Raw genomic sequence first — 115,343 nt, 5'->3', positions numbered from 1 at the left:
GTTTGGCCTGTTCGCGTGGTGGGCCGTTTCTTTTATTGAGGTGCTGCCGCTTTCTTTTATTACCATTATCGCGGGATTTACGTTGATCGGGGTGTTGATGAACAGCCTGCAATCCGCTTTTTCGGAATCCACCTACCGCTATTCCACCGTGTTTGCGTTTGCGATCGCTGTGTCCAACGTGACTTTTCTTGGGATTGCTGCGCCCGTCTGGTCCCTGGTCATCGGCGTGCTTTCGGCCAAAATATTAAGAGAAGGCATCGATCATCGGGTTGCGGAAAAAGCCTTGGAAGGAAATTGAAGCAGCGAGCGAGTGCCGCCATACAAAAAAGAGGATGCCGCTGTTGCCGTTGGCATCCTCTTTCGCACCTGCATGCAGGTCTATTATCGTTTTACGGAAAGATGAGGGTCAATTACAAACTTTTTGGAAGCGCCTTTATCGAATTCCGAATAAGCGGCAGGCGCTTGGTCGAGCGAGATCAAAGTAGCGTTGACCGCTTTGGCGATTTGGGCTTTTCCGCTCAGGATGGACGTCATCAATTCCCGGTGATACTGCATGACCGGCGTTTGTCCGGTTACAAACGTATGGGATTTGGCCCAGCCCAAGCCGAATCGGATTTTTAAGGTCCCGATTTTGGCATCTTCATCGACAGCGCCCGGGTCACCGGTTACATAGAGTCCGGGAATGCCAAGCCTTCCCCCAGCACGTGTAACCTCCATAATCGAATTTAATACGGTAGCAGGCGCTTCGCCATGCGCGTGGCCATGGCCGTGCGCTTCGAATCCTACGCAGTCGATCGCGCAATCCACTTCAGGCTCCCCTAGAATTTGGTCAATTTGCTCAGCCAGGTTCGCATGCTCGCGCAAATTAACCGTTTCGCACCCAAAGCTCTTGGCCTGCGCTAATCTTTCGCTGTTCAGGTCGCCTACGATGACAACAGCTGCGCCAAGCAGCTGGGCGGAGTGGGCCGCAGCCAAACCGACCGGACCGGCACCCGCGACATAAACGGTAGATCCCGGCTTGACACCGGCGCTTACTGCGCCATGATATCCCGTCGGGAATATATCCGACAGCATGGTCAAATCGAGAATTTTTTCCATAGCACGGTCTTTGTCCGGAAATTTAAGCAGTTGGAAGTCCGCGTAAGGAACCATGACGTACTCCGACTGGCCGCCGACCCAGCCTCCCATATCCACGTAGCCGTAGGCCGAGCCCGGACGGTCCGGATTCACATTCGAGCATACATTCGTGTTGCGTTCTTTGCAGTTCCGGCACCGGCCGCAAGCAATATTAAAGGGAACGGAAACAAGATCGCCCTTCTTAATAAACTCGACATCGCGTCCGACTTCGATGACTTCTCCGGTAATCTCATGCCCTAATACCAAGCCGCTTGGAGCGGTTGTACGGCCTCTCACCATATGCTGGTCACTGCCGCAAATATTAGTCGTGATCACCTTCAGAATGACGCCATGCTCACATTTCCTGCCGACGTTCAACGGGTTGACACCCGGTCCGTCCCGCAAAATCAATTCGGGATAACTGATATCCCGAACCTCCACTTCTCCTGGTCCAACGTAAACAACTGCGCGATTTCCTGCCATGAACATCTCTCCTTCTGTAACCGTTTACACAAATTAACCGGAAGTATGTGAAATTATGTAAGTAGTTCGGCAGATTCATCATACCATGTTTGAGTAAAGTAACTCAAGCCTTCGTGTGCAATTCGACCGGCCACAGCATGAATTGCCGCATCAGCTCGACGAGCGCCTGATGCTCGATCCTCGTTTTTCGGAAAATCAGGCTGATTTCCCGTCTGATCGGGCGGTTCAGATGAAGCGGCAGCACCACGAGCTTGCCTGCTTCGACATCTTGATCCACGACGATGGAAGGCAGAAAGGCGATGCCGTTACCGGCCATCACCATCCGTTTCACCGCATCGAAATGGTTCAATTCCATGGAGATGCGGATCGGCAGGCCGTGCTCCCGAAACAAATTATGGATCATATAGGAGGAATTGGATTCCCTCTCGCTGATCAGCAGCGGTTCGTTCTTCAGGTCGTAAAGATGGAGGCTGGGGCATTGGGCGAGCGGATGCTTCGGCGCAGCAACAAGCCGGAATGGATAGGCGCAGATCGGAAGGCTGACCATGTCCGGATGCTCCAGGTATCCGGCGATAAATCCGACGTAGGCGACCTCGTCAAACAACATTTCCATCACTTCGCGCGTGCTCCCGATGTGCAGCGGCATATCCCATTCCGGCCGCTTGCGGATAAAATCGCCAATCAGCGGAGGTAAAAAGTAAGTCATGATGGTCGGGGTTCCTGCCACAGGCAGCCGCACTTTCGGGCTGCTCTGAGCATCGGCCAGACGTTCCAGGCCATCCTTGAGCACGCGCAGCGATCTTCGGGCGCACTCGTAGAACGCTATGCCCTCGGCGGTTACGGTCAGCTTGTTGCCTGCCCGGCTAACTAAAGGTACGCCAAGCTCATCCTCCAGCGCCTTGATCCGCATCGTGACAGCGGGCTGCGATACGCCGAGCTCCCCGGCCGCCCGGCTTAAGCTGCTGTGTTCTATCAACTGGCCGAGCACATCCAGGTGGAATACGTTCATTCGGCACCCCCCGCTATTTCCGCAGCTTCCCGCAAGGCAAACTCCATAAAGGCTTGGGAAGCCTGTGCATGATTCGAGGCTTCGCTTCGGGAGACCATAAACAAGGAAGAGCGGATATCCGGCGGCGGCGCCATCCGCAGACTGACCAAATCCCCGCTCTCCAGCTCTTCAGCAACAGTGAGACCAGGCAGGAAAGCGATAGCGCCGAACGGCTGCAAATATCGTTTCAGCGTTTCCGGATGGTCGAATTCCATGTGAACCCGGAGAACAAGACGGTGCCGAGCAAACCATTGCTCCAGAAGGCTCCATGGCTCCGAACGCGTATCGAACCCCAATATGGGGCATGACGCCGCGTCTTCCGGACCGATCGCCTCAAGCCGGGTTAAAGGATGTCCCTTGGGCACTACCGGGATGACCGGATCGCGGAGCAGCGGATAACGGACGAGGCCCTTCTCCTGCGGCTGCTCCTGAACCATGCCGATGTCCGCCTTCCCTTGCGTGACCAAACTGAGTACCTGGGAATTGGAGCAAGCCGACAACTTCAGCCTTACCTTCGGAAACTTCTTAGCGAACCTCCTGATCATGTCCGGCAGCATGTAGCTGGTGAAGAACGGCGTCGCAGCGATATTCAGATGCCCTGCATGGGCCATGCCCCTGGCATGAATCCGGCTCCGTCCTTCTTCGATGAGATCCATAAACCGTTCCACGTATGCGACGAACGCCGCTCCTGCATCCGTGAGTTCAATCCGCCGGCCCGTTCGGACAAACAACGGGACACCGACCTTATCCTCCAAGGCTTTGATTCTTCCGGTGACGGTAGACACCGATAAATACATGTCTTCTGCAGTTTTGCTGATGCTCCCTGATGTGACAACCCGTTGAAACGTCTTCAACAAATCGATTTCTAACGGCGGCACCCTCATTCGAATTCTCCCTTGCTTCAATCGCTTTATGCCCATTCTAACAGCGCGCTCCCTGCCATAAACAAAGCTGTGCCGCCATGCGGAACAAGTTTCGATTTTTTGTCACATAACGGCAGATTGAATCAAGGAAGGCGGTTTGCGGAAATGGACGGCTTCAATTGTTCCCAAGTGAGTACGGAAGCGTACTTGGCGTCCAGATCATACAAATTATTTTCATGTGCAAATCGGGAGCGGTCAAAACAACCGTCCTCCATAACGAAGCATGGAAACCCGTTGGAAAATCCGTCAACGGCTGTCGCCCGCACACAACCGGAGGTGGAGCCTCCGCATAAGACAAGGGCATCCACCTGCTGCCTGATGAGATAGCTCAGCAAGGGGGTGTGGAAGAAGGCGCTTGCTTTGGTCTTCGGCATCACCCATTCGCGGTCGAGCGGTCGGATGTCTTCCGCGAATTGATTAAATAATTCGTGAGCTTCATGCGTGACCGACTTAGGCTTTGTCGCCGTCCCCGCATAAGTCCCTTGCCGCAGGTCCATAACCGTATAGACGACCGGAAGCTGAAGTTCGCGAAACCGCCCGGCGGCCTGCCGGATCGCGGACATCGCCTCCCACGCCGCTTCTCCGCAGGAAGTCCGGTATTCTTGAGTCGCCTGCTCCAAAGGTAACGGTCTGGAACCCGTAAAACCGTACGTGCAGTCAATGATCAACAACGCGGGTCTGGAACCCATCGTTTGACGGGTATGGTAACCTAGCTGCTCATAGGTTCCCCGCTCTGCCTCCGGAAGTCGTTCCACCCATGATTTCATCATATACTTTTATTCTCCGTTAAGTTGGGTGCGCGCCGACTTAAATACTTGGAGACCAACACCGACGACGCAGCGATAATCCCGATAATATCCATATAAGCTTGAGGGAAAATCATCATGACTCCCGCTACGAAAATGACTAAACGCTCAAACCCGTTCATATTTTTCAGGAGCCAGCCCTCCACTGCAGCAGCCAAGGAAGCGATGCCAATCGCGGAAGTCAAGACCGCAACGAGAATCGTACCGACGGTTCCTTCCATGAGCAATCCGGGCTGATACACAAACATAAACGGCATAATAAATGCGACCAAGGCGAGTTTGCAAGCCGCCCAGCCGATCTTGTTCGGGTCCGCTTGGGCGATGCTGCCTGCGGCGATACATGCGGTTGCTACAGGCGGAGAAATACACGAAAGCACAGAATAATACACGATAAACAGATGCGCAGACATGACGCTGACACCCAAATTAATTAAGAGAGGCGCGGCAAGCGCCGCCGTCAAGATGTACGAAGTGGACGTCGGCAAGCCCATTCCGAAAATAATACACATGATCGCTGTGGCTACCAGTGACAAGAATATATCTCCGAACGTAAACTCGAAGATCATCGTTCCGAATTTGGAGGCCAGCCCGGTCAGCATAATTTCATCGATAAACATGCCCGCCGCCGCACAAGCCAAGGTGACGGGAATGACGCGTATGAGCGTTTCTTCGCACGCTTCGATGATTTTGCGCAGGCCGATTCTTCGCTGCGGATTAAACCAGCTCATGACAATGATCAGAGCGCAAGCCAAAATGGCGACGTATGGCGCGGTGTATCCCTGCTCGATTCCCCATATCAGGAATAAGATAGGCAGCAGATGCATCCAGCCTTCTTTCATCACTTCCTTAAATTTAGGGACACTGTCCATGGTGGGCATATTTAATTTTTTCGAACGGAAATGGACCTGCAGAAAGATCCCCATATAATACAATACCGCCGGTATGATGGCCGCAATCATAATGTCGCTGTAGGGAATGCCGGCATATTCCGCCATCAGGAATGCCGCGGAACCCATAATCGGCGGAGCAATACTTCCTCCGGCCGAGGCCGCAGACTCTACGGCGCCTGCATAAACCGGATTGTATCCGATACGCTTCATGATCGGAATATTGACGGAGCCGGTTGTCAATACATCCGCCGTCGGACTGCCGGAGATCATGCCGAACATCCCGGCGGAAATAACGCCGACTTTGGCCGGTCCTCCGACAGAACGGCCGGAGAGCATGGCAGCAAATTTAAAGAAGAAGTCTCCCCCGCCGGCTTGCGTGTAGAAGGCGCCAAACAGGACGAACATAAACACGTAAGTGGCCGCAACGCCAATCGTGGTTCCAAATATACCGTTAACGGTGTAAACCATATCGTCCAAATAATGATTTAACGTAATCAGCCGGTGTGAATAAGCTCCGGGAATTAAATGGCCAAAAGCGGTGTAGGCCATAAAGACGAGCACGATAATCGTCAAGGAGGAGCCCAGTGTGCGGCGTGTCGCTTCAAGCGTCAGTACCACAAGAACAATCCCTACAAACGTTTCGAGCGAAGTCAATTCGTTGAATAACGGGATTCTTTGTAAATATTCCGGCGTGTTCACCATAAAGAAAATCCATATGGCGAATGAGAGCAAGGAATAAATGATATCCCACCATGTCGGAAGATCATTTCTTACATTCTTCCTGGAACTGTATAACAAGAACGTGATCCCCAGTACAAAAGGGTAAAAGATTGCCGCATATTGAAACAAATCCATATTCCCGATCGCACCGAGCCAAATTTCAAAAATCGATAAGGCCAAGGCAAAACCAATAATGACGATGCGGAATAGGCCCTGGGGTCTTCGCAAAGCCCCTTCCCGAAACCACTCCTTGAACCCGGAGCCTGGTGCTTCTGTATGTTCATTCGTCAAGTTGAATACCACCTTTCCATCTTGTTAGGACTTCAGCGATTTCTACTCGTAGAGGTTCATTATTTTTTCAGAGCACCGACATCCTCAAATAAGGCCTTGGCTCCGGGCGCTAACGGAACGGACCCGGTATCCGCCAGCTTTTGCGCGGATATCTCTTTCATGGCCGGGTGCAATTCCCGGAGGATGGCGACATTGTCAACCAGAGCTTTCGCCATTTTGTATTGATCTTGTACGCTTGCTTTCTTACTTACGAGAATAACGGCGCTCAGCGTTACCGTATTCACATCTTCTTTCTGCCATTTATAAGTACCCTTCGGCACAACAATATCATTCAGCTCCCATACTTTCTTCAGGGCGTCCTTGGATTTTTGATCGAGGCTCCACTGGACAAGCTCGGTATTGACGGCTGTTTCCTCCACTTTCGAATCCGGCGCAAATACGAAGTCGATGGAAATGTCCATCCGGTTGTTCTGCATAGCCTCAAACCGCTGCGCGCTTCCTGTCCAGGTTAAAGACCCGCCCCACTGCTTCAAGGTCGCCTCCGTAATGCCGTTGACCTCAAGCAGCGTATTCGCCCCCAGGGAATTCATATTTCCTTTCTGGTTAATGGCGATTCTTGCGGGAGCTTTCTTGGCGGAAATATCCGCTAAACCGGTTAACCCGTACTTATCTGCAAAATCTTTGCGGACCGTGACTTGAAGAACAGCGTTGTCATAGATCGTAGCAAGCGCCATCAGGTTTTCATATTTCTTGTTGAAGGGAGCGATACCGTTTTTGGCAGCCGTCACTTCAATAGCTTGCACGATGCCTAATTCGACTTGCCCCTCGTCAATGAGCTTGATATTCCCCGCGCCGCTGCCCGGTTCATAGGTGGCTGCTGAGCCCGGATAAGAAGTCGAGAACGACTTGGAAATCACTTGCCCCATACCCGACCAAAAACCGCCGACCGACCCTCCTGCAAGCGTAACCGTCATCGGATTTTTATTGTTTTTGTCAATTTGAAGATCGGCCTTTGGCTCAGCGGCTCCGGCTGCAGCGGAAGCCCCGGATGCGCCGGAAGCAGCAGCCGGCTGGCTGGCGGCGGCTTTCTCGGCCGGGGCGCCGGAACAGGCGGCCATCCCGATGGATAAGGCGAACGACAGTAAGGTAAGCGGCAGTTGCTTCCATTTTGTTTGTTTCATAATTTTCATCTCCCTTAGAAATTGTTTGTAATCGCTTACAAATCGTTTCTTTAAGAAGTGCCGATGAAGACATCAACGAGTAACGATCGCTAATCCTGACTACTTCAGCGGCACCTGGTGGCTTAACACGATTTCCTTTTTTTCCTGGGACGACTTCAGTGCGGCTAAACAAATTTCCAAGTTCGCCAGCCCCCATCTTCCGTCATGAACAGGGCGCTTCCCTTGAATCACCGCCTCATAAAATTCCTCAACGACCTTATCACGCCCATTCACATCTTGCGGAAGCTTAAGATGCTCGACTCCCTCTTCGCCATACACCATCAGACCTTCCGGCGTTTGCCGAATGTCGCCTCGTTCCCCGCTGACGATGGTTAGACCGAAAAAGGGCTGCTGCACATCACGGTCCGCATATTTCATGGACGACTTGCCGTTGTAACCGGAGCGGCTGCTCTTTAACGCCTGCTCTTGGCTCGAGCTCATGGCCCGTATCGTTTTGCGATTGGACGCATAAGCTCCGGCTGTCACCCGCTCACCCCATTCTCCAATGTTCGAAGTCCATTCCGTCGTATGGAAATGATCGTATCCGTTATACACGGCGGTTGCGGAAGCGCCGTCTTCAAAATCGAAAAAAACAACATGGCTGCCTTCCGTCGGCCTCTTGGGGTCCCAAGCGCCGGCAGACGCCCGAATGCTTCTGACCTTGCCCCCGCCCAGCAAACGGATGATATCGAACTGATGGGCGCCTTGCCGGAAAGTCACCCCGCCGCCCAATTCCGTTCGGAGCTCCTCACGCAGGCGAGGCCTATACATCCAATCGGTGTAGCACCACGTATGGGCCATTGTGAACTTCCCGATGATCCCGCTTTCAAGCACTTCTCTCATCTTTAAAATAGGAGGGTCAAAACTGTGCGAATGGCCGACCACCATCGTCACCCCGCCCGCTTCTGCCGCCGTTACCATCCGGAGCGCTTCTTCCAGCGAAGTGGCGATCGGTTTTTCCAAAATGATGTGCTTCTTCGCAGAGGCGGCGAGCAGGACATGTTCCGTATGAAATGGTGTCGGTGTAGCAATGTAAACGGCGTCCACCTCGGGCGAGAGGCACATCCGCTCCACACTAGGATAAGTCTCCGCAGCAAAATCGGCATGAAATTGGCGAAGCTGTTCCTCATCCAGGGAAGCGGCGGCGGTAATGCGTATCCCCGGATGTTTAAGGAAAGCGGGAAGCATCGCTTTCGTTGCGGTCCCGAGTCCGGCGATCCCTACACGGATCACCGGACGCTGCGGTCCCGGTTCGGAAATCATAGGCTATTCCTCCGTCTCGGTCGTAATCATACGTTTCACTTCCACCACTTCCCCTCTCCAGCCGCAAGCGTGGCACCAGCAGAAATAAACCGTATGATGAGAGCTCCAATATTCAATGATGATGCTGCTGGGATCGTGCATCGAATGGCCGCATCCGTTGCAAAATTTGACCTTATCCGGTCCCTTGGCTGGTTCGCTCATATTAATGGACTCCTACCCGTTCGAATAAGGCGATTAAATCTTGGGCAACCGGGCAATATTTCGTCTGAAACCGCTGCGTAATACTGGCGAAGCCTTCGCTGAAATGGTGCTTTTTACGCTCAAGCGGCAGTTCAATGAACTGATTGGCGGCAGGATCGCGGAACACATTGATCGGCTCCTCCCCCTTCGCAACCTTGGCGATCTGCTCCTTCAGCATCTGTCTGAATAGAATGATGCCTTTATCCGTCGTGCCCAGCTTCTCATTGGTACGATCGGCAACCGCACCCTGCGTAATCCAGCACATAATGTCCTGTCCGTCAATGTAATCGGTAATAAACGCTCCGTTCTGATCCTTATAAGGCACTTCGTAGACACAGACCTCTTTCAGATTGTCGGGAATTTCTACGTCCGGTCCCGGCACATAAGCGTTATACCAAACGTGCCATGTATGGTGATCGTCAATCGGCACCCGCATTTGGAAGGCGTAAGTGCCAAGTCCGCCGCTGCCGACAGCCAGCATATAAGGGAACACGACCGGATGGCCTACTTTCCAATCATCGCTGTCTTCCGTTTGACCGTGAAGCAGCCTGCGTTTAACGATACCGTATTGGAACCGGTCAAATTCGATTTTCAAATGCTTGCGTTGAAAAGCTACTTCCTGCTTGGACCCGTTTTGTGTCGTAATGTATTCATGGTAGTGCCCATGCAGCCATTCCGTGTGAACCGGATCCATCGAATTTTCCATGATCTGCAGCCAGTTCACCGGCAGCACCGCCTGACCGATGACGCGAATCGCGTTGTCGACGACGAACCCGTCAAATCGGGGCAGCAGCGGAGCAGGCTCCGGACCCATGTAACCAAAGATCAGTCCGCCCATCTCTTGAACTTTATAGGCAGCGATTTTTATGCGGTCTTTAAAGGTGCTGTGCTCCGGCTCATTAGGCTGTTCGGTACATTGTCCGCTGGAGTTAAAGCACCATCCGTGATACTGGCAGCGGAGCCCGTCTTGTTCGGGGATGCCGTGCACCATGGAGACGCCTCTGTGCGGACATCGTTCCTGAACCAATCCCAAATGGCCCGACTTGTCGCGGTATAGAACCAAGTCTTCGCCAAGCAATCGCACTTTCTTGGTATAGGTGTTATTTAGATCCGATGCGGCAGCAACCGGAAACCAGTAACGGCGAAGCAATAGACCAAGCGGCGTCCCTGGACCGACTTGCGTTAGAAACTCGTTCTGTTCTTGACTAATCATCGATGATCGTCCTCCTTGTCATCTTCGATTCCGCTAAGCGCACCTTGCTTTTCCGCTTTCTCCTGGTGATACGTCCACAATTTTTGGATGATGCTCGGCTGCCAGTTGGAGGACCGGGTGCGTTCCAGATTGTCGCCCTCCAGCACCCTCATGTTCGGTCCCAGCAAGGCGGCGTCATATTGTTTTTTTGCATTTTCTTCCAGAAACACGGAGATTGTAAACGCGCTTTGGACATTCTCGGACGCCACAACGGTTCCATGATGACGAAGCAGAACGGAACTGGCCTTGCCCAGCTTCTCCGCCACTTGTTCTCCCAATTCCCGGGTATTGATCAGACTGGAGTCCTCGAACATCGGTACATCCCGTACGAAGGCCCCGACCCCAAACACCGGCTTTAGTGGAATATCCGCTATGCCCAGCACGGTTTGATAATGAGGATGATTGTGAATGACGCTGCCGACATCCGCTCTTCTTCTATAGATTTCCGTATGGATGTGGAACTCGCTAGGCGGTTCCGAATCTCCTTCGACGAGTCGGCCTTCCATGTCGCACATGACAATATCATGAACGGTAAGTGAAGCCCGGCTCGCTTTACGCGAATTGATCAGAAAACGGTCTGCTCCGGGTATTCGGACACTGACATGGCCGTTATTATCCAGCAGCTCGATACGCTCCAGCATCCGGACAGCCTTCGTCACAAGCAGCTTTAATTCATGGACTTGAGCATCCAACCTGCATCCCTCCTTGCACAAAGTCAAAATAGAGCGCTTTCATAATCATGCGGTTTATCGGGTTGTTTCCATCATGACACCGGAATGACCCATAGCAGCGGAAATTTGATGGGCGCTTTGTGTCACCTTCTCGATGAGGAATTGCAGCCGATTGTCCGTCAGTCTTTGAACGGGGCCGGCTGCCGTTAAGCTGGCGACAACGTGACCGCTATGATCGAATACCGGTGCGGAAACCGAGAAAGCTCCGGGTATTCGATCGTTGACGGAAGTGCCGTACCCTAGCCGGACGATTTGTTCGAGGCGGTCCATCAGCTCGGGTGCTGTCATAAGCAGCTGCCCGTCCTTCTCTCCTTGTTCGATCAGGCGGCGCTTCCGTGGCTCGGGCATGAACGAGAGCAGCACCATACTGGATGCTCCCTGATATAAAGGAACCCGTTGGCCGACCTTGACGAAATTCCGAACGACTTCGGCGCTCTCTACCATCTCGATGCATACCCGATAATCGTCATCGACTATACTCAAGCCGACGGTTTCGGAAATTTCCCCGCACAGCTGCTTCATAAACGATAATGCGACGCTCCTTAGCGACATCGTTCCTCCGACGATCGACCCCAGCCTGAACAATTTCAAGCTTAAACTGTATTTCTGATTGTCTTCGTTTTGTTTGACGTATCCGCATAGGATCATCGTTGCGAGCAGCCGGTGGACGGTGCTTTTGGAAAGCTTGCTCTTCTCGGCGATTTCGCCAAGAAACATATCCGGCTTTTCCATCGTGAAACATTCCAAAATTCGTAAAGCCCTCTCCAAGGATTGAACTTTCTCACGCTCAGCGATTATGCCCCTCCCCCTCTATCATTCCACGATGCTCATTTCGTAATGTGGTATGACTCCATTATACGCGCTCGAGCGAATCCGAACTTGCGGGATTATTAATACTACTATTAATAATTCCGAAGCATGATTTTACATCAAAATGATGACGTTGATTCCAGCCAGCACCAGCAAGACGCCAAGCAGGGTCCGCCATGTGATCCCTTCCTGATTTTTCAAAAGAAAATAGCTGATCGGCAGGACCAGAATCGGCGTAGACATATTGATCACGGTTGCGATCGAAACCGGCAGCCATTTCATTGACGCGATGTATAAAATCTGCGCCGTGATCGTAAGAACCCCGCTGCTCGCATAAAGCAACAGTCCCCGGCGGTCGGCGTTTCGAATTTGATCGGCGACGGTACTGATTTTCATGCTGAACGTCATATGCAGCAAAAGTCCGGCTACAGCCCCGATCCATGCGCCCAGTATCGGCTCGTTCCACTGCTGTACCGCCGATCCCCTCAAAATATTCCCGACGGCGTAGCTTAACGAGCTCAACAGCGCCAACAGGATATAAGGATGAAACAACGCCCGGAGCACGTTCCCGCCCGACTGCCCGGCAGCTGCGATTTCCGAATCGGCAGCGCTGGTTTCCGCAGTCAATGCCCGTTTCGGCTTCACGTAATTCACGAGAAACAATCCGAACAATACCGTGATAACGGCGAACCATTTGCCTACACTTAGAGATTCGCCCAACACAGCCCATGAAATCAAGACGGTGAATACGGGATTACTCGTCTGGAACGTGCTGGCTTTAGCCGGCCCCAGCCGTTCAATCGTTTCAAAGAAGAACCATCGTCCCAGGAAAGTTGCGAAGAAGCCGGACAATAAGAACAAGAGAAATGCCTGAAGATGAAACGGCTGAATGTCACCCTTCACCATGTATTGAACAGCGAACAACAACGTGGAAAACATAATATTGACCGAAGCGGAAATAAAAAACCCTAGCGTTAAGCTCAACCGGGAAGTAGCCATCTTCGTAATGATAATATTGACAGCAAATAACGTCATGGATAATAAAGCCAACAATTCTCCCATCATTCACCTTTTTCTGCATATTCGCCTAAAAGAAGAAAAGCCCGCAAGGGGCCCTTTCTTTTAGGTGTATACCGATTTTTTAGCATATAAGTCCAAACTGATATCCAACGCTTCCACGGAGTAAGTCAGGCTCCCCATGGAGATGACGTCGACGCCGACCGACGCCTCTCGACTTCCACCTCAATCGTCATCGTGTGAGGCACCGATTTCCGTGCCTTCGTGACCGCTTCGCGCAAACCGCCGGCAGCCTTAATGTGATTGTCTTTGATCAAGATACCTCCTAATGGTTATATTCAATCAAACAGGAAGCGTATGGCTTGAGCATAGCTAGCATTAGTATCGTATCGCGGGAATCTTTCCCTCAACAAGTCGCTTGTTCTGCTATGTGTAACAGATAGAACAAATATTTTATTGAAACATATTCGAATCCGGGGCGAATAATTGCTTCATCGTTTTGATAAACAGCTGAACGGCAAGCGAGCATTCCGGCAAGGAAGGTACGGCAATGCTAACATCCCGGTAAACCCGGGGTTCCAGATCGCGCGTTTGGATGCCTGGGGGCAAATGAGTGAGGGAAAGGCCGGATAGGATGGCCGCGCCCAAGCCCTCCTTGATCATGTTCAGCACCGTGTTTACATTGTAAACCCCATACGCAATGTTCAATCTGACTCCCGCCTGGTGAAACATCTCGATGATCGGCGCATCGTAGCCCCCATGACAAACGATCAGAGGCTCACTGTCCAGATCGTTGATCGTGACGGAGGCTCGAAGGCATAACGGATGGTCGTCCCTTAGGACCGCGACCATCTTATCCCGCAGTATGGGAATATGATCCATCTTCCCGTCCGGGAGTATGATGATGCCGGCATCCACGACCCTCGTCCGCAACCATTCCTTCACTTCCTCGATCGTTCCTTCATGGAGCTCAAGCCGGAGATTGGGGTAATTTCGTTGAAAGAAATCGATGATTTTAGGAAAAAAATGGGCCGCCGCGCTCGGAAACGTTCCTATCCGAATCGTTCCTACTTCAAGCCCTTTTTCCGCTGCTGCAATCTGTTCAATGTTCTCGATCCGCTGCAAAATTTCCCGAATCTGAACAAGCACCCGTTGACCCACATCGGTGAGGACAATGCCTTTTCTGCGGTCGCGGACAATCAGACTGACGCCCAGATCGGACTCCAGACCGGAAATGGCGTGGCTGACCGCCGGTTGGGTCATATTCAAGGCTTGTGCGGCTTTGGTGAAGCTACCGGTCTCCATCGCTTTTGCGAACACCATATACTGGGTTATCGTCATAACTAATTACTAATGCTCCTTATAAAAAACATTCATTTTATTTATCTTATCATTTAGCTTATCATATACAATCAGTAAACAACAAGGAGCGCGATTATTCATGCATCGACCGTCACGTAAACAGGCCTCTTTGCTGCTCGCATTTTTAATCGTCATGTGGGGAGTGAATTGGCCTTTAACCAAGCTTGCCCTGCATTACGCGCCGCCGCTGCTGTTTGCCGGTCTGAGAACGGAAATCGGCGGACTGTTGTTGGTGTTCATTGGGCTGTTTCGATACAAAGAGCTTCGCTTCAAGCAAAACTGGTCGATCTACTTGTTATCGGCCTTACTTAATATCGTTCTGTTTTACGGTCTGCAAACGATAGGACTGGGTTATCTTCCCGCCGGGCTCTTTTCCGCCATCGTATTCTTGCAGCCCGTACTGCTCGGCATCTTCTCCTGGCTGTGGCTCGGCGAATCGATGTACAGGCTGAAAATCATCGGTCTGATTCTCGGATTTACAGGCGTTGCCACCATAAGCGCAGGCGCACTGACCGGGAATATTTCGTTAGTCGGGGTTTTGCTTGCTCTCGGTACTGCGCTTTGTTGGGCTTTCGGCACCGTCTATATGAAGAAAATCGGAGATCGTGCGGATTCCGTATGGCTTGTCGCGATGCAGCTCATCATCGGAGGCATTCTGTTAATGGGTTCCGGATCGGTCTCGGAAGCCTGGTCCAGCATTCAGTGGGACGCATCCTTCGTAGCCATTATGCTCTTCATCTCCATTTTCGTCATTGCGTTGGGCTGGCTGACTTACTTTATATTGATCGGTACCGGAGAAGCCAGTAAAGTGGCCTCCTTCACCTTCTTAATCCCGCTGGTTTCCATTACCGGAAGCTCTCTTATGATGAACGAACCCATTACGATTCATTTGGGAGTCGGTCTCTTGTTCGTCCTCGTCAGCATATTACTCGTGAACCTGAAGCCCAAACCGGGGATCTCAAGCTCCGCTGCGGCCACCGGACATCATTAATCAGGCATACATCGACAAATAGCTGGCCGCGCAGAGCGCGGCCAGCTATTTGTCTGACAAACCGTATTTTCAATTCGAGCTGCGTCCGGCTCGGGGATTCCGGTAAAATTCGATCGAATCGATAAACGTAACCCGGTATGCGCCGGCAACCGCATCCAGATCGTACATGCGTCCATGACCGTCCTCTCTGGACGCGTAAACAACGTCGTGCCGCAACTTATCCATGGCTATTTTGCCGATGAACTGGCGCTCATACTCCGCATGCTTCGTTTTAAAATCTTCATTAAACTCCAATACCTCATAGAAAGCCCGTTCCACCGCTGCGTTTACCAAGGTCAGTTCTTTTCCATTCTTGTAAACCGCCACGTAATAGTTGCCGCGGTCATCCTTGATCATATCCGTCAACAATTGTATGTCCATAGCCCGGCGTCTCCTTTCGGCAGGTTCCTTGTTTATATCCGTTAGGTTGTGTTCCCTGCAAGTTCATTATACCAAATGCACTTGACTGCGAACAATTGTTCTGTATAATTAGGTATAAGAACGCTTGTTCTATAATGGAGAGGGGTGTAGACGATGAACGCTATCAAAGTCAGATTCATTGAAAGAGACTATTACAAGAAACTGATGGAATCGAACAGCCGCGATCTTTCCGATGCCCAGATTGAGAAGATCCTTACGATAGCTGACGCTAATTGGGTCGATCTTACTTTTAAGTTTTTTGATGATGGATCAATGATCATTATGGATAACGATTCGGACCTGCCCATCTCCGTTAAAGATTTGAAAGGAGCGGCTTATGACTTTTATGTGAAGCAGCGGATTAGAATGATCAGAGCCAACCTGGAAGCGAAAATTTTACAAACCGCTTAATCAACAGGGTTGCTGCGATGATTCATTGCTGCTCCAATCCATCAAACACATCACGACCCAGTATTTCCGGAAGCTGGAGGAGTGAAAACACCTGCATCACTTCCGGATTAATTTTTTTAATAACAACTTGGCTTCCTTGCTCCCGAAGGCTGTTAATGAGCGAGATCAACAAACCGATGCCCGACGAATCTACAAAATGAACTTTCGCAAAATCGATTTCAATCTCCTTGCTTTCCAATAACTTCGGTAACATTTCGTCTTCCATTAATTCCGTTACATCGATATCCATATCTCCTTCGAAAGACGTGACGGTTTTTGAACCTTGTTGCTCAATGACGTAATGAAACATTCCGACACCCCCTATTACTTGATCAGCAGCTGCCCCTCTTCATCGAGACGTGCATACACGTTCGACGATTGGGTCGTAAATTTGTGCATTTTCGTTCCGATTTGGATCATCGTATCTTCCATGACCCTGTTCAACCGAATCGTCTCGCCTTTGGGGACCGTGATTCTTGTACTCATGCCGCCCTTAGCTCCAGCCTCGCTAATCTTCACACCTTTGGCTGCATAAATTTCACCGCCGCGGATATATCCGTCCACTTCGATAAATCCACCCGCATACAGCTTGGAGTTATACACCCCTTGTTCCATAATGACGATATCGCCGCTTGAGTACAGCTGGCTGTTCAGGGTGTAGCCTGCTTTAATGAAGCAATCGGCATTTTCCGAATTTTCTTGCGTGTCGGTAAATAGCTGTTCGGCTCGCTTCATAAGCTGAACCATCTCCTCCACGGACCTGAATTCGGAATGGGTCAGCATAAACCCCTTATACAATCGTTCGCTAAATTCCGCCCAACTTTCCTCCAATACTCCCGTACCGCTTTGAATCTTATGAATGAGCGACGTCGTAAGCTGAGGAAACGATTTAAACTTTCCGTCGCATAAGATTTTAATTAGGGGACCAAGCCCCGCCTGGGAAAAAGAGGAAACTTTAAATGCCGACACCGTCGAGAGCTGATGTATCGCATTGATCATGCTCCGCATTTGCTGGATGAGATCCCCAAGAATGTGATGAATCTCCGCGATCAACATATGATTTTTCCCTGCGTTGATTTCACTTGAAATAATATTTTTTCGAATAATAATCGAGCTGCCTGCAAATATTTTTGCCCGATTTACATTATGATGAACGAGTACATTACCCTGAGCCTCCACAAGCATGGCATCCTGAATGGAGCCAACAATCTCAACATCGCCGACGAAATGCAAATTTCCAGTCTGAAGGTCGACATCCTTGGCGATCATTAATTTGGGAACGACTGAAATATGGACGGTTGTCCCCTTCTCTTTAATGAGCGGATGTCCGGCTTCGGTTGCAACTACCTTGGTTCCATCCCCAACCAGAACTATGCCCTTCCCTTCATGAACAACCAAGGGTAAAACTTCCGGAGGAAACACAGGTTCATTGGTTACCGTTGTGCCAGGCATCCCCGGCACAGGCGGCTGGACGATACCTAAAACTTGTCCGGGCTGCGTAGAAGGAAACTCGCGAATCTCCCGGTAATCGACCGTACCGTCCGAACGTTCCTTTAAGCCGTTTTTGATTTCCATATCTTGCAGCGATAAGAAGCAGCCGTTTTTACCGGGTTTCGGAGGATTGCCTTTCGCGATGACGAATACACCTGGCTCATCACTCGTGCAAGCCGAGGCAATCTGGGTATAGTCGATACCGTACACAATCCCCAACTCGCGAAGCTTTTCCATGACGGGTCCGGTTTCAATCGTCACGGGGATCAGATGTTCCTCTACTTCCAGCTGGATATAGGAGTGAGGCGCCTTTTCTTTTAGCCTGCGGTAGATGCGGGCTCCCGGGACTACCTTGAGCACGGCTTCCATTTTATCATCGCTTACCACGATCTCCCATTGCGGCTCCAGTATGTCGTCTTGAAGCTCTACATGAAGACTATCTTGTTCGCTGACCACCACTGTTTTTTCAATGAGTTCGTCATTTTTATAAAATTTGATATCTTTCCCTGGTGAAATGAGCGGGTAGTGATCTTCCGCGTCTTTGCAAAAGATCATTCCATCCGCAACCCAGACTTTTCCTAATAAATCGGATTCATCCCGCTTCTCTGGCGAGAGCGGGGGAAGCAAGCGATCCTCCGCCGGCTCTATAGAGGCCATCTCCTTTTCCAGCGTGGCCATGGACACCGGGTCCTCCGCTTCGGATACGGCCCCCATTTCCTTGAGCGTTACCCGTATTACCGCAGGTCTTGAGCCAATACCCAGTATTCCCTTGGATTCCGTCTCGAGAATTTCAATATCCACATGCTCCATCGTTTCACCCATAAGGTCTAACGCGATGGCTACCGCTTCTTTTACGGTTTTCCCTTTGGATACAACACTTTTTCCCTTTGCGAACAAGAGCTACCCCTCCTTATGTACATACGATTGGGGAGTTAAAGCTTGTGATTTCCGTCTGTTCCTTGCCTGCCTTGAGCACGACCATGGTAATATCGTCCTTTTGGGGCAAGCCTTCCGTAAAGAGGTTGATATGATCAACAACAATCGTCTCGATTTCAGCCGCACTTTTATGCCCATGTTGTTCAAGAATTCGAACCAGTCTGTCCAATTTAAACATCTCGCCCTTACTATTCTGGGATTCCACGATCCCGTCCGTATAGAAGAAAACAAGATCCTCATCCTCAAGCTGCATTTCTTTCTCTTTGTAAACCTGTCCGGGTAATCCGCCAAGCATGACGCCGTTCAAGTCATGAGGCTGCACGACGCCAACCTCCGCCCTAACGATCACCGGAAGGTTATGTCCTGCATTGGCATAAACAAAAACGCCGGTATCCGGTTCCCAATCTGCACAAAACACCGTGACGAAGGACTTGAGCACTCTTAAGTCCCGGTACAAGGCATTATTCATCGCGGTAAGCGTCTCACCGGGTCCCTTCGTGGCTTCTGCAGCGCTTCGGAAGGCTCCGCGAGTAAGAATCATAAGCATGGCGGCAGGGATTCCCTTGCCCATCACATCTCCGATTATAATTCGGACCTTCCCGTTAGAAAGCGGATAAAAATCATAATAATCACCGCCAATCAACCTTGCAGGGAAGGAAACCCCCGATACTTCGCCGTTCGTCAGATCAGGCTTCTCCCCATTCAATAGCTTGGTTTGAATATTACGAGCCATTTGGATCTCTCGCTGCAGCGTTTTATTCATTTCTGTAGTGGAACCAACCTCACTGTTGGTTTGGAGCAGTACTTTTCGGAACATCAACTTACTGTCCCCCTTTTTGCAAAGACTCCATGATTCGAAATATGCCTATGGTGTCGAACAATTCGGTAATAACGTTATTCATACTTACGAATTCAACCGTACTTCCACGTTCGCTCGCATCATAGATCATGGATAGAAACGCACCGATCCCCGTAGAATCAATAAAATCCAAACCGGCCAAATCAACTATGATCTTCGTTACGTTATCGGGAATGCCGAGTTCAAAGTCGTCAATGGTCGAATAATCCATGAGACCGATGATTTCTACGCGCAACGTAGATCCTTGTATGTGCTGCTTCATTTCCAATCTCACGATCATTCCTCCTAGCTGTTCGTTTGGTAAGCCGCCCATCGCCGGAATTATTTATTGAAGCTTAAACTTTGCAAGATCATCCAGAAGGGAATGGGAAAGATCGGACAGTTCACTGGATTGTTCATGCAAAGCTTTGAACAGATCGGAAAGGGCAATCGTAATCTCGGTTGTATTGTTTGTCCGGTGATTAGCCAATTGTCGCATTTCATCCAGTTTGTCCATAATGACTTTGGCGCCCGGATCGTCTAACTGCTGAACCAGATGCTTCTCGAGCTGATCCAAAAAGTAATAAATTTCTTCAACGGTATCCCTGGATTCGGCGGTCGCTTCCATGGACATCGTGAACGCTTTTTCGAGAGACTCGTTTGCATCCGTTTCTAAGAGAACGGACAGCTTTTGTGCTTGCGTCGCTTTCTCGCGAGTATCGGTCAACAACTGGTGTAACGTGTCGACCATCGTATTGGTTGAGTCGGATAGCTCGCCGAGTTCTCCCCCGTCCAGAATTTGACTTTTCGCCGTCAAATCTCCCGCTTCGAGCTGTTTGATTTGAATGATGATCTTTTGAATGTTACGGTAAATGCTATTAAAGAAGTTGGCAGTAAGTATAAAGAGCGCTACGAGAGAAAGTAAGCCGAAAATAATCAAAATGAGGGATTGGCGATACAAAGGCGCGCTCATTGTTTCGTAATCGAGCGAAATATAAATCACTCGGCCCTCATCAAACGGGATAAACATTTTATACAATTTTTCGCCATTGAACTTTTGCACATAAGATACCCGTTGAGCGCTCTTGTCCATCTGCACGAGAATCTGCTCGTCTTCCTGAGTCTGATCGTTATAGGTTCCATAGACAATCTTTTTCAAAGGAGGGTACATTTTCTCAGCCAGGCTCGGGTCCTCAAATACGCGCGGGTCCAGCACCGCAATTTCCTTCGCATATTTGTTCTCGCTCAACACCTTCTTAATCCACGAATCCGGGCCGACCTCTTGCGTGAATTGATACACTTCATTCGCTTCAATATACGGATTGATCACATAATCCGTCCCCGGCTGGTGGTAATAAGCATATTTGAAAAATCTCGGTTTATCGTCATGCGAGCCGGATTGAGCGATATAAAGATTAATGATATTCTGGTTCACATAACTGACGATACCGTTGCCTTCCGGCTTTTTCCCTTGCAGCAAATGGTCTAAGGCCAGAAAGGCTTCCTGCATGATGCTTTTGAAACTAAACCCGATCTCCTTCGGGTCCGAGGATTTAACCCCTACGATGTCATCCCCTTTTCTTGCAAAAAGGGTAATCCCGGCAATTTGAAACTGATCGCGCAAGCGGATCAGATCCTGATCGGTAATATGATCAAGGGACTTTCCTTGCAAGTGATCGGCAATCCGCGCGGAAATGGATTCTAATTTATAGTCGATTTGTTGTTCGATCGATTTGGAGGCAAGATCCGTTTCTTTGATGCCGTGCTCTATGCTGTTGCCGATCATCAAAGCCTCATTCATGACATTTTCATTGATCTGTTCACGCAAAATAAAGTATTGAAACGTACCGGAGATCAACGCAATGGTTATCATCATAATGAGCATCCTGCGGATGAACTGCCAGCGCAAGGTTTGGCTTGCCGTTGATTTACTCATGGGTAGCACTCCTCCTTCGCTATTGCTTAGCAACCATCGTTCTCAGCGTAATTTTGTCGACTTTGCCTTGGGCTACGGGAATTTCCGCAATAGCTACAATCCGGTCGGGAACTTTATAGCCTGCAATTTTTGCACGGCAGAACGCATATAAATCATCGGTGCGCAGATCATCCTGAGGAACGACAAAGGCTACGATTTGCTCGCCGAATACGGGATGCGGAGCCCCGATCACAACAGCCTGCTTCACGCCTGCATGCTGAGACAGCACTTTCTCTACCTCGCCCGGGATGACCTGCTGCCCGCCCTTCTTAATCAACTCCTTCTTGCGTCCGATGAACTCGAGCTTGTTCTTCTCATTCAAGCGTACAAGATCGCCGGTGTAAAACCATCCTTCCTCATCAAAACATTGTTCGGTTAACTGCGGATTTTGATAATAGCCGCTAAACGCAGCGGGCGATTTCAGGAGCAATTCGTCTTCCTTGACTTTATACTGCACGCCGTCATAAACCGTAAACTCCAATTGTTGACGAAGATCGCACAGCATCGCGCCTCCAAGCTCCGAGCTGCCATACTGTCCGACAAACTTGCATTGCTGCATCAGATCAAATTGCTTCACGTAATCTTCCGTCATCATTTCGCCGGTCAAGCCGACGAACTCGATCTTCTTAAATACGTCCGGGTTCAAGGATTGGCCGAACGTATATATCGCTTTAAAAATGGACGGCGTACTCACAACCTTGTTGCAGGCCGTCTCCTGCATCAGTGTAATCATACGGGGCAGTTCAAAGTTATCCGGAAATACGATGCGCACGCCCGAGCGAATACCGGTCAGTAAGGAAGCAATGCCAAACACCGAGTTGGGAGGCGCGTTCAAAAACACGACATCCGTCGGTTTCAATTCGTTAAAATCCTTCAGCAATTGAAACGAGAAATCAAACGCATGAATGCCGACAACCATCCCTTTGGGCGTTCCTGTGCTTCCCGAGGAGCAGCATATAAAGTCGATTTTGTCTTGCTCAAGCGCTCTCTCTGCACCCGCTATAGCTTTAGATTTCCATTCCTTGCAGTCGTCCGACGTATACAGCAAAGTTTCCTTCCCGGATCCAATCGCCCAAGCCTCCATGACCTCTGCAAAAGGAAAGCCATTGTGCGTGTTTATGGAAAATACGACATGGGGATCAAGAAATTGAAGAACGGCGGACAAATCCTCCTTGCGAAATTGCCAGCTTAACGGGATAATCGTACCGCCCAGTTCATTGATGGCAAGGACAAGAGCTGCATAAGAAGGGATAGCAGGGACCAGCAGTCCTACTTTTTTACCCTTTAATTCCAGCGGACGCAATAACGAGATATACCGGTCCATCTCGACCTGGATATCCCGGCTCGTATAATGGCCGGAGAATGTCGTTAATACGACCTTGTCCGCATCCGGATAGTGAAAAACCTTCTGAGCTAATGTCATGATTGTACGCCTCCTCTTGTCATTGCGCGGTATACGCCGCCGACAGTCGTAATATCTGCCGAACCGATCCATTGCTCCAAGCCGATTGCAAATCTTTGCGATAATTGAATGTATACATTGACCATCTGGAGAGAGTCGATTCCCAGATCATCGCGAAAGGATGAGCTTTCGTTGATCTTCTCGTGCGGAACGTGCGTCAGCTCGGAGAGCAGCTGGCAAAATTGCTTGAAGTCCATCATGTTAACCTCCTAAAGACCACTCGGCCGAAATCTTCCTAATCTCGCGTAATTTAAAGTTGCAGCAGTGGCCTTCATTTTCATATTCGATAAGTTGTTTTCCCGCCGGAAGCTTCTGATACAGCTCGTAAATATCTGTATCCTTGACCATCACGTCCTTATTTCCATGAAACAGGAGAATCGGGCTGAAATTATCGAAGTTATCCAGCTTCGGCAGCAGGCTTTGTGCGGAATCATCGAGGATATAAGCCATACGCTCCATGAAATAATCCGGCATCCTCACACCACTTGCACAAGCAGGACTTACCGAGATCGCTTTGCCCACTTTCGGATGGGCGCTTCCTTCGATGGCCCAAGCGCCGCCTGAGCTGGTTCCGAATAAAGCGAGAGGCAGCCCCGGGTATTGGTTCGATGCGTAGTCAATGACTTGATTCATAAACTTTTCCCAATGAAGACGGGTGGCCTTGAATGACGTGCGTACATAAGTTTCCCCCTGCCCTGGCCCGTCAAAGCTGACCGTAACGAAACCCAGCTTTGCGAAATCCGTCTCGTAGGTGAACAGTTCTTCTTTGGAGGAATCAATGGGATTGACGATGACCATGATGCCCTGCTTCCGTTCAGGCACACGGATTCTGCCGAAGCAATCGTTACCGTCGACGTCGATGACGGCCTCCAGGATCTGATCCTCGGAAAGCCTATCCGCCCGTTGAAAGAGCTCCTTGCAGCGTGCAAACCACTTTCGCTTCTCATCCCCTGTGGGGTACAGCCACTGCAGCAGGTTATAGTACAAGCCGGCCATGCGGAAATGTTCCTCCGCTTCCTTCCTGTCCTGCTGAGCCTGAAGGAAGATCGCTTGCTTCGCAAAATCCTCCGCGCATTTCTGCAAAATCCCGTTCCAAGCTTCGGCGCTTGTTAACCGTCGCTGAAAGCCAGCGACGTCTTCTCTTCGAATGCCATGGGCAATCCAGCGGTCCCAAAAGCCTTCAAAAAGAAGGCAGGTCATCAATGTTTTTTGAATGGTGCCCTTTACAGTCGGGTCATCCGGTATCATAGCTTCGTACTCTCCCTTAACGATTAAATATGAGGATCAGGGAGGACCCTTCACCGGGAATCGTGGAAAGCAGCACCCGTTCCGTCATTTTCATCATGAGCGTGAATCCTTGGCCGAGTGATTTTTTTGTCGAATAACCCGCCATGAGCGCAGCATTCGGAAGATGCTTTAACGGAAAGCCCGGCCCTTGATCTTCCACGAGGAGATGGATGGCAGCGTCGGTTATAAACATGGTCATCTTTCCTTCGCGAGCATGCTTGAGAATATTCGTAATCGCCTCAGAAATAACAAGGAGATGGCTCATGATCGCGGTCTGCGGGATCCCAATACCGATCAGACTTTGTTTGGCGAGCTCCCTGGCTTTCGGAATGTCCGATCGTTCGATAACCGGGGCTGTGCACAATAGCTTGCCTGCCTTGTATGGCTCCACCTCATGTTTGCGGATCAGCAGAAACTTTCGCTGCGTGATGGCATACATCACGTCGCGGTACACCTGCCATACTTCATCCTCTTCGGGATGGCCGACCGGCTCGATTGTAGGAGCGGAAGGGATATATTGGGTTAGATCTTGTTTAATTTCTTCATAAGTCTTCAAGAAGCAGCGATGATGCCGATCCGAAAGATGCATTTCCTTTATTTTCAGATAAACATCCTCCTGCTTCTCCACCATTTCCACCAAACGAGCAGCCAGTGATAATAAATACCGGCCCTCATCGTTCTTAGGTTGAGGTTCGTTCTCCGCTGCAGTGAAGGACAGGTAGATCAGAAATCCCGATTCCCCTTTACCCCTATTCAGATGTTGACTCATACGATTGGCAATCCATCCAATCAAGGCGCGCCGTTGATGATCATGGATATTATCGCCTGATAAGGGGGAAGGTAGAGGGGCCCGCGCATTTAGAGCTCCTGCATGAAAATTCCCAAAAAATTTAGGAAATATGGATTTCACAATCGACACTTCCCCCTTTACAAAATCCCGAGCGGAGGCATAACCGTCATTTCATCAACGACCGAACCTTCTGGTTGACATAAGAGATACACCAAATGCTTGGCTAACGATTGAACGGGAATCATGTCGGATGCATCCGGCTTCAGTTCCATCCGGTCCCAGAATGGAGTCGCTACCGCGCCGGGCAATACGGCCGTTACCTGTATGCCTTTATTCCTCAATTCCGCTTGCAATACTCTCGTTAATCCCAGTACCCCGAATTTCGAAGCGGAGTAACCGCCGCAGCCGGGCAGTGCCGTCGTGCCGGCGACAGATACGACGTTAATCATTTTACCGGCACGGTTTTCAACCATATGCCTTCCGAAATATTGGCAGGCGAGGAACGTACCTTTCAAATTAACGGCGATCATTCGATCGAAATCGTCACTGGACATCGTCAACACCGATTCGAACACCCCTGTGCCCGCACTGTTGATGAGTGCATCAATGGTGCCGAACCGCGATATCGCCTCTTCGGCAAATCGGCTAACGCTTTCTTCATTCGTTACGTCCAAAGGTACGGCTAGCGTATTCGCATTCATCTGAGAGGCTGCCTGCTTTAATTCGGCTTCATGTCTTGCTCCCAGCACAAGATTCGCTCCCAATTGACTGAGCAATAATGCCGTTTCTTTGCCGATCCCGCGGGACGCCCCGGTAATTGCAACGGTTTTTCCTTGGAGCTGCAGAAAGTCAATCATCTCATTCACCCGGTCCGCAATACTCGAAATAATTTTTTTCCGTTTCCCACAGTCCGACTTTTCGGAGCTTGGGAAGATGCGGTCGCAGCATGTTGTAGATCACGAGCGCTACGACCTCGGATGTCGGATTCAACTCTTTAAATTCAGCCGTATCCAGGTTCAGATGCTTATGATCCAGCTTATCGAGCACTTCTCTTTCCACAATGGCATCCAAATCCGCCAAATTCATGATCATGCCCGTTACCGGATCCGGCTCGCCTTCGACGGTGACATCAAGGTAATAATTATGTCCGTGCCCATGCGGATTGTTGCATTTGCCGAACAATTTCTTATTCTCCTCCGGCGACAAATGCACGCTATGTAATCGGTGCGCAGCGCAAAAGTGATATTTGCGTGTAAGTCGTATCAAGCATCCCGCCTCCTTTACCGAACTTAAATAGTGGTTTTCATGTAATTGAATCCGGTGCAATTCGCAATCTTGAAACCGCTGTTCCAGCGAATTCCAGATGTACTCAACTACATTTTCCGTAGTCGGTATGCGATGCTGAAAATAGGAATGTTCACGGTCCAAAAACTTCCCGTCGAGCTCCTCTTCCACAAATGAACTCACGATTTGTTTAATATCCGTTGTATTGACAACAATCCCGGATTTTTCATTCAATCGTCCCTTGACCATCACTTCCAGCTTGTAATCGTGCCCATGGCCGCTGGAGTTGCTGCAGCGCCCGAAGACCCGGAGGTTTTCCTCTTCGCTCCACTGGGGAACCCGATAAACGTGAGTTGCCGAAAAATCGATTCTTCTCGATAAATAAAGCATTGCCGTTTCCCCCTTCCTAGGCTCTGGATATGGAACGGTCAAACTCTTCACAGAGCGAGACGTTGTCGGCAAATATCCCCTTCTTCACCGTTGTCACCGTAGACGTTCCCGGTTTTTTCACGCCCCGCGCGCACATGCATAAGTGAGTTCCCTCCACGGTTACGATGACACCCTTCGGCTTCAGCACATTCAATACGGCACTCGCAACTTGCTGCGTCATGCGCTCTTGCACCTGCGGACGCTGCGAGACCAGCTCTACCAATCTGGCAAATTTGCTTAAGCCGACGATTCTCCCATCCGGAATATATCCGATGTGCGCCTTTCCATAGAACGGGATCAGATGATGCTCGCAGAAGGTGTAATAAGTCATATCCTTTACGGTGATGATCCCGTCGTACTCCTCTTCGAACGTTGTCGTCAGCGCCGATTCCGGATTCACCCCCACACCTGAGAACACTTCCCGGTACATTTTCGCGACTCGTTTCGGTGTATCCAGCAGACCTTCCCGGTCCGGATTTTCCCCTATTTGCTCGAGAATCGTTCGAATGCTGTCTTCAAGAGCATCTTTACTTGCCAAATTGGTATTTGATCGTATGGTCATCTAGTATTTCCCTCCTTAGAAACAACAAAAAATCCAGTCCGAATAGAACTGGATTCGTATATACAGATCCGTCCCTAATTCGGCGGCCCAGCCGTCATAGCGTTACCGCCTTAGACCCGAAGCTTTGCGTCCCCACCTTTCGATGAGTTTGCCATTATCGTTAAGAATATAAGCCAAGTATAGTCTATTATACCTAGATAAGCAATGATTTCTTTATTGAAATCTTTGATATAACGACATTATTCGACGCTATATGAGAATAAAGTCGAAAAATACGTGATAATATCGCGCATTTTTTCGACATTTGATGCCAAAGCCGGATGAAGCCGCACAGGTTGCATAAACGAAGAGACGGGGCAAGACGGGCTGCATGCACCCGCCTTACTCCGTCTCTCCTTGTTAGCAGCAGCGATTGATCTTACCGCTTTCATAACGCTCGTGAAGCGACAGCATATAGAACTCCTTCTCCGTCAAAGGGGTTTCATGCGGATGGCGCTCTTGCTGATGCTTCAAGTATTTCTCATAGTCCGGAATACTGAAAATGACCTTGATTGTCGCTTTGGCCTTGCTGGCAAAGCTCGTTATCGTTCTCATGGCATCAGGCTCCAAAAGTAGATTTGACAAACGGCGCTTCTTTTAATACCGGTTTTTGTTTTTGGATCAAAATTTTGTACCAGACGCGTAAAGATTCAATAATCATCAGGATCACCACAATCTCGAAGAAGATCGTGAGGCCTGCATCGATATAGTTGTTCGTCACAATCTGATGCATGACGTCCATATTTTTGGCAGGCGCGATGACTTGCCCCTGATCGATCCCGTCCTGGTATTTCTTCGCAGCCGCCAAAAAGCCGATGCTTGCCTGAGAGGAGAACGTTTTTTGGAAACCGGCCGTTAATGTCGTTACCGCGAGGAACACGAACGGCACGATTCCTACCCAAGCGTAGCGGGCCTTGCCCATTTTGATCATAATCGTCGCCGCGACGGCGAGAGCGATGGCAGCCAACATTTGGTTCGCAATCCCGAACAGCGCCCACAACGAATTGATGCCGCCGAACGGATCGATGGCTCCTTGATACAAGAAGTAGCCCCAGGCCAAGCAAACAATAAACGAAGCCAGGAAATTATACTTGAACACTTTCGTTTGAGCAAACGGCTTGTAGAAGTTGCCGATCAAATCCTGAAGCATAAAGCGTCCTACCCGTGTGCCCGCATCCACAGCCGTTAAAATAAAGACCGCTTCGAACAAAATCGCGAAATGGTACCAGAATGCCTTGGCCCCGGCCAGGAACGTTGAAAAGATTTCCGCCATGCCGACGGCAAGCGTCGGCGCCCCGCCCGTTCTGGAGAGAATGGTGTTTTCACCGATTTCTTTGGCTGTGTTCGTAATTTGTTCCGGTGTCAGCGTGAAGCCCCAGGATGAAATTTTGGCGGCGACGGCAGCGGGATCGGTTCCAATAACGGCCGGCGACGAGTTCATAGCGAAGTAAATGCCGGGCTCCAAGGCGCACGCGGCGATCAAGGCCATGACGGCGACGAAGGATTCCGCGGCCATACCGGCATATCCGATGAAGGGCGCATGACTTTCTCTTTCGATCAGCTTTGGTGTCGTCCCGGAAGAAATCAGGGAATGAAAGCCGGAAACGGCGCCGCATGCTATGGTAATGAACAAGAACGGGAATAAATTGCCGGAGAATACGGGACCGGTCCCATCGATAAACTTGGTCACAGCCGGCATTTGCAGCTCCGGCAATGTCACCAAAATACCGCCCGCCAGTAAAATGATGACGCCGATTTTCAAGAAAGAGCTTAAATAATCTCGGGGTGCAAGCAGTACCCACACCGGCAAAATCGAAGCGATCAGGCCATATACGACCATCATCAGGGCGATCTGCGGCGCGGTGAAGGTGAACATCTTCGCCAGCACCGGATTGGCGGCAACAAATTGTCCTGCCCATAATACGATCATCAATAGAACAAAACCGATAATGGAGCCCTCAATGACTTTCCCCGGTCGAATAAATCGCATGTAGAAGCCCATGAAGATGGCGATCGGCATCGTCATGGCGATCGTAAACATTCCCCATGGAGACTCCGCCAACGCTTTCACGACGACGAGTCCAAGTACGGCGACGATGATAATGAGGATCGCCAGCGTTGCAATAGAAGCTAACGTGCCGCCGAATCGGCCGACTTCGTCTTTCGCCATCTGACCGAGCGACTTCCCGTCCCGCCGCATGGATCCGACAAGCGTGACGAAGTCCTGCACGCAGCCCGCAAGTACAGCTCCGATAATAATCCACAGAATGCTCGGCAAATACCCCATTTGTGCGGCCAAAATCGGACCGACCAGCGGACCGGCTCCGGCGATCGCCGCAAAGTGATGGCCGAAGAGCACGTATTTATTCGTCGGGACGTAGTCCTTGGAATCGTTATGCACATGGGCCGGCGTTGCCCGGTTGTCGTTTAATTCGTAGATCTTCCTGGCAATGAACCGGCTATAGAAACGGTAACCAAAAGCATAAGTGCAGATTGCGGCTATGATGAGCCAGGCCGCCGAAATTTTCTCGCCGTTCGCAAGCGCGAGCATCGCGAACCCTAGCGCGCCTAACGCCGCGATCAGCCCCCAAACCCCGTACGAAACCCATTTGTTTTTCATGATCCCACTCCTCGTAAGCGTTATTGTCGCGCGAACACAGTCCGTACGAACCAGGCCCAAGCTGGCTGTACGTCTTGCATTCCTCCAACCGGTTTATTTTGAGAGCGCTTGCAAATAGTATAAATCGTCTGGAGTCTTCGCGATACGCCTGAAGCGCATCATGCCGAATTTGTCATCTATGATGTTAAATTTCAAGTTTCAAACGCAGCGCTTTCACATAATTGCGGCTGACGGGTATCGTGCTTCGCGCCTCATCGTCCATCAGCAGATTGTAGGCCCCGTTGACCCACGTTTTCAGCTCGGCGATGGCGGCCAGATTGACGAGATAGCTCTTATGGCAGCGGAAGAAACCGAACGGCTCCAGCTTCTGTTCCAGCTCTACCAACGTGTACGTAACGTGATAGGCTTTATCGCGAATATGAACCTGGACATACTTGCCCTCCTTGCTAATATAGATGATGTCCTTCGGGGACACATACTTAATGCCTTCTTCCATTTCGAGCGCCAGCTTGACGCACGAATTTCCGGCCGGCGGGATGGCTGGGGCTTTCGTCCCCGTTCCCGTCCGCGTTTTGCGCAGCTCCCGGAAGACGCTGTCCAAATCATCTTCGTCGAATGGCTTGAGCATATAGTGAAAAGCCCGCACCTTGAACGCATCGACGGCATATTGGTCATAGGCGGTGGAGAAGACGATCTTCACCTGCGAATTCAGCTCGCCGACGATTTCCGCCACTTGAAGCCCGTTCAAGTCCGGCATGTCCATGTCGAGGAACAGGACATCCGGGGCTTGTTCCTTCACTTTCTTAATCGCATCCATGCCGCTGTTCGCCTGAGTCACCCGGTCCACGTCAGCGAGCTGCTCCAACAAATATACAAGCTCTTCCCTTGCCGGTGCTTCATCATCGGCAATTACGATATTCCAGCCCATGGATCCCTCACCTCACCCAAAAAGTAATTTTCGTTCCTTCCCCCGGACTGCTCTCGATTTCAAGCGGCCGCACTTTCCCGTAATGATAGCTCAGACGCTGTTCGATATTACGCAAAGCCATGCCTGTATGATCTTCCTGCCCGTCCTCCCGGATGAAGGTCAAGCCTACTCCGTTATCCTCGACCGTAATTCGCGCATGCCTCTCGCCGCTTTCCGGCTCCTCCTTCACGATGAGCCGGATCACGCCGGTCCTCTCGATGCCCTTGATCCCATGCACGATAGCGTTCTCGACGAGAGGCTGAATCGTAAACGGAGGAATGTGATGATCCAGTACGCGTTCGTCAATATCGGCGTAAAACTCCAGCTGATCCCCGAGACGCGCTTTAATCAGACTCAGATAGGACATTACCAATTCATATTCGTCGCGAATCGTAACCATTCTTTGGTTGCCGTTGCTCATATTTTTGCGTAAAAATTTCGACAAATGCATCACCATCTGACGCGCCTCTTCCGGTTTGGTGCGAATGAACGATTTGACCGTGTTCAGCGCGTTAAACAGAAAATGCGGATTCATCTGGGCCTGCAGCGAGCGAATCTCGGCTTCCGCAAGAAGCTGGGCCTGCCTCTCCGATTCGACAAACGCATACTGCTGGGACAATAGTCCGGCCAGGGAAGTCAGCATACGCCGGCGGGATGGATTGTCATCCTGCTCCCGTTCAAAATACAACCGGAACTGTCCGATCGGCCGCTGATTGGGAATGCCAACGAACAGGTCGATACAAAACTTCGTCTTTCTTCCTTCCATCACCCAATCTGAACCGTTCTTGGTGAAAAACGCGCCAACCGCTTTCGTCTCTTCATTCAACACCTTGGCGATTTCCTGAACCGCCTTCTCGAACTCCAGCCGCCAGAGCGGCATCGTCATATCGGCGATTTGCAGCGCTCGGTGGGCATGCTCCGCGCCGATACGGTCCTCTTCCCGCTCCATCGTGTTGTACAGCACAAAATAAAGCGCAACCCCGACGCTGTTAGCGAACGTTTGCGGAAATCCGATGAGCGATACCAAGCCGACCGCTTCTTCCCAGGGCTTAGCCAGCAATAAAATGAGCCCCATCTGCAGCGATTCGGCCATGAATCCGACGACGAAGGCGAGCTGGACCGACGCTACCTTGCGGAAGCGCCTCTTGAACGCATTGCGGCAAAGCCCCGCCAACACGCCTTGAAGGATAGGAGCAACCATACAGGCGACGGCTACGAATCCGCCCAGGCTGTAACGATGCACGCCGGCAGCGATACCGACGATCAGTCCGCTCTTCACCCCTCCAAGCAAGCCGGCAATGACAACGCCCACGGTCCGGGAATTGGCAATGGCCGCTGTCGGGGAAACCTCGCCGATCCACGGGGCCGGTTGATACGTATAATTGGAGACGGTCACACCAGAGTACGTTCCGATAACCGCATAGGCGGTGAAAAAAACAAGAAACCGCCATTGATACGTCTTGTCCCCTTGATAGCTCATATAGCTGCGCATCCAGCGGCTGCGGGAAAAGGCAAATGCGAGCGCTATCAGAAAGCCGACCCGCTCGATCATATCGACGAATAGCTGCAGCATCGCTTCATGCCCCCCTGCGTACCCTTTTAACGTTATCCTAGCAGATATGAACCGCACTTGCAGTACAATTTCGTTTCCAGTGAACGGTCAGCTGTCGACATTCGTGCACCGCAAAGCAAAAAAAGGCTGGTCAGATAGCCGCAGCAGCAGCGTTCTGACCAAGCCTTCGAAACGATTACACGCTGAATCTTGTGCGATACCCGCACTTCTTGCATAATTCCTCAACCGCTTCTCTTCTGGAGAAACCGTTATACAGATTGTTCGCCCGTTCGCCCTCCACGATCTCGGAGAACGGCGTCCGGTGAATATTTCCTAAATTAATAACGCCCTCTCCGTCCAGACAGCAAGGCACTACCGTTCCGTCCACAAGTATACCCGCCTGGTTCCGAAGCGCATGACAGAATCCGCTTCCCTCTATTTCCGGCGCCTTGAGATCGGGCCATTGAAATTCATGATCCTGATTCAAATAAATACGGTCGGCAATTTTCAATCCGCTGCCTCGCACGAATTTTTCTTCGATTCTGTAGGGCAGATGAAATTCGCGTTCGATGATTTCCAGAATTTCGCGATTTCGATTTCTTTGCTGGTTCGTTGCATTGTCCGTATCGAGATTCCATAGCCTCAAGGAGATGATCATGCCGGTTTTCTGTACCGCTTCCTTCACATAGGACAAAACACTGGAAATGTAGCCTTCCTTGTCGGTGGAGCCGGCATGTCCGTCAAAGCTATGCAGCGAGAAGTTCATCTGACGGAGCGCCGGTTTCATCATGATTTTAGGTCCGGCTTTATGGAGCAATGTCCCGTTGGTCGTAATATTGACTTTAAACCCTTTTTCATGGCTGATATCGAGCAGTTCATCGATCTTGGGATGAAGCAGCGGCTCGCCTTTTAAATGAAAATAAATATAATCCGTATGAGGCCGAACTTGATCGAGCGTTTTTTTGAAATCTTCGATTTTAATAAAATTGGCTTGCCGCTTCGTTTGCGGACAAAAGCTGCAAGCCAAATTACAGACGCTTGTAATTTCGATATAAAACTTCTTAAACTTCTTCATCCATCCATACTCCGATCCTATTTGCGCTGTACGCAGCTAGTAGCTTCCCCGTTCATTTTAACCGTTCATGGCGTTTCTTTCAATGAAATCCCGGGAGACTCGTCTTCCAAAATAGCAAAAGCCCGGACCGGCGAACCATCCCCGCCCTTAATCTTTAAGGGCACTCCAAAAAACATAAAGTCTGTTTCCTTCGGCAGCCGGTCCAAATGAATTAAATCCGTATACGTGATGATTCTCTCGCCGAGTAGAGCTCTCTCTAACTCTTCCGTTAGATTCCCGCCTACAAATCCCGGATTCAACCCGATGATTTTACCGGCTGCTTCTATTCCGACCTCATCTATAAACAACAATCCTCTGTCTCTGGGCCAATCCGGTTGCCGGGGATCGACAACCCGAGCCCTGCCAAAAAAACGTTCCAGCGGTATTTCATCTAACGTTTCCAGACCTGCATGCATATGAGAAAAGGCGTCAACGTGCGTACCCGTATGCGAACCGAGGATGAGCTGCCGCAATTCCCACGCATGCGTTTCATAGGTTTGCACCACGGCAACACGTACTTCCGGATCGCCGGGAAAAACAGGCATGCCCGTATATAAGGGTACGGATAAATCAATGATCTTCATGTCCATCCCCAGAAGAAACCGTCCCGATCCCAGGCAACCCGGCCGCCATGGAGTTTCTTGAATAATTTTTTGACCTCTTTGGAAATGGACGTATTTCCGTTCTCATTCACATAAATATAGGATTCTCCGAAGTGGCTGACAATATGGTTAACGGCGTCGCTTTGATATAAAATGCCCGCATTCTTGACCTTGGCGAGCATCCAATCCGCAACATCTTGGGCTGAATATTCCACATCTATTCTCTCCTAACTGATAAGGGTTCCCTGTTCAGTATAGCCGAAACCTGCTGATTTAGCGAACCGTTGGTACGCGTGGAGGAACGTGTACCGTCAACAGAAAAACACCCCTTGGCAGTGGCTTAGACCTACCTGGCGGTAAATCCCATCGCCTGACTTAAGGGGTGTTTGTACGAATGGCTACTTCACCTCATTTGCCGCATTTGCCGCATTCGCCGAATAGGCGACTTTATTGGAGGTGGCGACCACGATATCCTTGGAATCTTTCACCACGATTTCGATATTGAACTCCTGCGAGCCGGCAGCTTCCGGCGTTACGACCGCTGTTAATTCGCCAAGCTTCTTGCATTCGGTGACAGCCGGTTGACCGTTGATAAGCACGACGCCATTGTGCGGCAGGTTTTGCCCCGACACCTTCACAACCTGATCGTCGCCGGAGGCCTGGACTTGGATGTCCTCGATCTCGAGCTTGCCGGGCCCTAATACGTAATTCGGGTCCTTGATCGTCCCGGCCCAATCGCCGTATCCATATTGTTTGCCGAACATAATATCGTATTGCAGCTTCTCATAGCTTTGCAGCGCATTCTCATCGATCCCCATCACCGCGTACATGTTTTTCGGCGGGATGACGGGCGACTTTTGCGAAAGCTGATATAAAAAATCCGTGTAATAAGTGCCTGGGCGCTCAGCCAGCTTCAATACGTATGAACTGAGGAACGAAGGACTCATGTCCAGCTTGTCCTGATGCTGAGGCAAGTAGTTGTTCCATACGAGCACCGGGACACGGTACATTTTATTCAGAAAATCCGGGTCGTTCTCTTGCAGGTAGCCGCTATCTTTATAAGCTTTATAATTTTCGCCGAGGCTTGGCAAATGATCGCCGAAAAATACGATAATGGTCGGCTCCTGTTTCTGCTCGTAGTACGTGACCAGCTGCTTCAGCATGTTGTCTGCTCCTTGCAAGCCTTGGGCCAGCGTTTCGAAGAGACCCTTCGCTTCGCCGGTCACGCCGGTCACCTCGATTGTATTCTCCTTGAATTTACCGGGGTAGTAATGGTAATGATTCTGCATCGTATTGGCAAAAATAAAATCGGGCCCCGGCGTCTTCTCCCCGGATTCGATAATATACTTCGCCACGGAGCGGTCAGACAAATAAGGACCTTCATAGTCGGGTTCAAAAAACTCCTGCGAGATGTACTTCGAGAAACCGAAGTTCTCATACACCTTCTTGCTGTTATAAAACCAGCTATGGAATGGATTAATCGCCGTCGTGTCGTACCCTTGACGCTTCAATATGCTGGCCATGGAATCGATGCCTTTATCGACATACTGATTATATGGAATCGAACCTTGCGGCAGGAAGCGCATCGAATTGCCCGTCAATACCTCGAATTCGACATTGGCCGTACCGCCCCCGTATTGCGGAGAAAGCATCGTTCCGCTCGAATATTTAGCGCTCAGCGCGTGATAAAAGGGAATCGGGTCTTGACTGAACGTCAAGCCTTTCACTTGCGTCGCATCCCAGAACGATTCGCTGAGGACGACAATGATGTTCGGCTTCACATCCCCTGCAACCGGTACCGCCGGGGGGACGGACGAAGCAATCGAGCGGATGCTTTGATCGTTATAGCCGGACGGCTCCTTCAAGTTCAAAAACTTTAAATTCATGATCGTCGACAACAGAAAGCCGTTCGTCTTCACATTTTCCGTTTGATCCCAGGCCAGGTTTTCTATATTGGCCAGTTTCTTCAAGGAAATGGCTCCGTCGTTATAGATCGAAACCAACAGAAGCGCGGAGAACAACCCCATCGTCGTACGGTGCTTCCATTTCAATTTCACGGCGACTCGCGGCAGCTTATAAAGTAACAACAGGCTGACTGCAATAAACACGACAACTCCTGATATCACCGTAAAATTGAACAGGCCGCCGATATACGGTGTCATGTCCTTCGTTTCGCTCGTAAGCAGCAGATCCCAGGGCAGGAACGGGACGCCGAGAATTTCCAGCTTGATCCCGCTGATGAGACTGAACGCCAGGCAGACGGTGGCCACCAGCCAGAACGAAAGCCGGACACTGTTCGTAAGCGCGCTGAGCAGCAGCAACAGCCCCAACACGACCAAGGCGTTCAGCGTCAGTTTCGGAATCGCCAGGAACGTCCAGCCGAACGTATCGCCCCACTTGCCCCGGCTCAGAAGCTCGACTAAAAATACGATCCAAACTGAACATAAAAATAACGGCAACCGCCGCGCCGTTTGAATGCCATAATGACGAATCGCAAGCTGTAGTTCCCCCATGTTCTCCCCACATTCGATGTCTGATATAGTAGGTCGCTCGAATTATAAATTTTTTATGAAGCACCTAGTCTCAGTATAGCATACTTTACGTTTTTCAGCTTCTCTTGCATTAATTTTTAGTTAATATCCAGTCTATGGATTTCGGTTTACCGCGCGACATTCGATCTTCCCCCGTTTGCATATTCCCGGCTACGTTCTGTTTTTGTCCGGATCAAGCAAACACCCCGCAACATAGCCGCAGGCGCAGGTTGTGGGGTGTAAATCGCATTACGTTATGGGGTGAGCTCCGCTTTCTCCCTGGCGCCTGCCAGCAGCGCCGCATCGGTCTCCGTGGCGGCGGCGATCGGTCTGGACACGACGCCGGTCATCGCACCGTTCATAAAGAGGCAATGATGATCGTAGCAGCCGTCCTCCTGAAGCATCAACGGAATAAACCGCGGGAGATTGGACGCGACCCCTTCGTTGTTCGGGTCGAGGATCCAATCGATCTTCTTCCAGTCCAGGATGCCTTCTTCCGTCTTGATCGGCGTTTCATAGGGGTAAGCCGCTTCCAGCTCGGCCGTATACAAATACATGCCGCCGTAATGCCGGCCGTCCACCAGCCAAGTGACGATCCCTTTGAAGCGAACCGTATCCAGCCGGATGCCGGTCTCCTCATATACTTCCCGCAGGACGGAAGCCCGCGGCGTCTCGCCGTTCTCGACCTTCCCGCCTACGCCGTTCCATCTGCCCATCCAGGAGGGCTTATTCCGGTTTAGCAGTAAAATTTCATCGCTTCTTCGAATAAAACAAATGTTATAGGCTAACATACCGCACCTTCTTGAACAGGAAATTATCGCCGCATTACCGGACGAACGTAATGTAATCCGTATTGGCCGGCTCGAAGCCTTCGGCGCGCAGCAGCGCGTTCACTTGACCGCGATGATAGCTGCCGTGCATGGACACATGCGTTAAAATATCGGCCAGCACCGTCTGAAAAACGTCGCCTTTCGTGTTCCGGTACGTCGTCGCTTCGGACAAGTCGCTCTCGTTCAAGCGTTCGAACAATCGCGCATACCCGGCCCGATTCGCTTCCGCCATACGCCCGCACTCCGCCAAATCGGCCTCCGGCCAGATCGGAAACGATCCGCCGTCTTCCCCGTTCATCCGGGTCAACCATACGTTCTCGGCGCCCAAAATATGGGCGAACAGCCTGACGGCTTTATCCGGTTTGCCATCGGAGGCCTGCAGCGCTGCGAGGATGCGCAGGTTGGCCCAATGCACATGATCAAACATACGTTCCAGATGTGTTTTGATCGTTATCATACGGTAGTTCCTTTCGTCCAGGAGTGATCGGTCAATTAACTAAAGAGGTCCATCAGGACAATCATGGCGAGCAGCCCGAAGATGAAAGAAAACGTGGAAATCCGCTCGTTCCCGTCGCCATGGCTTTCCGGAATCAGCTCTTTGTATACGATAAACATCATGGCACCCGCGGCAAACGACAGACCGTAAGGGACCAGCCCTTGCACGTAATGGGTCATTCCGTAACCGAGCAGCGCGGCAAAAATCTCGACAACGCCGGTCAGCGTCGCCACCAGAAACGCCTTCCAACGGCTAATCTCCTGATAGCTCAAAAACAAGGCGACGAGCAGCCCCTCCGGCATGTTTTGCAGCCCGATTCCGATCGCCACGATAGCGCCGAGCTCGGGGTTCACGTGCGCATAGCTGACCCCCACCGAAAGACCCTCGGGTATATTGTGCAGGAATAATGCCGCCACCACCAAGAACGCTTTATCCGAAATGACCTTCTGCGGACGTTCCACATCGATGTGAGGAATGAACTTCTCCATTAAGCTTAAGATCGTTACCCCCATCATGACGCCGACGGAAACGACGAACGTGTTGGAAACGTCAAGCGCCTGAGGGATTAAACCGAACATCGAAGCGGACACCATCACGCCCGCCGTAAAGGCGAGAAGCAAATCCCGCCAACGGTGGGTCAGCTTTTTGAAAAATAAGATCGGTAACGCGCCTAATCCGGTCGACAGCGCCGAACAAATGCTCCCGATCAGCAACGTCTCGATAGATTTCGCCTCCTTGTACGACTAGACTATGATGTAAGTATTTCCATTATATCGAAAGCTGCCCGAAAATCAGCCCTGCACGTTTCATTCAGCGCTCTCGCCGGCGTTCACGCATGGCCTGCAAACGCACGCCTTCCCCTTTCGCTCGTCCGGGATCCGTTCCAGCAGCGTCTTGGGGACCAGCTCCTTCCAGCACCAGCACGCTTCGATCGGCTTCCCCTGCACGTAACTGCACCCGTTATCCGCTCCGCAAAGCGGACATTGCCCGGCACAGGCCGTTCCATTATTCACGCGCTCACCGCCTTTCCCGCTTCCGGCCCCGTCTTCATGTGCTCTATCATATCATGGACTTGTCAAAAAAGGACACTCCCGTCCCATGGATGCCCCTTCTATCTATTTAATTCGATTAATAATTTATGCCGCTAATTGATCTGAAGCGTGAACCAAATGAACAGTATCCCTAAATGCAAGGGATAAAAACTGCGCCACAGCCAAGCCGGCACCTGACGGCTTATCGGCAATGCCCCGGCATATAAAAGCAGCGTCGCCAATACGCTGAACATTTGGATAGGAACGCCCGCATACAGGATTAGCGTCAAGACGGCATGTGCGGCAACGGCCCAATACGTGCGGACATACCGGTACACGAGCACGAGGATAAGCCCGTACACCCCATAATCGAACGGAATCCATAGGAGCAGACCCGCGGCAGCCGCGATTACGGCCGTCTTCAACCCCCATGAAAGCTTGTCGATCGCCCAGAGAACCGTCAAGCTAATCAACAGCGTGCCGACGACATTCATCTCCAGCGTCTTTAACAAAGCCATATAAGGAATTTGCGCGACGGCGAAAATAAACAACAGACGCAGCAAATAGCGCCAGACGCTGCGCGTATGCAGGTAGCCTTGAACGAGCAAATACGCATAAACGGGAAAAGCCATCCTTCCGACAACCCGCCATAACGGGTCATCCGGATAAAAAACGTAACCGATATGATCCGCGGTCATGCTGATCATGGCGACCCATTGCCACATGACAACCACTCCCCCTTACGCGTGATTAGGACCGGTTATCGTCGATTTCGGCCTCGTATTCACAGCGGTACCGTTCGATCCCAGGATATTTTTCCCCCAATCCGATCACGGTGAACCCGATATTCCGATAAAAATTTACCGCTTCCTCATCGGTCTCCGCTACGATACGGGCCGGTTTTTTGAGCGCGAGCAGCTCTAGTATTTGTCCCCTGCCGTAACCGCGCCCGCGCGCGTCGGGGTGAACGGCTAGATGTTTAATTTCCATCTCGTTCCGATCCGACACCGTAAAACCGACAATGCCGACAAGTTCCCCCTGTTCTTCATAGCCATACAGCTCGAGTTCCTCACTTCGCTCGTACTCGCCGACGACTTGCTCCAGCAGGTCGGGATCGGGAAATATCGAATACTCCAGGAGCTCCCGGACGGCAGGCTCCTGCAATTGGGTTTTGAGGTTGGTTAACATCATGTCTCACTCCGTCTCTTGTTTATACAGGAAATTGCTTCGCATTTGCTTTCGACACCAGACGGCCCGACTCCTGCAAGCCTGCGAAGGAATAGCTTGCTTCCCCTTGCCCGGGTGGTTCGGGCTTACGAACAGCAGCCCCCATCACCGTCGCGTCATCCGCAACCGGCTTTGGAGGCTTTGCCTAAACATCACTTGGCGGACAAATCCCGCTTCCACAAAATTCTAGCACCGAGCGTAACCGTGGCGCTTAACGAATCGGCGCTTGCGTTCATCTGCGGTGCAGACGCCGTATGGAGGGCAAGCTTCCAGCTCGGCGGCAGCCAACCACTGTCTACGGTTCGGGCGTTAGAGGTTGACGCTTCCCCGCTGCCCTGCCGAACGACCAGCTTCGGTGCGAGCGCCGGATTCGGCTCGTATGGCTGAACGCTCCGGTAGAGCAGCAGCATCGTCGCGTGCGCCCGGTTACCGTCTGTGTGAAAGGTGCCCGATCCGGTGTCGATCCGGTACTGATCGGTGAATAAGTACAAGTACTGGCGGCTTTCGAACCAGTCGATGGACGTCCCGAGCAGAAGACCGAGATCGTCTCCCTGCAAGATCAGCTGACCGTCGCGAATCGTCGGTTTTTCCAGGAGCGGTACGGTTTCTTCCACGTGTCCGTTCCACCGCGTTTCGGCCTGTGTCTGTCCGGGCTGAAGCACGAATGAGTACCCGCTTGGGTGGCGGACCTCTACCCTGCCGAGCCCGTCCGCCTCGCCGAGCTCAAAATTAAACAAAGGAGCGGCCTCCTCCAGTGCAAAATAAGGTACGCCGTCCTTCAAATACCCGACGGTCTTCCCCTGCGTGCGTAAAGTTGCATCCGGCCCGGCGGCAATCGTATAAGCCTGCGTCTGCTGAAAAGCGGCGTACGCGGCAGGAGCTTCTCCCGGAAGATCGATACGGTCGACGCGCGGATCAAGCTGCAGCCACGCTTTGCCGCTTCCGTCTGCCGGCTCGACCTGATACCAGTAGGGTTCCCACGGATCTCCCTTCCAATAATAGGCCGTCGTCCGAATCGTTTCGCCGGCCGGCAGCGTGCGGTCGAGCGGGAACAACGCGAACGGGAATCTGTTCAATCCCCGTTCGCTTCCCAGCTTCACAGTTAAGGATATCGGCTTCGCATCCGTCGGCTCCGCATAAGCGGTGCGGATCCACCCTTCCCCTTGCGGCGTACGAACATGATACGTCTCCTCGTCCGCCAATCGTTCGAACGACTGGACGGTTTGCGGCTGGAGAACCGTATAGACGTTCGGACGGGTCAGATCCGGGATTAATGGCGTATCCGATTGAATGGCGACATTCTCCGTCCTGCGGATCGCCTCGGCGCCCCGATTTGCGACCCAGCCTCGCCCAGCCTTCGTTTCCGTCAGGTAAAAATGATCATAAACCGTTACATACTCCCCGATCAAATGAACCGTCTCATTCTCCAGCCTGAGGTCGGAGTCTTCCGGGTTCATCTGGTAACGATTTGCGGGCAGCCGGCTGTAAACCGGTTCGCCGCCGTAATAAGCATACGTATCGAGCGGCTTGATGTTCCCGATTTGCCCAACCGGGAGCTGGAGCCATTGATCGCCGAGCCAAGTCGTACGTATTTTTATCCATTTCTTCTCGTTCGGATCGTTGCTGTAGAACCACTGCTTCTCGGCATCCACCACCTGCACCTCTTGCGGCGTAAGCTCGGCCGACGGCGGCAACGATGCGTCCCTGGCCGCGTATAACGGCGTCAAGTCCAGCAGCGTCAGCTTGGTCGGCGGCGGCACATCGACGTTCCAGGGCTCCGGCGAAATCCATCGCTCCCCGAGCCAGGTTTGAATCTTCCACCAGCTGCGTCCCCGCGCCCAGTCGTATTGGCCGCCGAGCACGATCACATCGTGCTGCGGCGCAAGTAAGCCGTCGGCAGGGGCCGCCGCCGTATCCACGTCTTTGTACATCGGCGTCTTCGCCAGCAGATGAATCGTCGAGGGGATGCGCATCGGTTCCGGCTCCACCACTTTAATGAGCGGCCCGACTTTAGCCGCCTCTGCAGGAGCGCACGTTAGCGGCAGCAGCAGCGAAGCGGCAAGCAGCGCTTTTTTCCACATGAGCTTGTTTCCTCCTATCGGTACGTTCACCTAACTAACGCAAGCCGCCAGGAAAAAGTTACAAAATCAGCCTGTCAACCGATCCCCAGCACATCCGCCAGCAGCGACAAAACGAGCAGCCCCCCCATCGTTCCAATCGCGGCAAACCTTATTCCGCGGTTCGACTTCACTCCCTTCGCGCCTACTATAGAGCGCGTGTATAAGAAGAAGCCGACGGCAAGCAGGATCGCCTCAACGGCGATACTGGCCGATGCCGAGGTCCACAAGCCGAATCCGAGCAGCGGCAAATCTCCGGTATTGCCAGGCAATATCGGCATATCCGTCCGGTGCACCGCCAGGTCGAGCAGCCAGTGACTGAATGCTAGGGCGGCAATAACGAGACCTCCGCGCCGCCCCCATAAGCGGCCGCCGATCCAGCCGGCCAGCAGGCTGATGAGCAGCGCTCCCAGCAAGGAGTGCGAATAATCGGCATGAATAATGCTTTCTCCGTAGCCTCCCGCCCCGACCGGCTCCATCGTTTCCACCCCCGCCAGAAACAAAGGGACGAAGACGACGTCCAGCAGCTGCGTGCTTACGACTAATGCCCACAACGGTACTTCAGGCGTCTTCGCCTTCACCGCGGCAGCCAATCCAAAATGTCCGGCAAACATCTTACCATCCCCCCTTGCGTGCTTTCGCATCTAAAATTCCGCAGACCACACTGAACAATAACATGAATCCGATAAAAGTCATCGCGCATCCCCCGCTCTCTCGCTCCATGCATCGGGTTTCGTCAGACCGCTAACCCGCTGCTGCTTCAACACCCGCATGCCGGCCAGAAACGCATCGATCAGCAGCTCGAGCGTATCGTCCAGGCCAAGCGGCATCCCGAAGCCGCCCTGCTGCTCCAGGGAGGCAAAGCCGTGCAGCATGCTGCGAAAGCAGCGGACGACGTAATAAACGTCCTCCCCCTGATATTCGTACACGTCAAGCACACGGACGACCAGGGCGACAAGCGCCTCCGATTCGCGGCGGTGGTCCTCATCGTCAGCCTCCGGCGCCCGCAGCGTCGCCTCATACAAGCCCGGATGCTTCCTCACGAAGCTCACGTAGGCGCGGGCAATGGCGCGCAGCGCCTCGTCGCCGGACCGGCCGACGGCAGCGTGCCTCATGTCGGCCGTGAGCAGCCCGATGCCGTACACGGCCATCTTCTTGCGCAAACCGGGAAGTCCGTTCACATGGTTGTAAAGCGATGGAGAACGAACGTCCAGCTTGTTCGCAAGCCCGGCCAAACTGACGTTCTCCAGGCCCTGCTGATCGGCGATTTCGGTGGCTGCCTGTAAAATAGCCGGTAAATCCAATCCCATTCTCGGTGACATGCTAAACGCTCCTTTGCGTGGGTTTTCCGTTTAATCTAAGTTCGGCTTGGGCAATCGCGCGGTCTATCGCCTGAAGCGGGTTCGGCAGCAGATCGCCGTGACCGACCGCCAGCATCGAGGGCTGCAGCTCGCGCAGCTTCCGGGCGCTGTCCAGCGCCGTTTGTTTATCCCACGTAGCCATCGCCGGAAAAGGAAACCAAGGCACCATCTGGCCCGATACCGCAATTCCGCCTCTTGTTTGCATCGCGTCCCCGGCGATCAGAAAGCCGGTGCGTTCGTCGTAGAACGCCATCGAGCCAGGCGTATGCCCCGGTACGGAGACGGCCGTCAGCGAACCGATCCGGTCGCCATCCTTCAGCAGAACATCGGGACGGGTTTGCAGCTTCTTCGGCAGGCCGCCGCGGATCGGCCGTTGAGGCTCGCCCGGATCCAAGGAAGAATCCGCGCGCATTAACCGTGCGTCGCGGACCGAGATCAGAACCGGCGCGTCCGGCAGCTGGCGCTTCAGTCCGTCAAGCGCCCCTACGTGATCCCCGTGAGCATGCGTCAGCGCGATGCGCACGATCGGCTTCCCGATGAGCCGAGCCGCTTGCAGAATCCCCTTCAAACTTACCGAAAGCGCGGCATCGATAAGCGTTAAACCGTCTTCTTCCTCAATCAAATAACAATTTACCGGAAATAACCTAGGAAAAAATGTCAGTTGCGCCAAAGTCAATTCTCTTTTCATACGCATCATAAGATTCACCGCCCTCATAAACTAATGTCGTTAGTTTTATAATAACTAATGTTATTAGTTTTGGCAAGTAAAAAATGGCAGCTTGCTTCATTTTATGTTCAATAACAAAAAGAACCGCCTCCCCGCCGTCAGCTTATGCGGGAAATCGGTTCTTCTCTTCATAACGGGGTCGGCGCGTTAAGCATGGACGGACTGCAGCGTTTCATAGAAGTCCGGCGAACCGCTCAGCAGCCAATTGCGGTGAAGCACAGCTTGCTCGATCTGCTCCGGTTCGCCGAGCGGCCAACCCATCCCGACGCCGACGGCGTAATCCTTCATCAGCATCAGGAATGCGGCGGCCCAGTCCCGAGTCCCGCGAATCGTGGGGACGAGCGGATAATATTTGTCATAGGCGGCACGAATCAGCGTATGCACGACTTCCTGAAGCAGCGAAGGAAGCTCGGCATTCTTCACCTTCTCGGCCAGTTCGTCCGAAAATTCCGGTTCGTCGGTGGACGCGGCCGCTTCGTATTCGTCCGCTGTAACATGACCTTGTTCTTTAGCAACCCACAGCATCATCCGGTTCAAGGCCGGCTTGAAGACGGCGGGTACCGAGACCGTCAGCTCCGGCTGCGGATTGTCCAGATTAACGACGAATGATTCGCCGAAGTTATGGAACTTCACGTTGCCGCGTATGCCCAGCCAGCGCAGCGCAAGCAGCGCATGGGTGCGCACCTTGCTATCCAGCTCTTCGTTGCGGCAAACGCGACGCAGCAGCTTCTCGCTGCGCGGGTCCGGCAGCATACAAAGCAAGCGAACGCACGAGAGCGCCTGCTCGGGATCTTCGATCCATTCTTTCGCGTTGTTATATATCGTATCGACGGATCCGCCTTCGTGAATCCAGTCAAGTTCAATCCGTCTGGCGGCATATTCCGCAAGCGGGATCATGCCTTTTTCCTGTAACGTCTCTTCGCCGTGCTGCTCCACAAGGTCGCCGTATGCTTTCTTCAGGTCGGCCTCCAGCCCGGTCAGCATCGCTTTATGCTCGCCGGTCCCCCGCATCCGGGACACCGCGGCCATCCATTCCCCAAGCGCACGCGGGTTGTTCTGCCACATCATCATCGCGAACGAAATCATGTCCGGATCATAAGGGAGCTGCGGCTGCAGGGCAAATCTCGCAAGCACCGTCTGGACATCGTACTCCTTACGCATGAAAGTCAAGGCGAGGATCAAGCCGTTCCACGCACTGGCGTTTTCCTTATTTTCCAAAATCGCGCGATATAAACAAAAAGCCGCGACGCCATATGATTCCGCTTGTAAATATTGGCGCCCCATCGCGCCGTAATCGCCATTCTGGCTCATGTACGGTTCAACCCCCAAGATGGAAAAGATATAGCAACAGTATAACGTATTCGCTTGAACTTGAAAAATATAGATTTTTCACATAAAAATAAGTGCCGGTCCCCGCATTTGCAGCGAAGGACCGGCACCTCGTTTACGGAATCTTGATTTTAGGGAAGGTCAATCAGCATAAACAGCGTCTGACCTTCGGCTTGAAGGGACAGGTTGGTAACGTCCTCGATTCGCGCGGAATCCCGGCGATCGAGCTTGTTGTCACCGTTCAACGTCAGCGAGCCTTCAATGACGAACAGGAACGTACGCCGCCCTTCCTTCTGCTGAAAGTCGATCGTTTCGTTCTCCAGCTCGCTCAAATAGATCGTCATATCTTGATGGATGTGCGCGATATGGGGACCGGATGCGTTGGAAACGACCGGCAGCAATTGGTGGCGCAGCTTCGTCAAGTCGTAATCCGTCGTTTCGTATGACGGGGTTAATCCCCGTTCGGCCGGTATGAACCAAAGCTGCAGCAGCTGTACTTCTTCGCTGGACGGGTTGACCTCCGAATGAATGATGCCCGTGCCCGCCGACATCCGCTGCACTTGGCCGAACGTTGTAACGGCTTTGCGGCCGGTACTGTCTTCATGCTGCAGCTGACCCTTCAGGACAATCGTGACGATCTCCATCTCGCGATGCGGATGAGCCCCGAAGCCGCGTTCGCCTGCAATCGTGTCGTCGTTCAACACCCGCAAGACGCCGAAGTTCATGTTCTCAGGATCGTAGTAGTCGCCGAAGGAGAAACTAAAATTGCTTTTCAACCAGCCGTGGTCGGCAGAGTAACGGGAAGCAGCGGGATAAATGCGTATCATCGAATAAATCCTCCATTCTCTTGACAGTATTAGGTGAGGAGGTACGCTCCCATCGGGCGCAGCGGGCCCAATGCTCACAGCAGCGCGTCAAGCGAATAAGCGCCGGCGCCGATGAATGCGATGCCGACCGAAACAGCAATCAGCACCAGGTTGTATTCGTATCCGTTCGACGAAACCCAGTAGCCGTTAGCAGCGTGCACTTTCACGATCGCAACAAGCATCGTGACCGCGATCAACGCGGCGGCAACCGGTGTGAACAGCCCCGCAGCGAACAATATGCCGCCTGCGAGCTCCATCAACCCGGCGAGCACCGCCATAAGTACGCCCGGCTTGATACCGATGGAGTCCATCCAGCCCCCGGTGCCTTTCGGACCGTAGCCTCCGAACCAGCCGAACAGCTTCTGAGCGCCATGCGCCGCTAACGTCAAGCCAACAACCAAACGAATGATCAACAATCCGGTGTCCATCATCATAAAAAAGCCTCCTAAAGTTTTATTTTATCTTAAAGTTAAGACTTCACGCAATAAAATCTTAATATTAAGATTTATACATAAAAATAATTCAACCTTTCGGCCGATCGTCCCCGTCGAATTATCTTTAATTTAAGATAAATATATCGGATCGTTTGACCGCTGTCAACAGGTATCGAAATATTCCTAGATTGATGTTGCAAGCGCGCAGGCGAATTGGGGAATGCTATCAGAAAAATGGGTTCCCCGGCTAACGGAGGTCATGTTGAATGTTGAAAAGCTGGTTCTTTTTCATCGTGTTCGCCGCTCTGTCTGCGTCCGTGCCTGTGACGACGGCTTTCGCTGCTGCGCTGCAGATAACGCCCCTCGCAGCCGCGCCAGCAAGCCCGGCCGGCGCCGGCCTCGACCGTACGGCGGAGCTCGGTCGATCCGGCAGTACGCCGGGCTTCGTACCGCCAGGCCTCGGAGGAACTCCTCTTCCCTACGGCGGGATTCAAGCTTTCCAGACGAATGCAGCCGACGCCACCAGCCGGGCCAACTGGGGGCTGCGTCATCCTCCATCCATCAATCCGTGCGTCAATTCCCCGCTAACGTCGAGTGCCTCCATGTTAAAGCCACTGTACTACCAAACTGACCCAGTACGCACCCGGTAAGAAAAAAAGCTGCGCAAGCAGCGTGCCCGCAAACCGCGAAATCATCAGCAGGCCGAAAATACGTCCGAGCTTGCTCCGCGCCTCGGCGTTCGCAATCGCTTTATCCGTAATGAGCGCCAGCTGAGGGTCGACAAACACCGTCATCATAATCGTCGCAATTCCGTTGATGAGTCCGGACGATTGCGATGCCGTCATACTGTAGGCCGGTACCAGATGAGCCGCATACAACGAAGACAGGACGCCTACCGTATAGATTGCGGTGACGACGGCGTTCAAGACGAGCAGCCGCTTCGGAATGCCGTAATATCGGAGACTGCGCAGCATGGATAGACGCGGTTTGCGCAGGTGATGCTTCGCGTGCCTGATTTTATCGACAGTGACGCTGGAGATCAGCTTCGGGATCGAGCCCTCGATTTCCAAATGCGCAATGACCCTCGCGAACAAAAAGACGAAGGTCGGAAACAGCGCAATCGCGACCAGCGTCCCGAGCGAAGATGCGCCCAAAATGTATCTGAAATACGTTTCCAGCGGAAACGATTCGCTGCCTTTCGCCTGGTCGATCAGCTTCGCCGTTAACGGCGCTTGAATCAAATTCGCGGTACGCGACACAAGCACGACGACCCCCGTTATGGATAGCGCGACAGCCAGCTTCCCGGCGCGTACGCCCGACAACCGGATGGCGTAAGACAGCGTTTCAACGCTATGAATCACCAGAGTAAGGATGCACACCCACATCAACGTACTGATCACCGGACTCCCTCTCCCATCCGCCTAAGACATCGTTGTACTGCGTCTCCTCCGACAGTCCTTTCTGTCCGGCTGCCGGAACCGAACCCGGTGTCCGGTTCACCCCCCCGAATGAATACGGCAAGCTCGTCCATTAGGAATAACTTTCCAGCAGTTACAGACACTATATCGAATTCGGTACCGAATGTAAATAAGCCGTCATTCGGCGGTTTTGCATGCGCCGCAATTCTACGCGTTACGACGATTTCCCGAAACCGTACGTCAACAGCGCTGTCGAATCGGTCCAGACTTCCGATTGCGTCGACCGCAGCACGACGGAGATCAGTTGAGTGCCGCCGCGTTGAGCCGAAGCGACCAAACAATAGCCGGCTTCATCGGTAAATCCGGTTTTCACCCCGTTAGCGCCTTGAAAATAATAACCGCCGCTCGGCTGCACCAGCAAATTGCGGTTCGTATAGCGCTGCGGGGCCGGGGAACCGCTGCTCGAAACCGCAGAACCGGTCCCCGCGCTGCCTGCAACCCGATGCTCGGGCTCTGCTACGATGCGGCGAAACTCCGGCTGCTCCATCGCCTTCATGGCGATGATCGCAAGATCGCGAGCCGTCGAATAATGGTCAGGGTCGTGCAGCCCGTGCGGATTGACGAAGTGGGAGTCGTCCGCCCCCAGCTGCTTCGCCCGTTCGTTCATCAGCTTCGCAAAGCAGTTCATCGCTTCCCGCGTCTTCAGCTTGGCGCCGCACGATTTGCGGGCCACATGGACGGCGACCGTGCGGGCGGCGTCGTTGCCGGACGGCAGCATCATGGCCGCGATCAGATCGCGCAGCGTCAGCTTTTGACCGGCGGTCAGTCCTGCGGAGCTTTCACCGGGCGTACGCAAGCTCACCTCGTCGCCAACCGTAATCCGATCTTCCGGCTTCAACCGTTCCAAGGCGATAAGCGCCGTCATCACTTTCGTCGTACTTGCGGGGTACATGCGTTCGCTTGCCCGTTTACTGAACAGAAGTTCCCCCGTCTCCCCATTCACGAGCGCGGCGGCTTCCCCCTGAATGACGGGGCCCGGCTTCAGAAATTCCCCGCTGCTGACGGAGCGCCACGCGAAGGCCGCTGTCGGCTTCAGGCGGTCGAGGTGCGGCCAACCTATTGCCAGGATAACGGCGGTTATGCCAAATAACAACATGCGGCGAATCCATTTCATGACGCAATACTCCTCCCTGCTTCAACATTTTCGACCAAGATTTGAACCTTACTCTAATATAGACGTCACAACTGTATGTTCCGCTGAATAAAGGCTGCAAATTTTTTTGAGGTCGTATCGGTATGATTGGCAATACAAAAAGCGCCTCTTCTCTGTAGAGACGCTTCAAGCGATCCGATTCCCTGCATCTGCCGATCAGAACTCTCCCTTCCCGACGAACGCGGCGGCTAATCGATCCGGTAAAAGAACACGCCGCGCAGCGATTCCAGCTCCTGCAGGAGAAGCTTCGCATCATCCCGCAGCTCGGTGAGCGGAACGCCATTGACGAGCGGCTGCTTCGGATACAGCTTGCGGACTTCCGCCCGAATCGCATGCGGGGCATGCGCCTCACTCGGGCGGAGCCGATGCGGTTGATGAAACAGCACCTTCGCCATGGCCCGAACCTCGTCGTCCCCGGACTCGAATCGAGCCAGCAGCCGGTCGTCCGTCATCGTCCGGATCTCCTCCGCGAAACAGGGCGTTTCGCGAATGAGACCCAGCACGGCCTTCGACAGCAGCGCATCCAGGGCCAGATGGTACGGATGCAGGAATATGCAGTGATCGCGAACAACGGCTTCCAGTATATGAGAGGCCGTCTCTTCATCGGTGCTCACAACATGGCCTTCGAAACGAATGTTTCGGATCAGCTCCGCCGGATGCCGATCGTACAAGCCCGCTGCATGCGTGTCGCGCAGGAAGCTGTCCAGGTGATCCAAGCCCAAAAAACCGGATCGGTGCGTCAACGGGGAGTCGGTATTCAGTAAGTCGACGATATCCGATGCGGACAAGCCGTGTTTGCTCAGCAAACCGGCTATCGGCGCCGACAAGATCAATTGTTCGGTCATGCGATGGTGATCTTGCCCGATCGCTTTCTCCACCGCGTGAGAGAAAGGCAGATGGCCGATATCGTGCAGCAGCGCCGCCGCATGCAGCTCGCGCCATTCCGGGAAAAACGTCTTGGCGAGCGCCCATACCCCTAACGTATGCTCGTACCGCGAGTGTTTGACCGGACTGGCTAAAGCGGCCGCTCCGAAATGGGATACGCGATGCAGCCGCCATAGTTCGCCCGTCATAAGCAGCCCCCGCTCAAGCGGGTCGAGCGGCACGTCCAAGCGATACATCGGCTCCCAGCAGGTGCTTGCGTTCGCCGGCTGTCTGACATAGCGATCTTTTCCATGGTTCATATAGGGGCCTCCCGCCAAAAAGATGAAATCTTATTATACGGCGGCGAAGACATGGCGTCTACTCCTTGCAGTTTTGCCGGATTTTAATTAATGTAATTAATAATTTATGTAATCAACTTCATTCACGTTGACTTACGACTCCATCCGAAAAGCGACAACGAGAACGCTTTGCACGGCGGCTTCTCCCTTCCTGTCTTCATAAAATGAAGCGTTGCGTTGATTTGGCCGCCCAACAATATAATCATGCTCGATAAGTACAACCAGGTCAGCAGAACGATGATGCCTCCGATGCTGCCGTACGTTCTCGAATAGCTGTCAAAGTGATTCACGTAGAAGGAGAACAGCATCGAGACGACAATCCAGCCGCCGGTCGCAAAGATCGCGCCCGGAATGACCGCTTTATACCCTAGCCGCACATTTGGCAAGTACGAATATAACAGCACGAACATCGTCCATAACACGACGAGCGGGATTGCATACTGAACCCATCCCCATAACTGCGAGAAATCGCCCGGCAAATGTGCCGTATGATAAATCCATTCGCCGATCATCCGGCCGAACACGAGCATGCTGAAGCTTAACAGGATCGCAACCGCAAGAACGACCGTCGTCAGCAGCGACATCGAACGGACGAGCCAGAACGGGCGGTTCTCCTCTTCATCGTACGCCTTGTTAAGTCCCTTAATAATCGCATTGACGCCGTTGGACGCCGACCAGAGCGCCGCGATCAATCCGAACGAAAGCAGCGAGCCGCTGCGGGTCTGCTCGATTTCATATAAAACCTCCGAGATCGTCTGATTGGACATCTCCGGTAAAAACAAGCTTAACCGCTCGAGCGCGTCTATAGCCGAAAAACGGGTAAAACTAAGCAGTGCCGCGACGAAGATGAGAAACGGGAAGAACGACAGGATCAAATAATAAGTCAATTGAGCGGCCAACGCCGACACATCGTCATCTTGAAACCGGCAAATTAAGGTTTGAAAAAAAACGTTTTTTTTCTTCATCCGACTCCCGCACCTCCTTCAATCGTTAATTTGGGCTTCCTTACCAGCATAGTCCGTAGACTTTATTTTATTCACTTTAACCGATTTCTTCCCGGCTGACGCAAAAACGACCGGTTCTGAATAGACCGGCCGTTTTCCGCATCAGCGCTTTATATAAGTTTCCGGCGGCGTTTGCGCCACAAAGGGGCTTACTTTCCCTGTATGGAACAAGTGCAGCTCATGCATGGCCCGCGTACATGCCGTGTAAAACAAACGTCTTTCGCTCTCCCGCCCGTACCGTTCCTCCGAGGCGTTATGCAGTATAACCGCATCGAACTCCACCCCTTTGGCCAAATAGGCGGGGATGACCAGCAGGCCGGGCTCGAACGTAACCGTCTCCGTACTGATCAGCCGAACCGGCAAGCGCTCTTTCAGCGCCGCATACGTGTCCTGGCTTTCGGCCGCCGTTTTGCAAATAACGGCAAGAGTTCGGTGCCCTTCTTCGAGCAGTGTCTCAAGCTGCCGTACGATTTGTTCGCGCATGGTGCCAAGATCGGGGGCATAAGTTACCGTCGGCAGGAGACCGTCGCGGTTGAACGGCTCAATAACCTGCCCTCCGACCAGCATCCCGCGCGTAAATTTGACGATTTGCCGGGTCGACCTGTAGCTTTTGGTGAACACGATACGTTTGGACTGCTCCTCGCCGAACAGCGCGATCAAATCGCCGAACCGGTCGCGGTCCGCCGCCTGTACGTGAATCGCTTGATTCCAATCGCCCAGCACGGTCCATCGGCTGCTCGGGAACATTTGCATCAAATACGCGAATTGGAACGGCGAATAATCCTGCGCTTCATCAATAAACACATGCCGCACCTTCAGATTGCGGTGCGCGCCTTCGATGCGGTCCTTCAAATACAACAACGGCGTCGTGTCCTCGTTCGCCAGCTCTCCACGCTTCAACCGATCAAGGGTTAGAGCGCAAACCGCCGGCCAACATCCGGGCAGCCCCGATTCGCCGGCCCAATCGAGAGCTTTCCGGGGACTTGCGAATAACGCAGCGTACGTCGCCGGCAGATCGACAAATTTGAGCCGTTTCACCCAGCTGCGCAGCGGCTTAAAATGCTCGTTGACAACCATCGCGGCCAAAGCTGCCTTTTCCTGTTCGAAATCGTCGAACGACTCTTCGGTAAACCGTTTCTTGCGGCGCAGCGCCTCATACGCTTCCATGTAAGCGTCCTGATCGAGCAGCTCAATTTCGTCCTCGACCCATGGCTTGCGCTTCTCGGCCCGCGCGAATTGTTTGAGCTGCTGCTGCAGCCATTCAACCAGCTGGCGCAGCCGGTTCGGAATCGACCAGCTCGGGTCGTACGCATAAAATTGCTGACGCATCGCCTCCGCACCGATCAGCTCGCGGTTTTGGAACATAACGGGTTTGAAAACAAGTCCTTCCTCCTTCAAACCGTTCACATACCTTTCCATGACCTGCAGGAACGAGAGGCTCGCTTTAAACTTAATGCTCTCCATACGCACGTCATAATCGGCCGTGTCCATCATCGTCAATGCATCGTCCAGCTGGCGGAACGGATCCTCAATGTCGAACGCATCTCCAAGACGGAACTCAATGTATTCCTGGAACGTCGTCTGCTCCATGTTTTCTTCGCCCAGCTCGGGCAAGACGGTCGACACATAGCTGTTGAACATCGGGTTCGGCGAAAACAATAAAATGTGCTCGGCGCTTAACGTCTCCCTATACCGATACAGCAAATAAGCAACCCGCTGCAGAGCGGCGGACGTCTTCCCGCTGCCTGCCGCTCCTTGAACGACAAGAAGCTTGCTGCTGGTGTCGCGGATAACGGAGTTTTGCTCCTTTTGGATCGTCGCGACGATGCTTTTCATCTGGGTGTCCGACTGCTTGCCCAGCACTTGCTGCAACAGCTCGTCGCCGATCGTAATCCCGGTGTCGAACAAACTGCGGATCTCGCCGCCCCGGATCATGTACTGCCGCTTCAGCTCCATCGTTCCGCTTATTCGCCCCATCGGCGTATCGTACTGCGCAGGGCCGGGCGCATAATCGTAATACATGCCGGAGACGGGAGCGCGCCAGTCGTAAATCAGGAAGGTCTCGCCCGATTTCTCAAGAAGCGAGCCGATACCGATATAGATTCGCTCGGCAGCGGATTCTCCGTCTTCGCGAAAATCAATGCGCCCGAAGTAAGGGGAGTCTTTCAGCCGCTCCAGAACGAGCAGCTGCGCCCGGGCATGCTTATGACTGCGTTCCCGCTCGGACAATACCTCGGCCTGCTGCTTCATGCTCGCATACGTTTCGGCCGCTTCGGCCGCATCCTCGAAGTTAACCGTTACATCGTCCCAGAAGTGTGTGCGGAGCGTGACGATATCGGAGCGAATCGCGCCAAGCTGTTCCTGCAGCGATCCGATCCGTTCCCGGATTTCCGCCGCCACGTGACGGACGCGTTGTTGTTCCTCTTGCCATTGCGGATGTTCATTGGAATTCATGCGACTTCTCCTTTAATAAAAAAATGTGAGGGGAAACGCTTGACACGGGCTTTTTATTGTGGTAATATTAAATTAGATAAATATGATTATTTATCTTTACATTTTCAAGCGTTATATTTGATTTTAACACGGCCCGTCATGTAAATCAATTTCATACTTGTTAACTTCGAAGAACGATTCCACAATCGTTCTTTTTCTGTTTGTAGCAGAGGCTGGTTTTCTTGGATCTCTTGGATCTCTTGGATCTCTTGGATTTCCGTATTTTCCGTATTTCCTAATCTTCATTTCCCGGGCAACCGCACCAAACGCGGCCTTTTGACAAAAAATACGCCTGGTGCGGGGAACGGGCCAAACTCGCACCGCCCCCCGCCAAGCCGGCGACCCCTACCTAATTCGAGACCTGATTCAGGTCGTTTTTTTTCATTATCCTGCTGTGCAGCGGGACGCTATTACGCTCTGCTCCACGCCCCCCCGCGATTAATGGGCAGATAACCAATTCTCGATGCATCCTGCCGTTTTCTCCAGGTTCGACATCCCCGTCTCATCCACATACGGCGCATACCCGCGAAAATAATCCGGATGCCCGCCGACGATCGGCAGCTCGATACGCGTCTGCGGTGCGAACTTCCAGCGGTTCCACCGGACAAGACCCAGCAGGGTCCGTTCCCATCCGCCCCAGCTGCCGAGCCGTCCGACCGGGTCGACGGTTCGGCCGTCAAGGGATGACGCCCGGATCGCCAGAACCGCATGCTGCTCGTCAGGCAGCACCCGGCATTTGGGCGATCCGACGAGCACGTTGCGAAGGCGCAGGTGCGGAAACTCCTTCCGCAGCCACCGCGATACGTGAAGCCCTGCTACGCCACCGCCGCTATGACCGACGATAAGCACTTCTTCCAGCGTCGTTAACTCCTGCAGCTCGGCCCGGATACGTCTGGCGCCGATAGAACGCTCGGCGCGTCCCGGGGACAAGCCGAGGTCGACGGAGATTTCGCGAAGCTGCAGCACAAGATGCCGTCCCCAGTCACCATAAGGAAACACCGTCTGCACCGAGGGGCGATCATCGCCATGCGCCTTCAGCCGATCGGCGAGCGCTTCGCCGATCGCATCCATAAAGCGAGGCGCTGTAGCCATACCCGGCATCAACACAATATGACGTCTACGGCGCATCTTGGGCATATAAAATGCGGTCCATCAGGCTCGGGTGGGTGGAGCGAAACAGCTTGACGAGCAACGGCGGATTCATTTCGCTTAATGACGATTCGGCCAGCTTCTGATACATCGTGACGGCCCCCTCCTTGCTGCCGATCAGCTGAAACGCATAGATATCGGCCGCATGCTCCGCTTGCCGGGAAACGGCATTGCTGACCGGCAGGGAGACGAAGGTGAGCACCGAGATGAGCAGCAGCACCGCCGGCAGCGCAGCAGGCTCATGCAGACGGCGGATGCCCCAGTCATCGCCGAATCGCTTCAGCAAACGGCGAATGGCGAAGCTCCCGGCCCACAGAAGCACGAAGCTGGAGCCGACGGCACCGATCGCGCTCCACTCCAAGTGATGCTTCACATAATGCCCCATTTCGTGCGCCATGATCAGTAAAATTTCCGGCTCGTTCAGACGCTGAAGCGTAGTATCCCACAGCACGATCCGCAAGCTCCCCCCGATGCCGCTCACATACGCGTTCAAGGCGTTCGTTTTCTCCGACATATCGACTTCATACACGCGCTCGGCCGGGATGTGCGCTTTGTCCGCAAGCGACAAAATTTTCGCTTCCAGCTGCGGATCGGACAGCCGGTTGAATTGATTATAGAGCGGGTCGATGACGACCGGCTGGATGTACATCATAAACAGCGTGAACGGAATCGACAGCAGCCACAGCTTCAGCCACCAGCGCCCGCCCTTTCGCATAATCAGGAAAGCGACGGAAGCCACGATCACGATCAGCACATAGTTAACGCCAAAGTCGACGGCCCGGTCCTGCAGCCAGCTCCCCCATCCTTGGGTCGAGATGCCGTTCGTTCGCGATAACATATAGCTGAGCACCCGAAGCGGCAAAAAGCATAGGAACACGAAGCCTTGCAGCAGCAGCACAAATAACGGCAGCGTGAACTTCCGAAGCTTCGGCGATTGCTCCAGCCTGGATTGCCAAGCCGCCCCTTTTCGACTGAACAAGAGGTACAAATAAACAGCCCATTCCCATGGATAACTGATGAAAAAAATCCAGTTCCGCTGTGCCGAATATAGGAGGCTCTGCCTGTATTTCGCCGGATCGAGGAACGTGGCGGGATCGGCCGCCGTTCCGCGGTAAGCTTCCGGAATCGGATGGATTGTCGCCGCAGCGAGGTAGAGACCAATCGCAGCAGCGTAAATGATAAAAGCAACCGCGAATTTTTTTCGCCAAGAGGTTTGCGCCTGCATAACCGACCTCCTTTATGGGATATACGTCCATTATAACCTGTTCGGACTCTGTTGTTGCAACGCGGCTTCCCCTCCTACGCGCATCATACGCAACCCCGACCTAGGTCCAGCTTAGCGTCCGTCTTCGGACGGTTTCCGATTGCGCCTAAATCGTTTACAATAAACCTATGACGAACTACTGAATAAAGGACAGGTGAAGAACAATATGGTATGGAACGGCAGATCGATCGGAGGCATCGCGCTGGGATTCCTTGGCGTATGCACATTATTTGTTTGGGGCGGGTTTGAAGCGTTTATCTCGTACGCTTTAGCTTTCATTCTGCTGTACTTCGGATTTCGCTTTCTCCGAACAGCGGACAACGCGCTGAAAAAAATTTGCAGCGTGCTCGGCCTCATCGCAGGCGGCGTACTGCTGCTCTACTGGCTGCCTAAATTTATCGCGCTGCTGATCTCGGCAGCCATGATCATCGGCGGCTGGTATTTGTTCCGGACTGCCCAAGCAAAGTCTTTCACGTACCGCGTAAAATAACAATTCCAATCTCGAAAGAGACCGCCCTGGCCATCGTGCCGGGCGGTCTCTTCTCTTTATGCCTTCAGCTTCGCGGCTTGGCCCGATTCGTCGGGGCCGCCGCCAGCGGATCGTCCGGCCAGACGTGCTTCGGGTACCGGCCCTTCAGATCTTTCTTCACCTCGAAGTACGCATCCCGCCAGAAGCTGGCCAAATCCCGCGTCACCTGCACCGGACGGTGTGCCGGCGACAGCAGGTGCAGAACAACCGGCACCCGGCCACCGGCCAATCGCGGCGTATGCTGCAGCCCGAACATCTCCTGCAGCCGCACGGCCAGCACCGGCGCATCCGGATCGCTGTAGTCGATCGGAATGCGCGAGCCGCTGGGCACGGTTACGTGCGTAGGCGCATCCTGCTCCAGCGCTTGACGCTGCGGCCAGGACAGCATGCCTTCGAGCAGCGAGGCAGGCTGCAGCCGCTGCAGATCTTCGCGCTGCTTCATCCCGTACAGATGCGGCGCCAGCCATTCGTCCAGCCCCTCCAGCAGCGCTTCATCGGAAACGTCCGGCCAGCCGTCCCCGCGCGCATGGCGATGCATGAAAGCAAGCCGTTCACGCAGCTGCTTCGCCGGTTTGGTCCACGTCAGCAGGTCGAGGCCCTCCGTACGCACACCTTCGAGCAGCGCTTGGACGACCTCGCCCTGCTCCGGATTCGGCCATACCGTTTCTTTCAGCAGCAGCGCACCGAGCCGTTCGCGTTTGCGCGCCCGCACATTACGGGCTTGGTCGTCCCATCGGACAACCGCTTCCCGGACGATGAGTTCGTCAAAGTGCCGGTACAGGTCGTCCAAGGTTAGCGGTGCGGCAAGCCGGATGCGGCTGTCCGTTCCCTGATCGTCCAACTCGGCAGCCACCAGATAAGCCTCTTGCGACAACTGCTGCGGCTTGCCGAACACCGCTCCGCGCCCTCCGCTGAGAATAAACCGTCCGTCCCCGCGGTTTTGCCCGATTCGATCCGGGTAAGCCAGCGCAAGCAGCAGCCCGCAGTTTGCGTCCTTGTCCGCGCTAGTCGCACCGCTTAAGCCAAGCCTCCGCTTCCACTGCGCCGCTTCCTCCAGAACGCGCCGTTTGACCGCCGCGTCGGCAGCCGTCCCCTGCGCAGCCTGGGCTTGCCTCGCAAAATCGTGCAGCGCGGCGAATCGCAGCCGAATATCCGCATCGTCGCCCTGCCGGTCGCCGCCGAACACATCCCGCTCCTGCAGCATAGCGGCCAGTTCGCAGGCCATCTCCCCCAGGTGAAGCGGAATCGCGCGGAGCACCATATGCGCGAGACGGGGCTCCATCCCCAGCTCGGCCATCTGCCGGCCGTGCCCGGTAAGAGCGCCGCTCGCATTCAACGCGCCGAGCTGCTTCAAGAGCTCGACGCTTTGCGCATAGGCGGCAGCCGGCGGCGGCGTCAACCATTGGAGCGCTCCGGGATCCGCGACTCCCCAGGCGGCCAGCTCCAGGGCAAGCGGGGCCAAATCGGCTTCGGCGATCTCCGGCGTACGATGCTCCGCCAGCGCCCGGTCTTCCGTTTCCGACCATAGCCGGTAGCAGACGCCCGGCGCCTGCCGGCCGGCGCGTCCTCGCCGCTGATCGGCGGACGCCCGCGACACCTTGGCCGTTTCGAGACGCGTCATGCCGGTGCGCGGCGAAAACCGCGGCACACGCATCAAGCCGCTGTCGACGACAATGCGCACGCCTTCGACCGTCAAGCTCGTCTCGGCGATCGGCGTCGAGATCACGATCTTCCGCTCTCCCTGTTGTCCGGGCTGCAGCGCTGCCTCCTGCGCTTGCTGCGGCAGCATGCCGTACAGAGGCGCGATACGAATGCCCGGAACCCTTTTCAAACCTGCCAACATGGCTTCGACACGCCGGATTTCCCGCGTTCCCGGCAAAAAGGCCAAAATATCGCCTTCATCCCGCGCAAGCGCCATTTCGATCGCTCTTGCCGTCGCCTGCTCAACCGTCTCGTCCCGTTTACGCGGCAAATGATGCGTGACGACCGGATAGCTCCGTCCCTCGCTAACCAATACAGGCGCATCGCCCATCAGCGCACTAACCGCCGCTGCGTCGAGCGTCGCCGACATAACCAGAATCCGCAGATCGTCACGCAGCACCGTTTGCGACTCCAAGCAAAGGGCCAGACCGAGATCGGCTTGCAGGCTGCGTTCATGAAATTCATCAAAGATGACGACGCCCGTGTCCTCCAGCGCCTGATCGGCCTGCAGCAGACGCGTAAGCACGCCCTCGGTAATAACCTCAATCCGGGTTTGCGCGCTTACCTTCGTCTCCAGTCTTACCCGATACCCGACCGTTTGACCGACCTTCTCCCCCAGCATTTCGGCCATATAACGCGCCGCTGCCTTCGCCGCCAAACGCCGCGGCTCCAGCATGAGGATCTTGCGTCCTTGCAGCCAGGGCTCGTTCAACAGCGCCAGAGGAACCCTTGTCGTCTTCCCCGCTCCCGGCTCCGCCACCAGCACCGCCCGCGCATGTGCGGACAGCGTACGGCGAACGTCCGGAATGAGTGCATCTATTGGCAATTGTAACAACCCGGTCACCTCTTGCTCTGAATATCAACTCATGGTTTCAGGATAGGCCGACCTCTCACCGAACACCCTGACTTACAGGTAAAATGCGGCAGGCCGACGCCTAAGCTGCCGAAGCTTGGGCCAAGACGCCACGACAAAAAGACCCGGCTTCTCCGAAGTGGAGCCGCCAGATCTTTCCCCCCCGCTCACTCGTCCCAAGTCCCGAGATCGTGTCCGATCTCCGGCCCCGACGCGGCTGCAAAATGATGGACGTGCCGCTTCACCGAAAGCACCGTTTTATAAAAGTTCCCTTTCGGTTCGAAGGGCTCATCGTCCAAACTGAATTCGACCCGATGGATATGCTCCCCGCTCGGCAGCGCGATGGCCGGACCCGTAGAACCGAAGAATCGGTGAAAATGTCCGGCGCTCATATGCGTATGGCCTTGAAACGTATGTACATGTCCATCGGCCGCACTTCCGTTCACCGGATAAGTAAACAGCTCGAGCGAATGCGCATGTCCGAGCACGGTGTCCGTCCAGCCGCCCGCGTAATGCGCATGGGCCAGAGGCCTTGGCGCGGTGGCCCCGGGCAGCTCCTGAAATTTCCGCATCGACTCCCCCCCCCCACGCCGAATTTCTTCACATTGTACGCGGGAGTATCGTCCGTTCATGCCTTATTTTTGCTCGGGAATCAAAATCCACCCTTGATAAATCCCGTAATAAAACAGAAACGCACTGACGAAGCCGACGATCAGCCACATAATAGCTGCCGTTTTCTTCTTCTTAAAGGCCAATACGAACGAGAGACTGAAGAATGACCCCATCACAACCAAACAAACTAACATGACGATCGTCGCCATCCGATATAACTTCCCCTTTGCTTCACATTACGGGCAAATGCCCTACCGTTTACAAAATACCATAAATAAAAGAGGAAGCATATAGCGGAGCCGACTTTTCCTTGACAAATTATTGAAGCCATCCAGAAACAATTGCCGATCGGTTCGCCTAAGCGTGCGAATGTCCGTGCGGCGTGTGAGGGTCTTGCGGCGTTTCGTGATTGTCGACGAACGTAACCGAAAGCTCGGCGTAATGTACGCCCTTCAACACTTGTATACGCTGCCGAAGCTCATGCAGCTGACCGAGCATGCCACGAACAACGATAATCTCCATGCATTGATGGTGATTCAGATGCACATGCATCGTGGAAATAATCTGATGGTGATAATCATGCTGGAGCTCCATCAAGGTGAGCGGCAGCTCGAAAGCGTGATGGTCGTAAACCATCACGATAGTTCCGGCGACCAGCTGATCGGTATCCATGCCGCCCGGTTCAAGGAGGACCCGCCGGACGAGGTCCCGGATCGCTTCCGAACGGTTCGTATAACCTTGTTCCGTCAGATAGAGATCGAATTGCTTGATCAGCTCTTCCGGCATCGACACGCCAAATCGTGTTAAGACGTCTTTTTCCATATTTACACCTCGACGCGTACAATCTCTCTGTTTATTCTAGCATATGCGCGCTGAAGAAATAAACCTTCCACCTTGATGTGCGAATATCGTGCTATTCATTTACATAAAAGTAGCACAGTGATATGATATGGTTTGAAATCATGCATATTCCTACATACAGAAGGAGGAGAAACGAATGCATATCCCGGACGGGATTTTATCCCCCGCGGTTTGGAGCGCTTCCGCCATCGTATCGGCTGCGGTATTGGCAGGCAGCGTCCGGCACTCGCGCCGTCAGCTTGACTATCGGGCTGTACCGGTAATGGGCGTCATGTCCGCGTTTATTTTCGCTTCGCAGATGGTCAACTTTCCGATTCTCGGCGCAGCGGCTTCCGGCCATTTGATCGGCGGCGCACTGGCGGCACTGCTGTTCGGCTTCTGGCCGGCAACGCTGGTCATGACAGTGGTTGTGGCCATTCAAGCTATCGTCTTTCAAGACGGAGGCATTACGGCGCTTGGCACGAACGTGCTGAACATGGCGATTCTAGCTCCTGCCTTCGCCGTCGTCACCCATAAGCTCTTGAGCAAACTCTCATTCATCCCCAAAGCGGCGGCGGCGTTCGTATCCGCTTGGTGCTCGGTCGTACTCGTCTCTTTGGCCGCCTCGGTGCAGCTTGCCTTGTCCGGCGTCGTAGGTTTGGGGGACGCGGCGGCGGCGCTTGTATTCTGGCATACGTGGATTGGGATCGGTGAAGGCCTGATCACAGCCGTCGTTCTGCCTATCGCGCTGCGTTCGTCGTTTTATTTGCCAGGGAAGGAGACCGCTTCCTTATGAACAAACCGGTTCGTTTCTGGCTGATCGCTTCGCTGCTGATCGCCGCCTTCGTCTCCCTGCTCGCTTCCAGCCACCCGGACGGCTTCGAGAAAGCCGGTGAGGAAATCGGATATATCGAACAGGCCGGCACGCTGCTTGGGTCCTGGTTTCCGGACTATACCTTTCCGGGAGTCGAAGGCTGGTATTCGGGCAGTCTGGCCGGTATATTCGGCACTGTGCTGACATTCGTCCTGTTTCTGCTGCTGGGCAAGCTGATCAGCCGCAAAACCCGATGAAGACCATCGTACGCTATCCCCCGCTCCGGATTGCGGCAACCTTGCTTTGTATCGTGATGGCGGTCAGCATGAACCGGTTGGACATACTCGGAGCGCTGCTTGTCTGGGGACAGCTTTACCTGATTATGACAAATGTACCGCTCCGCTCTTTCTGGGGAAGAGCTCGGCTTATCGTTCCGTTCGTCCTGTTCTCGTTTTTATTTTTCCCCTTGTATGAGAGCGGGACGGGCATTGCCCTTGGGAACGGCTTAACCTTGTCCGCCGCTGGCGCAGAGAAGGCGGCCGTGTATGCGGCCAGGCTGCTTTTCACCGTACAAGCTCTGACGGTTTGTTTCCACGAGCTGCCGCTTCCCTCGTTTTTCCAAGCGCTGCTTCGATTGAAAGTTCCCGGGATTTTCATCGAACTGATTCTGTTTACGCTGCGTTTTACTCTCGTCATTCGGGACGAAGCATTCCGCATGATGCAAGCGCGCCGCAGCCGCGGCTTGCGGCTCCGCGCTTACTTCAACTACCGGCAAACGCTCGAGCTTGCCCGGCTGCTCGGACTGCTGTTACAGCGATCGCTGCAGCGGTCCGAACGTATTTATTGGGGAATGATGTCCCGCGGCTACCGCGGCGTACCTGCGCAATCCCCGCTCCCCGCCTACCGTTCGGCAGACGGCGCGTTAGCGGCGCTCGCGACCGTGCCGGTCGCACTGCTGTTCCTTGCGGACAAGCTATGGAAGGAGATCGGATGATGGAGCCTATGTTTCAATTCGACAACGTCGTATACCGGTACGGCGGCAGCGACGCTCAGCCTGCAGCCTTGAACGGCATTTCGTTCGAAATTCCGCGCGGTTCCCGGACGGCGTTAATCGGTCCGAACGGCGCCGGGAAATCGACGCTCATTTTCCACATGAACGGATTGTTTCGCTGCGCCTCCGGCACCGTCCGCATTATGGGCGAGCCGGTGACGAAGAGCAATCAAGCGGAATGGGTGCGGAAGGTCGGCGTTGTCTTTCAAGATCCTGACGACCAAATCGTCTCCATGACCGTGAAGGACGACATCGCCTTCGGACCGCTGCAGCTTGGACGCCCTGTTCATGAAGCACACCGGATCGCGGAAGAATGCATGGCGCTGCTCGCCATTGAGCCGCTCGCTGCCCGTAATCCCAGCGAGCTCAGCTTCGGACAGAAGAAAATGGTCGCAATCGCCGGCGTGCTCGCCATGGATACGGAGGCGGTCATCGTCGACGAACCGATGGCATTCCTCGATCCCGAAGGACAGCGCCTGATCCACGACGTGTTAACACTGCTCGCGCAGCGCGGGAAAACCGTCGTCATCGCCACCCATCAGATGCAGCTTGTCGCAGAATGGGCGGAACAAGCGATCGTCATACGCGAAGGCGCATGTCTGGGCAGCATGACGCCGCGGGAGCTGTTCGGATGTCGTCCCGAGCTTCTCGCCTCCGCCCGGCTTGATCTGCCTCCCGTTGCGAAGCTGATGTCCGCATTTGCCTGGAACCCGCCCGAATCGATGCCGATCCGGATGGAGGAAGCCCGGCAATGGCTGCGTCAACAGCAAGACCTCTGAACCGCCTTCTCCAGGCGTTCAGAGGTCTTCTTCATTGCTTTGCAGATTACGCTTACGGTTCTGCGCCAGACTGCACTTCCAGCTCGTCCAGCTCCTGTAACAGTTGCTCCTGCTCGCTTGCCGTTAACGAGGTATGCTCGGCAAGCTCCCGCAGGATCGCCTGCCGATCCGCCTCGTTATGTGTATCAACTTTGAATTTCACGATGTCCAAGCTTGTTCCTCCTTATCGTTGTCGGATAAGGTGAGGATAGCCAGCATGGCTTCCGATTATACGTCGATGACGCTCGAACGCTTATTCCGAGCAGCTCGAATTGACGACTTCGCCTTCTTCGACATTGATTTTCTCCGAGATCGAATCGCGAATGACGCTCATGACCAGCTGCAGCAGGTAGTTGATGTCTTCCTGCGATTGCTTGAACTCGCTAACGATCGGAATGGCATCGAGCTCGTCCTGAAGCGCATTGATTTCATTTTCGATTTTATCGACCATTTTCTGATTTTGGAACGATTGAAAAGCGACGATTTCCTTCTGTTTTTTCTTGATCGCACTGATCAGCGTTTGAATGTGATCGTTGTTCGCAATTTGCTTCTCCGCTTTTTGAAAAAACTGAACCTCGTTCGAGGTCGAAATCAGATCCGCCAATTCCCGCGCTTTCGCCAAAATATCTTCGCGCACGATCAATTCCGTGTTCGTATACAATTCCATGCCGCAATCGGTATATTTTTGCTCTGCCATCCGTTTACACGCCCCTTAGCTTCCCAGTTGTTGTGTTACGGCTTCCTGCACCCAGTCCCCTTTGATATAGAACGTCGGGGTTTCCGTAATCCGTACCTGCACAAATTGGCCGATCAGTTCTTTCGGTCCTTCGAAATGAACCAGTTTATTCGTACGCGTCCGCCCGGCCAGCACGTTCGCATTGTTCTTGCTTTCGCCCTCTACGAGCACCTCGAGCGTTTGACCTTTCAAAAGCTCATTGCGTTGCTTGCTGATCGCGTTCAATGCGTCATTCAAGCGGTACAACCGCTGTTTCTTCACTTCGGCCGGGATATCGTCCGGCATTGCAGCGGCCGGCGTACCTTCCCGAGGCGAGTAAATAAACGTAAAGGCGCTGTCGAAACCGACTTCGTTCACGAGCGAGAGCGTATCCTCGAACTGTTCGTCGGTTTCGCCCGGGAACCCGACGATAATGTCTGACGTAAGTACGACATCAGGAATCGCCTTCTTGATTTTGCGAACAAGCTCCAAATAATGCTCCCGCGTATATTTGCGGCTCATCCGCTTCAAGATTTCGTTGTTGCCCGACTGCACGGGCAGATGGATATGCTCGACCAGATTGCCCTTCTTCGCAAGCACCTCGATCAGATGATCGTCAAAATCGCGCGGGTGCGACGTCGTGAATCGGACGCGCGGGATATCGATCTTCCTGATATCGTCCATCAAGTCGCCGAAGCGGTATTCGATGTCCTCGAAGTCCTTGCCGTACGCATTGACGTTCTGACCGAGCAGCATGATCTCCTTGAAGCCTTGCCGCGCCAGCTCGCGCACTTCGGCGATGACGTCCTGGGGCCGGCGGCTCCGTTCCTTGCCTCGCGTGTAAGGCACGATACAATACGTACAGAACTTGTCGCAGCCGTACATAATATTGACCCAGGCTTTAATGCCTTCACGCTTCTTCGGCAAGTTTTCGATAATATCGCCCTCTTTGGACCATACCTCGATAACCATCTCCCGGCTGAACATCGCTTCCTTGAGCAGCACCGGCACCCGGTGAATGTTATGCGTGCCGAAAATAAGGTCGACGAACGGATGCTTCTTCATGATCCGGTTGACGACGCCCTCTTCCTGCGACATACAGCCGCAGACGCCAAGAATCAGCGAAGGCTTCTCAAGCTTCAAATGCTTCAGGTGCCCGAGCTCCCCGAACACTTTATCCTCGGCATTCTCCCGGACGGCACAGGTGTTGAGCAGGATGATATCCGCTTGCTTGCGGTCGTCGGTAGACCGGTAGCCCATCTGCTCCAGCATCCCTTTAATCGTCTCGGTATCGTGCTCGTTCATTTGGCAGCCGTACGTTTGGATCAAGTAAAACTTGTCCTTGCCGATTTCCTTCATATCTTCCGGGACGTTGAAGTCGTAATGAACTTCAATGTCCTCTTTCCCCCGCTTCTTCGCATCCGAATAGGAAGGCGGTTGAAAATATATGGAATAATCTTTCTTCGATTTGTTCGTTGTCGTCATAGACTCGCGTTCCTCCTGAAACTGCAGTGTGCCGCAAAGATCGTACCCTTTATTATATCACTACTACGGCACGTTTTTCAAAGAACTTGAATGAAAATCAGTCTATTCGGACAAAATCGTACCGACATCGCCTGTTGTCACACCCGCTGCGTTCGCTTCATCCGTATCGATATGCATATCGAGCGCAAATTGGTCGGACACGCGCGCGATCACTTGCTCGAACACAAGCGAGCGTTCGCCTTCCACACGCACCTTCAGCAGCTGCTTGTCCCGAATGCCCCATTTAGCCGCATCTGCGGTATGAAAATGAATGTGCCGTGCCGCGATAATGACGCCTTCCTGGAGTTCAACTTCCCCTTCCGGGCCGATCACCTTAATTCCCGGCGTGCCTTCGGTGCGCCCCGACTCGCGAACGGGGGGATTCATCCCCAGCGCAAACGCATCGGTCCGGGATACTTCCAGCTGCGAATGCGGACGTGCGGGGCCAAGGATCCGGACTTTATCGAATCGCCCCTTCGGACCGACAACGGCTACCGTTTCTTTGGCTGCATATTGACCCGGCTGCGAAAGCTCCTTTAATACCCTCAGTTCGTAGCCGGCTCCAAACAATACCTCGATATGCTCCGCCGATAAATGAATATGTCTCGCGGAAACGCCGATCGGTACTTGCTTCATGTCCCATCTCTCCTTGATCTTTCTATGGCTTCTCTTCCCCATTATACCCATCCGCAAAATAAAAAGCATACGGCTTGGGCCGTATGCTCGCGTACAATTCATGAAATTATTTGAATTCCGCCACCAATTTATCAAACTCTTGCTCGGTGAGCTGGAGATTCGCTTTATTAAGACCTTCCGGTTTGAATCCGGACACGAGGTCTTCATAGCTTTTCTTCGATTTGTCTTGGTAGATCAAACCGGTCACCAAGCTGTTCGTCTCCATGATTTTGTTCATCGCCATCACGCGGTTGGACGGATCGTAATCCGGTGTTTCTTCCAGGTCCACGATATTTTCCTTAAACCACTCGTATGTGTTCACTTTGTTGAACGTCACACACGGGCTGAATACGTTGATGAAGGAGAAGCCTTCGTGCTTCATGCCTGCTTCGATCAGCGAAGTCAGCTGTTTCAGGTTGCTGGAGAAAGATTGTGCGACGAACGTTGCGCCTGCAGCAAGCGCCACTTCAAGCGGCGACAAGGCGGATTCGATCGAACCGGCCGGCGTCGATTTCGTTTTGAAGCCTTCTGCCGAACGCGGCGATGTTTGACCTTTCGTCAACCCGTAAATTTGGTTGTCCATGACGATGTACGTAATGTTGATGTTACGGCGGATCGCATGGACCGTATGGCCCATCCCGATGGCGAAGCCGTCGCCGTCGCCGCCAGCGGCGATAACCGTCAGCTCGCGGTTAGCCATTTTCAGACCTTGCGCGATTGGAAGCGAACGACCGTGTACACCGTGGAATCCGTAAGCGTTAATATAGCCGGAAATACGGCCGGAGCATCCGATACCCGAGACAACGGCAAGCTGTTCAGGCTCAAGACCCACGCCGGCAGCCGCTCTTTGAATCGCCGCTTGTACGGAGAAGTCCCCGCACCCTGGACACCAGTTCGGTTTGATATTGTTGCGGAAGTCTTTTAACGTTGCCATACAAGGTTCAACTCCTGACAAAATTTTGTGATTTCGGCTGGCAAGAACGGATTTCCATCGTATTTCAGCATGCTTTTAATTTTATCGGCATATCCGACGTTCAATTTGATCAAGGAAGCGAGTTGGCCTGTTGCGTTGTTCTCTACGACAACGATTTGCTTCGCTTTCTCCAGATAAGGTTTCAGTTCCTCAACCGGGAACGGATGCAGCAAGCGCACCGTTACATGGTTCGTTTTCAAGCCTTCTTTAGTCAAACGGCCGCGAGCTTCGTCGATCGTACCGCCGATGGAGCCCATACCGATGATCAGCAGATCCGGCGTTTCATGCGGTGCATCCACGAGAATCGGGTTGTTGACTTTGATGTTTTTGAGTTTGCCCATCCGTTTGTCCATCATTTTCTTACGGTTGATCGGGCTTTCCGACGGACGGCCGTCTTGATCGTGCTCGACGCCCGTTACGTGGTGGATGCCGTATTTTTGGCCCGGCACGACGCGCGGTGAAACGCCGCTCTCGGTAAACTCATAACGCTTGAACATTTTGTTGTCTTCAAGCGGAGGAAGCTCTCCCGTTTGGAGCGAACCGCGTTTGATTTGAATTTTATTGTAATCAAGCAGCTCGCTCGTTTGTTTACCCAAGGAAAGCTGCAGGTCGGTCAGCAAAATGACAGGCACTTGATACTCTTCCGCCAGGTTGAACGCTTCGATCGTGTCATAGAAGCACTCTTCGATCGAGGAAGGCGACAAGACGATTTTCGGAATTTCACCGTGCGTGCCGTAGATCATCGCGAAGACGTCGGACTGCTCTTGCTTCGTCGGAAGACCTGTGGAAGGACCGCCGCGCTGCGTGTCGACGATAACGACAGGCGTTTCTGTCATACCGGCCAAGCCAATGGCTTCCATCATCAAGGAAAGACCAGGACCTGCCGAAGCCGTCAGGGCGCGTACGCCGCCGTAGTTAGCGCCGATCGCCATCGTACATGCCGCGATCTCGTCCTCGGTTTGAATCACTGTACCGCCGAATTTCGGAAGCGTTTTGATCAGATACTCCATGATTTCGGAAGCCGGCGTGATTGGGTATGCAGGCATGAAACGGCAGCCTGCAGCGACCGCGCCCAAGCCGATAGCGTCATTCCCGATCATAAACAGCTTCTGTCTGCCGTCTGCAGGTTCCAATTGGAATTCCGGCAGTGGTCCTCCAGTCAAATTCAGAACGAACTCCGCCGCTTTGCGAACCGCTTCGATGTTCTTCTCGACGACAGCCGGACCTTTACGTCCGAATTCTTCTTCTACTGCTTTATTAAACACTTCAAGCGGCAAGCCGAGCAAAGCCCAAGATGCGCCGGAAGCGGCCATGTTCTTAAATAAGGAGGTGCCAAGCTCTTCGGCGATTGCCGTAATCGGAACCGGGAACAGTCTTGCTTTTACGCCTTCAGGTACGACAGGATTCACTTTTGCATCGGCGATAATAACGCCGTTCTCACGCAGCTCATGCGCATTTACATCGATCGTTTCTTGGTCAAAAGCCACGAGAATGTCCAAATCGTCGGAAATCGCACGAATCGGTTTCGTACTGATTCTGATTTTGTTGTTCGTATGTCCGCCTTTAATCCTCGAGGAAAAATGACGGTATCCATACAAGTAATACCCCAGTCTGGTCAAAGCTGTAGAGAAAATTTTGTCGGTACTCTCCACGCCTTCCCCCTGCTGTCCTCCGACTTTCCAAGATAATTGGCTAATCACCGTTGTCCACTCCTTTTAAATTCGCTGCCATTGCAGCTACCCCTTGATCGGTCCGAAAGACGATCAAACCACGATAGATCTTTCAGGTGTCACCCAAATTTTAAGTCGTCAAGAGGTAAATTGCAAGGGTTTTAACCCAATTGTAAAGATAGTTATTTTAGATCATATCCATATCAAATAGAGAATAGTTTAATGGTCTTGTATCTAGAAAACAGATGTTAAGTTTTAGTGAACCGGCAAATAGGCCTGTAACAACGAGTGCCAATTGGCATAAAGAAATCGGTTCACTTGTTCGTCCGAATAACGTTTGGCCAACGCTTCGACCAGCCACGGGAATTGTCCCGCATGCTCCAGCTGCGGAATCCAGCGGTCAATTCCATCGAAGTCTGATCCGAACGCCACCTGCCGTTCGCCTCCCAATGCGCAAATATAATCGATATGTTTGAGCAAGTCGTCAATCGTCGCACCCCCTTGACTCTTGACGAACCAAGGAACGAACGTGATTCCGATCCGCCCGTCGCGGCGAATGATTTCGCGGATTTGGCTGTCATCCAGGTTGCGCGGATGCCCGCATATCGCCTTCGCGTTGGAATGCGACGCTACGAAGGGCAAGCGCGCGGTGTCGGCCAGGTCCCAAAAAGCCGCCACCGATAAATGAGAAGCATCCATTAGAATGCCCAGTTCGTCACATTCTTTAATAAAGGTTTTTCCCTTCCTGGAAAAGCCTGCTTGCCGCGGCTCCAAAATACCGTCAGCCGCCCAATTCGCGTAGTTCCACGTCGTGCCGATCATCCGCACGCCCAGCTCGTACAACGTCCGCAAATAAAGCGGATTGCCGTGTAAGGCATCCGCTCCTTCCAACGTCAACAGCGCGCCGCGCTGCTTGCCGTTCATCACCGCCTCCAAATCGCCTCGATTCTTAATCGGACGGATGCGACCGTCCGATGCGACTTTCCTGTAGAAAATGGAGATGTATTCCAAGTAATAGTCAAAATGAGGGACGGTTATACGTTCCGGTAAATAAATTGCAAAAAATTGCACTTTTATATTGGAACGGCACATTCGCTCATACGTCACGTCTAATCCGCTGAGGCTCGTACCGTAGAAATCAAGCGCTCGGTTTTCAAACAATTTGTATAACACGTCGCAATGTCCGTCGATGACGATCCTGGTCACGATCTCTCATCCTCCCTCTCTTCGCCTGCCGGCGCACAGCCCAAAAAAACCTGTCTACGGCGTAAACAGGCGTTTGGGTTTATGATATGAACGTATATGAACTATCTCGGCTCCACGATCAGCTTGATCGCCGTGCGATCTTCACCGTCAATGACAATATCGGTAAACGCTGGTATGCAAATCAAATCAACCCCGCTGGGAGCCACAAATCCTCGGGCGATCGCTACCGCTTTAATAGCTTGATTAAGCGCCCCTGCGCCGATAGCCTGGAGCTCCGCCGCCCCACGTTCACGCAACACTCCGGCAAGTGCGCCAGCAACGGAATTTGGGTTGGATTTTGCTGAAACCTTTAATACTTCCATGAAAAGTACCTCCTCGGGAATGATGATAGCTTCCAGTACTAATCATATTCTAGGAATTTGCGGTTAATTCCTTCTAACCGAAAGTGGTATTTTCGAAAATATTTGAATTGTTTGTCAATTTAGAAAAAGCGGCAAGAAGCAAGCCGCCTATTCGAACAACAGGTCTTCTTCATTCATCCGGATCAGCTGCATCTTCTGACCGAGTCCGGTCGTCGGATTCAAGTCGATACAGACGGCGTGGAAGTGCCACTGGCCTTCATCCACGACGAACCGGGACGGCAGCTGGGTCATAAATTTATATAAAACAGCCGTCCGCTCCATGCCCAGAATACCGTCACGGGGTCCCACCATGCCGACATCGGTCAAATAGGCCGTTCCTTGCGGGAAAATGCGCTCGTCATGCGTTTGCACATGCGTATGCGTACCGACCACGGCCGACACGCGGCCGTCCAAATGCCAGCCCATAGCCAGCTTCTCCGACGTTGCCTCGGCATGGAAGTCAACGAATATGTACGGCGTTCGTTTACGCGCCGCCTCTACCAATTCGTCGGCTTTCGCGAAGGGACAATCCAGCGGCGGCAGGAACGTGCGTCCCATCAGATTGATGATCGCCAGCTCCTTGTCTTTGGTCTTTACGAATGTCAATCCTTTGCCCGGTGTGCCAGCCGGATAATTGGCCGGCCGGACAATCCGGTCGTCCCCATCGATAAATTCAAAGATGTCCTTCTGATCCCACGTATGATTCCCCATCGTAATCCCCTGAACGCCAAGCTCGTAAAATTCGCGCGTAATCGCCGACGTAATGCCGCGGCCCGCCGCTGCGTTCTCTCCGTTCACGACAATCCAGGTCGGGTTGTATTTCAATTTCAGCTTCGGCAAGCACGTCTTTAGCGCCTTGCGTCCGACCGAGCCTACGATGTCTCCAATAAATAACAGTCTAATGTTCGTAACCCCCTATACATGCTCATCGGTCTACCTAATGAAAGAGAAGTGGCTGTGTCGGCCACTTCTCTTTCGGATTGTGCTGCTCTCAGGTTATTTGGCATATTCTACGGCACGCGTCTCGCGAATGACCGTCACTTTAATATGACCCGGATAATCGAGTTCGCTCTCGATTTTCTTCGTAATATCCCGAGCCAATCGGAACGCCTCGGTGTCGTCCACTTTCTCCGGTTGGACCATGACGCGAACCTCACGCCCCGCTTGAATGGCAAAAGATTTCTCTACGCCATCGAACGATTCCGAGATTTCCTCAAGCTTCTCGAGACGACGGATGTACGTCTCCAGCGTTTCTCTGCGCGCACCCGGTCTTGCTGCGGACAAAGCATCCGCTGCGCCGACGAGCATGGCGATGACCGATGTCGCTTCCGTATCGCCGTGATGCGAGGCGATACTGTTAATAACGACTGGATGTTCTTTGTACTTCTTGGCGATCTCCACGCCGATCTCCACGTGTGAGCCTTCCACTTCGTGATCCAGCGCTTTCCCGATGTCATGAAGAAGTCCGGCACGTTTCGCCAATGTCACGTCTTCTCCGAGCTCTCCTGCCATCAGTCCTGCGAGGTAAGCGACCTCCATGGAATGCTTCAGCACGTTCTGACCGTAGCTGGTACGGAATTTCAGACGACCCAGAATTTTGATCAGATCCGGGTGGAGTCCGTGTACGCCGGTTTCGAAAGTCGCTTGCTCGCCGTACTCGCGAATCCGCTCGTCCACTTCTTTGCGGGACTTCTCCACCATTTCTTCGATTCGAGCCGGGTGAATACGTCCGTCGGCTACGAGCTTCTCAAGCGACGTACGCGCAATTTCACGGCGAATCGGATCGAAGCCGGACAAGATAACCGCTTCCGGCGTATCGTCGATAATGAGGTCGATACCGGTCAATGTTTCCAGTGCCCGGATGTTACGGCCTTCTCTACCGATAATGCGCCCTTTCATTTCTTCGTTAGGAAGCGCAACAACGGATACGGTGGTTTCGGCCACATGATCCGCGGCGCATCTTTGGATGGCCAAAGTAATAATGTCTCTGGCCTTCTTGTCGCCTTCTTCTTTGGCTTGTTGTTCGATTTCTTTAATCAATTGCGCGGTTTCATGGCGAACTTCCCGCTCCACGTTCGTCAAGATGATCTGTTTCGCATCATCCATCGTCAACGAGGAAATTCGCTCCAACTCGGAAACTTGATCACGATAAATCTGATCAATTTGCGCTTGGGTTTCTTCGATTCGTTTCTCCTTGTTGGCGACCTGCTCTTCTTTTTTCTCAAGAGATTCTAATTTTTTATCCAGCGATTCCTCTTTTTGCAACAGTCGTCTCTCTTGTCGTTGTGTTTCGTTTCGACGTTCACGAATGTCTTTTTCAGCTTCGGTTCTGAGCTTGTGAATTTCGTCCTTCGCTTCCAGAACCGTTTCCTTTTTCAGTGCCTCCGCTTCTTTGCGAGCGTTGTCGATGATCTGCTGTGCGGCATGTTCAGCACTTGAAATTTTCGCCTCTGCAAGGGACTTGCGGATAAAATAACCGATCCCGAAGCATAGTACACCAACAACGAGAACAATCAGGATCCAGATGATCGGTTCCATCCAGTTCACCTCCCTCGTTGTTTCTCCAAGGGGTAAGCTTGGGATAATCAGGTTGTTTAATCCATTCTACATACGTTAGAAAAAGTAAAAATTGGCGATTTTACTTTGCGAATCGTCTCCTTGGGCTGTCAAGGAATGATTCTGTATATGATGAATATACATGATTATTTTATAGTTTGGTCAAGAAGCTTGTCAAGCTGTTGGCCTTCGCCCCCTATCTAAATAGGATAAATATTTAATCGGATCACTCATATTCCGAAAGATCCAACTCCGCCAAGTCATCATCGTCCATGCTGCGCTGCGGCATTTTGCCCAGAACTTGTTGAACGACGGTTAACGTGTACCCTCTGCGCTGCAAGAAGGAAGCGATTTTCCGCCGGGCTTTCGACGGGTCTTCCTCCCACTCCCGCTTGTAACGTCTGGAAACGAGCGCGTAGGCCGCCTCCCGCTCCGTCTCCGCGTCCACTCCGGCAAGAGCCGTTTCGATATGCTCTTTGGGTACGCCCTTTTGCTTCAATTCCTGTTTGATCCAGTGACGCCCTTTCTTTTGCGATTGCGAACGCTGCTTCGCCATTTGTTCCGCAAACAAAGCGTCATTCAAGTACCCTTCCGTTCTCAGCCGTGAGATCACGTCTTCGATGACATCCGGCTGAAATTCCTTTTCCTTCAGCCGCGAACGCATCTCGTGTTCGGAGCGAAGCCGGCTCGCCAGCAATCGAACAGCGCTCAAGTAAGCCTTATGCCTCTCTTCAGCCGCCAGAATCCGTTCCATCTCCGCAGACTCCACCTGCGCACCCTTTAAGAGCCGGTACTTGATCATAATGTCCTCATGGACGGAAAAAGCCAACTTATCGTCGATGAAAACATTGTACCGCTGCTGAGCTCTCGCCTGACGCTCCACTTTCGTAATAAAACCGCCCAGCGGTGCGCTTTCTTGATAACCGGTCATCCATACTACCTCCACAAGAAACGGCGAAAAGGCACCCTCCTGCTAAGAAAAGGTGCCTTAAGCCGATTTATTCGAGTACTGCCAAATCCTCTTCTTCCTCTTCATCATCGTCCGTATTCGGTCCGACTACTGCAACCAAATTGCTTGTTTCCCGAATTTTCTTCTCGATCGCATCCGCCAGATGCGGATTTTCCTTCAAGAATTGCTTCGCGTTCTCACGGCCTTGACCAAGACGCTCGCCACTGTAGGAATACCACGCGCCGCTCTTCTGGATAATATCCATTTCTGTCGCGATGTCGACGATGCTGCCCTCTTTGGAAATTCCTTCGCCGTACATGATATCGATCTCCGCTTGTTTGAACGGCGGCGCTACTTTATTCTTAACGACTTTAATCTTCGTCCGGTTACCGACCATATCGTTGCCTTGCTTGATCGTTTCTACGCGGCGTACGTCCAAACGTACGGAAGAATAAAACTTGAGCGCCCGTCCGCCGGGGGTCGTCTCCGGGTTCCCGAACATGACGCCGACTTTCTCGCGCAGCTGGTTGATGAAGATGGCGATCGTCTTCGACTTGTTGATCGCTCCGGACAGCTTACGCAGCGCTTGCGACATCAGACGCGCTTGCAACCCGACGTGCGAATCCCCCATCTCCCCTTCGATCTCCGCTCTCGGCACGAGCGCGGCTACGGAGTCGATGACGATGATGTCGACCGCGCCGCTTCGTACGAGCGCTTCCGCGATCTCGAGCGCCTGTTCGCCCGTATCGGGCTGTGACAGGAGCAGTTCGTCGATGTTGATGCCAAGCTTGCTTGCATAAAGCGGATCAAGAGCGTGCTCCGCATCGATGAATGCCGCCGTGCCGCCTACCTTCTGCACTTCCGCGATGGCATGCAGCGCTACGGTCGTTTTACCTGAAGACTCCGGTCCGTAAACTTCTATAATTCTACCGCGCGGATAACCGCCGATACCGAGCGCGATATCGAGCGCAAGCGAGCCGCTTGGAATAGTTTCCACTTGCATGTGGGTAGATTCACCCAGTTTCATAATCGACCCTTTACCAAACTGCTTCTCGATTTGACGAAGGGCATTTTCCAGTGCTGCGCGACGATCCGTCAAGAGACTCACTTCCCTCTTCTATATTCTCTTATGTTTCCATCATAACGGTTTTCATAACCTTTGCCAAGGTTTTTCTCGAACATATATTCGCATCTTGGTCCAAATAAAAACCGTAACAAGGTTTAAAGTTGTTACGGTGCTTCCGCGTAAATCTATTATACTTTATTTTCTAGTGAGCGGCAACTACGATTTTAGCCGTTCCCACAGCTGATAGAGCGCGCTTTTGGACGCGCGCAGCTTGATTGTCGAGCGGTTGCCCCATGCTTGCAGCTCAACCGCCGCCGCCTCGCCCCCGCCCGCAATCCCGACATACACCAAGCCAACCGGCTTGCCTTCCGATTCCGAGGGTCCTGCCACGCCGGTGACGGATAGTCCGTAATCGGCCCCGCACAAAGTCCGTACGGCCTCCGCCATCCGGATCGCCGTTTCCGCGCTGACGGCTCCGGGAGCTCCCTCGCCTTCGAGCTCGTTCAAGGGAATGCCGAGCACGCGGTGTTTCACCTGGTTCGTATAACTGATCACCCCGCCGGCGAAAGCGTTCGAGCTGCCCGGTACGGCCGTCAGCAAATCGCTGAGCTGTCCTCCGGTGCAGCTTTCGGCCACGGCGAGTGTTTGGCCGCGGGAAGCGAGCTCCCGCAAGAGGAATTCTTCGAGCGAGATGTCTTCTGCCGCATAGATGAAGCCTCCGAGCCGGCGGCGTATCTCATCCTCCAGCGGTTTAAGCTTCCGTGCGGCTTCCTGCGCGCTTCCTGCGCGCGTCGTTAACCGAATGGCCACCTCGCCTTCCTTGGCGTAAGGCGCTATCGTAGGATCCGTCTGCGCGTCGATCAAATCGATCAGTTGATGCTCCAGCGACGACTCGCCGATGCCTGCAAACTTGAGCATGGTCGAATGAAGCGCCTCCAGGCCTTCGACATTCGCTTCTAACCACGGTTTGACCTGAAGCTCGAACATCGGCTTCATTTCGCTAGGCGGACCCGGCAGAAGCACGTAGCGCGTGCCGTCCACCGTTAAGGCGACGCCCACCGCAAGGCCCGTTTCGTTCGCCAGGGGATCGCTCCCTTCCAGCATCAGCGCCTGCCGGACGTTGCTCTCGACCATCGGCATGTTTCGTTTGGCGAACAGCTCCGTCATTTTGTCCATCGAAGGCTGGTGGATCACCAGCGGCCGTCCAAGCACCTCGGCAAGCACATCCTTCGTTATGTCGTCCTGCGTAGGCCCCAGACCGCCCGTGCAAATAATCAAGTCGGCCCGGCTCTTCGCAAGCGCAAGCGATTCCTTGATCCGTCCGGCATTGTCACCGACGACCGTATGAAAATATACGCCGATGCCCAGGTCGGCCAAGCCTTTAGATAAAAACTGCGCGTTCGTATTGGCGATTTGACCCATCAGCAGCTCCGTGCCGACGGCGATAATTTCCGCTCTCATCCTATTCCCCTCCGGATACAACAAAAACAATAGGTCGCCCTACTGTTTCTTGTCGTCGAAATTGATAACGTGTTTGTTTTTAATAAAATAATCGAAGCCGGAATAAAGCGTAATAATTGCAGCTACCCAGCTGGCTACGAGATCGAAACGGAAATCGATGAAAGCAAACGGGAAGTTGTTGATAAGAAGCGCAATAATCGCTGTGATTTGCGTCGCCGTCTTCCACTTGCCCCATTTGCTTGCAGCCATGACGGTGCCTTCCAGCAGAGCGATTTGACGCAGGCCGGTGACTGCAAACTCCCGGCTGATGATCACAATCGCAATCCAGGCGTCCAGTTTATCCATCTCGACCAGAGAGATGAGTACGGCGGATACGAGCAGCTTGTCGGCAAGCGGGTCCAGAAGCTTGCCCAGATTCGTGACAAGCTTCCGTTTTCTCGCGATATAACCGTCAAGGCTGTCCGTGCTGGCCGCAATAATAAAGATCAGCGCAGCGATAATCTGATTGTACGTAATCGTAAATTGCTCGATCCGGACATGCGGGAATTTGACGTTAATGAGCAGGAAGAACATGATGATCGGTACTAAAAAAATTCTCGCCAACGTAATCCGGTTGGCTAAATTCATGCCACAACCTCCCCGGACAGATCAAATTCGAACGAATGCGTAATGCGAACCTTGGCAATTTCGCCGATCTGCAAATCGGCGCCGCGGGCAAACACCTCGCCGTCGATTTCCGGCGCGTCGAACTGCGAACGCCCGACATAAACATCGTTCCGGCCGTCGTATTTTTCGATCAGCACGTCGATCACTTGGCCGATCCGATCGCTGTTGCGTTCATTCGAGATTTCACGCTGTATTTCCATCAGCACGTTGGCCCGGTATTCCTTCACGTCGTCTGCCACTTGATCCGGCAACCGGGATGCCGGCGTATCCTCTTCCTTCGAATAGGTAAAGACGCCTAGCCGGTCGAACTTTACTTCGCGAACGAACGCTTTGAGCTTCTCGAAGTCTTCGTCCGTCTCTCCCGGGAAACCGACGATAATCGAGGTGCGCAGCGATACGCCCGGAATGCGGTCGCGGATTTTGCGGATCAGCTCCCGCGCGTCGCGCTGCCGTCCCGGACGGCGCATCCGCTTCAGGATGCCGTCCTCGCTGTGCTGCAGAGGCATGTCGATATATTTGCAAATTTTCGGATTGCCGGCAATCGTCTCGATCAGCTCATCGGTGAAAAATCCCGGATAAGCGTAATGCAGCCGAACCCACTCGATGCCCGGCACTTCGCTGACGCGGTTCATAAGTTCAGGCAGCTTGAACGAATCGTAAAGATCCGTACCGTAATTGGTCGAATCTTGCGCGATCAGGCTGATTTCCTTGACCCCTTGCGCGGCGAGCTGGGCCACTTCGTCCAAAATTGATTCGATGCTGCGGCTGCGGAACTTGCCCCGCATGATCGGGATGCTGCAGAACGTACAGGCGTTATCGCAGCCTTCAGCAATCTTCACATAAGCCGTATAACGAGGAGTGGACAAACGGCGCGGCAGCTTCTTCTCATAGTTAAACACCGGGTTACCGACAAAGATCGGTTTTTTCCCGGCCAGCGCTTCATCAATAATGTCGTTGATTTTATCGAAATCACCCGTTCCGACGATGCCGTCGATCTCCGGCATCTCGTTCATCAATTCCTTCTTATAGCGCTGAGTCAAGCAACCGGAAACGATCAAAGCTTTCAAATTCGCGGTTTCTTTCAGTTCCGCCATATCGAGAATCGTATTCACCGACTCTTCCTTCGCCGCGTCGATGAAGCCGCACGTGTTGACGATGATAATGGTCGCTTCTTCCTTCTCGGCTACGAGCTGGTACCCGCGTTCATGGACGAGGCCGGACATAATCTCGGAATCGACCAAATTTTTCTCACAGCCCAGGGTAACCACTTTGACTTTCTCTGTCATGAAATTTCCTCCAAAACGGCATGAAGCCTTTTACTTCTAATTGGGTCTGCTACAAGTATAATATACTCCCGCAAACAGTGTCAAAAACACGAAAAACCTTGCAGGTCTTAGATTCCGCAAGGTTTAAAGCCTACTCTGTGCCGTTAACGGAAATTGATGAACTGCAGCTCCAGCGGCAAATCGGCTTTGCGAAGCAGCTGCATGACTTGCTGAAGATCGTCTTTACTCTTTCCGGTGACCCGAATTTGATCGCCTTGAATTTGACTTTTCACCTTCAGCTTCGAATCACGAATCAGGATATTGATTTTTTTGGCAATGTCTTGATCGATGCCCTGCTTGACTTTAATCCGCTGGCGCACCGTGCTGTTCGCGGCCGGCTCAACCTTGCCGTATTCTAAATTTTTCAACGAGATGCCCCGCTTGGCCATCTTGGATTGCAGAATGTCGAGCACGTTCTGCAGCTTGAAATCGTCGTCCGAGACGACGACAAGCTCTTCCTTTTCCAAGGTGATGCTGCTCTTGCTGCCCTTGAAATCGAAGCGTGTGGCGATCTCTTTCTCCGCCTGGTTGATCGCATTGTTCATTTCCTGCATATCAAGCTTGGATACGATATCGAATGAATTTTCACTGCTCATGAATCGAACTTCCTTCCCGTCAAAATTTTACCAGTTTTTATTGTAACAAAAAAGACACCCTCTGCACAAAGGCAGCGCGTGTCTCCTTGGATGCCCGCCGATGCGGCTACGATTTCAGGAAGTCCACCTGCACGTTCTTCACGTTGGCCTGATTGCCGACCGGATAGCTTTGACCGTTAATGACAATCTCCATGGCGCTGGCTTTGCCAAAACGTAAATAAGCCGGATTGGCAAGTTCCCAACTTTTCACTTCCCCATTCTTCAATATTCCTTCGTGCAGCTGTTGGCGGCTTGTGCCGAGCTCGTCGATCTTCATCCAACACTCGTCGCCGACTACCTTCACCTCGATCTTGAGCTTATCGGTTCCGCTGACCGCATAAAAATCGGTCCCCCGCTCACTCTTGACCAGCTTCACTTCGTTCTTAGGCTCAGGCGCAGGCGCGACCGGTGCCGCTGCAATCGGCTCGGGCTGCGTTTGCGCGAGCTGTCCGCCGCCGTTTGCCCCCGTGCCCGGGGTTCCCCCGTTATCCGTTTTTGGCGCGGCCGGCTCGATCTTATCGGTAATCTGCTTCGGCAAATTGTTGCTGGCGTCGCTCGTGCCTTTGTAGTTGATGCTCATAAAGTAATAAATAATCCCCAAAATAAGGACGACAAAAGAGATCACCATGATGTTGGAGGCCCATTTGCCGATACGTTCCGTATTTCGGGTCGTCGATGTGCGCGTCGTGCGGATCGGCTCAACCTTCTCCGTTTCCGTCGCAGGAATGACATTCTGATACATCTGCAGCACTTCGTTCGGATCGAGCCCTACGGCTTCGGCATAGCTCTTGATAAATGCGCGCACATAAAAATTGCCGGGCAGCACTTTGTAGTTGCCTTCTTCGATCGCTTCCAAATAGCGCTTGCGGATTTTGGTCACTTCCTGCAAATCTTCAAGCGAAATCTTCTTTTCCATTCTCGCTTTCTTCAATAACAGACCGAGATCGGTCACGCTTGTCACCCCTTCCCGTTATGAGTCGTATGCTTTGAACCTTTAGCCGGACATCCTCAATAGGAATCGAAGCCGCCGGTAAAACTTTCATAAGTAATCTCTTCATCAGGCGTCGTGCGCAGTTCGACGATGCAGTCGAAATGATCATACGTATATTCCGATTCCCGGATGAAAATATCCGGATGCTCGATCACTTTTGTGGACGGCATGCCCATAATGTCCTGGAGCAGCCCGTAATGCTTCTCGTTGGAACGCAGCGTGGATACGATACCGTCGATAATGAACACGTTGTTCGGGTTCATCTCGTCCTCGGACAGCTGACTGCGCACCGTCTGGCGAAGCAAGGTCGAAGAAACGAACGTCCACCGTTTGTTCGCGCACACGCTGCCGGCAATGATGGACTCGGTTTTCCCTACCCTTGGCATCCCGCGCAAGCCGACAACATGATTGCCATCCCGCTTGAACACTTCGCCAAGAAAATCGACCAAAAGTCCTAGTTCGTCGCGCGTAAAGCGGAACGTCTTCTTATCGTCCGAGTCGCGTTCGATATAACGGCCGTGACGTACCGCCAAAATGTCAACCAATTTGGGCGTACGAAGAGCCGTTATAGTTATATTATCCACTTTTTTTAACATTTTACCCATTAATTCCACTTTTTCTTCATCATTCGTTTGCAGCAGCATGCCGCGTGTACGGTCTTCCACCCCGTTGATCGTCACGATGTTGATGTCGAGCATCCCCATCAAAGAAGCGATATCGCCCAGCAAGCCTGGACGGTTCTTATGTATTCTATACTCCATATACCATTGCTTCTTATCGTTATTTTCGTTCGTCATGTCCGTTCTCCGATCATAGAATGTTAGGTTTTGTACAAATGGGGATACGAAAAATATTCTACAATATTCGATAAATTCCTCCCGTTTCAGGCGGGTTTTCAAAAATTCTTCTTCACAACCGCTTCCCGCTGCTCATAAGGCTGCAAACCGGGGGTCCACGCCTGGTTCGAGAGGTTGTTCCTCAAGGTAACGAGAATTTCGTTCCAGTTCAATTCGACCGTCGTCTGCGCCATGTTAACAACAGGCACCTGCAAGCCGCGAATGCGCTGCAATTGACTTTTTTCCAGCGGCGCGAACACGACAATCCAAGCAGGGCCGTGCGAGCGAACCTGAAACTGTAATTGACTGTACCAGCCTTCCGCATCCGCAAGCGACACGTATTCGGCCTCTTCCGACGGCGCCCATTCGGACGGAATCGGATACGCCGAGGTAGTCACCCATTCGATCGCCCGATCGGAGACGAGCTGCTGCCTGACCCATTCGTCCCATTCGCCGCGAAGCTGCGATTCCAGAACCGACTTCACCATGATATGCGAGCCTTGGATGGACAATGTCTGCCGGACAACCTGATCATCAAGCAAAATCCATTTGCGGTTTCCAATCTGCTCCGCTTGCGGAAGCGTCGCCTGCACCAGTTCATGACCGGCCACTACGATATAATCGTAGGCATGGGAACGGATCGCTTCCAATTGTTCTTCCGACAGCGTCGACACGTCAGCGAACCAATCGAAGGCGGTCTGATGGTGATCGCGCCAATCCACCAAAGCGGCTTGCAGCCGCTGCTTCGTATCGGGCGCCAAGTTCGGTTCGGTCACTACCAGCAGCGAAGGTTTGCTTTGCAGCAAGGCCGGATCGATGCTGGGAATATTTTTGCCGCACCCGGCGAGCAAACCGACGGTAAGGAACAACGCAATGATTCGGATAAGCCCTTTCATCTTTCTTACTACCCTCATTTCTGTATCTTCCGAGCTCTTCTCCTTAGTATATACGTTTCGAAACGCCATTCCAAGCTATGCGCAGGCAGCGCAAAAACAGCCCCCTGGGAAGGAGGCTGGCTTAAAATGACGCTTATGATTAATTATTCGCTTTGGCAAGCTTCACCATAGCTTTGGCGAGCGTTTTTCTTTCTTGCTCGTCACATACATCCCACAGTTCTTTCAGGACGCGTTCTTCTTTGTTCTCGGGATCGACTTTATCGGATAAAAACTCGCCGATCTGGAACGCGAGTTTCGATATCGTCTCATCGCTCATCCCGGCTTTCTCTGCTTGCTCTACACGCTCTCCTAAAAATTCCTTCCAGCGTTCAAACACCTTCAGCACAGTTGCCATGCCGCAATTCCTCCTTTGAAGTGATATCGACGTTACAAAGGTTAGAATTCGCAAAACACGCAAAGTTTATACGGTTGGTCAGGTCAGCCATCCGCCGTTGGGACTTATGATTTGTCCGGTAATATAGCCGGATTCCGGCAGCGCCAAGAAATAAACGAGTGAAGCGATTTCGTCGGGTTGGGCGAACCTTCCCGCCGGAATGTCGTGCTCAAGCGCCGCTTTCTCCTGCGCGTCGAAGCCTGCCATCATCATCGTGTCCACGGCGCCGGGAGCGACTGCGTTCACCGTTACCGCCGAGGGCGCAAGCTCCTTTGCCAGTGCTTTCGTGAAGGCGTTGATCCCGCCCTTCGCCGTCGAATATGCGACTTCGCAAGAAGCGCCGGAGATGCCCCAAATCGACGAAACGTTAATGATCCGCCCGTATTTTTGAGCGATCATCGCGGGCATGAACTGCCGCGTCATCAGAAACGTACCTTTTAAGTTGATATTCATAATGTCATCCCATTCCGTTTCCGTGACATCAGACAGCATCCCGTAATGGGAAATACCCGCGTTATTAACCAGAATATCGGGAATAAGTCCGTGCTGTTCGAGCTTCTCGCGCATACGTTCGATTTGATCGAGCGATCTTAAATCAGCGGTAACCGTTAGTACACGGGCTCCGTGCCGCATGCAGCTTCGGGCTGTCTCGTTCGCCGATTCATGCGACTGCAAATAATGGATGACGACGTTCATGCCGACGGAGGCAAACCGGCGGGCGATCGCCGCGCCGATTCCGCGGCTCGCCCCCGTTATTAGTACGGTTTGTTCGGTAAAAGATTTAATTCCGGTTGGTGTCATTTCGCCTCGCTTCGGACAACGGACGCTGCGAGCTGGTTCCAGTTGAAATGATCGGCCAGGCATGCATTCACATCTTCAAGCGAAAGCTGTTCATACACCGGCAATATGTCAAAAAGGTCCATATCCTTAAAACGGTATTTCGTAAACTCGTTGGCGATTGCCTCCGGCGAGTTCAATTGGCGGAGGAAAGCACCGATCTTCTTCTTCTTGCTCCGTTCAAAATCGGCGCGGTCGATGCCGGACGCTTTCACCTTGTCTATTTCTTCTTTCACCCGGTTGATCAACAGCTCCGGATCCTTGGTGTCGCCGCCGATTACCGAGAATGCGTATTGCTCCGCAATGTTGTATTCGGATCCGAAACTGTCGGAAATGAGCTGCTCATCATACAGCTTCTGGTAAATGGCCGAGCTGGGGCTGACGAGTATGTCGAGCACCACTTTCATCGCCAGCTCCCGCTTCATCATCTCACGGCCGCGAAGCGGTTGACTCGATTCCTTGCAGCCGAACAAGCATTTCGGCACGGAAACGGGCAGCGTGCTTTCCTTCCGCGGCGCCTTTACTTCACCAGGCTCCGTTTCAAACAGACGGTGAATCTCTCCCTGCGGCTTAAACGTCTTGGCCGCCTGGTTTTGCTTAACCAAATCCATTATTTCCTGCGGATCGACGCCGCCAACCACAAATAAGCTCATATTGGTCGGATGGTAGAACGTATGGTAGCATTCGTACAGCATTTCCTTCGTAATTTCCCCAATCGACTCGACAGTGCCGGCTATATCGATATGCACCGGGTGAACATGAAACATCGTTTCAATTAACCCGAAATAAACGCGCCAATCCGGATTATCCTGGTACATCTTAATCTCTTGGCCGATGATCCCCTTTTCCTTCTCCACATTCTCGTCCGTAAAGTAAGGATGCTGCACGAAATCAAGTAAGGTCGTCAAATTTTCCCGGATATGCCCGGTCGCCGAAAACAAGTAAGCGGTTCGATCGAAGCTTGTGAACGCATTGGCCGACGCGCCTTGGGCGGCAAATACGGAGAAGATGTCCCCTGTGGGCTCTTCGAACATTTTGTGCTCCAGAAAGTGGGCGATGCCGTCCGGCACTTTTTGCTCCGGCCGGCCTTCCACTCGGAAATGATTATCGATCGAGCCGTATTTGGTTGAGAACGTGGCGTATGTTTTTTGAAATCCTTCTTTCGGCAAAATGAATACCGTCAATCCGTTAGGAAGCTGCTCGCTGTAAAGCGTTTCCTTGACTTGCGGGTAAGGGATCGTTTGCATTTATTGTCCCCCTTTGCTGTCGGTTAAAAAATAAATCGTATCCAGCTCGGTTTGCCGGGCGATCCGCTGTATGTCGGCAGGCGTCGTCTGCTCCACCGCTTCAATCAGCTTCGGCACGGTGCGCTCCGCTCCCGACAACCGGTTATTGAAGTCGAAGGCGATTAACTCGAACGCTGAGTCTTGAAGCTCGCGCAAATGTCCGGTTATCATCGCTTTCGTCTGCTGCAGCTCGGTGTCGTTAATCTGCCCGTCTTTCATCGCCTGAAGCTGGTCTTTAATGATTTGAACCGCCTTCTCGTAGTTCCCGATCTCAATGCCGGATTGTATCGTGAGAATGCCTTTATGTCCATCCAGTCGGGACGAAGCGTAATAGGCCAGACTCGCCTTCTCCCTGACGTTTGTGAACAGCTTGGAGTGCGGATAACCGCCCAGAATGCCGTTGTACATGAGAGCGGCCGGATACGAATCGTCACCGTACGAAGTCGGGATGCGCAGCCCCATATTCAGCTTGCCTTGATTGAGGTCAAGGCGTTCCACCACTTCGTTCACCTTCGTCACTTGACGATGCTCCGCCTTCAAGGCATAGCCCGGTTGAGCGGTTCCGCGGCTGTCGCCAAGCTGAAAGGAACGCTCGATCAACGGGAGTACCTGGCTTAAACTGGTGTTGCCGACTACATACACGTCAATCGGCGCCTGAGCGAGCCATTGACGGTAACGGTTCGTCAGCAGATCGGAATCAATGGCTGCCAAATCTTCAATACGACCGAGGGGATGCAGCCGATACGGCTCCTCCTTGCACATCTCCGCGATGCAGCGTTCGGCTGCATAGCGAATCTTATCGTTGACGATCGCTCCCAACCGCTTCTGGACGGTCGTTTTCTCCGATTCGATATATTTGGCCCTCAACCGATCGGCGTCCATCGCCGGTTGTGTCACCGCCTCGCCTAAAAACTGCAGCGCCTGTGACAGTAAAGATTCCTTGCTTGAGACAAAATCATCCTGAATAACGTCCATCCGAAACTGCACCATCTGATAATCGCCGCGCTTGTAAACGTCAAAGCCGAAGCCGGCGCCGTACAAATCGTCCAGCCGCTCCCGGAATTGTTTCGTTTCCGGATAAGCCCGGCTGCCCCGGCGCAGCACGAACGGAATCAAAGCGGTCGGCGTCACGGTGTCCTCCTTCAGCGGACACCCGATATATACGGAAATCGCAAACGTTTTAAATTGCTCGGTCGGGAGCACATGCACGCGTAGCCCGCGCACGGTTCCCCGTTCAAGTTGGATATGCTTCAAAGCTGCAACAACCCCTCTCGACATCGGTCTACCGCCTTTCCGGTTATTCCATTATATTCCTCTATAAACAGAAGAAGCAACCGCAAAGCGGTCACTTCTTCGCCGAGTTATTTACAGGTTATTTGCAAAAGATATGTTTCCCTATCGTTTTCACCTGCGGACGGGTCCAAATCCACTTTGAAGTCGCCGTGGCCGGGTTAAAATAGTACAGGCAGCCGCCCGAAGGGTCTGAGCCGTTCAGCGCATCCTGGACCGCTTTGAACGACGTTTCGTTCGGCTCCAGCCAAATTTGGCCGTCAGCCACAGCCGTGAAGGCGCCCGGCTGGAAAATAACGCCTGAGACCGTGTTCGGAAAGCTCGGGGAGTTGACGCGGTTAAGGATAACAGCGGCCACCGCCACCTGCCCGATGTACGGCTCTCCTCGCGCTTCGCCGTGAACGGCGTTCGCCATCAGCTTCATATCCTGAAGCGATAGACCGAGTCTCGTGGACGGGGTCATGCCTGTCGGCGCAGGCGCCGTTCCGCCTGTACTCGGGGCAGCTCCGCCGCCGCCGCCTGCCGCATTGTTCGCCGGAGCGTTGCCCTGCGAACTGCCGGTGACCCAAGGCGGAAGCTCGTCATGCTTGGCCTTCCAGTCTTTGGTGGCTTCCCACAGCTTTACCTTTGTTTTGTCGCCGACAATGCCGTCAGCTTTCAGGCCGAATTCCGACTGGAACCATTTCAACGACCTTAACGTCTGATAGCCGAAGTCTCCGTCGACGTCTCCTTTATAAAAGCCTAGGAATTTCAAACGCCCCTGCAGCTCGTACACGTCTGCTGTTCCGGACGTTCCGTACCTGATTTCGTTCTTGCTGAACGTTTGCTCGGTATGTAAGCGGTGCTTGAGCTCCAACCCGGCAAATAACACAACTACCAAACTAACGGTGATGACAATCAATCGTTTGTTCATTCGCGGCAACTCACCTTTCCCACTCTCATGATGTCAGACCTATTTAAGGGTTATTATGAGAAAGGGATGCCGCTTCTATTCAATACTTTCGTAATGCATCCTTCAACCTCGCTAGGAGCTCATTCGGTTGATTTCGTACTGCTCCATGGAGATCAGCACCTCGCGGGGCTTACTGCCCTCGTACGGCCCTACGATACCCCGCGCTTCCATCGTATCGATCAGCCGCGCCGCACGGGTGTACCCGACGCGCATACGGCGCTGCAGCAGCGATACGGACGCCTGCTTCGCCTCCAAAATGATTTGCACCGCTTGATCGTAAAGCTCGTCCTCAAACAGGTCCTGATCGTCCTGTTTCTCCTCCACAAGCGGTACCATATCTTCAACGTATTCGACCTGGCGCTGGGTGCGCACGAAATTACAAACGGATTCGACCTCCTGGTCGGATAAAAAGGCCCCCTGCACGCGGACCGGTTTGGACGCGCCCATCGGCAAATAAAGCATATCACCCCGGCCAAGCAGCTTTTCCGCTCCGGCTGAATCAAGAATCGTTCGCGAGTCGACTTGCGACGATACGCCGAAGGCGATCCGCGATGGAATGTTCGCCTTGATCACGCCGGTGATCACGTCTACGGAAGGCCGTTGGGTCGCAATCAGCAAGTGGATACCGGCCGCGCGCGCCATTTGCGCCAAGCGGCAAATCGCATCTTCGACATCATTGGCGGCGACCATCATCAGGTCGGCCAACTCGTCGACGATGACAACGATATAGGGCAGCGGAGCACCGGTTTGCGTTTCCACCAGCATGTTATTGTAGCCCTCGATATTTCGTGTGCCGCTCTTAGAGAACAGTTCATACCGCTTCTCCATCTCGACGACGACCTTCTTCAAGGCCAGCGAAGCGCGCTTCGGATCGGTGACGACGGGCGCCAGCAAATGCGGAATACCGTTATACACATTCAATTCGACCATCTTCGGGTCAATCATCAGAAACTTGACTTCATCCGGCTTCGCTTTGAATAAAATGCTCGTGATAATGCCGTTGACGCACACCGATTTCCCTGAACCTGTAGCCCCCGCAACCAACATATGAGGCATCTTCGACAAGTTGCCGACGATCGGCTGGCCGGAAATGTCGCGGCCGAGCGTGATTGACAGCTTGGAGGCGGCATCCTGAAAGGCTGCCGTCTCCATGACCTCACGCATCGTAACGATCGACACCTCGGTATTCGGCACTTCGATGCCGATTGCCGATTTACCGGGAATTGGCGCTTCCATCCGGATGTCCTTAGCGGCGAGCGCCAGCGCGATATCGTCGGTCAAGCTGACGATGCGGCTAACCTTCACCCCGACGTCAGGCTGAATTTCGTAACGCGTCACCGCCGGCCCCCGCACCACTTCGAGCACCTTGGCGCGCACGCCAAAGCTTTCCAGCGTCGCTTCCAGCTTGCGGGCGACCGCTTTGTAGTCCAGCGAATCGGCGCCTTTCCCCGAAGCCGGCTTGGATAAAAGCTGCAGCGAAGGCAGTTCGTAAGGTATCGTCAGCGGCTTCGTCTTGATGTCAAAGTCTTCACCGTTCGCGGTATCGAGGCTCTGCTGCTCTTGCGGCTGCGCCGCCGGATCGGCTGCTGCGGTCGCCGCCCCCGTAACAGAGGCTTGCGGCTGTCCGCTCAATTCGTTCTCGTCATAGCTTTCTTGCCGCACTTGTTCCTGAAAATCGCGAATAACCGGAATCGCCGAGTCGTATCCCGCGGCTTCTTTCGCATCGTTGCCATCGTTCGAATCGGGTTCTTCCCCGGCATAAGCGGAGTATACCGTTACTTCTTCGTCCGCCTCCGAGTACGTCTCATCCTTAGTTCGTTTCGAGGAAACGCGCGCTTTCTTCCCGCCGTCCTCCGAAGGTTTTAACAGCTCAAAGAACAAAGACCGTTTCTTGGCCGCGGATTTGCGAGCCTTAGGGTCCGGTCTGTACGTTTCTTCGTCGAAGTCTTCGTCGATCGGCATTGCGAGAACAGCCGCCGCTTTCTTCTTGCGCGCTGCCGCGGTCGCTGCGGCCGCCTCGGATGCTTTGGCCGCTTTCCGCTCCATCATCTTCCGCTTTAGGAATTGCCCGAGCAGCGTATCCTTGAACGGCTTGCGTCCCTGCAGCCTGGCTGCCAGATCGCCGAACGACCACCCGGTAACCAGAATAAAGCCGGCTACAACCAGCGTAAATTGAATGAGCCGCGCTCCCAAATTGCCGAACATGAAATACAATGCCGCATACAGTAAGGAACCCGTCATCCCGCCGCCTACACCGTCGGTCAAGATGTTCTGGCCCTCTTCGGAAGGACTCAGCCCCTCGACCAGGCTCGTCCACGTCTGGAAGACGATCTGCCCTGCCGTGAAATCAGCCTTAGGGTACAGCTGTGTGAACAAGCTGATGTGGCTCATCAGCAGCAGGGACAGCATGATGAGCAAAATCCCCGACTTTCGGACCGTTCGCCAAATCGGCCACTGGCGCTTCATCATCGCGTACAACGCGACGTATATGAATACGAGAGGGATGACAAAATCCCACGTCCCGATCACGAACCGGAACAAATAGGTGAGCGAACGGGCCACCGAGCCTTCACGGGAAAGCGCGATGACGGATAACGTTAAGATCAGGATGCCGTACAGCTCAAATTTTAAATTGGTTTTGATACCTTTGCCACTCTTCTTCCTCTTGGCCAAAACCATTCACCCCCGTCAGCCTATTATACCATAAACTGGAGCGAAGCTGAACGGGACGCCTGCAAAAACGGTTAGCCGGGAAAGACCGGTTTAAATTCGATTAACCGGCCAGGGGTGTACTGCGGATTTAAAAAATCTTGCGGGTTGCAGCTTATGAGCCGTACGATGGTAGCCTGCGTTTGATTGATCGGCTGTACCTGCATCGTCACGCCGTTCATGACGATTTCCAGCAATTGCGTCGCCGACTCCATCGCGTCAATGCCTTCCATGACCTTTTCCATCGGCAATATCGTGTAATGCGTCATTGCACCACACCCCCGGAGAGTGTTTTCCGGCGTTCTTCGATCATGCTGTTTAATTTGCCGATGGCCTCCCCTATTCCCCCCAAGCTGTCGATGAGCCCGTATCTCACGGCATCCGTCCCGACGACGGTCGTTCCGATATCCCGCGTCAACTCGCCCGTTTTAAACATAAGCTCCTTGAATTTATCCTCGTCTACACGGGAATGCCGGGTTACGAAACGAATGACGCGCTCCTGCATTTTATCCAGATATTCGAACGTTTGCGGCACACCGATAACCAGACCGTTCAGCCGGATCGGGTGGATGGTCATCGTAGCGGTTTCCGCGATAATGGAATGGTTCGCCGACACGGCGATCGGTACACCGATACTGTGTCCGCCTCCAAGCACCAGCGTGACCGTCGGCTTCGACAAGGTGGCAATCATTTCGGCGATGGCCAGCCCCGCTTCCACGTCGCCTCCCACCGTGTTGAGAATGATCAGCACGCCTTCAATTTTCGGATTTTGTTCGGCCGCTACGAGCTGCGGAATCAGATGCTCGTACTTTGTCGTCTTGTTCTGCGGCGGCAGCACCATGTGTCCTTCTATTTGACCGATGATCGTCATGCAAAAGATATTCGATTCGCCGCTCGGCACGACGGTTTGACCCAGCTGCTGGATGGCTTCAACCGCTCCGTTCTTGCGATTTTCGTCCTGCCCCTGAGCTGTCTGCGGCTGTTGTTGCGGCTGTTGTTGCGGCTGTTGATCCTGTCTGTTCGTCAGCATGGCAAATTCCCCCTACTAAGTATCCAAATCTTCTTTAGTATGGTACGCTTCGCCAATAATATGCACGTATAGAAAAAGCTTCCTTACCCGGCAACGGCCGAACAAGGAAGCTTTAACGTTTATATAACTTAGGGTTCAAGTGACTAATGCGAGTGACTAGACTTCCATAATAATCGGGAGAATCATCGGTCTTCTTCTGGTTTGTTCATATAAAAATCGTCCGAGTGCATCTTTTACATGCGTTTTGAGCGATGCCCACTCATTTACGTTTTCATTCATCAGGCGATGGAGCGTGCTCGTCACGATCCGGTTCGCCTCGTCAAGCAGACCTTCGGATTCTCTCACATACACGAAACCTCGGGAGATGATGTCCGGACCGGACAAAATCGCACCATCCTGTTTGCTCAACGTTACGACGACGACCAGAATGCCGTCCTGGGACAGCAGCTTGCGGTCGCGAAGCACGATGTTGCCTACGTCGCCTACGCCCAAACCGTCGATCAAGATGTTGCCCGCCGGCACTTTCGAACCTTTGCGAGCGACGCCGTCTTGAATTTCGACGGTTTCACCGTTGTCCACGATGAAGATGTCTTCGCGCGGAATGCCGACGGATTCGGCCAACAAGCCGTGCTGCCGCAGCATCCGATACTCACCGTGAATCGGAATGAAATATTTAGGCCTCATCATATTCAGCATCAGCTTCAGTTCTTCTTGACTGCCGTGTCCGGAAACGTGCACACCGGTTATCGAGCCCGGTCCGTAAATTACATGCGCGCCGATGCGCATAAGCTCATCCACCGTACGCCCGACGTAACGCTCGTTGCCCGGAATCGGAGTCGCCGCAATAATGACGGTATCTCCCGGCAAAATGTCGACCTTGCGGTGCGTCGATCGAGCCATACGCGTTAACGCGGACATCGGTTCGCCCTGAGAGCCTGTCGACAAAATGGCTACGCGATCGCCTGCCATCTTGTTCACTTCTTCCGGCTCGATCAGCATACCGTCCGGAATGTTCAGGTAACCGAGTTCGCTGGCGATCGATACGACATTCACCATACTGCGCCCGATAACGGTCAGCTTACGACGCGTTGCCACGCAAGCGTCGACAACCTGCTGAATCCGGTGAATATTGGACGCGAACGTTGCAATAATGACGCGCTGCTTCGCTTTGCGGAACACCTCTTCGATTTCTGCGCCGACACTGCGTTCCGATCCGGTATAGCCCGGACGCTCGGAGTTCGTACTGTCGGACAACAGGGCCAGTACACCTTTTTGTCCGATAGCCGCCATTTTGTGCAAATCGGCGTACTGATCGTTAACCGGCGTTTGATCGAATTTGAAGTCTCCGGTGTGCACCACGTTCCCTTCCGGCGTTTCCAGGCAAACCCCGACGGAATCCGGAATACTGTGGTTCGTTTTGAAGAACGTCGCTGTAATGCAACCCATTTTCAATTCCGAATCCGCTGTGATCACATGACGCTTCGTTTCGCCAAGCAAGCCCGCTTCTTTCAATTTCGTTTCGATCAACCCCAAGGTTAACCGGGTTCCGTAAATAGGCACATTCAGATGCTTGAGTACATACGGCAAGCCGCCGATATGATCTTCATGTCCGTGCGTAATCAGAATACCGCGAACTTTATCGCGGTTTTCCGTCAAGTATGAAATATCCGGGATTACGATGTCGATACCGAGCATGTCCTCCTCTGGAAATTTCAAGCCGCAGTCGACAACGACGATGTCGTTCGCATACTGAATCACATACATGTTTTTACCGATTTCACCCACGCCGCCTAGGGCAAAAATCGAAAGTTTGTCTATATTTTTCTTTGACAACGTATAAACCTCCTTGGTTGATTTGACGACGATTTTCCATATGAACGATTAACCAATTCATAAACCGCACCAGTCACTTGCCACCATTATACATGAAAGAATCTTGCCATTACAAGTAAACCGTAAATACCGCTCATCCCTGTGCCGGGTACTGCTTAGCATCTCCTAAAAAAAGAAAACCGATGCCGCGAACGGCACCGATTCATCGAAGACTTCATGCAAATAGGGACGCAATGAATTGTCCTTCTTGTTCGGTCACATCCACGAGCGGGAGCCGTACGCCACCGACCGAAACCCCTCGAAGGTTAAGCGCATATTTCACCGGGGCCGGGTTGGGGCGGAAGAACAATCCGCTGAAAATCGGCAAAAGCTGCCCATGCAGCTTAGCCGCTTCCTGTACGTTCCCCTGCAAGTAGCAGTTTATCATATTTTTCATTTCTTTTCCAATTACATGACTGGCTACGCTGACCACGCCGTACGCTCCGACCGATAAGGCCGGCAGCGTCATGCTGTCATCGCCGGTATACACGCGAAACCCGGACGCAGCGCCGCTCACGATTTGCGTTAATTGGTCAGTGCCCGCGCAATCTTTCGTCGCGACGATGTTCGGAATTTGGGAGAGCCGAATCGTCGTCTGCGCATCGATGTTCACGCTAGTACGGCCCGGAACGTTGTACAAAATAACCGGAATCGAAACGGATTCTGCGATCGCTTTGAAATGCTGGTACAGCCCTTCTTGCGTCGGACGGTTGTAATAGGGTGCGACAAGCAGCAGCGCATCGACGCCGAGCTTCTCCGCTTCCTTGGACAAATGAATCGAGTGGGCCGTGTCGTAACTGCCCGTGCCGGCAATAATTTTCGCCCGTCCTCTCGCATGCGTAACGGCCGCTTTGAACGATTGCAGCTTCTCTTCCTCGGTGAGAGTCGGGGACTCCCCCGTCGTGCCGCAAATGACGAGGCTGTCGCTTTGTTGGTCGTCAATCAAATAGTCCATTACTTTCTCGAATTGTGCCCAGTCGACGTTAAGATTCTCATCGAACGGGGTAATCATAGCCGTTACCAGTCTTCCGAAATCCACGACCTTCTCCTCCTTACGAGCTTATTTATGCAGATTGAATTTTCGATGCAAAGCCCGTACCGCCCGGGCCATATCTTCCCCTTGCACCAACACCCAAATGGTTGTATTGGAGTCGGCGGATTGCAAAATCTGTATATCTTGGTCCGTCAACGCTTCAACGATCGTGGCCATAATGCCGGGAACGCCGTTCATGCCGCCGCCGACGATCGACACCTTGGCGCAATGTGACGTGATCAGCGGCGTCAAGCCGAGCTCGGCCAGCGCTTTCAAAGCGCGGTCCGTTTCCTGATCGAAGACGGTGTACACGACGCCTGACGGGTTGACATTAATGAAATCGACGCTGATCCTCTCTCTCGCCATCGCCTTAAACACGCGAAGCTGCAGATCGAATGCGCCTTCCTGCGCGGCTACCCGAATTTGGGAAATGCCGGGAACATGCGCGATTCCGGTAACGAAACGGTCATGAAGCGTACCCGATTGTTTCATCGCTTCGGGATGCGTGACAAGCGTTCCCGGGTGCTTGTTGAAGGTGGAGCGCACACGCACCGGAATGCCGGCTTGCATAGCCATTTCGACGGCGCGCGGATGGATGACTTTCGCCCCTAAATGCGCCATATTGCAAATTTCCGTATACGATACGACATCCAGCGGCTTCGCATCTTCGACGATCCGCGGGTCCGCCGTCAATATGCCGCTCACATCGGTGAATATATCGACGATTTCGGCCTTCAGCGCAGCGCCTAGCGCCGTCGCCGACGTATCGCTGCCGCCCCGGCCGAGCGTCGTCAAATCCCCGCCTGACGTCTGGCCCTGGAAGCCGGCCACAATGACAACGTTTCCTTGCTCAAGCAGGTCCAAGATTCGATTCGGCACGATCGAAACGATCTGTGCATTCCCGTAGTCATCATTCGTTTGAATCCCCGCCTGCGCCCCCGTCAATGCGACAGCGGGGATGCCGTTCGCATGCAGCAGGCTGCAAAGCGTCGCTGCCGATATGAATTCGCCGCAGCACAGCAGCAGATCCTTCTCTCTTGCCGGTAAACAGTCTCCGTTCTTGCTTATCCAATCCAGCAAGGTGTCTGTCGCGTAGGGCTCACCCTTCCGTCCCATCGCCGATACGACAACTACGAGTTTGTACTCCTGGTTCAAAGCGTCTTGAATGTGTTCGATTACGTTTGCTCTAGCTTCGGCAGTGGAAAGGGATGTGCCTCCAAATTTCTGCACCAAGATCTTCATCAAAGATCTCCCCTTTCGGTTCTTCCATTACTTGCAGCCGCCACTTCGAATGTCTTCGATCAGCAGCTTGCAAGCAAAAGCTTGGCTTCCCGTACGAAACGGGAAGCCAGCCTCTTCGTTAGTTTTGTTCGATCGCGATGTACTCGGCGATTTGCACGGCATTCCACGCCGCGCCCTTCAACAAGTTGTCGGATACAATCCACAGGTTGAGCGCGCGAGGATTGCTCAGGTCGCGGCGAACGCGGCCGACGAACGTCTCCAGCTTGCCGGCGGCATCCGTCGCCAGAGGGTATACTTGCTCCGCCGGATTGTCCTGGAGGATGATTCCCGGTGCATCGGCAAGCAGCTGTTTCACTTCTTCGATGTCGAAATCGCTTTTCAGTTCGACATAAACCGACTCCGAATGACCGTAAACAACCGGAACACGCACACAAGTCGCCGTTACTTCAAGCGATTCGTCGCCCATAATTTTTTTCGTTTCGTTGATCATTTTCATCTCTTCGTAAGTAAATCCGTTCTCGACGAATTTGTCGATCTGCGGAATGGCATTGAAGGCGATTTGATGTTTTTTCGGCAGCGAACCAACCGGTAAAATTTGCGGCTCCACCTCATTGCCTGCGAGCACCTCGCGGGATTGGCGAAGCATTTCGTCGATCGCGCGCGCACCTGCGCCGGATACCGCTTGATAAGTCGATACGATGATACGGGAAATCCCGTAGCGGTCGTAGAGCGGCTTCAGCGTTTGCACCATTTGGATCGTCGAGCAGTTCGGGTTGGCGATAACGCCTTTATGTTCGTTCACTTTGTCAATGTTGACTTCCGGCACGACAAGCGGCGTATCCGGATCCATCCGGAATGCGCTAGTGTTATCTACGCAAACCGTGCCATGCTTGATCGCTTCCGGAATGAGCGCTTTACTGACGTCTCCGCCTGCGCTGAACAGCGCGATGTCGACGCCCTGAAAGCTGTCCGGCGTCGCTTCCTGCACCGTAATTTCTTGACCTTTAAACGAAACCTTCGAGCCTGCCGAACGAGCGGAGGACAGAAGTTTAAGCTCTTGAATGGGGAAATTCCGTTCCGCCAGCAAACGGATGATTTGTTCTCCTACGGCACCTGTTGCGCCTACGACGGCAACGTTAAACAATTTTTGATTCGACATGTAGTTCTCTCCCCTGCAGTATGTTTGCCATAATCTATAAATTTAGTAATTAAAACGTTCAATCAGCATCGGCTGAAGCTGTTTGCCTTGGAGCGCCGCTTCGCACGTTTCCATAATCAAGTCCATGCGGGCCACGAGCGAATTCGGTTTGGCCGCCGGCGCATCTTGTCCGTAAGGGACGAAGTAGATGTTTTTCGTGATCAGCAGCTTGCCGACGTTCATGGCGTTCAATCCGAGCCCGTCATTCGTGGAAATCGCGAGCACAAGCGGACGTCCGTTCCGCATTTGCGCTTTGGCGGCCATCAGCACCGGGCTTTCCGTCATCGCATTGGCCAGCTTGCTCGTCGTATTTCCCGTGCAAGGCGCGATAACCATGACATCGAGCAGTTTCGAAGGACCGAGCGGTTCGGCATCTACAATTGAAGAAATAATATCATTTCCTGTGATCTCTTTCAACTGTTTTTGCCAATTTTCCGAGGTTCCGAAGCGCGTATCGGTCGTCATAATCGTATTCGAAACGATTGGCACCACCCTCGCTCCCTCGTCGACGAAACGTTTAATTTGCGGCATGACTTCCTCAAACGTACAATGGGAGCCGGTCAACGCGAAACCTACCGTTGTTTTTGTCCAATCCATCAGGCATTCCTCCTAGTCGCTTCATCTTCCATGATGATGCGGATTATCGTATCCGCCATGATCCGGCCCGCCGTCTTCGGCGCCACGATGCCCGGCAATCCGGGAGCGAGCATCGCCTTGACGCCGCGCTTCTCCGCAAACCGGAAATCGGTGCCGCCCGGCTTCGAAGCCAAGTCGATGATGATGGCACGATGCGGAATGTTCGCAATAACTTGCGCCGTCACGATCAACGAAGGTATCGTGTTGTACAGGAAATCGACTTTGGACACATGGGAGATCAATTCCTTCGAATAAAAAGGATTCATGCCCATCTCCGTGGCGCGGGCAAAATATTCGGGCCTATTCACCCCGAATCTGACCTTCGCCCCCATCCCTTGAAGCGTCCGGGCAAGCGTAATGCCCGTACGGCCAAATCCGAGCACCATCGATTCGGAGCCATGAATCGTAATGTCCGTGTTCTGGATCGCCATCATAATAGCGCCTTCCGCCGTCGGGATGGAATTGTAGATCGCCACGTCATCGCGGTCGAACAGTTCGACGAGTCCGATGCCGACAGTGGAACACAGCTCGCGTAAGTAAGGCTTCGCCATGCCGGTGAACACTTTGGCGTGTTTCGGCAAGGCGGCTATATGTTCATGTGACAGACGTAATTCCTTCGAAGAAAATATGCTTTCGACGCGTCCTTGGTCATCGGTTCCTACGGCTGGCAATATCAGGGCATCCAGGCTTTCTAAGGCTTCCGGCGTCAGCTCCGCCTTGGTGATCCCGCTGAACCCGTTTTGGAGATTGTCGAATCCGATCAGTACGACAGTGGCGTCCAGCTCGGAGCATTTGTGAATAATCTCGAGCTGTCTGGCGTCGCCGCCGATCAAACCCACATGAATCCCGGTCAGCATTCCTTTCACCTCTTTCTAAATCGCTCTCGATAACTTATCTTATGCGGTTGCCCAGAGATGGGTTCCAGCGCGGGAGAACGTCTGAAGAGGCGAAGCTTCGGCTCGCCGGGACTCTACAGGAAGAGCGGCAAGCACAAAAAAAGGACAGGGGCGCCCTGTCCTTTTCAATTCCCTATCGTTATTTTGTTCCCGTATGGCCAAAGCCGCCGACGCCGCGAACGGTGTCGTCAAGCTCATCCGTTTCAACCAGACGAATTTGCGGTACGCGCTGGAATACCATTTGCGCAATTCGTTCTTTCCGTTCGATGGTGAACGGTTCCCGGCCGTGATTAATCAGAAGCACCTTCACTTCGCCGCGGTAATCGGCGTCGACCGTGCCCGGCGCATTAAGCGTCGTTATCCCGTGCTTGAACGCAAGTCCGCTGCGCGGCCTGATTTGCGCCTCCAGCTCGCCCGGCATCGCCAGCGCGAAGCCGGTCGGGATCAGCGCCCGTTCGCCCGGCGCAAGCACAACCGGCTCGCCGACGGCGGCGTACAGGTCGAAGCCGCTCGCAATCTCCGACATTTTCACCGGCAGCGGCATGTCTTCATTCCCCGGCAGCCGTTTAATCCGCACGTCAAACATCTCAGACAAGCTGATCCCTCCCGAACCCGTCAATCGCATCGTTCGACTGGCCTACCATCGCCAGCGCAAACGGAGTTGACAGCAAACTTGCGGTTAAAGCCTGAATTTGTTCCATCTCGACGCGTTCGATCCGCTCAATCATTTCGTCGAGGCTGTAATGTCTGCCGAGCATCAGCTCGTTCTTGCCGATGCGGTTCATCCGGCTGCTCGTGCTTTCCAGGCTAAGAATCAGACTGCCCTTCATTTGCTCCTTGCCCTTGCGCAGTTCAGCCGGAGTCAAGCCGTTGCGCTTGATGTCATCCAGCATCTCCATTGTCACCTTCAGCACTTCGACCGTTTGCTTCGGCGCGGTTCCGGTATAAATCGTAAACATCCCGCCGTCCTGATACGACGTATGATAGGAGTAGACCGAGTACGCAAGTCCCCGCTTCTCGCGAATTTCTTGGAACAAACGGGAGCTCATGCCGCCGCCGATCGCATTGTTCAACAGAATCATCGCGTACAGGCGCTCGTCGGTCACCGATAATCCGGGCAGCGACAAGCAGATATGATTTTGTTCCGTCTTCTTCTGGTAATATTCGAGCTCGCTATGGAAGCCGAGCGGTTCCCGCGTCTCCGGCGCCGCATCGCCAGCGAAGCCGCTGAAATGCTGCTCGATCAGCTTGAGCACGTCGTCGTTCACATTGCCGGCGATGCTGACAACCGTATTGGACGGCGTATAGTGCGTTTTCATATAGCTTCTCAAGGTGTCGGAGTTCATCGCAGCCAAGTTATCCTGCGTGCCGATGATCGTATACCCGAGCGTATGTCCGCCGAAAGCCGCACGTGCGATCAAATCGTGGACCATATCGTCCGGCGTATCTTCATACATCGAAATTTCTTCGTAAATAACGTTCTTTTCTTTCTCCAGCTCAGCCGGATCGAACACGGACCGGAAAAACATGTCCGACAGCACTTCTACCGCCAGCGGCAAGTGCTCGTCAAGCACCTTGCAATAATAACACGTGTATTCTTTCGAGGTGAACGCATTGACGTTGCCGCCGATACCGTCGAAAATTTCGGCGATATCTTTAGCCGAGTATTTGTCGGTTCCCTTAAAGAGCATGTGCTCGATGAAATGGGAAATCCCGTTGTTCTTTTCATTCTCATTGCGCGATCCGGTTTTGACCCAAATGCCGAATGCGACGGAGCGGCACGTCGGAATTTTCTCTATGACGACACGCAGTCCATTATTGAGGGTATATTTGTCCAAGCAAAGAAGCCTCCTCATTCGTTCGGCTTATGCAGCCACCCGATTGGTATAATATTTAGATCTTAACATTATTGCCCTTTCGACTCAACTTCGGGAATGCGATCCGCCGAAATCACTTCGCTGACGGTGCCGAGCCGAAGTCCTTTGCTCTTGATGGCGTGAATCATCCCGGCCAGCGCTTCGCTGCTGGACGGCGTCGGATGCATCAGGATGAGCGATCCCGGCTCCACCCGTGTCGTCACTTTGCGAACAATCGATGCCGGCTCCGGCTTCTTCCAATCGATCGTATCGAGGGTCCAGAGAATCGTACGCAGCTTCAGCTCATGCGCCACCTCGACCGTCGTCTGATTGAAATCGCCGGAAGGAGGCGCGAATAGCTTGTTCGTCACACCTGCCTCCTTCAGCAGTTGTTCGGTCTTGGTAATTTCAGCCGTATTCTGCTCGCGGCTCAGTTTGCTCATATTTTTGTGAGAATACGCATGGTTCCCCAGCTCATGACCGCGTTCCGCAATTTTCTTCGCGGTTTCCACATTTTTCGAGAGCCATTTCCCATCCAGGAAAAAAGTCGCACGTACTCCTTCCTTCTCGAGCGTATTCAGCATGGGCGTAATATATTCATCTCCCCACGCAACATTGATCATCAAACCGACCATCCGCTTATGCGGGTTGCCTTTATAAATCGGATGCGGTCCCAATTGATCGAGCCCGATCTGCGGCGGCACCTCCCGAAGAACGATCGGCAGCGGCTGTCGAAACGATTGCGCTTCGGCTGCGGCCAATGACCGATCGATATCGACCTCGATCCCGTTGTAACCCGGCAGCGCCTTCCAGACCGGATCGATCTTGGCATTCACGGCAGGAACGTTCCGCTTCTCCGCCTCGGCGCGCAGGTAAGCGAGCGCCTGCGAGCGTGTGTCGCCCGCATCCTCCCGCCATACTTGCCTTGTGAGCGCTTTGAACGGATCTGCGAACGCGAAGGACCGCCCGGCTTCGCCTGCTTGCCGCGCATGCTCGGTAAACCGCTCCACGCCCGGTGATTGCTGAACGAACAACAGCATGCCGCCTAAACAGGCAGATGCCACCAACAGCAGTTGACGTTGCTTTCGATTCATAAGGGTTGTCTCCGTTCCTTTTGTTTGTCCCATTCATATGCAGGGGCAGACAAGTTTAGACCCGGAGAAGCCGATGCGTGCGCGGTATCGATCAAAAGACCATGCAGGCGGACACAACAAAAAAGAGACAGACTGCTCTGACTCTTTCTTCGTTACGACTACACAAGCGGTGCAGCGCGGATTATTAAGTTTGTGCGGGAGTGCTCGGAGGTGTAAGCAGTACTTTACGCGACAGGTTGACCCGACCTTGAGCGTCGATTTCGGTTACCTTGACCGTAATTTGGTCGCCGATCTTCACAACGTCCTCCACTTTCGCCACACGTTCGGTGGACAGCTGAGAAATATGGACCAAGCCGTCTTTACCCGGCAAAATCTCTACAAACGCGCCGAATTTCTCGATACGCCGCACGGTGCCTAAATAAATTTCACCGACGACTACTTCGCGTACGATGCCTTCAATGATGGAACGGGCTTTCTCGTTCATCTCGCTGTTCGACGATGCGATGAATACGCGTCCGTCCTGCTCGATGTCGATTTTCACGCCGGTTTCCTCAATGATTTTGTTGATGATTTTACCTCCGGCCCCGATCACGTCGCGGATTTTGTCCGGATTGATCTGCATGGTCACGATTTTCGGCGCGTATTGCGAAAGCTCGGACTTCGGCTCGGAGATGCGCTCCATCATTTTATCCAAAATGTACATCCGGCCCGTCTTCGCTTGCTCCAGCGATTGCGCGAGGATGTCGCGGTCGATGCCGTCGATCTTGATATCCATCTGCAGCGCTGTGACGCCTCTCGCCGTTCCGGCTACCTTGAAGTCCATATCGCCGAGATGATCTTCCATCCCCTGGATGTCGGTCAAAATCGAGAATTGATCGCCGTCCTTGATGAGCCCCATCGCAACGCCCGCAACCGGCGCTTTAATCGGAACGCCTGCATCCATCATCGCGAGCGTGCTTGCGCAAATGCTGGCCTGCGACGTCGAGCCGTTCGACTCGAGCACCTCGGATACAAGACGAATCGTATACGGGAAGTCCGTTTCGTTCGGAATGACCGCTTCCAGGGCGCGTTCGCCCAAAGCGCCGTGACCGATTTCGCGGCGGCCCGGAGGACGAAGAGGTCTTGCTTCGCCTACGCTGAACGGAGGGAAGTTATAGTGATGCATAAACCGTTTGGATTCTTCCAAATCGATCCCGTCCAAAATTTGCACGTCGCCCAGCGCGCCAAGCGTACAAATGGACAAGGCTTGCGTTTGACCGCGCGTAAACAAGCCGGAGCCGTGCGTACGCGGCAGCAAATTGATGTCGCATTCGATCGGGCGAATCTCATCCAGAGCTCGTCCGTCCGGACGGATTTTATCGTGCGTAATCAGGCGGCGGACTTCTTCCTTCACGATATCGTACAACGTTTCTTTAACGTCATCCATCTTATCCGGTGTTTCCGCGTACACCGCGATGAAATGTTCCTTCGTTTCTGCGTTGATCGCGTCGATCGCATCTTGGCGTGCGTGCTTCTCCGGAATTCTGACCGCTTCCACGAGACGGGCTTGAGCGAATTCGCGAACCGCCTTGCTCACTTCAGCGTCCACCGTGTGCAGTTTCACTTCCATCTTCGGCTTGCCGACTTGCGCCACGAGCTGCTCCTGCAGCGCTACGATCTTACGGATTTCGTCATGACCGAACATGATCGCCTCGAGCATCACTTCTTCCGGCACTTCGTCCGCTCCCGCTTCGACCATCATGATCGCATCCTTCGTGCCGGCGACCACCAGATGAATATCGCTCTTCTCCGCTTGCGCGAGCGTCGGATTGATGACGAATTGACCGTCTACCCGGCCTACGATAACGCCGCCGACCGGACCGCTGAACGGAACGTCGGAGATGCTAAGCGCCGCGGATACGCCGATCATGGCAGCCATCTCCGGCGTGCAATCCTGGTCTACGCTCATCACGATCGCAACGACTTGAACATCATTCCGGAATCCTTCCGGGAACAACGGACGAATCGGGCGGTCGGTCAGCCGGCTAGCCAATATCGCTTTCTCGCTCGGACGGCCTTCGCGCTTGATGAAACCGCCCGGAATTTTACCTACGGAGTACAAACGCTCCTCGTAGTTCACTGTTAACGGGAAAAAATCCAAATCTTTCGGTTCGGCAGAAGCCGTCACCGTACATAATACGACCGTTTCCCCGTAGCGGGCAACGACCGCGCCGTTGGCTTGCTTCGCCAATCGTCCGGTCTCCAGCACGAGAGTCCGGCCCCCAAGATCCATCTGAACCTTACTTTCCATACAAAACCTCCTAGTGTTGGCGTTCGTTCATAACATGAGCCTTCGAGATATGCCTATGTATGCCCGTTCGCACGGAACTGTTGTACTAAACCATTCTATGTAATGGTTAGTATTTCCTTCTTTTTGCGAAAACATTAGCCAAAAAAAGCAACCCCGAATCCCCGTGCATCCAAATGCAAACGATCTGGAGCGCCCCAAGGACAAACGTGGTTGCTTTGATTGTGGAATTAGCCGCGAATTAACGACGAAGACCGAGTTTCTCAATCAGTGCGCTGTAACGCTTAACGTCTTTGTTTTTCAAGTACGTCAGCAGCTTACGGCGTTGACCGACCATTTTGAGCAGACCGCGACGAGAATGGTGATCCTTCTTGTGCGTCTTCAAATGGCTCGTCAAGTTCACGATGTTTTCCGTCAGGATCGCGATTTGCACTTCAGGGGACCCTGTATCATTTTCATGAGTCTTGTGCGTTTGGATCAATTCCTGTTTACGCTCTTGTGTCAATGCCATTGTTGATTCACCTCCATATAAGTATATCTCCGGTAGCCCAGAGACCGTCGGAGTCTCGATTCTCCACGCTACGGATGTATGTGCAAGGCGAAATCCGATAGATTCTATCGAATCCCGATTCGACAACGTTTCATAGTATAGCATATCGGATAGATAAAAGTAAAATAAAATCCGCTTGCAGCTGTTATTTCTTTTCCATCAGCGTCTGTTTGGCACGATCGGCGTCCTGACCGATCTGTGCGATCAACTCCTGAATCGACGCGAATTTACGCTCGGCCCGAATATAGTCGACCATCCGCACTTTCACGCGTTCTCCATAAATCGTCTCGCTAAAGTCAAACAAATGCGCCTCCAAGGTCGGTTGAAGCAAGCCGTCCGTGAACGTCGGCTTCACGCCGACATTCATCACCGCGCCGTGCCAGCGCCCTCGTGCGAACACTTCGACGGCGTAAACACCGTTGGCGGGCAGCACATAAGGGTCGGATAAGGCGATATTGGCCGTCGGATAACCGATCGTGCGGCCGCGTGCGTCGCCGTGCACGACATCGCCCTGAAGCTCGTAGGCTCGTCCAAGCAGCTCCGCCGCTTCGCGCACGTCTCCGGCCTGCAGACAGCTGCGAATTCTCGTACTGCTGACCTTGTCTCCGTGCAGGTGAAACGGGCGCACGATTTCGACGGCGAAACGGCCCTTCGCCAGCTCGCACAGCGTATCGGGCGTACCTGCCCCTTTATAACCGAACGTAAAGTCGAAACCGACAAACACGGTGTCCAAACCGAGCGGCACGAGCATATGCTCGACGAAGTCCTCAGGACTGACGCGCATGAACGATTCGTTAAACTCGACCACATACGTCATGTCCACGCCAAGCCCGCTTAACACTTCGTGCTTCAATGCCAGCGGAGTAAGCAGCTGCACGTAATGCTTCATCCCCAGCAGCTCCCTCGGATGAGGATGAAACGTCATAATCGCTGCGCCGCTGTCAAGTTCCCGGCCTCGCTCCACCGCAAGGCGTATCACTTCTTGGTGCCCCAGGTGCACACCGTCAAAATCACCGATCGCCAGCACCTGCGGACGACGGCCAGACCGCTCTGGCCCTTCCAGCGGAAACGAAAGCGATACCGTATGCATCATCGTTACGTTCACCTACAATCCCATTACGAAAATTACGAAAAAATTTTGACCGGCCGCAGCAGGCCTGATTCTGCATTCCATTCGTACACGCCGACCAAAAGCTCCGGTTCCCCATCGGAATAAGCGGCGATTTGTCCGGTTTCATCCGGCTGTAATCGTTCAAGCCCGACACGCTGATCTTCGTCCAAGCGAAGCTTCTGACCGAGCAGCGCTTTCGCCACTTGGTCCGCATGAAGACGCACCTGCGGCAGATGGCGCAGCGCTTCTTCCATAGAGACAAGGTGCGAGGCCAAGACGCCTTCCTCGGCCAGCTGCTGCACCTGCTCGAGCGTTAAGCACCGTTCCGGCGTTAAATTGCCGGTCGACGTACGCACCAGTTCGGCCATGACCGCCGGAACCCCGAGCGCCTTGCCGATATCGGCGCACAACGTGCGGATGTAGGTGCCTTTGGAGCAAAGTACGCGAAAGCGTACGGCCGGATACTCGCCGCTCCAGTCGGTCTCCAGCACATCGATCCGATAAATCGTAACGACTCTCGACTTCCGTTCGACCTCGACGCCTTGACGAGCCAGCTCGTAAAGGCGTTTCCCCTCGACTTTAACCGCGGAATACATCGGCGGCACTTGCTCGATATCGCCGACGAACCGGTTGATAGCTTCGACCGCCTGTTCGGGGGTTAGTCGCTCGGAGACGCCTTCCATCCGCTCGATGGTCGTGCCGGTCAAGTCTTCGGTATCGGTAGCCAGGCCCAGCCAGACGTTAGCTTCGTACTCCTTGGGCAAATCCTGGATATACTCCACGACACGCGTAGCACGTCCGATACATAGGGGAAGCACGCCGGTCACTTGCGGATCGAGCGTGCCGGTATGTCCGATTCGTTTTATTTTTAAAATACGGCGCACTTTCGCCACAACATCGTGCGAGGTGTAGCCCTTCGGCTTCCAAATCGGTAAAATGCCTTCCAACGTCATGAGAGCGCCATCCCTACTTCCTGTACGACGCGTTCGATCGCTTCCTCCAAGGTACCGTGGATCGTGCACCCTGCCGCGCGCACATGACCTCCGCCTCCGAACCGCTGCGCGAGCTCTGCGACGTTCGCCTGTCCGCCCGATCGCAGGCTGACCTTCACAACCCCCGGCTGCTTCTCCTTGAACATCATGCCGACTTCGACGCCCTCGACGTTACGGGCATAATTGACCAGCCCGTCCATATCCTCGCTGGCCGCTTCCGACGAACGTAAATCATCGAGCGAAACCGACAGCCAAGCGATCCGGTTATCGTGAGAGAACGAAAGAGTGTTCAACGTTTTCTTCAGCAATGAAATTTGTCCGAAGGTCATCGTTTCGAGCAGTCTTTCCGCCAAATCGTGCCCCTGAACGCCGCGATTTAATAAATCAGCTGCAATCTGCAGCACCTTCGGCGACGTATTCGAATAGCGGAACCCCCCGGTATCGGTTAGCAGTCCGGAATAAATGCAGACGTTCCATTCCGCACTAAAGGGCAGGCCCAGTTCAACAGCTAAATCGTACAGCACTTCAACCGTTGCCGCCGCATCCGCTTTCACCACGTTCACCGTTCCGAACAGATCGTTGGTCGCGTGATGATCGATGTTCAGCAGGAGGGCGTCCGGCTCGAAGCAGTCTTTCACTTTGCCGATTCGTCCGAAGTCCGCGCAATCGACGGAGATGACCTTCCCGAACATACGGTTCGGGCGGTCCTTCTCGTAATCGATAATGGGGAGAGAGCCGGCCATAAACTTAAATTTCTCCGGCATCCGTCCTTCGTTGATCAAGGTAAAGCGCTTGTTCATAGCGTGCAGCATCCAGGCGACGCCGAACGTCGACCCGGCGGCGTCCCCATCAGGCTGCATGTGAGACACCACCAGAAAATCGTCGTTCCCCCGGATGAAATCGGCAGCCGCTTGAAGCTGTACGGCATAGTCCGATCCGCTGCTCATAGATTCGCGTTCCCTTCATTAATCTGATGAAGGAGCGATTCGATTTTGGAGCCGTAGTCGATCGACGCGTCGAATTTGAACAAGAGCTCCGGAATTTTACGCATCCGGATCCGTTTGCCGAGCTCGGCACGGATGAAACCGCTGCTGCGCCCAAGCGCCTTCAACGTCTCTTGCTTCTGCTCATCACTGCCCAAGACACTTAAGTAAACTTTGGCCTGTGAAAAGTCGTTCGTAACGTCAACGCCGGTTACCGTAATGAAACCGATTCGCGGATCTTTCAGTTCAGATTGGATGATTTGGCTGATTTCTTTTTTAATTTGCTCGCCAACTCGGCCCACGCGAATTTTTGCCATAGCGTCCTCACCTCTTACCTCTCTACAGTCTCCATGACGAAGGCTTCAATCGTGTCCCCTTCTTTAATATCGTTGAATTTCTCTACAGATATACCGCACTCGTAGCCTTGAGCGACTTCTTTGACGTCGTCCTTGAACCGCTTGAGCGAGTCGACTTTCCCTGTAAATACTACGATACCGCCGCGAATGACGCGCAATTCGGCGTTTCGGTTAATTTTACCGGAGGTGACCATGCAGCCGGCAATCGTTCCGACTTTGGACACTTTGAAAATATTGCGAACCTCCGCTTGACCGATGACCACTTCTTTATAGGTCGGGTCGAGCAGTCCTTTCATCGCCGATTCGATCTCTTCCATCACTTTGTAGATGATGCTGTGGAGTCGAATGTCGACCTTCTCTTGATCGGCCGTGTTTTTCGCTTGCGGCTCCGGACGGACGTTGAAGCCGATGATGATCGCGTTGGAGGCCGAGGCTAAAATAACGTCGGACTCGGTGACGGCGCCTACGCCGCTAAGCAGGATTTTCACGCGAGCGCCTTCCACGTCGATCTTCTCGAGGGAGCCTTTCAACGCTTCCGCGGAACCTTGCACGTCCGCTTTGATGATGACGTTGAGATCCTTGACTTCGCCTTCTTTGATCTGTTTGTACAGATCGTCCAGCGTTACGCGGGAATTCGCACCCATCTCCGACTGACGAAGCGTAATCGCACGCTTCTCGGCGATTGCCCTTGCTTTGCGCTCATCCTCGAACACGAGGAACGGATCGCCGGCTTGCGGCACTTCGGTCATCCCGGTAATTTCGACCGGGGTGGATGGACCCGCTTCTTTCAACTTCTTGCCTTTATCGTTAACCATAGCCCGAACGCGGCCGAAGTGTACGCCGGCTACAAAGCTGTCGCCGACTTTAAGGGTACCGTGCTGAATGAGGACGCGAGCGACCGGCCCTTTACCTTTATCCAGCTCGGCCTCGATCACCGTACCTCTTGCGCGCTTGTTCGGATTCGCTTTAAATTCTTGAACTTCGGATACGAGCAAAATCATATCGAGCAAATTCTCAAGCCCGATCCGCTGCTTGGCCGAAATGTTGCAGAAAATCGTATCGCCGCCCCACTCTTCCGGAACGAGCTCGTAGGCCGTAAGCTCTTGTTTGATATGATCCGGATTCGCATCCGGCTTATCGATTTTGTTAACCGCCACGATAATCGGCACTTTGGCCGCTTTGGCATGGGCGATCGCCTCAATCGTTTGCGGCATAACGCCGTCGTCCGCTGCGACTACGATGATCGTGATATCGGTCACCTGGGCGCCGCGGGCGCGCATCGAAGTGAACGCTTCGTGACCCGGGGTATCGAGGAACGTAATTTTTTTACCGTTCGTTTCAACTTGGTACGCCCCGATATGCTGCGTAATACCGCCGGCTTCGCCTTCCGTCACATTCGTTTTGCGAATCGCATCGAGCAGCGTCGTCTTCCCGTGGTCGACGTGACCCATGATGGTGACGACCGGAGGACGCTCCTGCAAATCTTCGTCGTCGTCCTTCTCTTCGAAATTCTCGAACTTGTCTTCCTCCACCGGAATTTTCAGTTCGACCTCAACGCCGTAATCGGAAGCAAGCAGTTGAATCGCGTCCAAATCAAGCTCCTGGTTGATGGTCGCCATCACGCCGAGGAACAACAGCTTCTTGATGACCTCGGAAGCGTCTTTATGCAGCGATTTAGCCAACTCGCCGACCGTCATCGTACCGCGCACGATAATTTTCTTCGGCGTGTTGTCGATCTTCGGCTTCGGCGGCTCTTGTTGGAAACGACCGCCCCTGCCCTGGTTTCTGCCGTTGCCGCGGTTGCCCGGGCCGCGATTGCCGCCTCGGTTATCGAACTGCCTTTGCGGCGGTCTGGCCTTTTTCGCTTTAGCCCCTGCATCGTCACCGTCGATATCTACAACCGCTCCCACCGGTTTCGGAGGAATAGTCGCAGGACGACCGGAATCGCGACGGTCGCGATCGTTCGGACGCGATTCGCCGGGACGGCTGCGTTGACCTTGGCCGCTGCCTGGAGTCGAACCGCCTTGAGTTCCCTGCGGACGGCTTGGGCCGCTTGTACGGTTACCTTGACCACCGCCGAACGAGCTTTGGCCGCCGCCTTGACCGCCTGGACGGTTTTGCCCGCTGCCTTGGCCCTGGCCTTGACCGCCTGGACGATACCCGCCGCCTTGACCTTGGCCTTGGCCGCCTTGACGGTACCCGCCGCCTTGACCCTGGCCTTGACCGCCTGGACGATACCCGCCGCCTTGACCTTGGCCTTGGCCGCCTTGACGGTACCCGCTGCCTTGACCTTGACCTTGGCCTTGGCCGCCTTGACGGTTTTGCCCGCCGCCTTGACCTTGGCCTTGGCCGCCTTGGCGGTATCCACCGCCCTGACCTTGGCCGCCCTGACGGTTTTGCCCGCCGCCTTGGCCTTGACCTTGGCCGCCTTGGCGATATCCGCCGCCGCCTTGACCTTGAGCGCTTTGGCGAGGCTCGCCGCTTTGACCGCCCTGCGGTCTTTCCTCTTGCTGGCTGCCGCTCGGTCTAGGCGATGCCGTCTGCACTTGCGCGGAAGCCGGACGCTGGTCCGGTTTCGGCTGGACGGCTACGGTCTGCTGTTTCGACTCTGGACGATTCGTATTCGCGGCCGGTTTGTTCGAGCCTTGGCTCGAACCGGAATCACTGCGTTTGGCCGCCGCATTTGCTTTAATATCTTTGAAAAATTTCTCTACACTATTCACCGCATCGTTCTCCATTACGCTCATATGATTGTTGACCGGAAGGCCCAGTCGTTTCAAAATCGTGATAATCTCTTTACTGCTCATGTTCAATGATTTCGCGTATTCGTATACTCTTAGTTTATCCTTATTGTTATCTTGTTTTGTCAATACAGTCCACCTCCGAGCGATTTTACTGCTTCAATAACAATCGCGCAAATCCCGCATCGGTTACGGCAATGACGACTCGCGCTTCTTTCCCGATACTGGCTCCCAGCTGATCCCGGCTGCCGTATTGATGAATAGGAACCTGATAATGACTACATTTATCGCTGAGCTTCTTCAGGGTATTGGCAGAAGCGTCCTCGGAGACGATAACAAGCTTAGCATCCCCGTGCCGAACCGATTCAATAACCATATCTTCCCCGGTCACCAGTTTTCCTGCGCGCATCGCAAGCCCTAAATTATTAAAAAAACGATCATTCATCGTCATCATCACCCGCCGCATGCTTTCCAGCAATAAACTCGTCTTCGACCTTTATAAAATCTTGCTCCAGTGCGTCGTAAATTTCAGGGCTGACCTGCGCCTTCAGCGCCCGATCGAGGGCCCGCGATTTCTTCGCCAGCTTAAAGCAAGAAGACTTGCCGCATAGGTAGGCGCCGCGTCCGGCTTTCTTGCCCGTCAGATCGATGAGCAGCTCATCGGTTGGGGTTTTGACGACGCGGATCAACTCCCGCTTGGGCATCATTTGCTGGCAGGCTACGCATTTGCGCAGCGGTGTTTTTCTAGGCTTCATCCGTTGCTCCCCCCCGTATGGCTAACAGGTCGATACGACCGCTTAATCGATGCTGACCGAATCCTGATGCATCTCTTCCGTGTAGGTCTTCGGACGTCCATACTCCTGTTCGGCTTGTGTCTCGCTCTTGATGTCGATTTTCCAGCCGGTCAGCTTGGCAGCAAGACGCGCGTTCTGGCCCTTGATGCCGATCGCCAGCGATAGCTGGTAGTCCGGCACGATGACACGGGCCATTTTCTCCGTTTCGAACACCTGCACCTCGATAACCTTGGACGGGCTGAGTGCGTTCGCCACATATTCTTCCACGCTGTCGACCCAGCGGACGATATCAATTTTCTCGCCCTTCAGCTCGCCGACGATCGTTTGCACGCGCATCCCCTTCGGTCCTACGCAGGAGCCGACCGGATCGACCTCCGCGTTGCGGGAGTAAACGGCGATTTTCGAACGAAAGCCGGCTTCGCGGGCGACGGACCGAATCTCAACGACGCCTTGGAAAATTTCAGGCACCTCGAGCTCGAACAGTCGTTTCAGCAAGCCGGGATGTGTGCGGGACAGGACGATTTGCGGTCCTTTGGTCGTATTCTCTACCTTCGTAATATACGCCTTGACCCGGTCGCCTTGTTTAAACTTATCGGTCGGCATCAGCTCCGTAAGCGGCATGACCGCTTCGATCTTGCCGAGATCGATGTACAGGTTTCGCTGGTCCTGGCGCTGCACGATACCGTTGACGATATCTTCTTCTTTATCGACGTAAGCGTTGTAGATAAGCCCGCGTTCAGCTTCCCGAATACGCTGCGTCACGACTTGCTTCGCTGTTTGCGCAGCGATGCGTCCGAAATCGCGAGGCGTCACTTCGATCTCGACGATATCGTTAAGCTGGTAATTCTGATTCATTTCTCTTGCGGCAAAAAGCGTAATTTCAAGACGCGGATCGAGCACTTCGTCTACGACAGTTTTGCGTGCATACACTTTGATCAAACCGGTGTGCCGGTTAATATCGACGCGCACGTTCTGAGCCGTGTTAAAGTTGCGTTTGTAGGCCGAGATCAAGGCCGCTTCGATCGCATCGATCAGCAAGTCCTTAGCGATCCCTTTCTCCCGTTCAATTTCATTTAAAGCTTCGATAAAATCCATGTTCATTTGAATGGAGTTCCCCCTCTCATAAAATGCGAAACCGCGCGCGGCGGCAATTAAAATAAAATAGCCAGTCTGGCGCTTGCCACTTTATCAAACGGCAGGCTGTGCTTCTTCTTGCCGATTTCAACTTCGACCGTCTTCTCGTCGAACGATCGCAGCGTGCCCTCGAATTCCTTCAGTCCATCGATAGGCTCATAGGTCGTAATGAACACATGCTGACCGACAGCACGTTCATAATCTTGCGGCTTCTTCAAAGGACGCTCTGCGCCCGGCGAAGACACCTCCAAGAAGTAAGCGTCCGGGATCGGGTCGGTTTCATCCAGCTTGCCGCTAAGGTATTCGCTAATACGGCCGCAATCGTCAATATCGATCCCGCCTTCTTTATCAACATACACTCGCAAGAACCAATTGCCGCCTTCTTTCACATATTCAATGTCGACAAGCTCAAACCGGTTCTCGTCCAGGTACGGACGAACCAAAGCTTCCACCGTCGATTTGATCTGATTGCTCAAACGTCTATTCCTCCTATCTATATGAGACGAGTCGCCGAAAACCCTAATACAAAATGTAAAGAGTGGGTTGCCCCACTCTCCGGTTTCGAGATATTACATTGTTACCACCATAGCAGATTATACCATAAGTGCGATTGTTTATGCAACATGGGCGCCTTCCGGCTCCCGCGCCGTCCGTCTTCCTTAGAACAGCGAAAGCTGATTCGTTTCGGGCAAGCCGCGGAAGCAGTTCATGCTGCCGAGCAGCTCAATGATCGTCTTCGACGCTTTGCTGCGACTTTGAAAATCTTCGATCGATAAGTATGGACCCGCTTCCCTGGCGGCGGCAATGTTCTTCGCCGCGTTCTCCCCGATACCGGCAATCGCGGAGAACGGAGGAATGAGCGAATCGCCCTCAATGAGAAATTTCGTGGCGTCCGATTTGTACAGATCGACCGGCTTGAAGGAGAAGCCGCGCGCCGTCATCTCGAGCGCCATCTCGAGAATCGAGATCATGTTCTTCTCCTTCGGCAGCGCCTGGAACCCTTTTTCCTCAATTTCAATCAGCCTGCGCAGAATCGCGTCATAGCCTTGGCAGAGCAGGTCCAGTTCAAAGTCCGTGGCACGGACCGAGAAGTACGTCGCGTAATAGGCGATCGGATGGTACAGCTTGAAGTAGGCGGTACGTACGGCCGAGATCACGTATGCCGAGGCATGCGCCTTCGGGAACATGTATTCGATCTTCTCGCAAGAATCGATATACCAGGCCGGCACGTTATGCTTCTTCATCTCTTCCTTCCACTCTTCGGTCAAGCCCTTCCCTTTCCGTACGCTTTCCGTAATTTTGAAGGCCAGTCCCGCGTCCATCCCCGCTTTATAAATCAAGTACAGCATGATGTCGTCGCGGCAGCCGATAACGGTTTTGATCGTACAGATGCCTTTCTTGATCAGCTCCTGCGCATTGCCGAGCCACACGCCCGTACCGTGCGACAGTCCGGAAATTTGCAGCAGATCGGCAAAGCTGGACGGCTTTGCTTCTTCCAGCATCTGGCGCACGAACTTCGTCCCCATCTCGGGCACCCCGTAGGTGGCGACAGGCGTGCGGATTTTCTCAGGCGTCACGCCCAGGGCTTCGACCGAGTTGAACATGCTCATGACCTTCGGATCGTTCATCGGAATCGTCGTCGGATCGACGCCCGTCAAGTCCTGCAGCATCCGCATCATCGTCGGGTCATCGTGCCCGAGAATATCGAGCTTCAGCAAGTTCGCGTCGAAGGCATGATAGTCGAAGTGCGTTGTCTTCCAGTCGGCGCTCGTATCGTCCGCCGGGTACTGCACGGGGGTAATGTCATTGACGTCGATGTAGTCCGGCACGACGACGATACCGCCCGGATGCTGGCCGGTGCTTCGCTTGACGCCGGTACATCCTAAAGCCAGACGGCTCAGTTCGGCGCCGCGCCACTTTTTGCCTTGATCCTCTTCATACTTCTTCACGAATCCGAAAGCCGTCTTCTCCGCGACCGTACCGATCGTACCGGCCCGGAACACGTTCTTCTCGCCGAACAGCACCTTCGTGTAGTTGTGGGCGTGCGGCTGGTATTCTCCGGAGAAGTTCAAGTCGATATCGGGAACCTTGTCCCCTTTAAAGCCAAGGAACGTTTCGAACGGAATGTCCTGCCCTTCGCCCTTCAGCTTCTCGCCGCAGTTCGGGCAGGCTTTATCCGGCAGGTCGAACCCGGAAGGAATCGAGCCGTCAAGAATCCATTCGCTATGCTTGCACGACAGGCAAATATAGTGCGGCGGCAGCGGGTTAACCTCGGAAATCCCCAGGAACGTAGCGACGACGGACGAACCGACCGAGCCCCGCGAGCCGACGAGATAACCGTCCTCGTTCGATTTCTTCACAAGCCGCTCGGAAATCAGATAGTTTGCCGAGAAGCCGTATTTAATAATCGGGACTAGCTCCTTCTCCAGACGCGCCGTCACCACTTCCGGTATCGGCTCGCCGTAGATGCTGCGCGCGGTCTCGTAACATTTATTACGAATTTCGTCATCCGCGCCCTCGATGATCGGTGTAAACAGCTTCGTCGGAAACAGCTCCAGCTCTTCGAAACGGTCTGCAAGCTCCGCCGTGTTGTGAACGACGACTTCGAAGGCGTCCTCCTTTCCGAGGAACTCGAATTCGGCGAGCATTTCTTTCGTCGTACGGAAATGAACGTCAGGCTTGCGAATGTCCTTGAGCGGGCTGAAGCCGGTAATGCCGTGAATCGTAATATCGCGGTTTATTTTCTCGCGCGGGTGCAGGTAGTGAACGTTGCCCGTCGCGATGACCGGCTTGCCGAGCTTGCGCCCGATTTGCAGGATGCGTCTGGCTGCGTCCTCCAGCAGTGAAGGACTGCCGACCAGCCCCTTCTCGACCAGGTGCATGTTCACGTTCGTCGGTTGAATCTCGAGCACGTCATAAAACTCGGCGACCGCTTCCGCTTCTTCCATGGACTTGTTCAGCACCGTCTCGAACAGCTCGCCCTTCTCGCAGCCGGAAGCGATGATCAACCCTTCGCGCATTTCCTGCAGCTTGCTCTTCGGAATGCAGGGGACCCGGTGGAAATATTCGGTATGCGAGAGCGAAACGAGCGTGAACAGGTTTTTCTTCCCGATCATGTTCTGCGCGTAAATGCAGCAGTGGAACGGGCGCTGCGTCGTCAAGTTTTTGCCGACCTGGTCGTTCAGCCGGTCGAGCTGCGTATACCCGCGCTCCGCCGCCTCCTTCAGCATGTGAAACAGCACGAATCCGAGCGCAATGGAGTCGTCGATGGCGCGGTGATGGTTATCGAGGCTGACCTTAAACTTGTCGGACAGCGTGTTCAACCGGTGATTTTTCATCGTCGGGTACAACAAACGGGCCAGTTCCAGCGTATCGATCACCGGATTGTTCACTTCCGGCAGTCCGAGGCGCTTGCAGTTCGTATTCAGGAAGCCCATATCGAACCGCGCGTTATGTGCAACGAGAACGGCATCGCCGACGAATTCCAAAAACTTCGGCAGCATCTCGGCAATGTCCGGCGCTCCGCGCACCATAT

Annotated in this window: 115 protein-coding genes, 1 pseudogene and 1 riboswitch (2 of these 117 cut by a window edge); of the genes and pseudogenes, 9 read left to right on the top strand and 107 right to left on the bottom strand. The window is 53.3% G+C overall.

What is annotated here, in order from left to right:
- Positions 1 to 298, top strand: the final stretch of a protein-coding gene (locus FKP33_RS03575) for a benzoate/H(+) symporter BenE family transporter (protein WP_230876008.1). 881 nt of this gene lie to the left of the window's left edge; the window shows 298 of its 1,179 coding nt (coding positions 882–1,179); its start codon lies off the left edge, out of view; it ends in the stop codon at positions 296 to 298.
- Positions 299 to 381: 83 nt separating this feature from the next.
- On the opposite strand, the gene fdhA is transcribed toward FKP33_RS03575, so the two are convergent.
- The 14 genes and pseudogenes from fdhA to FKP33_RS03505 form a co-directional block, all read right to left on the bottom strand.
- The gene (gene fdhA / locus FKP33_RS03570) at positions 382 to 1,599 is read right to left on the bottom strand and encodes a formaldehyde dehydrogenase, glutathione-independent (RefSeq protein WP_127604353.1); all 1,218 of its coding nucleotides are present in this window, start codon (positions 1,597 to 1,599) and stop codon (positions 382 to 384) included.
- A gap of 103 nt (positions 1,600 to 1,702) precedes the next feature.
- Positions 1,703 to 2,608 carry a LysR family transcriptional regulator gene (locus FKP33_RS03565; RefSeq protein ID WP_127604355.1) on the bottom strand — a complete coding sequence of 302 codons (906 nt, stop codon included), beginning with the start codon at positions 2,606 to 2,608 and terminating at the stop codon, positions 1,703 to 1,705.
- The gene (locus FKP33_RS03560) at positions 2,605 to 3,531 is read right to left on the bottom strand and encodes a LysR family transcriptional regulator (protein ID WP_181410033.1); all 927 of its coding nucleotides are present in this window, start codon (positions 3,529 to 3,531) and stop codon (positions 2,605 to 2,607) included. Before FKP33_RS03560 ends, FKP33_RS03565 begins: the two co-directional genes overlap by 4 nt.
- Positions 3,532 to 3,653: 122 nt before the next feature.
- Entirely contained in the window at positions 3,654 to 4,340 is a 687-nt protein-coding gene (locus FKP33_RS03555) for a cysteine hydrolase family protein (RefSeq protein WP_054795859.1), read from the bottom strand.
- The gene (locus FKP33_RS03550) at positions 4,337 to 6,277 is read right to left on the bottom strand and encodes a TRAP transporter permease (protein WP_181410032.1); all 1,941 of its coding nucleotides are present in this window, start codon (positions 6,275 to 6,277) and stop codon (positions 4,337 to 4,339) included. The genes FKP33_RS03555 and FKP33_RS03550 overlap by 4 nt, the downstream gene beginning before the upstream one ends.
- A gap of 59 nt (positions 6,278 to 6,336) precedes the next feature.
- On the bottom strand, positions 6,337 to 7,458 hold the full coding sequence (locus FKP33_RS03545) for a TAXI family TRAP transporter solute-binding subunit (RefSeq protein WP_181410031.1): 1,122 nt from the start codon (positions 7,456 to 7,458) through the stop codon (positions 6,337 to 6,339).
- 99 nt (positions 7,459 to 7,557) lie between these two features.
- The gene (locus FKP33_RS03540; RefSeq protein WP_127604363.1) at positions 7,558 to 8,760 is read right to left on the bottom strand and encodes a Gfo/Idh/MocA family protein; all 1,203 of its coding nucleotides are present in this window, start codon (positions 8,758 to 8,760) and stop codon (positions 7,558 to 7,560) included.
- 3 nt (positions 8,761 to 8,763) lie between these two features.
- On the bottom strand, positions 8,764 to 8,961 hold the full coding sequence (locus FKP33_RS03535; protein ID WP_054795852.1) for a hypothetical protein: 198 nt from the start codon (positions 8,959 to 8,961) through the stop codon (positions 8,764 to 8,766).
- A gap of 1 nt (position 8,962) precedes the next feature.
- Positions 8,963 to 10,213: an aromatic ring-hydroxylating dioxygenase subunit alpha gene (locus FKP33_RS03530; protein ID WP_127604365.1), complete on the bottom strand. Its 1,251-nt coding sequence runs from the start codon at positions 10,211 to 10,213 to the stop codon at positions 8,963 to 8,965.
- Positions 10,210 to 10,944, bottom strand: a complete 735-nt coding sequence (locus FKP33_RS03525) for a class II aldolase/adducin family protein (protein ID WP_127604367.1) — start codon at positions 10,942 to 10,944, stop codon at positions 10,210 to 10,212. The genes FKP33_RS03530 and FKP33_RS03525 overlap by 4 nt, the downstream gene beginning before the upstream one ends.
- A 54-nt stretch (positions 10,945 to 10,998) precedes the next feature.
- Positions 10,999 to 11,751 (bottom strand): IclR family transcriptional regulator, encoded by a 753-nt coding sequence (locus FKP33_RS03520; protein ID WP_258313361.1) that lies wholly within the window; start codon positions 11,749 to 11,751, stop codon positions 10,999 to 11,001.
- Positions 11,752 to 11,907: 156 nt separating this feature from the next.
- Positions 11,908 to 12,855 carry a DMT family transporter gene (locus FKP33_RS03515; RefSeq protein WP_164751696.1) on the bottom strand — a complete coding sequence of 316 codons (948 nt, stop codon included), beginning with the start codon at positions 12,853 to 12,855 and terminating at the stop codon, positions 11,908 to 11,910.
- 60 nt (positions 12,856 to 12,915) lie between these two features.
- Positions 12,916 to 13,130 (bottom strand): annotated as a pseudogene (locus FKP33_RS03510) (hypothetical protein); the annotation flags it as partial.
- A gap of 133 nt (positions 13,131 to 13,263) precedes the next feature.
- Positions 13,264 to 14,151, bottom strand: a complete 888-nt coding sequence (locus FKP33_RS03505) for a LysR family transcriptional regulator (protein WP_127604373.1) — start codon at positions 14,149 to 14,151, stop codon at positions 13,264 to 13,266.
- Positions 14,152 to 14,251: 100 nt separating this feature from the next.
- On the opposite strand from FKP33_RS03505, the gene FKP33_RS03500 reads away from it, so the two are divergent.
- The gene (locus FKP33_RS03500; RefSeq protein WP_054795848.1) at positions 14,252 to 15,163 is read left to right on the top strand and encodes a DMT family transporter; all 912 of its coding nucleotides are present in this window, start codon (positions 14,252 to 14,254) and stop codon (positions 15,161 to 15,163) included.
- Between the two features lie 69 nt (positions 15,164 to 15,232).
- On the opposite strand, the gene FKP33_RS03495 is transcribed toward FKP33_RS03500, so the two are convergent.
- Positions 15,233 to 15,583: a hypothetical protein gene (locus FKP33_RS03495; RefSeq protein WP_054799160.1), complete on the bottom strand. Its 351-nt coding sequence runs from the start codon at positions 15,581 to 15,583 to the stop codon at positions 15,233 to 15,235.
- 153 nt (positions 15,584 to 15,736) lie between these two features.
- On the opposite strand from FKP33_RS03495, the gene FKP33_RS03490 reads away from it, so the two are divergent.
- Positions 15,737 to 16,033 carry a hypothetical protein gene (locus FKP33_RS03490; protein WP_054795846.1) on the top strand — a complete coding sequence of 99 codons (297 nt, stop codon included), beginning with the start codon at positions 15,737 to 15,739 and terminating at the stop codon, positions 16,031 to 16,033.
- Positions 16,034 to 16,055: 22 nt separating this feature from the next.
- Here the strand turns inward: FKP33_RS03490 and FKP33_RS03485 are convergent, their stop codons facing one another.
- From FKP33_RS03485 to FKP33_RS03325, 33 genes are all read right to left on the bottom strand, one after another.
- Positions 16,056 to 16,382: an STAS domain-containing protein gene (locus FKP33_RS03485; RefSeq protein ID WP_127604375.1), complete on the bottom strand. Its 327-nt coding sequence runs from the start codon at positions 16,380 to 16,382 to the stop codon at positions 16,056 to 16,058.
- 14 nt (positions 16,383 to 16,396) lie between these two features.
- Positions 16,397 to 18,460, bottom strand: coding sequence for a FapA family protein (locus tag FKP33_RS03480; protein WP_141333933.1), 2,064 nt, complete (start codon positions 18,458 to 18,460; stop codon positions 16,397 to 16,399).
- 13 nt (positions 18,461 to 18,473) lie between these two features.
- The gene (locus FKP33_RS03475; RefSeq protein ID WP_127604379.1) at positions 18,474 to 19,316 is read right to left on the bottom strand and encodes a PP2C family protein-serine/threonine phosphatase; all 843 of its coding nucleotides are present in this window, start codon (positions 19,314 to 19,316) and stop codon (positions 18,474 to 18,476) included.
- 4 nt (positions 19,317 to 19,320) lie between these two features.
- Positions 19,321 to 19,632: an STAS domain-containing protein gene (locus FKP33_RS03470; RefSeq protein WP_164751697.1), complete on the bottom strand. Its 312-nt coding sequence runs from the start codon at positions 19,630 to 19,632 to the stop codon at positions 19,321 to 19,323.
- A 51-nt stretch (positions 19,633 to 19,683) separates the two neighbouring features.
- The gene (locus tag FKP33_RS03465) at positions 19,684 to 21,273 is read right to left on the bottom strand and encodes a methyl-accepting chemotaxis protein (protein ID WP_141333932.1); all 1,590 of its coding nucleotides are present in this window, start codon (positions 21,271 to 21,273) and stop codon (positions 19,684 to 19,686) included.
- A 19-nt stretch (positions 21,274 to 21,292) separates the two neighbouring features.
- Positions 21,293 to 22,735 (bottom strand): class I adenylate-forming enzyme family protein, encoded by a 1,443-nt coding sequence (locus FKP33_RS03460; protein WP_181410030.1) that lies wholly within the window; start codon positions 22,733 to 22,735, stop codon positions 21,293 to 21,295.
- Entirely contained in the window at positions 22,732 to 22,974 is a 243-nt protein-coding gene (locus FKP33_RS03455; protein WP_141333930.1) for an acyl carrier protein, read from the bottom strand. Before FKP33_RS03455 ends, FKP33_RS03460 begins: the two co-directional genes overlap by 4 nt.
- Position 22,975: 1 nt before the next feature.
- The gene (locus FKP33_RS03450; protein ID WP_141333929.1) at positions 22,976 to 24,022 is read right to left on the bottom strand and encodes an alpha/beta hydrolase; all 1,047 of its coding nucleotides are present in this window, start codon (positions 24,020 to 24,022) and stop codon (positions 22,976 to 22,978) included.
- 16 nt (positions 24,023 to 24,038) lie between these two features.
- Positions 24,039 to 24,830, bottom strand: a complete 792-nt coding sequence (locus tag FKP33_RS03445) for an ATP-binding protein (RefSeq protein ID WP_127604391.1) — start codon at positions 24,828 to 24,830, stop codon at positions 24,039 to 24,041.
- 158 nt (positions 24,831 to 24,988) lie between these two features.
- A complete protein-coding gene (locus tag FKP33_RS03440; RefSeq protein ID WP_127604393.1) occupies positions 24,989 to 25,708 on the bottom strand; it encodes an SDR family oxidoreductase in 720 nt (239 codons plus the stop codon).
- A 1-nt stretch (position 25,709) separates the two neighbouring features.
- Entirely contained in the window at positions 25,710 to 26,525 is an 816-nt protein-coding gene (locus FKP33_RS03435; RefSeq protein WP_127604395.1) for a 6-carboxytetrahydropterin synthase, read from the bottom strand.
- Positions 26,526 to 26,541: 16 nt separating this feature from the next.
- Positions 26,542 to 27,126, bottom strand: coding sequence for a GTP cyclohydrolase I FolE (folE, locus tag FKP33_RS03430; protein ID WP_174817546.1), 585 nt, complete (start codon positions 27,124 to 27,126; stop codon positions 26,542 to 26,544).
- Positions 27,127 to 27,204: 78 nt separating this feature from the next.
- Positions 27,205 to 27,289, bottom strand: a riboswitch (cyclic di-GMP riboswitch).
- 236 nt (positions 27,290 to 27,525) lie between these two features.
- The gene (locus tag FKP33_RS03425; protein ID WP_054795831.1) at positions 27,526 to 27,720 is read right to left on the bottom strand and encodes a CstA-like transporter-associated (seleno)protein; all 195 of its coding nucleotides are present in this window, start codon (positions 27,718 to 27,720) and stop codon (positions 27,526 to 27,528) included.
- 4 nt (positions 27,721 to 27,724) lie between these two features.
- Positions 27,725 to 29,785, bottom strand: a complete 2,061-nt coding sequence (locus FKP33_RS03420) for a carbon starvation CstA family protein (RefSeq protein WP_141333928.1) — start codon at positions 29,783 to 29,785, stop codon at positions 27,725 to 27,727.
- A 184-nt stretch (positions 29,786 to 29,969) separates the two neighbouring features.
- A complete protein-coding gene (locus tag FKP33_RS03415) occupies positions 29,970 to 30,713 on the bottom strand; it encodes a LytR/AlgR family response regulator transcription factor (RefSeq protein WP_054795830.1) in 744 nt (247 codons plus the stop codon).
- 7 nt (positions 30,714 to 30,720) lie between these two features.
- On the bottom strand, positions 30,721 to 32,325 hold the full coding sequence (locus FKP33_RS03410; protein WP_127604399.1) for a LytS/YhcK type 5TM receptor domain-containing protein: 1,605 nt from the start codon (positions 32,323 to 32,325) through the stop codon (positions 30,721 to 30,723).
- A 175-nt stretch (positions 32,326 to 32,500) separates the two neighbouring features.
- Complete coding sequence (locus FKP33_RS03405) at positions 32,501 to 33,379, bottom strand: radical SAM/SPASM domain-containing protein (protein ID WP_127604401.1); 879 nt, start codon at positions 33,377 to 33,379, stop codon at positions 32,501 to 32,503.
- A 65-nt stretch (positions 33,380 to 33,444) separates the two neighbouring features.
- Positions 33,445 to 34,002, bottom strand: coding sequence for a cyclase family protein (locus tag FKP33_RS03400; protein WP_141333927.1), 558 nt, complete (start codon positions 34,000 to 34,002; stop codon positions 33,445 to 33,447).
- Positions 33,999 to 34,235, bottom strand: a complete 237-nt coding sequence (locus FKP33_RS03395; RefSeq protein WP_164751699.1) for a DUF6953 family protein — start codon at positions 34,233 to 34,235, stop codon at positions 33,999 to 34,001. The genes FKP33_RS03400 and FKP33_RS03395 overlap by 4 nt, the downstream gene beginning before the upstream one ends.
- 183 nt (positions 34,236 to 34,418) lie before the next feature.
- Positions 34,419 to 36,533 (bottom strand): LTA synthase family protein, encoded by a 2,115-nt coding sequence (locus FKP33_RS03390; RefSeq protein WP_181410029.1) that lies wholly within the window; start codon positions 36,531 to 36,533, stop codon positions 34,419 to 34,421.
- 272 nt (positions 36,534 to 36,805) lie between these two features.
- The gene (locus FKP33_RS03385) at positions 36,806 to 37,342 is read right to left on the bottom strand and encodes an NUDIX hydrolase (protein ID WP_054795829.1); all 537 of its coding nucleotides are present in this window, start codon (positions 37,340 to 37,342) and stop codon (positions 36,806 to 36,808) included.
- Positions 37,343 to 37,376: 34 nt separating this feature from the next.
- Positions 37,377 to 37,838 (bottom strand): DinB family protein, encoded by a 462-nt coding sequence (locus tag FKP33_RS03380; protein ID WP_054795828.1) that lies wholly within the window; start codon positions 37,836 to 37,838, stop codon positions 37,377 to 37,379.
- Positions 37,839 to 37,873: 35 nt separating this feature from the next.
- Complete coding sequence (locus tag FKP33_RS03375) at positions 37,874 to 38,599, bottom strand: ZIP family metal transporter (RefSeq protein ID WP_127604407.1); 726 nt, start codon at positions 38,597 to 38,599, stop codon at positions 37,874 to 37,876.
- 84 nt (positions 38,600 to 38,683) lie between these two features.
- Positions 38,684 to 38,890 carry a cysteine-rich CWC family protein gene (locus FKP33_RS03370; RefSeq protein WP_141333926.1) on the bottom strand — a complete coding sequence of 69 codons (207 nt, stop codon included), beginning with the start codon at positions 38,888 to 38,890 and terminating at the stop codon, positions 38,684 to 38,686.
- Between the two features lie 131 nt (positions 38,891 to 39,021).
- Positions 39,022 to 39,633, bottom strand: a complete 612-nt coding sequence (locus tag FKP33_RS03365) for a TraX family protein (RefSeq protein WP_127604411.1) — start codon at positions 39,631 to 39,633, stop codon at positions 39,022 to 39,024.
- A 25-nt stretch (positions 39,634 to 39,658) separates the two neighbouring features.
- Positions 39,659 to 40,099, bottom strand: a complete 441-nt coding sequence (locus tag FKP33_RS03360; RefSeq protein ID WP_306439329.1) for a GNAT family N-acetyltransferase — start codon at positions 40,097 to 40,099, stop codon at positions 39,659 to 39,661.
- Positions 40,100 to 40,287: 188 nt separating this feature from the next.
- A complete protein-coding gene (locus FKP33_RS03355; protein ID WP_141333925.1) occupies positions 40,288 to 42,216 on the bottom strand; it encodes a hypothetical protein in 1,929 nt (642 codons plus the stop codon).
- A 74-nt stretch (positions 42,217 to 42,290) separates the two neighbouring features.
- Positions 42,291 to 42,866, bottom strand: coding sequence for a permease (locus FKP33_RS03350; protein WP_141333924.1), 576 nt, complete (start codon positions 42,864 to 42,866; stop codon positions 42,291 to 42,293).
- A 78-nt stretch (positions 42,867 to 42,944) separates the two neighbouring features.
- Positions 42,945 to 43,574: a TetR/AcrR family transcriptional regulator gene (locus FKP33_RS03345; protein ID WP_054795824.1), complete on the bottom strand. Its 630-nt coding sequence runs from the start codon at positions 43,572 to 43,574 to the stop codon at positions 42,945 to 42,947.
- Position 43,575: 1 nt separating this feature from the next.
- On the bottom strand, positions 43,576 to 44,307 hold the full coding sequence (locus FKP33_RS03340; RefSeq protein ID WP_141333967.1) for an MBL fold metallo-hydrolase: 732 nt from the start codon (positions 44,305 to 44,307) through the stop codon (positions 43,576 to 43,578).
- A gap of 180 nt (positions 44,308 to 44,487) precedes the next feature.
- Complete coding sequence (locus tag FKP33_RS03335) at positions 44,488 to 45,651, bottom strand: HEAT repeat domain-containing protein (RefSeq protein ID WP_127604417.1); 1,164 nt, start codon at positions 45,649 to 45,651, stop codon at positions 44,488 to 44,490.
- A gap of 149 nt (positions 45,652 to 45,800) precedes the next feature.
- Positions 45,801 to 46,496 carry a pirin family protein gene (locus FKP33_RS03330; RefSeq protein ID WP_141333923.1) on the bottom strand — a complete coding sequence of 232 codons (696 nt, stop codon included), beginning with the start codon at positions 46,494 to 46,496 and terminating at the stop codon, positions 45,801 to 45,803.
- Positions 46,497 to 46,570: 74 nt separating this feature from the next.
- Positions 46,571 to 46,966 (bottom strand): DoxX family protein, encoded by a 396-nt coding sequence (locus FKP33_RS03325; RefSeq protein ID WP_127604714.1) that lies wholly within the window; start codon positions 46,964 to 46,966, stop codon positions 46,571 to 46,573.
- Between the two features lie 269 nt (positions 46,967 to 47,235).
- Between FKP33_RS03325 and FKP33_RS03320 the strand changes: the two genes are divergently transcribed.
- Positions 47,236 to 47,619, top strand: a complete 384-nt coding sequence (locus FKP33_RS03320; protein ID WP_141333922.1) for a hypothetical protein — start codon at positions 47,236 to 47,238, stop codon at positions 47,617 to 47,619.
- Here the strand turns inward: FKP33_RS03320 and FKP33_RS03315 are convergent.
- The 7 genes from FKP33_RS03315 to FKP33_RS03285 form a co-directional block, all read right to left on the bottom strand.
- Positions 47,575 to 48,369, bottom strand: coding sequence for a lipid II flippase Amj family protein (locus FKP33_RS03315; RefSeq protein WP_141333921.1), 795 nt, complete (start codon positions 48,367 to 48,369; stop codon positions 47,575 to 47,577). The genes FKP33_RS03320 and FKP33_RS03315 overlap by 45 nt on opposite strands.
- Before the next feature lie 232 nt (positions 48,370 to 48,601).
- Positions 48,602 to 49,561, bottom strand: a complete 960-nt coding sequence (locus FKP33_RS03310) for a D-alanyl-D-alanine carboxypeptidase family protein (RefSeq protein WP_141333920.1) — start codon at positions 49,559 to 49,561, stop codon at positions 48,602 to 48,604.
- 227 nt (positions 49,562 to 49,788) lie between these two features.
- Positions 49,789 to 50,784: an HD domain-containing protein gene (locus tag FKP33_RS03305; protein ID WP_141333919.1), complete on the bottom strand. Its 996-nt coding sequence runs from the start codon at positions 50,782 to 50,784 to the stop codon at positions 49,789 to 49,791.
- Between the two features lie 122 nt (positions 50,785 to 50,906).
- Positions 50,907 to 51,788 carry a YihY/virulence factor BrkB family protein gene (locus FKP33_RS03300; RefSeq protein ID WP_127604427.1) on the bottom strand — a complete coding sequence of 294 codons (882 nt, stop codon included), beginning with the start codon at positions 51,786 to 51,788 and terminating at the stop codon, positions 50,907 to 50,909.
- Between the two features lie 141 nt (positions 51,789 to 51,929).
- Positions 51,930 to 54,281, bottom strand: coding sequence for an RNA polymerase recycling motor HelD (gene helD / locus FKP33_RS03295; RefSeq protein ID WP_141333918.1), 2,352 nt, complete (start codon positions 54,279 to 54,281; stop codon positions 51,930 to 51,932).
- A 477-nt stretch (positions 54,282 to 54,758) separates the two neighbouring features.
- Positions 54,759 to 55,412 (bottom strand): hypothetical protein, encoded by a 654-nt coding sequence (locus FKP33_RS03290; RefSeq protein ID WP_127604429.1) that lies wholly within the window; start codon positions 55,410 to 55,412, stop codon positions 54,759 to 54,761.
- A 25-nt stretch (positions 55,413 to 55,437) separates the two neighbouring features.
- A complete protein-coding gene (locus FKP33_RS03285) occupies positions 55,438 to 56,694 on the bottom strand; it encodes a M48 family metallopeptidase (RefSeq protein WP_141333917.1) in 1,257 nt (418 codons plus the stop codon).
- Positions 56,695 to 56,899: 205 nt separating this feature from the next.
- Between FKP33_RS03285 and FKP33_RS03280 the strand changes: the two genes are divergently transcribed.
- A complete protein-coding gene (locus FKP33_RS03280; protein ID WP_141333916.1) occupies positions 56,900 to 57,223 on the top strand; it encodes a hypothetical protein in 324 nt (107 codons plus the stop codon).
- A 64-nt stretch (positions 57,224 to 57,287) separates the two neighbouring features.
- Here FKP33_RS03280 and hrpB read toward each other — a convergent pair whose 3' ends face one another.
- The 4 genes from hrpB to nikR form a co-directional block, all read right to left on the bottom strand.
- Complete coding sequence (gene hrpB, locus FKP33_RS03275) at positions 57,288 to 59,798, bottom strand: ATP-dependent helicase HrpB (RefSeq protein ID WP_141333915.1); 2,511 nt, start codon at positions 59,796 to 59,798, stop codon at positions 57,288 to 57,290.
- A 185-nt stretch (positions 59,799 to 59,983) separates the two neighbouring features.
- Entirely contained in the window at positions 59,984 to 60,388 is a 405-nt protein-coding gene (locus FKP33_RS03270) for a YmaF family protein (RefSeq protein WP_127604434.1), read from the bottom strand.
- Between the two features lie 63 nt (positions 60,389 to 60,451).
- Complete coding sequence (locus FKP33_RS03265) at positions 60,452 to 60,637, bottom strand: hypothetical protein (RefSeq protein ID WP_054795813.1); 186 nt, start codon at positions 60,635 to 60,637, stop codon at positions 60,452 to 60,454.
- 148 nt (positions 60,638 to 60,785) lie between these two features.
- Positions 60,786 to 61,250, bottom strand: coding sequence for a nickel-responsive transcriptional regulator NikR (nikR, locus tag FKP33_RS03260; protein ID WP_127604436.1), 465 nt, complete (start codon positions 61,248 to 61,250; stop codon positions 60,786 to 60,788).
- Positions 61,251 to 61,425: 175 nt separating this feature from the next.
- On the opposite strand from nikR, the gene FKP33_RS03255 reads away from it, so the two are divergent.
- The 4 genes from FKP33_RS03255 to FKP33_RS03240 are packed head-to-tail and all read left to right on the top strand — an operon-like array spanning position 61,426 to position 63,912.
- Complete coding sequence (locus FKP33_RS03255; protein WP_054795811.1) at positions 61,426 to 62,064, top strand: energy-coupling factor ABC transporter permease; 639 nt, start codon at positions 61,426 to 61,428, stop codon at positions 62,062 to 62,064.
- Positions 62,061 to 62,339, top strand: coding sequence for a PDGLE domain-containing protein (locus FKP33_RS03250; protein ID WP_054795810.1), 279 nt, complete (start codon positions 62,061 to 62,063; stop codon positions 62,337 to 62,339). Before FKP33_RS03255 ends, FKP33_RS03250 begins: the two co-directional genes overlap by 4 nt.
- The gene (locus FKP33_RS03245; RefSeq protein WP_054795809.1) at positions 62,336 to 63,076 is read left to right on the top strand and encodes an energy-coupling factor transporter transmembrane component T family protein; all 741 of its coding nucleotides are present in this window, start codon (positions 62,336 to 62,338) and stop codon (positions 63,074 to 63,076) included. Before FKP33_RS03250 ends, FKP33_RS03245 begins: the two co-directional genes overlap by 4 nt.
- On the top strand, positions 63,073 to 63,912 hold the full coding sequence (locus tag FKP33_RS03240) for an energy-coupling factor ABC transporter ATP-binding protein (protein WP_258313360.1): 840 nt from the start codon (positions 63,073 to 63,075) through the stop codon (positions 63,910 to 63,912). Before FKP33_RS03245 ends, FKP33_RS03240 begins: the two co-directional genes overlap by 4 nt.
- Before the next feature lie 52 nt (positions 63,913 to 63,964).
- On the opposite strand, the gene FKP33_RS26945 is transcribed toward FKP33_RS03240, so the two are convergent.
- The 48 genes from FKP33_RS26945 to FKP33_RS03005 form a co-directional block, all read right to left on the bottom strand.
- Positions 63,965 to 64,123 (bottom strand): hypothetical protein, encoded by a 159-nt coding sequence (locus FKP33_RS26945; RefSeq protein ID WP_164751700.1) that lies wholly within the window; start codon positions 64,121 to 64,123, stop codon positions 63,965 to 63,967.
- A gap of 81 nt (positions 64,124 to 64,204) precedes the next feature.
- A complete protein-coding gene (locus FKP33_RS03235) occupies positions 64,205 to 64,648 on the bottom strand; it encodes a YlbF/YmcA family competence regulator (RefSeq protein ID WP_127604442.1) in 444 nt (147 codons plus the stop codon).
- A gap of 15 nt (positions 64,649 to 64,663) precedes the next feature.
- A complete protein-coding gene (gene miaB, locus FKP33_RS03230; protein WP_054795808.1) occupies positions 64,664 to 66,151 on the bottom strand; it encodes a tRNA (N6-isopentenyl adenosine(37)-C2)-methylthiotransferase MiaB in 1,488 nt (495 codons plus the stop codon).
- Positions 66,152 to 66,253: 102 nt separating this feature from the next.
- Positions 66,254 to 66,826 (bottom strand): phosphate propanoyltransferase, encoded by a 573-nt coding sequence (pduL, locus tag FKP33_RS03225; protein WP_054799144.1) that lies wholly within the window; start codon positions 66,824 to 66,826, stop codon positions 66,254 to 66,256.
- Between the two features lie 106 nt (positions 66,827 to 66,932).
- A complete protein-coding gene (locus tag FKP33_RS03220; RefSeq protein ID WP_054799143.1) occupies positions 66,933 to 67,799 on the bottom strand; it encodes a 2-oxoacid:ferredoxin oxidoreductase subunit beta in 867 nt (288 codons plus the stop codon).
- Positions 67,787 to 69,538, bottom strand: coding sequence for a 2-oxoacid:acceptor oxidoreductase subunit alpha (locus FKP33_RS03215; protein WP_127604446.1), 1,752 nt, complete (start codon positions 69,536 to 69,538; stop codon positions 67,787 to 67,789). Before FKP33_RS03215 ends, FKP33_RS03220 begins: the two co-directional genes overlap by 13 nt.
- A 225-nt stretch (positions 69,539 to 69,763) precedes the next feature.
- Positions 69,764 to 70,714 (bottom strand): dipeptidase, encoded by a 951-nt coding sequence (locus FKP33_RS03210; protein ID WP_141333913.1) that lies wholly within the window; start codon positions 70,712 to 70,714, stop codon positions 69,764 to 69,766.
- A gap of 101 nt (positions 70,715 to 70,815) precedes the next feature.
- The gene (locus FKP33_RS03205; protein ID WP_006286829.1) at positions 70,816 to 71,076 is read right to left on the bottom strand and encodes a stage V sporulation protein S; all 261 of its coding nucleotides are present in this window, start codon (positions 71,074 to 71,076) and stop codon (positions 70,816 to 70,818) included.
- A 147-nt stretch (positions 71,077 to 71,223) separates the two neighbouring features.
- A complete protein-coding gene (locus FKP33_RS03200; protein ID WP_054795807.1) occupies positions 71,224 to 72,018 on the bottom strand; it encodes a TIGR00282 family metallophosphoesterase in 795 nt (264 codons plus the stop codon).
- A gap of 93 nt (positions 72,019 to 72,111) precedes the next feature.
- Entirely contained in the window at positions 72,112 to 73,653 is a 1,542-nt protein-coding gene (gene rny, locus FKP33_RS03195) for a ribonuclease Y (RefSeq protein ID WP_127604450.1), read from the bottom strand.
- A gap of 244 nt (positions 73,654 to 73,897) precedes the next feature.
- Complete coding sequence (locus FKP33_RS03190; protein WP_127604452.1) at positions 73,898 to 74,602, bottom strand: RecX family transcriptional regulator; 705 nt, start codon at positions 74,600 to 74,602, stop codon at positions 73,898 to 73,900.
- 67 nt (positions 74,603 to 74,669) lie between these two features.
- A complete protein-coding gene (gene recA / locus FKP33_RS03185; RefSeq protein ID WP_054795805.1) occupies positions 74,670 to 75,719 on the bottom strand; it encodes a recombinase RecA in 1,050 nt (349 codons plus the stop codon).
- Positions 75,720 to 75,902: 183 nt separating this feature from the next.
- Positions 75,903 to 77,147 carry a competence/damage-inducible protein A gene (locus FKP33_RS03180; protein WP_141333912.1) on the bottom strand — a complete coding sequence of 415 codons (1,245 nt, stop codon included), beginning with the start codon at positions 77,145 to 77,147 and terminating at the stop codon, positions 75,903 to 75,905.
- Between the two features lie 39 nt (positions 77,148 to 77,186).
- Positions 77,187 to 77,774 (bottom strand): CDP-diacylglycerol--glycerol-3-phosphate 3-phosphatidyltransferase, encoded by a 588-nt coding sequence (gene pgsA, locus FKP33_RS03175; protein ID WP_141333911.1) that lies wholly within the window; start codon positions 77,772 to 77,774, stop codon positions 77,187 to 77,189.
- Positions 77,771 to 79,099 carry a 30S ribosomal protein S12 methylthiotransferase RimO gene (gene rimO / locus FKP33_RS03170; protein WP_141333910.1) on the bottom strand — a complete coding sequence of 443 codons (1,329 nt, stop codon included), beginning with the start codon at positions 79,097 to 79,099 and terminating at the stop codon, positions 77,771 to 77,773. Before rimO ends, pgsA begins: the two co-directional genes overlap by 4 nt.
- A gap of 143 nt (positions 79,100 to 79,242) precedes the next feature.
- Complete coding sequence (locus FKP33_RS03165; protein WP_127604460.1) at positions 79,243 to 79,734, bottom strand: YajQ family cyclic di-GMP-binding protein; 492 nt, start codon at positions 79,732 to 79,734, stop codon at positions 79,243 to 79,245.
- A gap of 106 nt (positions 79,735 to 79,840) precedes the next feature.
- Positions 79,841 to 80,725 carry a helix-turn-helix domain-containing protein gene (locus FKP33_RS03160; RefSeq protein ID WP_127604462.1) on the bottom strand — a complete coding sequence of 295 codons (885 nt, stop codon included), beginning with the start codon at positions 80,723 to 80,725 and terminating at the stop codon, positions 79,841 to 79,843.
- Between the two features lie 56 nt (positions 80,726 to 80,781).
- Positions 80,782 to 81,561, bottom strand: a complete 780-nt coding sequence (locus FKP33_RS03155; protein ID WP_127604464.1) for a DUF3388 domain-containing protein — start codon at positions 81,559 to 81,561, stop codon at positions 80,782 to 80,784.
- A 98-nt stretch (positions 81,562 to 81,659) separates the two neighbouring features.
- The gene (locus tag FKP33_RS03150; RefSeq protein ID WP_230876010.1) at positions 81,660 to 82,514 is read right to left on the bottom strand and encodes a hypothetical protein; all 855 of its coding nucleotides are present in this window, start codon (positions 82,512 to 82,514) and stop codon (positions 81,660 to 81,662) included.
- A 121-nt stretch (positions 82,515 to 82,635) separates the two neighbouring features.
- A complete protein-coding gene (locus FKP33_RS03145) occupies positions 82,636 to 82,890 on the bottom strand; it encodes a DUF3243 domain-containing protein (protein WP_054795802.1) in 255 nt (84 codons plus the stop codon).
- Positions 82,891 to 82,968: 78 nt separating this feature from the next.
- A complete protein-coding gene (ymfI, locus tag FKP33_RS03140; protein WP_054795801.1) occupies positions 82,969 to 83,730 on the bottom strand; it encodes an elongation factor P 5-aminopentanone reductase in 762 nt (253 codons plus the stop codon).
- On the bottom strand, positions 83,727 to 85,013 hold the full coding sequence (gene yfmH, locus FKP33_RS03135; RefSeq protein WP_141333909.1) for an EF-P 5-aminopentanol modification-associated protein YfmH: 1,287 nt from the start codon (positions 85,011 to 85,013) through the stop codon (positions 83,727 to 83,729). The genes ymfI and yfmH overlap by 4 nt, the downstream gene beginning before the upstream one ends.
- The gene (gene yfmF / locus FKP33_RS03130) at positions 85,014 to 86,330 is read right to left on the bottom strand and encodes an EF-P 5-aminopentanol modification-associated protein YfmF (protein WP_141333908.1); all 1,317 of its coding nucleotides are present in this window, start codon (positions 86,328 to 86,330) and stop codon (positions 85,014 to 85,016) included.
- A gap of 94 nt (positions 86,331 to 86,424) precedes the next feature.
- Positions 86,425 to 87,255 carry a spore cortex-lytic enzyme gene (gene sleB / locus FKP33_RS03125; RefSeq protein WP_127604473.1) on the bottom strand — a complete coding sequence of 277 codons (831 nt, stop codon included), beginning with the start codon at positions 87,253 to 87,255 and terminating at the stop codon, positions 86,425 to 86,427.
- A gap of 111 nt (positions 87,256 to 87,366) precedes the next feature.
- Positions 87,367 to 89,973, bottom strand: a complete 2,607-nt coding sequence (locus FKP33_RS03120) for an FtsK/SpoIIIE family DNA translocase (RefSeq protein WP_373423823.1) — start codon at positions 89,971 to 89,973, stop codon at positions 87,367 to 87,369.
- Between the two features lie 65 nt (positions 89,974 to 90,038).
- Positions 90,039 to 90,272: a YlzJ-like family protein gene (locus tag FKP33_RS03115; protein WP_141333906.1), complete on the bottom strand. Its 234-nt coding sequence runs from the start codon at positions 90,270 to 90,272 to the stop codon at positions 90,039 to 90,041.
- Entirely contained in the window at positions 90,269 to 91,033 is a 765-nt protein-coding gene (locus FKP33_RS03110) for a ClpP family protease (protein WP_054795799.1), read from the bottom strand. Before FKP33_RS03110 ends, FKP33_RS03115 begins: the two co-directional genes overlap by 4 nt.
- Positions 91,034 to 91,189: 156 nt before the next feature.
- The gene (locus tag FKP33_RS03105) at positions 91,190 to 92,866 is read right to left on the bottom strand and encodes a ribonuclease J (protein ID WP_054799141.1); all 1,677 of its coding nucleotides are present in this window, start codon (positions 92,864 to 92,866) and stop codon (positions 91,190 to 91,192) included.
- A gap of 214 nt (positions 92,867 to 93,080) precedes the next feature.
- Positions 93,081 to 93,944, bottom strand: coding sequence for a 4-hydroxy-tetrahydrodipicolinate synthase (gene dapA / locus FKP33_RS03100; RefSeq protein ID WP_127604479.1), 864 nt, complete (start codon positions 93,942 to 93,944; stop codon positions 93,081 to 93,083).
- Positions 93,945 to 93,965: 21 nt separating this feature from the next.
- On the bottom strand, positions 93,966 to 95,180 hold the full coding sequence (gene dapG, locus FKP33_RS03095) for an aspartate kinase (RefSeq protein WP_141333905.1): 1,215 nt from the start codon (positions 95,178 to 95,180) through the stop codon (positions 93,966 to 93,968).
- 118 nt (positions 95,181 to 95,298) lie between these two features.
- Positions 95,299 to 96,339, bottom strand: a complete 1,041-nt coding sequence (locus tag FKP33_RS03090; RefSeq protein ID WP_141333904.1) for an aspartate-semialdehyde dehydrogenase — start codon at positions 96,337 to 96,339, stop codon at positions 95,299 to 95,301.
- 42 nt (positions 96,340 to 96,381) lie between these two features.
- Positions 96,382 to 96,975, bottom strand: a complete 594-nt coding sequence (locus FKP33_RS03085; protein WP_141333903.1) for a dipicolinate synthase subunit B — start codon at positions 96,973 to 96,975, stop codon at positions 96,382 to 96,384.
- Positions 96,975 to 97,871, bottom strand: coding sequence for a dipicolinate synthase subunit DpsA (dpsA, locus tag FKP33_RS03080; protein ID WP_054799139.1), 897 nt, complete (start codon positions 97,869 to 97,871; stop codon positions 96,975 to 96,977). Before dpsA ends, FKP33_RS03085 begins: the two co-directional genes overlap by 1 nt.
- A 178-nt stretch (positions 97,872 to 98,049) precedes the next feature.
- Positions 98,050 to 98,496, bottom strand: coding sequence for a dUTP diphosphatase (gene dut, locus FKP33_RS03075; RefSeq protein WP_141333966.1), 447 nt, complete (start codon positions 98,494 to 98,496; stop codon positions 98,050 to 98,052).
- Between the two features lies 1 nt (position 98,497).
- Positions 98,498 to 99,748, bottom strand: a complete 1,251-nt coding sequence (locus FKP33_RS03070) for a M16 family metallopeptidase (protein ID WP_054795796.1) — start codon at positions 99,746 to 99,748, stop codon at positions 98,498 to 98,500.
- Positions 99,749 to 99,816: 68 nt separating this feature from the next.
- Complete coding sequence (locus FKP33_RS03065; protein WP_127604487.1) at positions 99,817 to 100,860, bottom strand: polysaccharide deacetylase family protein; 1,044 nt, start codon at positions 100,858 to 100,860, stop codon at positions 99,817 to 99,819.
- 184 nt (positions 100,861 to 101,044) lie between these two features.
- Positions 101,045 to 103,150 (bottom strand): polyribonucleotide nucleotidyltransferase, encoded by a 2,106-nt coding sequence (gene pnp / locus FKP33_RS03060; protein ID WP_127604489.1) that lies wholly within the window; start codon positions 103,148 to 103,150, stop codon positions 101,045 to 101,047.
- Between the two features lie 238 nt (positions 103,151 to 103,388).
- Positions 103,389 to 103,658: a 30S ribosomal protein S15 gene (gene rpsO, locus FKP33_RS03055; RefSeq protein ID WP_054795795.1), complete on the bottom strand. Its 270-nt coding sequence runs from the start codon at positions 103,656 to 103,658 to the stop codon at positions 103,389 to 103,391.
- 184 nt (positions 103,659 to 103,842) lie between these two features.
- Complete coding sequence (locus FKP33_RS03050) at positions 103,843 to 104,787, bottom strand: bifunctional riboflavin kinase/FAD synthetase (RefSeq protein WP_181410037.1); 945 nt, start codon at positions 104,785 to 104,787, stop codon at positions 103,843 to 103,845.
- Positions 104,788 to 104,822: 35 nt separating this feature from the next.
- On the bottom strand, positions 104,823 to 105,761 hold the full coding sequence (gene truB / locus FKP33_RS03045; protein ID WP_127604493.1) for a tRNA pseudouridine(55) synthase TruB: 939 nt from the start codon (positions 105,759 to 105,761) through the stop codon (positions 104,823 to 104,825).
- Positions 105,758 to 106,747: a DHH family phosphoesterase gene (locus tag FKP33_RS03040; RefSeq protein ID WP_054795793.1), complete on the bottom strand. Its 990-nt coding sequence runs from the start codon at positions 106,745 to 106,747 to the stop codon at positions 105,758 to 105,760. The genes truB and FKP33_RS03040 overlap by 4 nt, the downstream gene beginning before the upstream one ends.
- Positions 106,744 to 107,100 carry a 30S ribosome-binding factor RbfA gene (rbfA, locus tag FKP33_RS03035; protein WP_127604497.1) on the bottom strand — a complete coding sequence of 119 codons (357 nt, stop codon included), beginning with the start codon at positions 107,098 to 107,100 and terminating at the stop codon, positions 106,744 to 106,746. Before rbfA ends, FKP33_RS03040 begins: the two co-directional genes overlap by 4 nt.
- Before the next feature lie 14 nt (positions 107,101 to 107,114).
- A complete protein-coding gene (gene infB, locus FKP33_RS03030) occupies positions 107,115 to 110,009 on the bottom strand; it encodes a translation initiation factor IF-2 (protein ID WP_141333902.1) in 2,895 nt (964 codons plus the stop codon).
- A gap of 22 nt (positions 110,010 to 110,031) precedes the next feature.
- Entirely contained in the window at positions 110,032 to 110,331 is a 300-nt protein-coding gene (locus FKP33_RS03025) for a YlxQ family RNA-binding protein (RefSeq protein WP_127604716.1), read from the bottom strand.
- Positions 110,318 to 110,635, bottom strand: coding sequence for an RNase P modulator RnpM (rnpM, locus tag FKP33_RS03020; RefSeq protein WP_054797008.1), 318 nt, complete (start codon positions 110,633 to 110,635; stop codon positions 110,318 to 110,320). Before rnpM ends, FKP33_RS03025 begins: the two co-directional genes overlap by 14 nt.
- Positions 110,636 to 110,677: 42 nt before the next feature.
- Entirely contained in the window at positions 110,678 to 111,775 is a 1,098-nt protein-coding gene (gene nusA, locus FKP33_RS03015; protein WP_054799598.1) for a transcription termination factor NusA, read from the bottom strand.
- 50 nt (positions 111,776 to 111,825) lie between these two features.
- A complete protein-coding gene (rimP, locus tag FKP33_RS03010; protein WP_054797007.1) occupies positions 111,826 to 112,284 on the bottom strand; it encodes a ribosome maturation factor RimP in 459 nt (152 codons plus the stop codon).
- 183 nt (positions 112,285 to 112,467) lie between these two features.
- Positions 112,468 to 115,343 carry the 3' portion of a PolC-type DNA polymerase III gene (locus tag FKP33_RS03005; RefSeq protein WP_127604501.1) on the bottom strand. Its footprint extends 1,441 nt past the window's final position, so only the last 2,876 of its 4,317 coding nucleotides appear in the window; the start codon falls outside the window, past its right edge; its stop codon occupies positions 112,468 to 112,470.

Source organism: Paenibacillus sp. tmac-D7 (assembly GCF_006519665.1).
GTDB lineage: Bacteria > Bacillota > Bacilli > Paenibacillales > NBRC-103111 > Paenibacillus_G > Paenibacillus_G validus.
This window is presented reverse-complemented; position numbering and strand designations above follow the sequence as displayed.

What these genes read in the sequence shown, in the direction of transcription:
- fdhA (WP_127604353.1), bottom strand. Translation starts at nt 1,599, where the DNA reads ATGGCAGGAAATCGCGCAGTTGTTTACGTTGGACCAGGAGAAGTGGAG.
- FKP33_RS03565 (WP_127604355.1), bottom strand. Translation starts at nt 2,608, where the DNA reads ATGAACGTATTCCACCTGGATGTGCTCGGCCAGTTGATAGAACACAGC.
- FKP33_RS03560 (WP_181410033.1), bottom strand. Translation starts at nt 3,531, where the DNA reads ATGAGGGTGCCGCCGTTAGAAATCGATTTGTTGAAGACGTTTCAACGG.
- FKP33_RS03555 (WP_054795859.1), bottom strand. Translation starts at nt 4,340, where the DNA reads ATGATGAAATCATGGGTGGAACGACTTCCGGAGGCAGAGCGGGGAACC.
- FKP33_RS03545 (WP_181410031.1), bottom strand. Translation starts at nt 7,458, where the DNA reads ATGAAACAAACAAAATGGAAGCAACTGCCGCTTACCTTACTGTCGTTC.
- FKP33_RS03540 (WP_127604363.1), bottom strand. Translation starts at nt 8,760, where the DNA reads ATGATTTCCGAACCGGGACCGCAGCGTCCGGTGATCCGTGTAGGGATC.
- FKP33_RS03535 (WP_054795852.1), bottom strand. Translation starts at nt 8,961, where the DNA reads ATGAGCGAACCAGCCAAGGGACCGGATAAGGTCAAATTTTGCAACGGA.
- FKP33_RS03530 (WP_127604365.1), bottom strand. Translation starts at nt 10,213, where the DNA reads ATGATTAGTCAAGAACAGAACGAGTTTCTAACGCAAGTCGGTCCAGGG.
- FKP33_RS03515 (WP_164751696.1), bottom strand. Translation starts at nt 12,855, where the DNA reads ATGGGAGAATTGTTGGCTTTATTATCCATGACGTTATTTGCTGTCAAT.
- FKP33_RS03505 (WP_127604373.1), bottom strand. Translation starts at nt 14,151, where the DNA reads ATGACGATAACCCAGTATATGGTGTTCGCAAAAGCGATGGAGACCGGT.
- FKP33_RS03500 (WP_054795848.1), top strand. Translation starts at nt 14,252, where the DNA reads ATGCATCGACCGTCACGTAAACAGGCCTCTTTGCTGCTCGCATTTTTA.
- FKP33_RS03495 (WP_054799160.1), bottom strand. Translation starts at nt 15,583, where the DNA reads ATGGACATACAATTGTTGACGGATATGATCAAGGATGACCGCGGCAAC.
- FKP33_RS03490 (WP_054795846.1), top strand. Translation starts at nt 15,737, where the DNA reads ATGAACGCTATCAAAGTCAGATTCATTGAAAGAGACTATTACAAGAAA.
- FKP33_RS03485 (WP_127604375.1), bottom strand. Translation starts at nt 16,382, where the DNA reads ATGTTTCATTACGTCATTGAGCAACAAGGTTCAAAAACCGTCACGTCT.
- FKP33_RS03475 (WP_127604379.1), bottom strand. Translation starts at nt 19,316, where the DNA reads ATGTTCCGAAAAGTACTGCTCCAAACCAACAGTGAGGTTGGTTCCACT.
- FKP33_RS03465 (WP_141333932.1), bottom strand. Translation starts at nt 21,273, where the DNA reads ATGAGTAAATCAACGGCAAGCCAAACCTTGCGCTGGCAGTTCATCCGC.
- FKP33_RS03460 (WP_181410030.1), bottom strand. Translation starts at nt 22,735, where the DNA reads ATGACATTAGCTCAGAAGGTTTTTCACTATCCGGATGCGGACAAGGTC.
- FKP33_RS03455 (WP_141333930.1), bottom strand. Translation starts at nt 22,974, where the DNA reads ATGATGGACTTCAAGCAATTTTGCCAGCTGCTCTCCGAGCTGACGCAC.
- FKP33_RS03450 (WP_141333929.1), bottom strand. Translation starts at nt 24,022, where the DNA reads ATGATACCGGATGACCCGACTGTAAAGGGCACCATTCAAAAAACATTG.
- FKP33_RS03445 (WP_127604391.1), bottom strand. Translation starts at nt 24,830, where the DNA reads ATGAGTCAACATCTGAATAGGGGTAAAGGGGAATCGGGATTTCTGATC.
- FKP33_RS03440 (WP_127604393.1), bottom strand. Translation starts at nt 25,708, where the DNA reads ATGATTGACTTTCTGCAGCTCCAAGGAAAAACCGTTGCAATTACCGGG.
- FKP33_RS03435 (WP_127604395.1), bottom strand. Translation starts at nt 26,525, where the DNA reads ATGCTTTATTTATCGAGAAGAATCGATTTTTCGGCAACTCACGTTTAT.
- folE (WP_174817546.1), bottom strand. Translation starts at nt 27,126, where the DNA reads ATGACCATACGATCAAATACCAATTTGGCAAGTAAAGATGCTCTTGAA.
- FKP33_RS03425 (WP_054795831.1), bottom strand. Translation starts at nt 27,720, where the DNA reads ATGAGAACGATAACGAGCTTTGCCAGCAAGGCCAAAGCGACAATCAAG.
- FKP33_RS03420 (WP_141333928.1), bottom strand. Translation starts at nt 29,785, where the DNA reads ATGAAAAACAAATGGGTTTCGTACGGGGTTTGGGGGCTGATCGCGGCG.
- FKP33_RS03415 (WP_054795830.1), bottom strand. Translation starts at nt 30,713, where the DNA reads ATGGGCTGGAATATCGTAATTGCCGATGATGAAGCACCGGCAAGGGAA.
- FKP33_RS03410 (WP_127604399.1), bottom strand. Translation starts at nt 32,325, where the DNA reads ATGCTGCAGCTATTCGTCGATATGATCGAGCGGGTCGGCTTTCTGATA.
- FKP33_RS03405 (WP_127604401.1), bottom strand. Translation starts at nt 33,379, where the DNA reads ATGAAGAAGTTTAAGAAGTTTTATATCGAAATTACAAGCGTCTGTAAT.
- FKP33_RS03400 (WP_141333927.1), bottom strand. Translation starts at nt 34,002, where the DNA reads ATGAAGATCATTGATTTATCCGTACCCTTATATACGGGCATGCCTGTT.
- FKP33_RS03390 (WP_181410029.1), bottom strand. Translation starts at nt 36,533, where the DNA reads ATGGGGGAACTACAGCTTGCGATTCGTCATTATGGCATTCAAACGGCG.
- FKP33_RS03385 (WP_054795829.1), bottom strand. Translation starts at nt 37,342, where the DNA reads ATGTTAGCCTATAACATTTGTTTTATTCGAAGAAGCGATGAAATTTTA.
- FKP33_RS03380 (WP_054795828.1), bottom strand. Translation starts at nt 37,838, where the DNA reads ATGATAACGATCAAAACACATCTGGAACGTATGTTTGATCATGTGCAT.
- FKP33_RS03365 (WP_127604411.1), bottom strand. Translation starts at nt 39,633, where the DNA reads ATGTGGCAATGGGTCGCCATGATCAGCATGACCGCGGATCATATCGGT.
- FKP33_RS03360 (WP_306439329.1), bottom strand. Translation starts at nt 40,099, where the DNA reads ATGATGTTAACCAACCTCAAAACCCAATTGCAGGAGCCTGCCGTCCGG.
- FKP33_RS03355 (WP_141333925.1), bottom strand. Translation starts at nt 42,216, where the DNA reads ATGTGGAAAAAAGCGCTGCTTGCCGCTTCGCTGCTGCTGCCGCTAACG.
- FKP33_RS03350 (WP_141333924.1), bottom strand. Translation starts at nt 42,866, where the DNA reads ATGTTTGCCGGACATTTTGGATTGGCTGCCGCGGTGAAGGCGAAGACG.
- FKP33_RS03345 (WP_054795824.1), bottom strand. Translation starts at nt 43,574, where the DNA reads ATGTCACCGAGAATGGGATTGGATTTACCGGCTATTTTACAGGCAGCC.
- FKP33_RS03340 (WP_141333967.1), bottom strand. Translation starts at nt 44,307, where the DNA reads ATGCGTATGAAAAGAGAATTGACTTTGGCGCAACTGACATTTTTTCCT.
- FKP33_RS03335 (WP_127604417.1), bottom strand. Translation starts at nt 45,651, where the DNA reads ATGAGCCAGAATGGCGATTACGGCGCGATGGGGCGCCAATATTTACAA.
- FKP33_RS03330 (WP_141333923.1), bottom strand. Translation starts at nt 46,496, where the DNA reads ATGATACGCATTTATCCCGCTGCTTCCCGTTACTCTGCCGACCACGGC.
- FKP33_RS03325 (WP_127604714.1), bottom strand. Translation starts at nt 46,966, where the DNA reads ATGATGGACACCGGATTGTTGATCATTCGTTTGGTTGTTGGCTTGACG.
- FKP33_RS03320 (WP_141333922.1), top strand. Translation starts at nt 47,236, where the DNA reads ATGTTGAAAAGCTGGTTCTTTTTCATCGTGTTCGCCGCTCTGTCTGCG.
- FKP33_RS03310 (WP_141333920.1), bottom strand. Translation starts at nt 49,561, where the DNA reads ATGAAATGGATTCGCCGCATGTTGTTATTTGGCATAACCGCCGTTATC.
- FKP33_RS03305 (WP_141333919.1), bottom strand. Translation starts at nt 50,784, where the DNA reads ATGAACCATGGAAAAGATCGCTATGTCAGACAGCCGGCGAACGCAAGC.
- FKP33_RS03300 (WP_127604427.1), bottom strand. Translation starts at nt 51,788, where the DNA reads ATGAAGAAAAAAAACGTTTTTTTTCAAACCTTAATTTGCCGGTTTCAA.
- helD (WP_141333918.1), bottom strand. Translation starts at nt 54,281, where the DNA reads ATGAATTCCAATGAACATCCGCAATGGCAAGAGGAACAACAACGCGTC.
- FKP33_RS03290 (WP_127604429.1), bottom strand. Translation starts at nt 55,412, where the DNA reads ATGGCTACAGCGCCTCGCTTTATGGATGCGATCGGCGAAGCGCTCGCC.
- FKP33_RS03285 (WP_141333917.1), bottom strand. Translation starts at nt 56,694, where the DNA reads ATGCAGGCGCAAACCTCTTGGCGAAAAAAATTCGCGGTTGCTTTTATC.
- FKP33_RS03280 (WP_141333916.1), top strand. Translation starts at nt 56,900, where the DNA reads ATGGTATGGAACGGCAGATCGATCGGAGGCATCGCGCTGGGATTCCTT.
- FKP33_RS03270 (WP_127604434.1), bottom strand. Translation starts at nt 60,388, where the DNA reads ATGCGGAAATTTCAGGAGCTGCCCGGGGCCACCGCGCCAAGGCCTCTG.
- FKP33_RS03265 (WP_054795813.1), bottom strand. Translation starts at nt 60,637, where the DNA reads ATGGCGACGATCGTCATGTTAGTTTGTTTGGTTGTGATGGGGTCATTC.
- nikR (WP_127604436.1), bottom strand. Translation starts at nt 61,250, where the DNA reads ATGGAAAAAGACGTCTTAACACGATTTGGCGTGTCGATGCCGGAAGAG.
- FKP33_RS03255 (WP_054795811.1), top strand. Translation starts at nt 61,426, where the DNA reads ATGCATATCCCGGACGGGATTTTATCCCCCGCGGTTTGGAGCGCTTCC.
- FKP33_RS03250 (WP_054795810.1), top strand. Translation starts at nt 62,061, where the DNA reads ATGAACAAACCGGTTCGTTTCTGGCTGATCGCTTCGCTGCTGATCGCC.
- FKP33_RS03245 (WP_054795809.1), top strand. Translation starts at nt 62,336, where the DNA reads ATGAAGACCATCGTACGCTATCCCCCGCTCCGGATTGCGGCAACCTTG.
- FKP33_RS03240 (WP_258313360.1), top strand. Translation starts at nt 63,073, where the DNA reads ATGATGGAGCCTATGTTTCAATTCGACAACGTCGTATACCGGTACGGC.
- FKP33_RS03235 (WP_127604442.1), bottom strand. Translation starts at nt 64,648, where the DNA reads ATGGCAGAGCAAAAATATACCGATTGCGGCATGGAATTGTATACGAAC.
- miaB (WP_054795808.1), bottom strand. Translation starts at nt 66,151, where the DNA reads ATGACGACAACGAACAAATCGAAGAAAGATTATTCCATATATTTTCAA.
- pduL (WP_054799144.1), bottom strand. Translation starts at nt 66,826, where the DNA reads ATGAAGCAAGTACCGATCGGCGTTTCCGCGAGACATATTCATTTATCG.
- FKP33_RS03220 (WP_054799143.1), bottom strand. Translation starts at nt 67,799, where the DNA reads ATGGCAACGTTAAAAGACTTCCGCAACAATATCAAACCGAACTGGTGT.
- FKP33_RS03205 (WP_006286829.1), bottom strand. Translation starts at nt 71,076, where the DNA reads ATGGAAGTATTAAAGGTTTCAGCAAAATCCAACCCAAATTCCGTTGCT.
- rny (WP_127604450.1), bottom strand. Translation starts at nt 73,653, where the DNA reads ATGGAACCGATCATCTGGATCCTGATTGTTCTCGTTGTTGGTGTACTA.
- FKP33_RS03190 (WP_127604452.1), bottom strand. Translation starts at nt 74,602, where the DNA reads ATGACCGGTTATCAAGAAAGCGCACCGCTGGGCGGTTTTATTACGAAA.
- FKP33_RS03180 (WP_141333912.1), bottom strand. Translation starts at nt 77,147, where the DNA reads ATGAGAGCGGAAATTATCGCCGTCGGCACGGAGCTGCTGATGGGTCAA.
- pgsA (WP_141333911.1), bottom strand. Translation starts at nt 77,774, where the DNA reads ATGAATTTAGCCAACCGGATTACGTTGGCGAGAATTTTTTTAGTACCG.
- rimO (WP_141333910.1), bottom strand. Translation starts at nt 79,099, where the DNA reads ATGACAGAGAAAGTCAAAGTGGTTACCCTGGGCTGTGAGAAAAATTTG.
- FKP33_RS03165 (WP_127604460.1), bottom strand. Translation starts at nt 79,734, where the DNA reads ATGAGCAGTGAAAATTCATTCGATATCGTATCCAAGCTTGATATGCAG.
- FKP33_RS03155 (WP_127604464.1), bottom strand. Translation starts at nt 81,561, where the DNA reads ATGACGAACGAAAATAACGATAAGAAGCAATGGTATATGGAGTATAGA.
- FKP33_RS03150 (WP_230876010.1), bottom strand. Translation starts at nt 82,514, where the DNA reads ATGAGGGTAGTAAGAAAGATGAAAGGGCTTATCCGAATCATTGCGTTG.
- FKP33_RS03145 (WP_054795802.1), bottom strand. Translation starts at nt 82,890, where the DNA reads ATGGCAACTGTGCTGAAGGTGTTTGAACGCTGGAAGGAATTTTTAGGA.
- ymfI (WP_054795801.1), bottom strand. Translation starts at nt 83,730, where the DNA reads ATGACACCAACCGGAATTAAATCTTTTACCGAACAAACCGTACTAATA.
- yfmH (WP_141333909.1), bottom strand. Translation starts at nt 85,013, where the DNA reads ATGCAAACGATCCCTTACCCGCAAGTCAAGGAAACGCTTTACAGCGAG.
- yfmF (WP_141333908.1), bottom strand. Translation starts at nt 86,330, where the DNA reads ATGTCGAGAGGGGTTGTTGCAGCTTTGAAGCATATCCAACTTGAACGG.
- sleB (WP_127604473.1), bottom strand. Translation starts at nt 87,255, where the DNA reads ATGAACAAACGATTGATTGTCATCACCGTTAGTTTGGTAGTTGTGTTA.
- FKP33_RS03120 (WP_373423823.1), bottom strand. Translation starts at nt 89,973, where the DNA reads ATGGTTTTGGCCAAGAGGAAGAAGAGTGGCAAAGGTATCAAAACCAAT.
- FKP33_RS03115 (WP_141333906.1), bottom strand. Translation starts at nt 90,272, where the DNA reads ATGACGCATTACACGATATTGCCGATGGAAAAGGTCATGGAAGGCATT.
- FKP33_RS03110 (WP_054795799.1), bottom strand. Translation starts at nt 91,033, where the DNA reads ATGCTGACGAACAGACAGGATCAACAGCCGCAACAACAGCCGCAACAA.
- dapG (WP_141333905.1), bottom strand. Translation starts at nt 95,180, where the DNA reads ATGAAGATCTTGGTGCAGAAATTTGGAGGCACATCCCTTTCCACTGCC.
- FKP33_RS03090 (WP_141333904.1), bottom strand. Translation starts at nt 96,339, where the DNA reads ATGTCGAATCAAAAATTGTTTAACGTTGCCGTCGTAGGCGCAACAGGT.
- FKP33_RS03085 (WP_141333903.1), bottom strand. Translation starts at nt 96,975, where the DNA reads ATGGATTGGACAAAAACAACGGTAGGTTTCGCGTTGACCGGCTCCCAT.
- dpsA (WP_054799139.1), bottom strand. Translation starts at nt 97,871, where the DNA reads ATGCTGACCGGGATTCATGTGGGTTTGATCGGCGGCGACGCCAGACAG.
- dut (WP_141333966.1), bottom strand. Translation starts at nt 98,496, where the DNA reads ATGTTTGACGTGCGGATTAAACGGCTGCCGGGGAATGAAGACATGCCG.
- FKP33_RS03065 (WP_127604487.1), bottom strand. Translation starts at nt 100,860, where the DNA reads ATGAATCGAAAGCAACGTCAACTGCTGTTGGTGGCATCTGCCTGTTTA.
- pnp (WP_127604489.1), bottom strand. Translation starts at nt 103,150, where the DNA reads ATGGAAAGTAAGGTTCAGATGGATCTTGGGGGCCGGACTCTCGTGCTG.
- rpsO (WP_054795795.1), bottom strand. Translation starts at nt 103,658, where the DNA reads ATGGCATTGACACAAGAGCGTAAACAGGAATTGATCCAAACGCACAAG.
- FKP33_RS03050 (WP_181410037.1), bottom strand. Translation starts at nt 104,787, where the DNA reads ATGCATACGGTATCGCTTTCGTTTCCGCTGGAAGGGCCAGAGCGGTCT.
- truB (WP_127604493.1), bottom strand. Translation starts at nt 105,761, where the DNA reads ATGACGTTGGAAGGCATTTTACCGATTTGGAAGCCGAAGGGCTACACC.
- FKP33_RS03040 (WP_054795793.1), bottom strand. Translation starts at nt 106,747, where the DNA reads ATGAGCAGCGGATCGGACTATGCCGTACAGCTTCAAGCGGCTGCCGAT.
- rbfA (WP_127604497.1), bottom strand. Translation starts at nt 107,100, where the DNA reads ATGGCAAAAATTCGCGTGGGCCGAGTTGGCGAGCAAATTAAAAAAGAA.
- FKP33_RS03025 (WP_127604716.1), bottom strand. Translation starts at nt 110,331, where the DNA reads ATGACGATGAATGATCGTTTTTTTAATAATTTAGGGCTTGCGATGCGC.
- rnpM (WP_054797008.1), bottom strand. Translation starts at nt 110,635, where the DNA reads ATGAAGCCTAGAAAAACACCGCTGCGCAAATGCGTAGCCTGCCAGCAA.
- nusA (WP_054799598.1), bottom strand. Translation starts at nt 111,775, where the DNA reads ATGAACATGGATTTTATCGAAGCTTTAAATGAAATTGAACGGGAGAAA.